Origin of the sequence: Streptomyces sp. AK08-02, from assembly GCF_033795085.1 — a bacterium.
In the GTDB taxonomy this organism is placed as follows: domain Bacteria; phylum Actinomycetota; class Actinomycetes; order Streptomycetales; family Streptomycetaceae; genus Streptomyces; species Streptomyces echiniscabiei.
This window is the reverse complement of the sequence record NZ_JARAZV010000011.1, coordinates 286,219-388,591: the sequence shown is the minus strand read 5'-3', so window position 1 is coordinate 388,591 and position 102,373 is coordinate 286,219. Positions and strand designations below refer to the sequence as shown.

The following is a 102,373-nucleotide window of genomic DNA, read 5'->3' as shown; positions in this document are numbered from 1 at the left end:
GATTTTTGGCACGCTGTTGAGTTCTCAAGGAACGGACGCTTCCTTCGTACTCACCCAAGAGACTCTCTCAGGCTTTCCTCCGGGCAGTTTCCCTTCGGTCTTGCGTTTCCGACTCTATCAGACCGTTTCCGTATCCGATTTCCTCGGTGCTTTCCAGGTTTTCGCTTTCGCGTTTCCCTTTCCGGCGACTCCGACTCTACCAGATCCTTTCGGGCCTGATTCCCAGTCAGTGGGGCTTGTCCTCCCGGCTGTTGGGCCGTTCCGACGAGTGAGACTTTAGCGGATTCCCTGCCTCCCGAGCCAATCGGGAGGTGCGTCCTTTCGAACGCGGATTCCTCATTTCACAAATACGCACGCCAATGACATGCCACCGGCGCGACGACAGGTCGTCGACCGTTGCTGGGTACCTGCGGAATGGCTGTCCGGGGACCGACCGGGGTCGGCGCTCACGTCGAACAACTCGGAGAACACTACGTATGGCCCTGGAGTGTGTCAACTCGGTGTCGGTGGGGGTCCCGGCGGCGTAGCCTCGTGCACGTGACCACACATACGTGCACCCAGCAGTGGTGGGCCGCCTGACGGCGGCCGTACACACGTATGTACTCAACGGCCGCCGCCTCGGCGGCCGTTCTTGTTTCTCCCTCCTGAGGGGGTCGGCCCGCCGGGTGCGGTGGTCTCGACCAGGAGGTGGAGAAGAGATGACACGGGTCTTCAGCGGGATCAAGCCGACCGGACATCTGACGCTGGGGAACTACCTGGGGGCCATGCGACGGTGGGCCGCCGTGGACCAGCACCGGGCGGACTCGCTGTTCTGCGTCGTCGATCTGCACGCGCTGACCGTGGACCACGATCCCGCGCGCGTGCGCCGGCTGAGCAGGCAGGCGGCGACGCTGTTGTTGGCGTCGGGGCTCGATCCCGAGCTGTGCACCGTCTTCGTACAGAGTCATGTCGACGAGCACACGCGGCTGTCGTACGTGCTGGAGTGCGTCGCCTCCGACGGGGAGATGCGGCGGATGATCCAGTACCGGGAGAAGGCGGCACGGGAGCGGGCTCGGGGTGGGAGTGTGCGGCTGTCGCTGCTGACGTATCCCGTGCTGATGGCGGCCGACATCCTGGCGTACGGCGCCGACGAGGTGCCGGTCGGGGACGATCAGACGCAGCATGTCGAGCTGACCCGGGATCTGGCGGTGCGGTTCAACCAGCGGTACGGGCACACGTTCGTGGTGCCGCGGGCCACGCGGCCGGCGGTGGGTGCGCGGGTCATGAATCTGCAGGACCCGACGTCGAAGATGGGCAAGAGCGAGGACGTCGGGCCGGGGATCGTCTATCTGCTCGACGAGCCCGATGTGGTTCGGAAGAAGGTCATGCGGGCGGTGACCGACAGCGGGCGGGATGTCGAGTACGACCCGGAGGGGCGGCCGGGAGTCGCGAATCTGCTGGAGATCCTGGCGGCGTGTGCAGGTGGGGAGCCGTCGGAGCTGAGCGGTGCGTACCAGTCGTACGGGGATTTGAAGCGGGACACCACGGAGGCCGTGGTCGAGGTGCTCAGGCCCGTGCGGAGCCGGCACCGGGAGTTGTGCGCCGACCCCGGGTTTGTGGAGGGAGTGCTGCGGGAGGGGGCCGAGAGAGCTCGGGCGTTGGCGCGGCCGACCGTTGATGCCGCCTACCGGGCGATCGGGCTGCTGTCGGCGGTTTCCGAGTCCCGGGCCGAGGCCGTGATGGACCCGGCCCGGTAGACGCGGTGGCGGCCGGCTTCAGCTGGTGTTGCCGGAGGCCAGGGCTCGGCTGCGGTCGCGGGCGGCTTCCAGGGCGGCGATGAGGGCGGCTCGTACGCCGTGGTTCTCCAGTTCGCGGATGGCGCTGATCGTGGTGCCCGCGGGAGACGTGACGTTCTCGCGGAGCTTCACGGGGTGTTCGCCGCTGTCGCGGAGCATCACGGCGGCGCCGATCGCGGACTGGACGATCAGGTCGTGGGCCTTGTCGCGGGGCAGGCCGAGGAGGATGCCGGCGTCCGTCATGGCTTCGACCAGGTAGAAGAAGTACGCCGGGCCGGAGCCGGAGAGTGCGGTGCACGCGTCCTGCTGGGACTCGGGGACGCGCAGCGTCTTGCCGACGGCGCCGAAGATCTCGTCGGCGTGGGCGAGGTGGTCGGCGGTGGCGTGGCTGCCTGCGGAGATGACCGACATCGCCTCGTCGACGAGGGCCGGGGTGTTCGTCATGACGCGGACGACCGGGGTCCCGGGGGTGAGGCGGGTCTCGATGGAGGTGGTGGTGATGCCTGCGGCTCCGCTGATGACCAGACGGTCGGCGGGGATGTGGGGGGCGAGTTCGTCTAGGAGGGTGCCCATGTCCTGCGGTTTGACCGTGAGGATCAGGGTGTCGGCGGTTTTCGCCGCCTCCGGGTTGGTGACCGGGGTCACTCCGTAGCGGGTGCGGAGTTCTTCGGCTCGTTCCGGGCGGCGGGCGGTGACCAGGAGGTCGGCGGGGGACCAGCCGGCTCGAATCATTCCGCTGAGCAGGGCTTCGCCGATTTTGCCGGTGCCGAGGACTGCGACTTTCTGGGTCATGGTTGAGGTGCCCTCCGGGGGTTGCGTCGTCCGAGGTCATCCTCGCATCGGGGGCGGGTGGGTGGAGGGGTTGTCCGGTGGGCGGGATGTTTCTTCGCCCCCGCCGCCCCTACCCGTCCCATCCTGTACCTGGGGCTGCGCCCCCAGACCCCCAGACGGGCTGGAAATGCGGGCCGGAGCCGTTCCGGTCGTTTGTCACTGGGTTCGGCGGCGGAGGGTTGCCGCGCCCAGGGTGAGGACCAGTAGGGCGCAGGCCGCGACGATCAGGGCGTCGCGTACGAAGGTGGCTGTGATGTCGGCGTGGGTGAGGACCTCGTTCATGCCGTCCACCGCGTAGGACATGGGGAGGACGTCCGAGATCGCTTCGAGGACCGGATGCATGTTGGAGCGGGGGGTGAAGAGGCCGCAGAGGAGGAGTTGGGGGAAGATCACCGCCGGCATGAACTGGACCGCCTGGAATTCCGAGGACGCGAAAGCCGAGACGAAGAGGCCGAGGGCGGTGCCCAGGAGGGCGTCCAGCAGGGCCACCAGGAGGAGCAGCCAGGGGGAGCCCGTGACGTCGAGGCCCAGGAGCCAGACCGCCAGACCTGTGGCCAGGGCCGACTGGATGACCGCGAGGATTCCGAAGGCCAGGGCGTAGCCGGCGATGAGGTCGCCCTTGCCGAGGGGCATGGCGAGGAGTCGTTCGAGGGTGCCCGAGGTGCGTTCGCGCAGGGTGGCGATCGAGGTCACCAGGAACATCGTGATCAGGGGGAAGATCCCGAGGAGCGATGCGCCGATGCCGTCGAACGTACGCGCGCTGCCGTCGAAGACGTAGCGGAGCAGGAACAGGAGCAGGCTCGGGAGCACGATCAGCATCGCGATGGTGCGTGGGTCGTGCCGGAGTTGCGCCAGGACACGGATCGCGGTGGCGATGGTGCGGGAGGCGTTCAGGGGCGTTGTCGGCCTGGTGGGGGCTGGGGCGGCGGTGCTGGTCACTTGGTTTGCTCCCTCTTCTTTGCCTGCGGGTCCTTCGCCTCGTCCACCAGGTGGAGGAACGCCTCTTCCACCGTGTCCGTCGATGTGCGGGTGCGGAGGGCGTCCGGGGTGTCGTCGGCGAGGAGTTCGCCGTCTCGCATGAGGAGGAGGCGGTGGCAGCGCTCGGCCTCGTCCATGACGTGGGAGGAGATGAGGAGCGTCGCTCCGCGGGTGGCCGCGATGGTGTGGAAGAGGGCCCAGAGGTCGCGGCGGAGGACGGGGTCCAGGCCTACCGTCGGTTCGTCCAGGACCAGGAGTTCGGGGGTACCCAGGAGTGCCACCGCCAGGGACACGCGGCTGCGCTGGCCTCCGGAGAGGTTGCCCGCGAGAGCGTCGGCGCGGGTGGTGAGGTCGACGTCGGCGATGGCGCGGGTGACGTTCTCGTGGCGGCGTTCGGCGGCTGCGCGGCCGGGGTCGAGGATCGCGGCGAAGTAGGCCAGGTTCTGGCGGACCGTCAGGTCGTCGTAGACCGAGGGGGCCTGGGTCACGTAGCCGATGCGGGTGCGGAGGGTGGCGTGGCCGGCGGGGTGGCCCAGGACGTTCAGGGTGCCGGTGACTTTCGCCTGCGTGCCGACGATCGCCCGCATGAGGGTCGACTTTCCGCAGCCCGAGGGTCCGAGCAGGCCGGTGATCTGGCCGCGCGGGACGGTGAAGTCGAGGCCGTGGAGGACCTTGCGGGTGCCTCGCACGACGGTGAGTGCTTGGGCTTGGACGGCTGTGGTGCTTGCGGTGTTTGCGGCCCTTGCGGTGGGTTCGACGGGCCTTTCGGGAACGGCCCTCGCTGGAGGGGGCTCGCTGTAATTCATCATGCGATGAATAATGCTCTCGGGTCGAGGGCGCGTCAAGTGCGGCGGACATGCGTGTGCGGCGGCCCTGGAGGGGTGCCGCCGCACGAGGAAGGGGGGATGGAGGGAGGGCGGGAGGTGGTCAGGTGGCTGTGGTTTTGGCTACCAGGAGGTCTACGTCGTAGGTCTCCTCGACCGTTTCGGACGGGAAGAGCTTGAGGAGGAGGTTCCGTTCCTCCGCCAGGAAGGCGGCGACCGCCTTCTTGTCGTGGACCAGGAAGACCGAGTGGCTGCCGATGTTGGCCAGGTGGGTGTCGATCGGGACGTGTCGGCTCCAGCGCAGCTCACGGCGGGCGAAGTCGAGGCGGCCCGAGGGGTCGACGGCGCGGCGGGAGGCGCCGTTCTGCTCCACGACCGTGTCGACGCCGAAGAAGTACTGGATGCGGTTCGTCTGGGCGGCGATCCAGGGGATGTCCAGGGCGTACGTGTTCCACCACAGGGCGAGTGCGCCGCCCGGGCGCAGGACACGGAGGGCCTCCGGGACGGCGTGGTCCGGGTCGGTCCAGTGCCAGGACTGGGCGTAGGTGAGGAAGTCGACGGAGGCGTCGGCCAGGGGGAGGGCGTTGCCGTTGCCTCGGACGATCGGCACGTCCGGGAGGGTGCGGCGGAACTGGGCCGCCATGCCGTCGCCGGGTTCCACGGCGATCACGTGGGCGCCGCGGGCGTGGAGGAGGGCGGTGGATATGCCGGTGCCGGCGCCGATGTCCGCGACGCGGGAGCCGGTGAGGGGGTGGGCGGCCAGGTGTTCCACGGCGTCGAGGAGGGCGGGCGGGTAAGAGGGGCGGTTCTGCGCGTACTGGGCTGCGGCTGCGTTGAAGGAGGTGGCTCGGGAGGGGGTGGGGGGTTGAGTGGAGGCCGTCATGTGGACATGGTGGCCGGGGGTGTTCGTGGGGGGAGGGGGTTTGGGTAAGTGTTGGGTGGGAGGCGTCCCGCCTCAGGTGTCCTCTCGGGTTCGGCGTTTTGCCGGGTTTCCTGTTCGGCGGGTCGATCGGCGGGTCTGTTGGGCGCGTGAGGCCTCGTACTCCTGGCGGTGGAGGGACTCTCCGGGGGCCTCTTTCAGGGAGCGGAGGAAGTAGGCGGTCAGGGTGCCTACGAAGCCGATCGTGAGGAGGCCGCGGAGAGAGGCCTGGCGGGCCGGGTCCGGGTGGGTGGTGAAGGCGCCCCAGGTGTGGCCGAACGCCAGCGCGCTGCACACCGCGAACATGACCACCACCAGGAGGGTGACGACACCTCCCACCTCCGCGATCCGCAGGCCCTCGTAGGCGAAGCGCAGGATGAGGCAGGACGCGATCGTCGCCGTCAGCGAACCCGCGGCCACTCCCACCCGGCGTGCCTGGTAGCCGGCGTCGTGGTTCACCCACGTCGTGCCGAAGAAGCGGAGGGGCTCAGGACGGGGGTCTTTACGGGCGTCGCCTGTCGTACCGGTCTTGTCGCTCACCCCTCGATTATCACCAGCCGGGCACCGGCACCGGATGGCGGTGCGCGTTCGGGTTCGGGTGCCGGTGCCCGGGTGGGTCACGTGGTCAGGAGCAGTGCGGTGCCACGTAGCCGTCGCTGCCCGTGAGGACGTACGCGTCCGAGACGTACTCGCCGTTGTCGATGTTGTCCCAGATGTTCGACGTACCGTACGGACCGGCTATCGCCTCGCCGGGACGCTGGCAGTAGATCGGGATCTTGGCGCCCTCGGCCAGTACGCGGACGATGGTGTAGCCGGTGCTGGGACCGCTGCGGACGTTGAGGCGGTAGCCGGGGGCGACCGAGTAGTAGCGGACGGACGTGGTCGCCGCCGCTGCTGCCGCCGCGGTCGTGATCGTCAGGTCCGTGCGGCCCGAACCGTCTTCGGGCGTTCTCTCCGCGATGTGGTCTGTGGACATGAAAAAACCTCCCCCGTTGGACCCCATGACTGCCATGGGGTCCCGTTGATACCCCTGAAACACGCCATGAAACACATGTACGGAACTCGTACACCAACGTCAGCAAGCCGCCTCTGTCCCCTGACCCTCATCGACTAGGCTCCGTGCGTCGCGCGAGCGGCCGAACAGCACGGGGGTGAGTCCATGACGCCACAGCGGAACGCCGGGTCCGGCGCGGAAGCGGAATTCCCGGAGTACGCCGGCCAGTACCGTCTGGACGCACGGCTGGGTTCCGGCGGCATGGGCGTGGTCCACCTGGCCCGGAGCACCTCCGGCATGAAGCTCGCCGTCAAGGTCGTCCACGGGGAGTTCGCCAAGGACCCCGAGTTCAGGGGGCGGTTCCGACAGGAGATCGCCGCCGCCCGGCGGGTCAGCGGTGCCTTCACCGCGCCCGTCGTCGATGCCGACCCCGATGCCGAACGGCCCTGGATGGCCACCCTGTTCATCCCCGGGCCGACCCTGGCCGACGAGGTCAAGCGGAACGGGTCCATGAGCGCCGGTCAGCTGCGGCGGCTGATGGCCGGGCTCGCCGAGGCGCTGCGGGACATCCACCGGGTCGGGGTCGTCCACCGGGACCTGAAACCCAGCAACGTACTGCTCGCCGAGGACGGTCCGAAGGTCATCGACTTCGGCATTTCTCGGCCGAAGGACAGCGAACTGCGCACCGAGACCGGCAAGTTGATCGGTACGCCGCCGTTCATGGCGCCCGAGCAGTTCCGGCGGCCGCGCGAGGTGGGGCCCGCCGCCGACATCTTCGCCCTGGGGTCGGTGATGGTGCACGCGTCGACCGGGCGTGGACCGTTCGACTCCGACAGTCCTTACGTCGTCGCCTATCAAGTCGTCCACGACGAGCCCGACTTGACCGGCGTGCCGCCGAACCTCGCCCCGCTGGTGCTGCGTTGCCTCGCCAAGGAGCCCGAGGACCGGCCGACTCCCGACGAACTGATGCGGGAACTCAGGTCGGTTGCCGCCTCGTACGACACCCAGTCGTTCGTACCCGAGCAGCCGCGCACGCCGATCACACCGAGCCCCCCGGACGAGGAGACACACGTCCGGCAGGGAGGCGACGGCCGCTCCCCCGCTCCCTCTTCCTCCGACTCCCCTTCCTCCGCGGGGCGTTCGGATCGGCGGCGGTTGCGCAGGCGCGTCCTGCTCGCCGCGGGCGCCGTGGTCCTCGCCGCCGGGTGTGCCGTCGCCTCGCTGCGGTTGGCCGGGGGTGATCCGGTCGCCCGGCCCAAGGACGGGTCCTCCGGAGCCGGTACGACGGCCGCCGCGGCCGGTTTCCGGGCCTGGACGGTGCGGCCCGACCCTGACGGCGACGCCGGGATGCCCCAATGCGCTTACGGTGGCGGGAAGTTGTTCTGTGCCCAGAAGGGCCTCGTCTCCGCCGTCGACCCCACCGACGGCACCGTCCTGTGGCGCCACCCGATCGACGCGACCGTCATTCCGAACCGCCCGCCGGTTCTGTCGGGTGGGCTCGTGCACCCCCCGCTGGACCTGGGCCCCCGACTGGAGGCACTCGATCCCGGCACGGGCCGCGCCCGTTGGCAGGAGACCATGTCCGACCGTGTCGCCCTCGGGTACGCGGGCGGCATGACCCTGCTCACCGGCATCGACGGCAAGGTCACCGGCGTCGACAGCGAGTCCGGCGACAGCAAGTGGCACCGGCGCATCTCCGGTCTGAGCAGCCCGCGGCTGTTCTCCTTCGTCGGCGACCGGCTCGCGTACGCCACCAGCACGGCCGAGGACGGGGCGAGCACCCGGGTCGCCGCGCTGGACCCCAGCTCCGGTGACGTGCGCTGGCAGGACAAGCTGGACGGGTATCTGCAGCCCATCGGCACCACCGACGCGGGCGCCTCTGTCTTCTTCGCCTCCCTCGACACCGTGTACCGGGACACGGTCGCCGTCGTCGACTACGACCCGGCGACCGGCGCCTCCCACAAGGTCGAGGTGCCTCTTCCGCTCCAGCGGGCCCACGGTGTCGTGCGCGGGAGCATCGTCTACCTGACGGGCGGCGGAGGTTCGCTGATCGCCATGGACCTGAAGGCGGGCAAGCAGCTCTGGCGGCTGGAGACGTCCGTGAGCCTCGCCTCGGCGCCGGCCACCGACGGACGGTACGTGTACTTCACCGCCGCCGACGGACGGCTGCTCGCGGTGAACGCCCGTACGGGGAAGCTCGCGGGGCAGACAGCGCCGCGACTCGGCTCCGCCTCGGACACGGTCGCGGCCTCGCTGTCCGCCCCCGTCGCGGCCGGCGGACGCGTCTACGCGAGCGCGCCCGACGGTTCCGTCTTCGCCGTGGACGCGGCGGACCCGGCCGGCTGGTGACCCGGTCCGGCTGAGACACGTACGGCGTCCGAAGGCCGTAGGGGAGAAGACGTGAAGGGCCGCTCCTCACCGGAGCAGCCCTTCGCGCGGGTGGAGATGTGCGAGGGCGGTCAGCCCAGCTTGGAGACGTCCCGGACCGCGCCCTTGTCGGCGCTCGTCGCCATCGCCGCGTACGCGCGCAGGGCGGCGGAGACCTTGCGCTCGCGGGAGACGGGGGCGTAGACGCCGTTCAGGGCGTCGCGGCGGGCCGCCAGCTCGTCGTCCTCGACCAGGAGCTCGATCGTGCGGTTCGGGATGTCGATGCGGATGCGGTCGCCGTTGTTGACGAGGGCGATGGTGCCACCGGAGGCCGCCTCGGGGGAGGCGTGGCCGATGGAGAGGCCCGAGGTGCCGCCGGAGAAGCGGCCGTCGGTGATCAGGGCGCAGGTCTTGCCGAGGCCGCGGCCCTTGAGGAACGAGGTCGGGTAGAGCATCTCCTGCATACCGGGGCCGCCCTTGGGGCCCTCGTAGCGGATGACGACGACGTCGCCGTGCGTGATCTGCTTGTTGAGGATCTTCTCGACCGCTTCTTCCTGCGACTCGCAGACGACCGCGGGGCCCTCGAAGGTCCAGATCGACTCGTCGACGCCGGCCGTCTTCACCACGCAGCCGTCGACGGCGAGGTTGCCCTTGAGGACAGCGAGGCCGCCGTCCTTCGAGTACGCGTGCTCGGCGCTGCGGATGCAGCCGCCTGCGGCGTCCGTGTCCAGGGCCTCCCAGCGCTCCGACTGGGAGAAGGCCTCGGCGGAGCGGACGCAGCCCGGTGCCGCGTGCCACAGTTCCAGGGCCTCGGCGGAGGGTGAGCCGCCGCGGACGTCCCAGTTCTTCAGCCAGTCCGCGAGGGACGAGCTGTGAACCGAGTTCACGTCCTCGTTGAGCAGACCCGCGCGGTGCAGTTCGCCGAGGAGGGCGGGGATGCCGCCGGCCCGGTGCACGTCCTCCATGTAGTACGTGCGGTCCTTGGCGACGTTCGGCGCGACCTTCGCGAGGCACGGCACGCGGCGCGAGACCTCGTTGATGTCGTCCAGGTCGAACGCGACGCCCGCCTCCTGGGCGGCGGCCAGCAGATGCAGGATCGTGTTGGTCGAGCCGCCCATCGCGATGTCGAGGGCCATGGCGTTCTGGAAGGCCGCGAAGGTGGCGACGTTGCGCGGCAGGACCGTCTCGTCGTCCTGCTCGTAGTAGCGGCGGGTGATGTCCATCACCGTGCGGCCGGCGTTCTCGTACAGCGCGCGGCGGGCCGTGTGCGTGGCCAGGACCGAGCCGTTGCCCGGGAGGGCGAGTCCGATGGCCTCCGCGAGGCAGTTCATCGAGTTGGCCGTGAACATGCCGGAACAGGAACCGCAGGTCGGACAGGCGTTCTCCTCGATACGGAGGATGTCCTCGTCCGAGATCTTCTCGTTCACCGCGTCGGAGATCGCGTCGACCAGGTCGAGCGTGCGGACCGTGCCGTCGACCAGCGTGGCGCGGCCGGACTCCATCGGGCCGCCGGAGACGAAGACCGTGGGGATGTTGAGCCGCAGGGCGGCGTTCAGCATGCCCGGGGTGATCTTGTCGCAGTTGGAGATGCAGATCAGGGCGTCGGCGCAGTGGGCCTCGACCATGTACTCGACCGAGTCCGCGATGAGGTCGCGGGAGGGGAGGGAGTACAGCATGCCGCCGTGGCCCATCGCGATGCCGTCGTCGACGGCGATCGTGTTGAACTCGCGCGGGATGCCTCCGGCGGCGGTGATGGCCTCGCTGACGATGCGGCCGACCGGCTGGAGGTGGGTGTGGCCGGGCACGAACTCGGTGAAGCTGTTCGCGACCGCGATGATCGGCTTGCGCCCGATGTCGGCACCCGGTACACCGGAGGCGCGCATAAGGGCGCGGGCGCCCGCCATGTTGCGGCCGTGGGTGACTGTGCGGGACCTCAGCTCGGGCATCTTCGCTCGCCTCGCTACTTCGGAGGGTTATGACTCCGTCGAGCGTACGCCGGTTATCCAGTGGGCGGACACATCGTCCGAAATGCGGGATGGGCGTCTCGGTTTCCGGTTTTCCGGTGCGGGTTCGGTGGGGGCTGGTCGCGCAGCTCCTCGCGCCCCTTACGGGGCTGTCAGGTGCCCCTGAATCACAGGGGCCACCCTCTCGATGATCAGCTCCGGGTCCGCCGAGGCCAGCGGCTCCACCTTGATGACGTAGCGCAGCATCGCGATGCCGACGAGCTGGGCGGCGGCCAGTTCGGCGCGCAGTTCGGCGTCCGGGAGATCCAGCTGGCCGGCTACGCGCCGCAGCAGCTGGGCGGAGACCAGTCGGCGGAAGGCTCCGGCCGCGACCTCGTTGTTCACGGCGGAGCGGACGATCGCGAGCAGTGCCTTACGGGTGGCCGGGTTCTCCCAGACCCCGAAGAAGAAGCGGGCCAGCCGCTCCCCCACGCTGTCGAGAGGGCCTTCGGCGAGCGCGCCGGGGGCGTTCAGGAGGGGGCCGACGGCGCCCTCGACGGACGCCTCGAAGACCTGCTCCTTCGTGCCGAAGTAGTGGTGCACCAGGGCCGAGTCCACCTCGGCGGCCTTGGCGATGCCGCGTACGGACGTCTTCTCGTAGCCGCGCTCGGCGAACTCCTCGCGGGCCGCCGCCAGGATCCGGTCGCGGGCGGCGGGGGTGTCCGCGGAGTCCGTACGGGAGGGGCGGCCCCGGCGCCGGGGGGCTGCGTCGGTCATGGCCGTGGTCCCCCGCCGGGCACAGCCCTGACGGACGAGGCCAGGTGGAGGCGGGTGAAGGCGAGTGCCTCGGCGAGGTCTGCGTCGCGCTCGGCGCTGGACATAGCGCGGCGGGTGTTGACCTCGATGACGACATGGCCGTCGAAACCGGTGAACGCGAGCCGTTCGAGCAGTTCGGCGCAGGGCTGCGTGCCGCGGCCGGGGACCAGGTGCTCGTCCTTGTTGGAGCCGTTGCCGTCGGCGAGGTGGACGTGGCCGAGGCGGTCACCCATGAGGCCGACCATCTCCATGGCGTCGCTGCGGGCCGTCGCGGTGTGGCTGAGGTCGATGGTGAAGTGCCGGTAGTCGTCCTTCGTGACGTCCCAGTCGGGGGCGTACGCGAGCATCTCGCGGTCGCGGTAGCGCCAGGGGTACATGTTCTCGACGCCGAACCGGACGTCCGTCTCGTCGGCCATGCGCCAGATCCCGGTGACGAAGTCACGCGCGTACTGGCGCTGCCAGCGGAAGGGCGGGTGTACGACGACGGTCGTCGCGCCGAGTTTCTCGGCGGCGGCCTGGGCGCGCTGGAGCTTGGTCCAGGGGTCCGTGGACCAGACGCGCTGCGTGATGAGGAGGCAGGGCGCGTGGACGGCGAGGATGGGGACCTGGTGGTAGTCGCTCAGTCTGCGCAGGGCTTCGATGTCCTGGCTGACGGGGTCCGTCCAGACCATGACCTCGACACCGTCGTACCCGAGACGCGCGGCGATCTCGAAGGCCGTCGCCGTCGACTCCGGGTACACGGAGGCCGTGGACAGCGCGACCTTCGCATCCGGGATGCGTACGACTGGTTCTGCCACGGAGGACAGCGTACGGGGTGTGTATGCGGGGGTGGGTTGGGGGCGCCCAATCGCCGTGGGGGTTCGGTTGTCGGGCGGCTGCGGGGCCGTGCGTGGCTTGTCGCGCAGTTCCCCGCGCCCCTACGGAGTTGCCGTCCAGGTCGCTCGAGAAGTTGCTCCTACTCCGTGCCCATGTGGGTGCCCATGTGGTCCAGGCGGCGGAGGATGACGCCCTCTCGGAGGGCCCAGGGGCAGACCTCCAGGGTTTTCACGGCGAAGAGGTCCATCGCCGCCTCGGCCACCAGGGCGCCCGCGACAAGCTGGTTGGCCCGGCCTTCGGAGACTCCGGGGAGCGCGGCTCGTTCCGCCGTCGTCATGGAGGCGAGCTCGGGGACCAGGGCCTGCAGGGACTCGCGCTTCAGCTCGCGCTGGACGTAGAGACCGTCCGTCGAGCGGGCCGCCCCGGCCAGCCGGGCCAGCTGCTTGAACGTCTTCGAGGTGGCGACGACGTGGTCGGGGGCGCCGAAGCGGCTGAACTCGCCCACCGTACCGGCGATCTGGGCGCGTACATGGCGGCGCAGGGACCTGATGTCGTCGGGGTCGGGCGGGTCGCCGGGGAGCCACCCTGCGGTCAGGCGGCCCGCGCCGAGCGGGAGGGAGACCGCGGTGTCGGGTTCCTCGTCGATGCCGTAGGCGATCTCCAGGGAGCCGCCGCCGATGTCGAGGACGAGGAGCTTGCCGGCCGACCAGCCGAACCAGCGGCGGGCGGCGAGGAAGGTGAGCCGGGCCTCCTCGGAGCCGGTCAGGACCTGGAGCTCGACGCCTGTTTCGGCCTGCACGCGCGCGAGGACGTCGTCGGCGTTGCTGGCCTCGCGCACGGCGGAGGTGGCGAACGGCAGCAGGTCCACGACGCCCTTGTCCTCGGCGGCCTGGAGCGCGTCCTGGATCACGGCGACGAGTTTGTCGACCCCCTCGGGGCCGATGGCTCCGGCGTCGTCGAGGAGTTGGGCGAGCCGCAGCTCGACCTTGTGCGAATGCGCGGGCAGCGGGCGCGCGCCGGGGTGGGCGTCCACCACCAGCAGATGCACCGTGTTCGATCCCACGTCGAGGACACCGAGTCTCATGGACGGAACGCTACTGCCAGCCGCGCCCGCATCCGTCCCCGGAGCGGTGCCGGAAGGGGCTCCGGGCGACTTACCCTGGACGCGTGCCAAAGACGAAAAAGGCAAAGGCCGACAAGTCGGCAGCGGAAGCCCTCCCCGCGAAGTCCGCGAAGGCTGTGAAGTCCCCGAAGTCCGCGAAACCTCCGAAGACGGTGGTGGTGAGCGACGAGAAGGGGCTCGACTTCGCGCGCGCGTGGGTCGAGTTCCCCGATCCGGCGGACGACGAGCAGGTCTTCCGCTGTGATCTGACCTGGCTGACCTCTCGCTGGAACTGCGTCTTCGGAAGCGGCTGCCAGGGCATCCAGGCCGGCCGCGCGGACGACGGCTGCTGCACGCTGGGGGCCCATTTCTCCGACGAGGACGACGAGAAGCGCGTCGCCGGGTTTGTGGCACGGCTCACGCCCGACATCTGGCAGCACCACGACATCGGCACCGAGTCCGGCTGGACCTCGGAGGACGAGGAGGGCTCGCGGCAGACCCGGCCGTACCAGGGGTCCTGCATCTTCCAGAACCGGCCCGGGTTCGCGGGCGGCGCGGGCTGCTCGCTGCACATCCTGGCGCTGCGGGAGGGTCTGGAGCCGCTGGAGACCAAGCCGGACGTCTGCTGGCAGCTTCCGGTGCGCCGGACGTACGACTGGATCGACCGCCCCGACGACACGCGTGTGCTCCAGGTGTCGATCGGTGAGTACGACCGGCGCGGCTGGGGTCCGGGCGGCCACGACCTGCACTGGTGGTGCACGTCGGCGACCTCGGCGCACGGCGCGGGGGATCCGGTGTACGTCTCGTACCGGCCCGAGCTGGTCGAGCTGATGGGCAAGGCGGGGTACGACCGGCTGGTCGAGCTCTGTGAGGAGCGGCTGGCGTCGCAGTTGCCGCTGCTGGCTCCGCATCCGGCTGACCCGGTTCGCTGATCTCGTCGGCCGATCCGGTTCGCCGGTCCCGTCCGCTGGTCCCCTCTCCGCCGACGTGGCGGGCTCAGGGGGCCGTCGCCGGGCTCGGGGCCTCGCTGTCGGCGGGTGGTGACGAGCCTCCGGGGTCGGCGGGCGTCGAGGTCACGGAGGCCGTCGGGGTGGGGGTCGGCGTGGGCTCCGGGTCCGGCGACGAGGACGGTGGCGGGTCGCTGGGGGGCGGCGTCGCGGGCGCCGAGGTCGTCGGGTCGGGGTCCGGGGACGGCGGGCTCGGGCGGGGCGGGCCGGGGGCCGGGGGGTTCGCCGGGGTCGGGTCCGGGGGTGTGGGCGCGGTGCCGTACCCCTCGATGGTGACGACGGCTGCCGCCGGTGCGATCGACACGCGCGCGTTCCAGTGACCGGCCGGCTCGCGCAGCGGGTCGACGTACACCTTGATCGTGACCGACTCGCCGGACCGCAGCGTTCCCGACGACCGGCTCGGGTACAGCCAGGACGCCCCGGTGGACGCCGTCCAGCGCACCGGCGTGTGCCCGGACGCGGTGAGGGTGATGAGTGTGGTGTCGCCGTCGCTGGAGGCCTCCACGGTGAGCAGCCCCGGGCTCTCCTTCGCGCCGGGAACCGCGCTGACGACCTCCACGGAGACGTCCGGTGAGCCGTGGTCCTTCCTGACGAGGCCGCTGGCGGGGCCACTGCCGGCGTTTCCCGCGTTGCCCGCGTTCTCGTAGCCGCCGCCCGCGGTCTCGCCGTCGAGGATGTCGTGGCGCTGTGCCTCGCTCGCGGTGGCCGACCGGTCCCCCGGGCCGCCCTCGCCGGTCGTCGGCGCCCCTCGGTAGGCCGCCCACAGGGCGAGCACCGGAGCGGCGACCACGGTGGCGACGACCGTGGTCGTGACGGCACGCGCGCGTAGCCGGTCCCTTCGGGCGGCGCGGTCCTTGGGGTCCATCGGGAAGCCACGCCGGTCGAAGCGCGGCGCGGTGCCCCGCGCGCGCGGGAGGTGCGCCATGGCGAGGTGCAGGGCCGCGCGGGGCGCCTCCAGGACGGGCAGTTCGGCGGGCGGGACGCTGGTGCCGGGCCAGGTGCCGGGGACGGCCCGCTCGGCGGTACGGCGGCACCGCGGACAGTCGTCGACATGCCGGACCAGCTCGCGGCGCAGTGCGGTGCTGAGCACCAGCTGGTGGTCGCCGGTGAGGCGGGAGACGCTCGGGCAGGTGCCGGTCTCGACGACGGCGAGGGCCGCGCGGGTGCGTTCGACCTCGCAGGCGGCGGAGGCGAGCAGGTCGCGGGCGGCGACGGCCTCCAGACCCAGGACGGCGGCCACCTCGTGGGCGGCGAGCTTGTGACGGACGGCCAGTTCGAGTGCCTCGCGCTGTTCGGGGGTGGTGCCGGCGGCCTCCGGCCAGGCGAGCTGGGCCAGTTCACGGCGGTGCGCCTCCTGGGCCTCCTCGGAGACAGGGACGGCGGCGGTGTCGGCGGCGGCCTGGGACGTGGCGGTGGACGGCTGCCGTTTTCCGCGCCGCCCCGCCGCGTGGGTGCTCTGACGTTTCTGCTTGGCCTCGGCCAGCTTGCGCAGACAGGCCCAGCGGGCCAGGGCGTACAGCCAGGCCCTGCGGTCACCGTCGGACTGCGGAACACGCGGCCCGCGCGGGCTGCGGCGCTCCGCGAGCGCGAGGACGTCGCCGAGGGCGGCGGTGGCCGTGTCGTGGTCGCACAGGACGGACAGGCAGTAGGTGAACAGGCCGTCCAGATACGGCTCGTAGCGCGCGGGCGGACGCTCGACCAGCGTGCGCCCCGCCGCCCGGTCACGCGCCTCACGGTGCGACCGGTGCGCGCCGGGGCTGCGGGTCGGGGTGTCCGGACTACTGCTCATCACCCGTGCGACCGTAGGCGCCTTACGACGACCCCTTCTGCCACCTTGAGCACTTTTAATCCGTACGGGTGAAACGATCCCTCAATAGGGGACAGGAACCCCGGATTCCATGGCTTGTTATCGACCTGACGTGGCTGATTGACACCGGGTGCGCGGCTGCCGGCGCTGGTCGCCGAGGGTGATGTCAGTGGTTCCGGTTACGGTTCGTCCCATGGTTGCCCGTACGAAGTCCGCGAAGGACCGCCCGTCCTACCGCTGCACCGAGTGCGGCTGGCAGACGGTCAAGTGGCTCGGCCGCTGCGGCGAGTGCCAGGCGTGGGGCACGGTCGAGGAGTACGGCGCGCCCGCGGTCCGTACGACGGCACCGGGCCGGGTCACCACCTCCGCGGTCCCCATCGGCCAGGTCGACGTCCGCCAGGCCACCGCCCGCAGCACCGGCGTGCCCGAACTGGACCGCGTACTGGGCGGCGGGCTGGTCCCCGGTGCCGTGGTTCTCGTGGCCGGTGAGCCGGGCGTGGGCAAGTCGACGCTCCTCCTGGACGTCGCGGCGAAGTCGGCGAGCGACGAGCACCGCACGCTCTACATCACCGGTGAGGAGTCAGCGAGCCAGGTCCGGCTGCGCGCCGACCGGATCAAGGCGATCGACGACCACCTGTATCTGGCCGCGGAGACGGATCTCTCGGCGGTGCTGGGCCACCTGGACGCCGTGAAACCGTCCCTCCTGATCCTCGACTCCGTCCAGACGGTGGCCTCGCCGGAGATCGACGGCGCGGCGGGCGGCATGGCGCAGGTCCGCGAGGTCGCCGGGGCGCTGATCCGCGCGTCCAAGGAGCGCGGTATGTCGACGCTTCTGGTGGGCCATGTCACCAAGGACGGCGCGATCGCCGGTCCGCGTCTCCTGGAACACCTGGTGGACGTGGTCCTGTCCTTCGAGGGCGACCGGCACGCCCGCCTCCGTCTTGTCCGGGGCGTCAAGAACCGTTACGGCACAACGGACGAGGTCGGCTGCTTCGAACTGCACGACGAGGGCATCACGGGCCTCGCCGACCCGAGCGGCCTGTTCCTGACCCGGCGCGCCGAGCCGGTGCCGGGCACCTGTCTGACCGTCACCCTGGAGGGCCGCCGTCCGCTCGTCGTCGAGGTCCAGGCGCTCACCGTCGACTCGCAGATCCCCTCCCCCAGGCGCACGACGTCGGGCCTGGAGACGTCCCGGGTCTCGATGATGCTCGCGGTTCTCGAACAACGGGGCAGGATCAGCGCGCTCGGGAAGCGGGACATCTATGCGGCGACGGTCGGCGGGGTGAAGCTCGCCGAGCCGGCCGCGGACCTCGCGATCGCCCTCGCGCTGGCCTCCGCCGCGAGCGACACCCCGTTGCCCAAGAACCTGGTGGCGATCGGCGAAGTGGGCCTCGCGGGCGAGGTCAGACGGGTGACGGGGGTCCAGCGCCGACTGGCCGAGGCGCACCGTCTGGGCTTCACCCACGCCCTCGTTCCGGCAGACCCCGGCAAGATCCCCGCCGGTATGAAGGTCATCGAAGTCGCCGACATGGGGGACGCGCTCCGGGTGCTTCCGCGGTCGCGTAGGCGAGACGCCCCACGGGACGACGAGGACCGCCGGTAGACTTTGCGCAGGTCTCGCCCGTCCGTACGAACACCGTGTACGAAGCGGGGGCGGCCCAGTACCTGCGACCGGAGGAGTGCAGTGGCAGCCAACGACCGGGCAGCAGCTCCAGGAAAGTACGGCGGGAGCTCCGGTGCCGATGGCCTGATGCGCGCCTCACTGAGCGCCGTGGCACCAGGCACGGCGCTGCGCGACGGGCTTGAGCGGATTCTCCGCGGCAACACCGGCGGACTCATCGTGCTCGGCTCCGACAAGACCGTCGAGGCGATGTGCACGGGCGGTTTCGTCCTGGACGTCGAGTTCTCGGCGACGCGGCTGCGTGAGCTGTGCAAGCTCGACGGCGGCATCGTGGTCTCCTCGGACCTGTCCAAGATCCTGCGGGCCGGCGTCCAGCTGGTCCCCGACCCGAACATCCCCACCGAGGAGACAGGCACCCGGCACCGCACCGCCGACCGCGTGTCGAAGCAGGTGGGTTACTCGGTCATCTCGGTCTCCCAGTCCATGAGACTCATCGCGCTGTACGTGGACGGCCAGCGCCGGGTCCTGGAGGACTCGGCCGCGATCCTGTCCCGCGCGAACCAGGCCCTGGCGACCCTGGAGCGCTACAAGCTCCGCCTCGACGAGGTCGCGGGCACGCTGTCCGCGCTGGAGATCGAGGACCTGGTGACGGTCCGGGACGTCTCCGCGGTGGTGCAGCGCCTGGAGATGGTCCGCCTCATCGCGACGGAGATCGCCGGTTACGTGCTGGAGTTGGGCACCGACGGGCGGCTTCTGACCCTTCAGCTGGAGGAGTTGATCGCGGGCGTGGAGCCGGAGCGCGAGCTGGTGGTCCGGGACTACGTCCCCGAGCCGACCGCCAAACGCTCGCGCACGGTCGACGAGGCGCTCGGCGAACTCGACGCGCTCAGCCACGCCGAACTGCTCGAACTCTCCACGGTGGCCAAGGCCCTCGGCTACACGGGCTCACCCGAGGCCCTCGACTCTGCGGTCTCTCCCCGCGGCTTCCGCCTCCTGGCGAAGGTTCCGCGCCTGCCCGGCGCGATCATCGACCGACTGGTGGAACACTTCGGCAGCCTGCAGAAGCTGCTGGCGGCGAGCGTCGACGAGCTCCAGACGGTGGACGGCGTCGGCGAGACGAGGGCACGCAGCGTCCGGGAGGGGCTGTCCCGGCTGGCGGAGTCGTCGATTCTGGAGCGGTACGTGTAACTCCGGCTCAGCCACCGGGGCCGCCAACTCCCCGTCGGCCCTGCCGGTCCGGTCAGTCCTTGTCCAGTACGAAGGATGTCTGGGCCTTCGGGAAGCCCTGAGCCTGTGCCTCCACGAGGTAGGTGTCCGCCGTCGCCGAACCCGCCTTCGGGGTGGCGCACTCGGGGGCGGACGCCTTGCGGTCCCACTCGAAGGTGTACGTGATGCTGGCGCCGCCGGACACACGGAACAGCAGACCTGCCGTGTTGTTGGGGCAGTCGGCCGAGGACCAGATGTCGTCGTCGCTGCTCGTCTGCGTGATCGTCACGACGGCCGTCTTCGGACCGAGGTCGATCTTGCAGTCGTTGGCGGAGGAGTTCTTGGCGATCAGCTGGAAGGTGGGCGTCTCGTCGGGCGCGTAGGTGTTCTGGACGCTGCGCAGGCTCAACTGGACGACACCGGCGGTGCAGTTGGGCAGGGTGGAACCGGCCGGAAGGGTATCTCCGCTGCCTACACTGCCGTTGACGCCGTCGTCCGTGCCGGTACCGCCGCCACCCGTGCCGGCGGAGCCGCTGTCACCGCCGGACGCACCGGCACCGTCCGAACCACCGGAACCGCCGGAGCCACCCGAGCTCCCGGAGCCGGCCGAGCCGGAACCCGAGCCCGAGCCGCCGGTGTCCGTGTCCCCCGACTCGTCGCGCCCGCCCGGGGCTTGACTGATCGCGGGCCCCGAACCGGACGGCCCCGGGGTGATCGTCTGCACGGGATCCTTGCCGTTGGCACCGTCCGTACCGTTCTTGCCGCCTCCACCGCCGGAAGCGACGATCCAGATGACCACCAGTGTCAACAGGGCGAGCACGGACAGCAGAACGGCCCTCCGACGCCAGTAGATGGAGGAGGGAAGCGGCCCGACCGGATTGCGCATAGATCCCACGGCGCAAACTGTACGAGAGATCGGACAGTTCACTCGCCCCACCCGCCGCCGGAGCACCAACTTTTCCGGATCATCATCCCGGCGAAGGGGGTGGATGACATGGGTGAACTGGCGCCGGAGGGGAAGCAGTTCATGCGCCGCCCCGCACGTCCAGCCCGGCCGCACCCCACCAGCCCGTCCGGCGTTTGAGAACAAGGCCCACACCCCCAGCCCGTCCGGCGCTTGAGAACAAGGCCCACACCCCCAGCCCGTCCGGCGTTTGAGGACAAGGCCCGTTCAGGGCCGATGGGGGGTCTGGGGGCACAGCCCCCAGGAACGGGATGGGACGGGTAGGGGCGGCGGGGGCGAAACAACCGGACGTACCGCACCGCATCGCACACCCCCGCACCCCCACATGGCAGGATCGGAACCGCCATGACTGCGCCCACGAAACCCCCGCACCGCGACACCGACACCACACCCCTCGCCTCCCCCCTCGCCGACGGCACCCCTCTCCACTCCCCCGTCATCGACTGGTTCGACGAACACGCCCGCGACCTCCCCTGGCGGCGCCCGGACGCCGGCCCCTGGGGGGTGATGGTCAGCGAGTTCATGCTGCAGCAGACCCCCGTCAGCCGCGTACTGCCCGTCTACGAGCAGTGGCTCGCCCGCTGGCCCCGCCCCGCCGGCCTCGCCGCCGACCCCTCCGGCGAGGCCGTCCGCGCCTGGGGCCGGCTCGGCTACCCGCGCCGCGCCCTGCGCCTGCACGGCGCCGCCGTCGCCATAACGGAACGCCACGGTGGCGACGTACCCACCGAGCACGCCCAACTGCTCGCGCTGCCCGGCATCGGCGAGTACACCGCCGCGGCCGTCGCCTCCTTCGCCTACGGCCAGCGGCACGCCGTACTGGACACCAACGTCCGTCGGGTCTTCGCCCGTGCCGTCACCGGCGTCCAGTACCCCCCGAACGCCACGACAGCCGCCGAACGCAAGCTCGCCCGCGCCCTGTTGCCGGACGACGAGCCGGTGGCCGCCCGCTGGGCCGCGGCCTCCATGGAGCTGGGGGCGCTCGTCTGCACGGCCAGGAACGAGACCTGCCACCGCTGCCCGATCGCCGGCCAGTGCGCCTGGCGGCTCGCCGGGAAGCCCGAGCACGAGGGCCCGGCGCGCCGTGGTCAGACGTACGCGGGCACGGACCGCCAGGTACGCGGCAAGCTGCTCGCCGTACTCCGCGAAGCCCACACCCCCGTACCGCAGGCCGCGCTCGACAGTGTGTGGCACGAGCCGGTCCAGCGCGCGCGGGCCCTCGACGGCCTCGTCTCCGACGGTCTGGTCGAGCCCCTGCCGGGCGGCCTGTACCGGCTGCCGCACAGCTGAGTCAGTCGGCCGTCCCACACAGCCAAGTCACAAGGCCGGTCTTCTGTGACGACCCGACGGGCTGTCCCGACACACTCACCCAGCCCTACAAATCACCACAAACAACCACCAATTACCCTGCCCGCTTACCCCTTCCCTATTTCCGTTACACAACCGACGGACAGCCGAGCGCTACCCGAAGGCTGGCTCGGACACCCCCGTGACAACAGCTCCGTAACTTCATCCCTGTACAGACCACAAGGCAGTGAAGGCCGACCGGCAGGGCGGGTCGGAAACGGGGACGGAGGCGGTCGGGATGGCGCAGCAGGGCGAGGTGCTCGGGTTCGAGGAGTACGTCCGCACACGGCAGGACGCGCTGTTGCGCAGCGCCCGTCGACTGGTCCCGGACCCCGTCGACGCGCAGGACCTGCTGCAGACAGCTCTCGTGCGGACGTACGGCCGCTGGGACGGCATAGCGGACAAGCGGCTCGCGGACGCCTACCTCCGCCGGGTGATGATCAACACCCGGACCGAGTGGTGGCGGGCTCGCAAGCTGGAGGAGGTCCCCACCGAGCAGCTCCCGGACGCGTGCGTCGACGACTCCACCGAGCAGCACGCGGACCGCGCACTTCTCATGGATGTCATGAAGGTTCTCGCACCCAAGCAACGCAGTGTCGTCGTGCTGCGACACTGGGAGCAGATGTCCACGGAGGAGACGGCCGCCGCCCTCGGCATGTCGGCCGGTACGGTCAAGAGCACGCTGCACCGGGCGCTCGCCCGGCTCCGGGAGGAGCTGGAGGCCCGCGATCTGGACGCACGCGCTCTGGAGCATGAGGAGCGGGAGCGTTGCGCGGCCTAGGCACAGGGGCGACCGGTCCCGAGGTCCCACGGACAGGGACAGGGACAGGGACTCGGCCACAAGCGACGGATGCGGGCGCCGCCCCACCCCCTGGCCAGGACCAGGGTCAGGGCCGGATCCCGGGTCCTGGCCGCTCGGGTGCGGGCACTCAGGGGTGGCAGGGGCATGGCGCGGGGCTGCTCATGGGACCGGCGTTGTCCGTGCCCGCGCGGCGGGCCTTTCAGGCGGTGATCACGGCGACGGCTGTGCTCGCCGCCCTCGCCCTTTTCGTCTCCGCCTGCGCAACCGGCGGCACCGGCGCCCGTGACGAGGGGCCGGCCGCCGCCGACGCCGTCGCGGGCAAGCTGAACCCCACCCCCCTGGCCTCCGCGTACGCCACCCCGGACGACGTGGACGCGGTCAGGCTCGTCGAGGACGATCCGGGGGTCGCGGCCTCGGTCAAGCGCGCGCTGAAGCCGTGCGTGGGGGACGAGTACCCGGTCGACGTGTCGTACGGGGACCTGACCGACGGGGTCGCCGACGACGTCGTCGTCAACGTCATGACGTGCAGCGATGCCGTCGGTGTCGGTTCCTACGTCTACCGCGAGGCGGGTGACGGATACCGGAACGTCTTCCGGGCGGAGGAGTCCCCGGTGTACGCGGAGATAGACCGTGGCGACCTGGTGGTCACCAAGCAGGTCTACAAGAAGGACGACCCGGTGACGAGCCCGTCGGGCGAGAATGTGATCACCTATCGGTGGACGGCCGGCCGCTTCGCCCTGAAGTACCGCACGCACAACGAGTACAGCGGCGCGGTCGACGGCGACGCACCGACGACGGCCACGAACTGACCCGTCCCACCGACCCGCACCCGCACCCGCACCCGCACCCGCACCAAGCTGTACCGCCGCCACACACGAGACGAGAACTGAGAGCACCCGGGATGGCAGACCAGACCCACGTCCTCTTCGTCGAGGACGACGACGTCATCCGCGAGGCCACCCAACTCGCCCTGGAGCGGGACGGTTTCGCGGTCACGGCCATGCCCGACGGGCTGTCGGGCCTGGAGGCGTTCCGCGCGGACCGCCCCGACATCGCCCTCCTGGACGTCATGGTGCCGGGCCTCGACGGGGTCAGCCTCTGCCGCCGTATCCGCGACGAGTCCACCGTGCCGGTGATCATGCTGTCGGCGCGCGCCGACTCGATCGACGTGGTCCTGGGCCTGGAGGCGGGCGCCGACGACTACGTCACGAAGCCCTTCGACGGTGCCGTCCTGGTCGCCCGGATCCGCGCGGTCCTGCGTCGCTTCGGTCACGCGAGCGGCCCGAACGCGACGTCCCCGGAGGGCAGCGCGCCCGTGACCGGCGGGGTGCTGGTCTTCGGTGACCTGGAGATCGACACCGAGGGCATGGAGGTCCTCAAGGAGGGCCGGCCGGTGGCCCTGACACCGACCGAGATGCGGCTGCTGCTGGAGTTCTCGTCCGCGCCGGGCACGGTCCTCTCCCGCGACAAACTCCTCGAACGCGTGTGGGACTACGGCTGGGGAGGCGACACCCGCGTCGTCGACGTCCATGTGCAGCGGCTGCGTACGAAGATCGGCCAGGACCGGATCGAGACGGTCCGCGGCTTCGGCTACAAGTTGAAGGCCTGAGTCGCCCCATGCGTTCCTTCGGACTCACTCGGTTCACGGGCATCCACACCGGGCTCAGATGGAAGCTGAGCGCCGCCATCGCGCTGGTCGGCGCGCTCGTGGCGGTCACGCTCAGCCTGGTCGTGCACAACGCCGCCCGGGTGTCGATGCTGGACAGCGCGCGCGACCTCGCGGACGAGCGCGTACTGATCGGGCAGAGCAACTACAACCTGTCGGGACGGCCGAACTTCCCCGGCATCAAGGTCGACGACCCGAACCTGCCGCGGGAACTGCGGGAGAAGGCCGCGCAGGGCCGCCGGGCGACCTATGTGGCCGACCGGCCGGACGGGGTGCCGGACATCTGGGCGGCCGTACCGCTCAAGGACGGCCACATCATGTCGCTGCACACCGGGTTCACCGACCGCAGTACGGACATCATGGCCGACCTCGACCAGGCGCTGATCATCGGTTCGATCGCCGTCGTCCTCGGCGGCAGCGCGCTGGGGGTGCTCATCGGCGCCCAGTTGTCGCGTCGGCTGCGCAAGGCGGCGGCCGCCGCGAACCAGGTCGCCAGGGGCGAGACGGACGTACGGGTGCGGGACGCCATCGGCGGTGTCGTGCGCGACGAGACGGACGACCTCGCGCGGGCGGTGGACGCGATGGCGGACACCCTGCAGCAGCGGCTGGAGGCGGAACGCCGGGTCACCGCCGACATCGCACACGAGCTGCGTACGCCGGTGACGGGTCTGCTGACGGCGGCCGAACTCCTGCCGCCCGGGCGCCCGACGGAGCTGGTCCTGGACCGGGCGCAGGCCATGCGCACCCTGGTCGAGGACGTCCTGGAGGTGGCCCGTCTCGACGGTGCGTCGGAGCGGGCCGAACTGCAGGACATCATGCTGGGCGAGTTCGTGGCCCGCCGGGTGCTCGCGAAGGACCCGGAGATCGCCGTGCACGTGGTGCACGAGTCGGAGGTCACGACCGATCCGCGTCGGCTGGAGCGCGTGCTGTTCAACCTGCTGGCCAACGCGGCACGGCACGGCAAGGCGCCCATAGAGGTCTCCGTCGAGGGCCGGGTCATCCGCGTACGCGACCACGGCACCGGCTTCCCCGAGGACCTGCTGGCGGACGGCCCGAGCCGTTTCCGTACGGGGAGCAGTGACCGCTCGGGACACGGCCACGGCCTCGGCCTCACCATCGCCGCAGGCCAGGCCCGAGTCCTGGGCGCCCGCCTGACGTTCCGCAACATACGCTCCCCAGGCGCCCCGGAAGGCGTCCCCGCAGAGGGCGCGGTAGCAGTCCTGTGGCTCCCGGAACACGCCCCGACAAACACGGGCAGCTACCCGATGATGCCGCGAACGAGCAACTGAGGCGGGTGGGCCAAGTTTCCCACCCGCCCACCCACCCGTTCACCGCATCCATCCAGCGCCGGCCCGCATTCCCAGCCCGTCCGGCGCTTGAGGACAAGGCCCGTCCAGGGCCGGAGGGGGGTCTGGGGGCGCAGCCCCCAGGAACAGGATGGGACGGGTAAGGGCGGCGGGGGCGAAGAAACGCCCCGCAGCCTCAGACCGCCTCAACCACAGCCCCACCCTTGACCGAACCCTCGTCCCCAGCCGCAGCCCCGGAACCCGCCCCCTTCTCCGCCTCCGGCCCCGCCCCCTTCAACGGAACCTCCTTCACGAACACCGCCGCCACCAGCACCACGACCGCCGCCACAGCCCCCACCAGAAACGCCGAGTGCGTCCCCGAGGACACCGCGTACTGGTACGCCTCCCGCGCCGCCGCCGGCAACTTCGCCAGGCTCGCCGCATCAAGCTGCGCCGACTGCTCGGTCACCTTGGACCCCAGCGCCCCCGCCCGCTCGCTCATCACGTCCTGCACCCGGTTGTTGAACAACGCCCCCATGATCGCGACCCCGAACGAGGACCCGAGCGTACGGAACAGCGTGGTCGTGGAGGACGCCACGCCCATGTCCTTCATCTCGACGCTGTTCTGCGCGACCAGCATGGTGATCTGCATCAGACAGCCGAGGCCCGCCCCGACCACCGCCATGTACAGACCGGACGTCAGCCGTGTGGTCTCCGTGTCCATCTGGGCGAGCAGGTACAGCCCGACGCTCAGCAGCACACCACCGGCCAGCGGGAACACCTTGTACTTGCCGCTGCCCGTCGTCACCCGCCCCGCGACCATGGACACGACCATCATCGCCGCGAGCATCGGAAGGAGCAGCAGCCCTGAGTTGGTCGCGGACGCGCCCTGCACGGCCTGCTGGTACAGCGGCAGGAACAGCACCGCACCGAACATCGCGAACCCGGTGATGAAGCCGATGATCGACATCAGCGTGAAGTTGCGGTTGCGGAAGATGTGGAGCGGAATGATCGGCTCGGCGGCCTTCGTCTGCCAGAACACGAACCCGACGAGCGAGGCGACGCCGATCCCGATGAGCTCCATGATCATGGCGGAGTCCCATGCGTACTCCGAACCGCCCCAGGTCGTGACGAGCACGATCGAGGTGATGCCGACGGTCAGCAGCGCGACGCCCGGATAGTCGATCCGCGTCTTCGCCCGCTTCTTCGGCAGGTGCAGCACAGCGCTGATGGCGGCGAGCGCCACCACGCCCAGCGGCAGGTTGATGTAGAACGACCAGCGCCAGCCCAGGTGGTCCGTGAGCGCGCCGCCGACCAGCGGTCCGCCGATCATGGCGAGCGCCATCACGCCGGCCATCATGCCCTGGTACTTGCCACGCTCACGCGGCGGAATGAGGTCCCCGATGATCGCCATGACGCCGACCATCAGGCCACCCGCGCCGAGCCCCTGCACGGCACGGAAGCCGATCAGCTGGCCCATGTCCTGGGCCATACCGCTGAGCGCCGACCCGATCAGGAAGAGCACGATCGAGCTCATGAAGACGCCCTTGCGCCCGTACATGTCGCCGAGCTTGCCCCAGATCGGGGTGGAGGCGGCGGTGGCGAGCGTGTAGGCGGTCACGACCCACGCCAGGTGTTCGAGCCCGCCCAGTTCCCCGACGATCGTCGGCATCGCGGTGCCGATGATCATGTTGTCCAGCATCGCGAGCATCATCGCGATCATGAGCGCGAGCAGTACCACCCGCACACTTCGCGGCTGCTTGCCCGACTCATGCCCCTCGACCTGCTCAGCCTGCTCGGCATTCTCACCCTGCCCGGTCCGCCCGGTCTGTTCGTCCACAACCGCTCGCTTGTCCGCCATCGTCTCCGACCCACTCCCCCACGAACTCCCACTTACTTGCCGACCGGCAAGTTGGCTACACTGGGGAAGCTAGACCCCTAACTAGCCGGGCGTCAAGTAAGTTTTTTCCCAAGGGCACTCCCGAGGGCCTTCAGAAGCAGAAGCAGAAGCCGGAGTACGGGCATGGACCGCACCAAGCAGCGCCGTCGCGGGGACACCCGCCAGCGCATCCAGGACGTGGCGCTCGAACTCTTCGCCGAACAGGGCTACGAGAAGACCTCGCTGCGTGAGATCGCCGAACGCCTCGACGTCACGAAGGCGGCGCTCTACTACCACTTCAAGACCAAGGAAGAGATCATCGTCAGCCTGTTCGAGGATCTGACGAAGCCGATCGAGGAGCTGATCGAGTGGGGCCGTCAGCAGCCCCACACTCTCGCCATGAAGCAGGAGATCCTACGCCGCTACAACGAGGCCCTCACCGAGGCGGCCCCCCTCTTCCGCTTCATGCAGGAGAACCAGGCGACGGTACGGGACCTGAGCATCGGCGACATGTTCAAGTCCCGGATGCTCGGCATGCGGGAGATCATCATCGACCCGGACGCCCCCCTGGTCGACCAGGTCCGCTGCATCAGCGCGATGTTCACCCTGCACGCCGGGATGTTCGTTCTCCAGGATCTCGCGGGCGACGCCGAGGCGAAGCGCGAGGCGGTCCTGGAGGTCGCGATCGGCCTGGTGACCCAGGCCCACGAGGGCGCGGGCCAACTTTCCTAGCCGGCCGACCGGACGCGGGCCGTCCTCACGCCCGCGCCGGGCAGTCGCACTCACCGCCCACGCGTCAGACGGTCACACCCTTGCCGCGCAGAAACGCGACAGGGTCGACGGCGGACCCGTAGTTCGCGGTCGTACGTATCTCGAAGTGCAGGTGCGGCCCGCTGGAGTTGCCCGTGTTGCCGGACAGGGCGATGCGCTGCCCGGTGGCCACGACCTGGCCGACCTTCACGTTGATCCGCGAGAGATGGGCGTACTGCGAGTAGGTCCCGTTGCCGTGCCTGATGACGACGGCGTTGCCGTACGCCGGCCCGTCGCCGGCGCCGTTGCCGCCGGCCTTGACGACCGTGCCGCCGTGCGCGGCGACGACCTTGGTGCCGCTCGGCACGGCGAAGTCCTGGCCGGAGTGGGTGGACGACCACATGCTGCCGGCCTGGTTGAAGCCGGCGCTGAGCGTGTACTTCTTCACCGGGTCCACCCAGGAGGCGGCCTTCTTGGCGGCGACCTGAACCTGGACGGCACCGGTCGAGCCGGTCACACCGGTCCCGGCGGCGGTCGCGACCCCGGCGGCCCCCAGGACGACCGAGGCTCCGAGCCCGGCGGCCAGAACTGAGACGCGGGAGACACGGGCCGTACGGGACTCACGGGACGGGGTGGTGGCGCGCTGGAACATCGAGACCTCATGGGGACGGGGACAGAAAAGCCACCCGGCACGAGCGATCCCGCCGGATGGGCAATCCCTTGGTAACCCGGAGGCCCACCCGTTCCCAAACTCCTGATCTACGACACAAGGTCGTAGATGCCCTTAAATTTACCTACTTCTTGACATAACAACCGGGGCCCTCACTCCCTCCCGACCACGATCCACCCACGCCCACCCCCACTAATTACGTTAGTAACGGACATTTCGCCTGTGCATCATGTCACCGGCCCGCAAGATCCAGCGGCGCCCGAATAAACCCGCTCCGACTACTGGCACCTCGCCGATACCCGTGAGTAATGTGCCCTTCTCGTCAGCGCCACTCACCCCCGCAAGCATGCCTCTGACAGGTGCATGCCCGGGCACCGCACTGCCCTATGTGAGAGGACCCCATCCCGATGACTACAGGCTCCTGGACGCCCTGGACCCGCCGTATCGGTCTGACCGCGGCCGCCGCCGTCGCCGCGGTGACACTGACCGGCCCCGGCACCGCTGAGGCCGCCACCACAGCGACCACCACGGCGACAACGTCGGCGGCCGCTGCCGCGGATGTCAGCTACGCCACCTGGCAACAGGACTGCCAAGCCGTGATGGACCAGGCGCTGCCCTATCTGAAGCAGCGCATAGCCGCCGCCTCCGCGGGTGAGAAGCCGGCGATCGTCTTCGACATCGACAACACCACCCTGGAGACCGACTTCGGCTTCAGCTACCCGTCCCCGGCCAACGCGCCCGTGCTGAAGGTGGCCCAGTACGCCCAGGACCACGGCGTGGCCCTCTTCTTCGTCACCGCGCGCCCGGACATCATCAAGCCCGTGACGCAGTACAACCTCACCTACGTCGGCTACAACGTGACCGGGCTGTACGCCCGCAATCTGATCGACCTCTTCAAGGACGTGGCCGACTACAAGACCGCGCAGCGCGTCGCCATCGAGTCCAAGGGCTACACGATCGTCGCCAACATCGGGAACAGTGCCACCGACCTCTCGGGCGGCCACGCGGAGAAGACGTACAAGCTGCCGGACTACGACGGCCAGCTGTCGTAGGTCGGCCGCCAGGGCATGCGAGAGGGGCCGGTGCTGAAGCACCGGCCCCTCTCGTCGAACATCCTGAGGCGGAACCTTCAGGGTGAGCCCTCAGGCGGAACCCTTGGGCGCACCCCGGAGGGTCACGCGTCCTTGCTCAGGTTCGGTCCGGCACCGCCGGCCGCCTGCTCGATCGGCGGGACGTCGGGCAGCGCCGCCTTCTCCTCACCCCGGAAGGTGAAGGTCGCGGTCTCACCCTCTCCCTCCGTGTCGACGACCACGATGTGACCGGGGCGCAGCTCACCGAAGAGGATCTTCTCGGAGAGCGTGTCCTCGATCTCACGCTGGATCGTGCGACGCAGCGGGCGGGCGCCCATGACGGGGTCGTAGCCCTTCTTGGACAGCAGCTCCTTGGCGGCCTGGGAGAGCTCGATGCCCATGTCCCGGTCCTTGAGGCGCTCGTCCACCTTGCCGACCATCAGGTCGACGATCCGCAGAATGTCCTCCTGCGTCAGCTGCGGGAAGACGACCACGTCGTCGACGCGGTTGAGGAACTCGGGACGGAAGTGCTGCTTGAGCTCGTCCGAGACCTTGTTCTTCATGCGCTCGTAGTTGGACTTCTTGTCGCCGGAGGCCGCGAAGCCCAGGTTGAAGCCCTTCGAGATGTCCCGCGTGCCGAGGTTGGTCGTCATGATGATGACCGTGTTCTTGAAGTCCACGACCCGGCCCTGGGAGTCGGTCAGACGACCGTCCTCCAGGATCTGCAGCAGCGAGTTGAAGATGTCCGGGTGGGCCTTCTCGACCTCGTCGAAGAGGACGACGGAGAACGGCTTGCGGCGGACCTTCTCGGTCAGCTGGCCGCCCTCTTCGTAACCCACGTATCCGGGCGGGGAACCGAAGAGACGCGACACCGTGTGCTTCTCGCTGAACTCCGACATGTCGAGGGAGATCAGCGCGTCCTCGTCACCGAAGAGGAACTCGGCCAGGGCCTTGCTCAGCTCGGTCTTACCGACACCGGACGGGCCGGCGAAGATGAACGAACCACCGGGACGCTTCGGGTCCTTCAGACCGGCACGCGTACGACGGATCGCCTTCGACAGCGCCTTGACGGCGTCGACCTGGCCGATGACCCGCTTGTGGAGCTCGTCCTCCATGCGCAGCAGGCGGCTCGACTCCTCCTCGGTCAGCTTGAAGACCGGGATGCCGGTGGCGGTCGCCAGGACCTCGGCGATCAGCTCGCCGTCGACCTCGGCGACGACGTCCATGTCGCCGGCCTTCCACTCCTTCTCCCGCTTGGCCTTCGCGGCGAGGAGCTGCTTCTCCTTGTCGCGGAGAGAGGCGGCCTTCTCGAAGTCCTGCGAGTCGATCGCGGACTCCTTGTCGCGGCGCACGCCGGCGATCTTCTCGTCGAACTCGCGCAGGTCCGGCGGAGCGGTCATCCGGCGGATGCGCATCCGGGAACCGGCCTCGTCGATGAGGTCGATCGCCTTGTCGGGAAGGAACCGGTCCGAGATGTACCGGTCGGCGAGCGTCGCCGCCTGCACCAGGGCCTCGTCGGTGATCGAGACGCGGTGATGCGCCTCGTACCGGTCGCGCAGGCCCTTGAGGATCTCGATCGTGTGGGGGAGGGAAGGCTCCGCCACCTGGATCGGCTGGAAGCGGCGCTCAAGGGCCGCGTCCTTCTCGAGGTGCTTGCGGTACTCGTCGAGCGTGGTCGCACCGATGGTCTGGAGCTCGCCACGGGCCAGCATCGGCTTGAGGATGGAGGCCGCGTCGATGGCTCCCTCGGCGGCACCCGCGCCGACGAGCGTGTGCAGCTCGTCGATGAACAGGATGATGTCGCCGCGGGTGCGGATCTCCTTGAGGACCTTCTTCAGGCGCTCCTCGAAGTCACCGCGGTACCGGGAGCCGGCGACCAGCGCGCCGAGGTCCAGGGTGTAGAGGTGCTTGTCCTTGAGGGTCTCGGGCACCTCGCCCTTGACGATGGCCTGGGCGAGACCCTCGACGACGGCGGTCTTGCCGACGCCGGGCTCACCGATGAGGACCGGGTTGTTCTTCGTACGGCGGGACAGCACCTGCATGACCCGCTCGATCTCCTTCTCGCGCCCGATGACCGGGTCGAGCTTGGATTCGCGGGCCGCCTGGGTGAGGTTCCGGCCGAACTGGTCGAGGACCAGGGACGTCGAGGGGGTGCCCTCGGCAGGACCGCCACTGGCGCCGGCGGTCTCCTTGCCCTGGTAACCGGAGAGCAGCTGGATGACCTGCTGCCGCACCCGGTTGAGGTCTGCGCCCAGCTTGACGAGGACCTGGGCGGCGACGCCCTCGCCCTCGCGGATCAGGCCGAGCAGGATGTGTTCCGTGCCGATGTAGTTGTGGCCCAGCTGAAGGGCCTCGCGGAGCGACAGCTCCAGGACCTTCTTGGCACGGGGGGTGAAGGGGATGTGCCCGGACGGGGCCTGCTGGCCCTGCCCGATGATCTCCTCCACCTGCTGGCGGACCGCCTCGAGCGAAATCCCGAGGCTCTCCAGGGCCTTAGCGGCGACACCCTCACCCTCGTGGATCAGGCCCAGGAGGATGTGCTCGGTGCCGATGTAGTTGTGGTTGAGCATCCGGGCTTCTTCCTGAGCCAGGACGACAACCCGCCGCGCGCGGTCGGTGAACCTCTCGAACATCGTTAATCGCTCCTCAGAGCGGTCAGGCAGTAAGGGGACGCTCCCCTCCCTGTCCTTCCGCAGCTTAGTCCCGCAAGCGGGGACCGCTCATTCCAACTGCCGACACCGGACCGAGAACCAACACAGCCTCCTGACCCCGTACGCCGACATATGCTCCAACCCGATCGTGCGAGACGATGTTCCCGCAGGCCAGGCAGATACCCTCACTATCAGTACGCCGATGGCGAACGTGAGACGGCCTTTTCTGCGCGTCGCCCCCTCCCACTAGGGATGTCTTACCCGTACGGACTGACACTCCATGCCGGATGCACGGGTTCCCTCCGCTACGGGCGAACAACCTTGCGCCGCCGAACCGCTCTGCGCACCCCCGGAATCGCCACTCTGTGCGCCCACGGGGACACCCAGCGTAACTCGCGGCCTGTCCTGGCGGTTGGCTTTGGCATGGCGCCCACGGTTCCCCTTCCTCGTCGCCCTCTTGATACGGACGACACCACGAGTGCTCTCACGCACGGCACCAGCGGCGACGACACGAGTCATGTCCGTCGTTGGTACGAGAACGAACTGGGGTGGACGACAGTGCCCGGTTCCGGTGGTGCCGGAATTCCGCTGCTGCTGGCCGTGGGCGCGTGCTTCGACGTGCTGGACGTGCCGGCCGAAGCGGGCTTCGCGGCGCTGCGCCACCGTGGGCAGCTGCGGGCGCCGGTCTCCCCGGTGGCCCTGCGCGCGGAGCGGATGCTGCTGCTCGTGGCCCCGGGCAGCGCGGACGAGTTGCCCGGGCTGCTGGACTGGCTGGAATGGGGCGGGCTCACACCGGAGCTGAAGGCGATCGGCGCGGGTGGCCGTATCGAGGCACCCCGGCCACCGGGACTCCCCGCACAACCCGGGCTCCCCACACCGCTCGGCCCGCCCGCACTGCCGGGGCTCGCCGATCCGGGCCATTCCCAGGGCCCCGCAAAACCGCAGGGGGCCGCTGTCTGGCTGCGGCCCCCTGAAACAGGATGCGGGAGCGTGATCCCGCTGCCGACGATGTCGGCCCTGGGGGGCGTCGGAGGCGCCCCCGATCTCGTACGGCTGGTGGACACGTTGGCGACGCAATGCCATCGCATCCGACTGCGGCGCGCGTGCGCTCAGCCGTTGGCCTTCTCGTAAGCCTCACGAATGGACGCGGGAACACGGCCACGGTCATTGACCTCGTAACCGTTCTCCTTCGCCCAAGCACGGATCTGCGCGGTGTCCTGGCTGCCGCCGGTGGCGACGCGCACCTTTCCACGCCCACCCGAAGCACGGCCTCCGGTACGACGGCCGCCCTTGACGTAGGCGTCGAGGAGACCGCGAAGCTTGTCCGCATTGGCAGTCGTGAGGTCGATCTCGTACGTCTTGCCGTCCAACGCGAACGTCACGGTCTCGTCGGCCTCGCCGCCGTCGAGGTCGTCGACAAGAAGGACCTGAACCTTCTGTGCCACCGGATTTCCTTTCATCGATAACTCGGGAGCCGGCCTGCGGCATGCGCCGCCGATTCGCGTCCCCTGTTATATGCAGTACTGCAGTACATCGGAAAGCAAACCGCTTTTGCGTGAAAAACACAAACCCCCGGGAGAGACCGACCGTCCCGCCATGGACCGGAAACGTGCGCGTTTCGGACATAGGGAACCCGGGCAGGGCGGCTCACAGAATTGCCCGATGCCCGATCACAGATGCAGAAGCATCCGGCTGTTGCCCAAGGTGTTCGGTTTCACTCGTTCGAGACCGAGGAACTCCGCGACACCCTCGTCATAGGAACGCATCAGCTCGGCGTAGACATCGGTGTCAACCGGTGTCTCACCGATCTCCACGAAGCCGTGCTTCCCGAAGAAGTCCACTTCAAAGGTCAGACAGAAAACGCGACGAACACCCAGCCAGCGGGCGGTCTGCAGCAACTTCTCCAGCAACTGATGCCCGACACCGGAACCTCTGAGGTCGGGGTTCACGGCAAGAGTGCGGACTTCGGCAAGGTCTTCCCACATGACATGGAGTGCGCCGCACCCCACGACCTCACCGTTGTCGTCGCGTTCCGCGACCCAGAACTCCTGGATGTCCTCGTAAAGTGTCACCGTCGCTTTGTCGAGCAGGATACGGCCACGGACGAACGAGTCGAGGAGTCCGCGTACGGCCTGGACATCGCTGGTCCTGGCCCGCCGGACGGTGATGGCTTTCGCGGTGACTTCGGGACGGTTCGCTGACATGAGCGGACGCTATCGCCCGGTGCGGTCCTGGACCGAGGCGGGGTTCTCGTAGGCGGTATGTTCCGGGGCTTCCGCCTGTTCCGAGTGTTCCGCCTCTTCGCCCTCTCGGGGCTGTTCGACCTGTTCCGGCCCTTCTACGATGCGAACGGCATCCCTGAGGGCGAGCCGCTGTTCTTCGCTCATCATGCCGAAGAAGGCGACGAGAGCGGCGGCGGGGTTGTCACTCTGCGACCAGGCGTCGTTCATCAGCGCGGCCGCGTAGGCGGCACGGGTGGAGACCGCCTCATATCGATAGGCCCGGCCTTCCGCCTCACGACGGACCCAGCCCTTCTGATGGAGATTGTCCAAAACGGTCATCACCGTGGTGTAGGCGATGGACCGTTCCTGCCGAAGGTCTTCCAGGACTTCTCGAACGGTGACCGGGCGGTTCCACTTCCACACCCGCGTCATGACCGCGTCTTCGAGTTCTCCCAATGGGCGAGGCACAACTCAGCACACTAGTGGGAGAAACGGTGAATAACGCGAAGGACGTGCGCTTTCACCTCGAACACCTACGAAACGGGGCGATCCTGTCCGGCCTGCCGGGTCTGCTCGGCCCGGGCGAGGGTGGCGTCGACGACGGCGTCCTCCTTGGCCTTGTTGGCACCACCCTGACTCTTCACCATCGTCACGATCACGGCGATGAAGAGCACGGCCATCACTACGGGGGGCACGAGCGCGGAGACGTAGTCCATGGGACCAGAGTAGTCAGGGCCGACGAAAGGCCCGGGCAGGGGGCCCGGGCCTTTGTGTGATTGCGGCACTGGTCGGCTGTTCGCGCGTTCCCTGTCCTGTTCAGCCCGCGGCGAGTTGCTGTGGGGGATTCGCGGGCGGTGTCGGCTTGCGGCGCGGGAAGACCTCGCCCGGGGTGGGGACGGGACGGGCGGGCCTGGGGGCGTCGGGCGCGGGCCGCGGGGCCGGGGCGGGCCGATCGGGCCGCTTCTCCGCGGGCTTCTCGCCGGGCTTCCTGACGGGCTCCTGGGCGGCGAGACCGCCGGGCAGGGCCAGGAGCCGGGTACGGGAGGCGGGCACCGTCGGTGCGACCGGTGCGCGGCCGGCCGTTCTGGCGCTCAGCCTGGCCCGTACGTCCCGCTCCGCGTGGCGCATACAGCGGTCCAGGAGGGTGGCGGCGACCGGGTTCCCCCGCAGGGCCCGGAGGGCGGCGAGGTCGTCCGGGTCCGGTCGGTACCCGGCGCCCAGCGCCTCCTCCAGGAGCGTGAGGTAGCCGGCGGCGGTTCCGGGCAGGGCGGCGCGGTAGCGGGCGAGGTCGGCCACGAGGAAGGCCCGCAGCCTGATCCCCTCGTGCGCCGCCTCGTCGACGGACTCGGCTAGCCGGAGACAGTCCTGGACGTCCTCTGCGGAGGCGGGGCCGGGGTGGAGGGCGAGGGCGAGGGCACGACGGAGCACACGCAGCTCCTCCGCACCGAACGCCATGCCGCCGCGAGATCCGAATGGCGTGGGCATGCGGCGACGATACGCGCTAATCAGACAAATTCGACATCGAGAGAGGGCGTGGCGCAGGGGTCCACCCGGGTGGACCTGCCTGACCCGCCGTTGGCCCGCCGTGGACCCGTACCGCGGTCACATACGGGCCACGTTCCGCTCGTAGACCAGCCGCAGCCCGATCAGCGTCAGCCACGGTTCGTGCTCGTCGATCACCGACGCCTCGCCCAGCACCATCGGCGCCAGGCCGCCCGTGGCGATCACCGTCACGTCGTCCGGGTCCTCCGCCAGCTCCTTCGCCATCCGGGTCACCACACCGTCCACCTGGCCGGCGAACCCGTAGATGATGCCCGCCTGCATCGCCTCGACCGTGTTCTTGCCGATCACCGCCCGGGGCCGCGCCACCTCGATCTTCCGGAGCTGCGCCCCCTTCACGCCGAGCGCCTCGACCGAGATCTCGATCCCGGGCGCGATCACCCCGCCGACGTACTCCCCGCGCGCGGACACCGCGTCGAACGTGGTCGCCGTACCGAAGTCGACGACGATCGCGGGGCCGCCGTAGAGCTCGACGGCGGCGACCGCGTTGATGATGCGGTCCGCGCCGACCTCCTTGGGGTTGTCGGTGAGGATCGGTACGCCCGTCTTCACGCCGGGTTCGACCAGCACCGCCGGCACGTCGCCGTAGTACCGCCGTGTCACCTCGCGCAGCTCGTGCAGCACCGACGGCACGGTCGCGCAGATGGCGATGCCGTCGATGCCGTCGCCCAGCTCGTCCCCGAGGAGCGGGTGCATGCCCATGAGGCCCTGGAGGAGGACCGCGAGCTCGTCGGCGGTGCGGCGCGCGTCCGTGGAGATGCGCCAGTGCTCGACGATCTCGTCGCCGTCGAAGAGCCCGAGGACGGTGTGCGTGTTTCCCACGTCGATGGTCAGCAGCATGGCCGTGTACCTACTCCGCCGCTCGCAGGTCGAGACCGATGTCGAGGATCGGCGAGGAGTGGGTGAGGGCACCGACGGCCAGGTAGTCGACGCCGGTGTCTGCGTATTCCTTGGCGTTCTTCAGGATGAGCCGGCCGGAGACCTCCAGCACGGCGCGGCCGTCGACGACCGCGACGGCCTCGTCGCACTCGCCGGGGGTGAAGTTGTCCAGGAGGATCAGGTCGGCGCCCGCGTCGACGACCTCGCGCAGCTGGTCCAGCGTGTCGACCTCGACCTCGATCGGGACCTCCGGGAAGGCGTCCCGTACGGCCTTGAAGGCCTGGGAGACGCCGCCGGCGGCCACCACGTGGTTGTCCTTGACGAGCGCCGCGTCCGACAGGGACATGCGGTGGTTGACGCCGCCGCCGCAGCGGACCGCGTACTTCTCCAGGGAACGCAGGCCGGGAGTCGTCTTGCGGGTGTCGCGGACCCGCGCCTTGGTGCCCTCCAGGACGTCCGCCCACGCGCGCGTGGCGGTCGCGATGCCGGACAGCCGGCACAGGAGGTTGAGGGCGCTGCGTTCGGCCGTCAGGAGGTCACGGGTGCGGGTCGTGACGCTGAGCAGCTTCTGTCCGGCCTCCACGCGGTCGCCGTCCTCGACGTGCCGCTCGACCTCGAACTCGTCGGTGCAGACGACGGAGACGACCGCCTCGGCGATCCGCAGGCCGGCGACGACGCCGCCCTCACGGGCGGTGAAGTCGGCGGTGGCGCGGGCCTCCTCGGGGATGGTCGCGACGGTCGTCACGTCCACGCCGCCGTCGAGGTCCTCCTGGATGGCGACGTTGGCGATGTCCTCGACCTCAAGGGGGTCGAGGCCTGCGTCGGCGAGGAGGGCGGCGAGCGCGGGGTCGAGGCCGCACTCCATGTACTCGTCTGCCGTGTCGGAGTCCGCGCCGCAGGCGCAGCCGTCGCCGCAGCCGCCGCTCTGGGCGAGGGGAAGGTCGGGGGTGCTCACTTCTGTCACTGCTCCTGGGGACGGTGCTCCGGCTGATGATGCCGGGTCGGGGGGAAGTCTGCGGTGTCGGTGGTGTGTACGGCCAGCGTCCGGTCGGGATTCAGCCGTAGGACGATGTGGCGGTGCCAGGTCGTGTCGTCGCGCTCGGCGTGGTCCTCGCGCCAGTGGCAGCCGCGGGTCTCCTCGCGGAGCCGGGCGGCGGTGACCAGGACGCGGGCCACGCACAGGAGGTTGGTGGACTCCCAGGTGTCGACGCCGGGCTCGGCGGTCTTGCCGTTCTCGTCGAGGGCGTCGCGGGCGTCCGCGTGCAGCCGCTGGAGCGCCGCCGCGGCGGTGTCCAGGGAGTCGGCGGAGCGCAGGACGCCTGCCCCCTCGGTCATGATGCGCTGGATCGCGAAGCGGGCCTCGGGCGCGAGCAGCGGGTGCGCGGGCTTCTCGGGGTGCGGGACGGGTGCGGGCACGCGCGCGTGGAGGCCGTCTCCGGCGTGGGCCTCGGTGATGTCGGCGACGATGCGCTCGGCGTAGACCAGGCCCTCCAGGAGGGAGTTGGAGGCCAGCCGGTTGGCGCCGTGGACGCCGGTGCAGGCGACCTCTCCGCACGCGTACAGGCCGGGGACGGTCGTGCGGCCCCGGGAGTCGGTGCGGACGCCTCCGGAGGCGTAGTGGGCGGCCGGGGCGACCGGGACGGGTTCGGTGACCGGGTCGATGCCGTGGGCGCGGCAGGAGGCGAGGATCGTCGGGAAGCGGTTCTCCCACATGTGGGCGCCGAAGTGCCGGGCGTCCAGGAACATGTGTTCGGCTCCCAGTTCCTGCATGCGCCGCATGATGCCCTTGGCGACGATGTCCCGGGGCGCGAGTTCGCCGAGTTCGTGCTGGCCGGTCATGAAGCGCACGCCGTCGGCGTCGACGAGATGGGCGCCCTCACCGCGTACCGCCTCGGAGACGAGCGGCTGCTGGCCCTCGGCGTCGGCGCCCAGGAAGAGCACCGTGGGGTGGAACTGGACGAACTCCAGGTCGCTGACCTCGGCGCCGGCGCGCAGGGCGAGGGCGACGCCGTCGCCGGTCGACACGGACGGGTTGGTGGTCGCCGAGAAGACCTGGCCCATGCCGCCGGTGGCGAGGACCACGGCGGGCGCGTGGACGGCGCCCACTCCATCGTGCTGGCCCTCTCCCATGACGTGCAGGGTCACGCCGGCCGTACGGCCGTCGGCGTCCGTGAGGAGGTCCAGGACGAGGGCGTTCTCGACCGTGCGCAGTCCCCGCGCGCGGACGGCCTCGACGAGGGCGCGGGAGATCTCCGCGCCGGTCGCGTCGCCGCCCGCGTGCGCTATCCGGCGGCGGTGGTGGCCGCCCTCGCGGGTCAGTTCCAGTCCGCCCTCGGAGGACTCGTCGAAGTGGGCGCCGGTCTCGATGAGCCGCCGTACGGCGTCGGGTCCCTCCGTGACGAGGATCCGTACGGCCTCCTCGTCGCACAGGCCCGCGCCGGCCACCAGGGTGTCGTCCAGGTGCTGTTCGGGGGTGTCGCCCTCGCCCAGGGCCGCCGCGATGCCGCCCTGGGCCCAGCGGGTGGAGCCGTCGTCGAGGCGGGCCTTGGTGACGACGACCGTCCTGAGGCCGGCCGCGTCGCAGCGCAGGGCCGCGGTGAGCCCGGCGACACCGGAGCCGACGACCACGACGTCCGCGGTCAGGGCCCAGCCTGGGGCTGGGGCGTGCAGCCGTATACCGGTGGAGGTGTCGGCGGTGGGGCCTGTGGTGCTCACGAGGCGGCTCCGGGGGTTCCGAAATGGAGAGGGATGTTGTCGATCAGCCGGGTCGTCCCGACCTTGGCTGCGACGGCGAGGACGGCTTCGCCCGTGAAGTCGTCCGGGATCTCGGTGAAGTCGGCGGGGTCGACCAGGGCGAGGTAGTCGAGGACCAGCGGGGGCCGCAGGCGGGCCGCGTCGTCCAGCAGGAGGCGGGCGGCGGCCCGGACGGCGGCGGGGCCGCCGCCGGGGACCTTCGCGACGGCGTGCGCGTCGGCGGCGGCGCGGGATTCGCCGATCGCGCTGAGCGCCTGGGCACGCGCGCGCGTGGCGGGCACCTCGCGGGCCCGCGCGCGCAGCGCCTCCTGGGCGGCGTGCCGGTCACTGCCGGCGAACAGGGCCTGGGAGAGCGCGAGCGCCGTGCGCCGCTCCTCCGGGGACAGATAGCGGTTGCGGCTGGACAGCGCCAGGCCGTCGGCCTCACGGACGGTCGGGACGCCGACGATCTCCACGCCGAAGTTCAGGTCGCGGACCATCCGGCGGATCATCGCGAGCTGCTGGGCGTCCTTCTGGCCGAAGAAGGCCACGTCGGGCCGGGTGAGGTGGAGCAGCTTGCCGACGACGGTGAGGACGCCGTCGAAGTGCCCGGGGCGGGTGGCGCCCTCCAACCGCTCCCCCATGGGACCCGCGCTGATCCGCACCTGGGGTTCGCCGCCGGGGTAGACCTCCTCGACGGAGGGGGCGAACACGGCGTCCGCGCCCGCCTGTTCGGCGAGTTGGACGTCGGCGTCGAGGGTGCGCGGGTAGCGGTCGAGGTCCTCGCCCCTGCCGAACTGGAGGGGGTTCACGAAGACGGTGACGGTCACGAAGCCCTTGGGGCCGACGTGTTCGCGGGCGGCCCGGATCAGGGTGGCGTGGCCTTCGTGGAGGGCGCCCATGGTCATGACGACGGCGTTGTGTCCCGGCACGCCGATGTGGCCGTGGGCGTCCGCCAGGTCGTCGGTGTCGGACAGGATTCCCCAGAAACGGCCGCTCATCGCTCTCCCCCGTCGCTGTCGGTGCTGTCGGTGCTGTCGGTGCTGTCGGGGTTCGCGGGCGGGCTGGTGCTCCCCGCGAGTACCCCGAGAAGGTCCTCGGCCAGTTCCGGCTTGAGCAGGCCGTGCGCGAGGGCGCGGTCGGCGGTGGCGCGGGCCATCGCCAGGTAGGCGGGGACGCTCTGCGGGGAGTGCTTGCGCAGCTCCGCGACATGCGCGGCGACGGTCCCCGCGTCCCCGCGCGCGACGGGCCCGGTGAGCGCCGCGTCCCCGGAGCGCAGCGCGTTGTCCAGGGCGGCGCCCAACAGTGGGCCGAGCATCCGGTCGGGGGCGTCGACGCCGGCCGCGCGCAGCAGCTCCATGGACTCGGCGACCAGGGTGACCAGGTGGTTCGCGCCCAGGGCGAGGGCCGCGTGGTAGAGCGGGCGGCTCTCCTCGGCGATCCATTCGGGCTCGCCGCCCATCTCGATGACGAGGGCTTCGGCGGCCAGCCGCAGCTCGGGGAGCGCGGTGACCCCGAAGGAGCACCCGGCGAGCCGCTGGACGTCGACGGCGGTGCCGGTGAACGTCATGGCGGGGTGCAGGGCCAGGGGCAGCGCGCCGACCCGCAGGGCGGGGTCCAGGACCTTCGCGCCGTACCGCCCGGAGGTGTGCACGAGCAGCTGTCCCGGGCGTACGGCGCCGGTCTCGGCGAGTCCCTCCACGAGGCCGGGCAGGGCGTCGTCGGGGACGGTCAGCAGGACCAGGTCGGCGTGGGCCATGACCTGGGCGGGCGACACGACGGGCACGTCCGGGAGCAGTTGCGCGGCTCTGCGGACGGAGGCGTCGGAGACCGCGGAGACGGCCACCGGACGGTGGCCGGCGAGTTGCAGGGCCGCGGCCAGCGCGGGGCCCACGCGTCCGGCGCCGATCACGCCGACGGTGAGCCGGGCGGGGCGGTCCCTGGGGTCTGCCTGTTGGAATGTACTCACTCGACGACGGCCTTCCCGTTCCAGTCCGCTCGGGGTACCGGACGATGTACCGGACGATTTCTCGTCATGTTAACGCGATTGGTCCGACGGGCGTCCGGTTGTCCACAGGCTGTGGGCGCCCGGCCGCCCTCCGTGCGCGGGTCTCGCGCAAATCCATGTGACCGTCCGGTCCCGCGCGCGGGATGATCCCGGGCATGAGCGATACGGCGGACGAGGGCGGGACACCGGGCGAAAGCCCCGGCCAGGAACACGACAGGGACGCGCAGCGGCTCCGGCGCCGGGCGGCGCTGCGGGGAGCCGAACGGGTCCTGGCGCGCCCTGGGTTCCTGGAGACGATCGGGCAGCGGCTGGCGCTGCTGGACGAGGCGCGGGAGTCGTACGACCTGGACGAGCCGTCCGACATCTACGGCGGCGGGATCGTCGAGACCCTGGAGAAGCGGGTCGCCGGACTGCTCGGCAAGGAGGCCGCCGCGTTCTTCCCGACCGGCACGATGGCCCAGCAGGTGGCCCTGCGTTGCTGGGCGGGCCGCACCGGCAACCCGGCCGTGGCACTGCACGCGCTCGCCCACCCGGAAATGCACGAGCGGAACGCGTTCAGCACGGTCAGCGCGTTGCGCCCGCTCCGGGTGACGAGCGAGCCGAGGATGCCGACGGCCGACGAGGTCCGCGACTTCGACGAGCCGTTCGGGACGCTGATGCTGGAACTGCCCCTCAGGGACGCGGGTTTCGTGCTGCCCACCTGGGAGGAACTGTCCGAGGTGGTCGCGGCGGCCCGGGAACGCGACGCGGTGGTGCACTTCGACGGGGCCCGTCTGTGGGAGTCCACCACCCACTTCGGCCGCCCCCTGGACGAGATAGCGGGCCTCGCGGACAGCGTCTACGTGTCCCTCTACAAGTCCCTCGACGGTTACGGCGGCGCCGTCCTGGCCGGTCCCGGGACCCTCGTCGAGGAGGCGAAGGCCTGGCGGCACCGGTACGGCGGCGCGGTCTTCCAGCAGTTCCCCACCGTCCTGTCCGCTCTCGTCGGCCTGGACCGCGAACTGCCCCGCCTCCCGGAGTACGTGGCGCACGCGCGCGTGGTCGCCGCCGCGCTGCGGGAGGGCTTCGCGGCGGCCGGGGTTCCGTGGTCGCGCGTCCACCCGGAGGTGCCGCACACGAACGAGTTCCAGGTCTGGCTGCCGTACGACCGCGAGGCCGTCGTGGAGGCCGCGATCCGGCAGGGCGAGGAGACGAAGACCCTCCTGTTCGCCAACGAGTGGGCCCGCGGCGGCCCGGGCCTCGCGGTCACGGAGGTGTTCGTCCGTGCCACCGGCCTGGAGTGGACGGCACGGGACGTGCGGGCGGCGGTGAAGGGGTTCGTGGCGCGCCTGTAGGAACCCGTGGGGGTCTTCGCGGCGGCGTTGTCAGTGGCGGGGTGCACCATGTGGACATGAGCGTGAGCATCGACGTGTGCGGGCTGGGGCGGGAGCGGATCAGCGTCGTGCCGTCCCCGTTGGCCGAGCTCGGCATGGCGCTGCACGCGCTGACCGAACCGGGGCACCACCCCCGCCTGCAGGGCTGGGCGACGGGAGTGACCGCCGGGCTCGACCCGCATCTGGCCGACCGGATGTGCGAGGCCGACTTCCTGTGGCGCTCCACGTTCCCGGACATCTTCCTGCCGTACGCGGGCCTGGGCGCGGGCACGCTGCCCGCCGGCACGCTCGACGCGGAACTCGACCAGCTGGACCGGTTGACGGACGAACAGTTCGTGGACGCCTGCCTGGAGTTCACCTGCGCGCTGCCGTACGACGAGCAGGGCGCCGGGGCGCTCACCGACCCCGGGGCTCGTCGGCGGGCCCTGGATCTGGCCGTCTCACGGGGGCCTCGTCAGCTCCGGTTCACCAGGCGCCTGCTGGACGACCCGCCCCTCATCCGCGCCTGGCTGCGACAGCTGCTGGTGGACTGCGAGGAGGCCTTCTTCGCCGAGACCTGGTCCCGACTGCAGCCGCAGCTCATGGCGGACGCCCGGCACAAGACGGACCTTCTGCACCGCAAGGGTCTGCCGGAGGCGCTGGCAGCGGTGTCGTCGGCGGTCACGCTCGACGAGGCGGCGGGCCTGATCACCGTCGACAAGCTGGGCAACGGCCACACGACGGCGGCCGGCAGTCTTCTGCTCGTCCCGACGAGCCTGGGCTGGCCCCATCTGATGGTCCTGCACCGGTTCGGCTGGCAGCCGGTCCTGCACTACCCGGCGGGCTCCCCCGAGCTGGCGGCCCCGCCCTCGGTCGAGCAGCTCGGCCTGCGCCTGACCGCGCTGTCCCACCCGGTGCGGATGCGACTGTGCCGGCAGCTGGCCCGCAGCTCGTTCACGACGACCGAGCTGGCGCGGACGCACAACATGACGGCACCCGAGATATCCCGGCATCTCGCCGTCCTGAGAAAGGCCGGCCTGACCACCACCCGCCGGCGCGGCCGGTACGTCCTGCATCAACTGGACGTGACGATGGTGGCCCGGCTGGGCAGCGACTTCCTGGAGGGCATCCTCAGGTAGTGGCCCCGCCCGCCCGCACGAGCCCCGTCTCGTAGGCGAGGACGACGACCTGGACCCGGTCCCGCAGCCCCAGCTTGGTCAGGATGCGGCCCACGTGGGTCTTCACGGTCGCCTCCGACAGCACCAGCCGGGCCGCGATCTCGCCGTTCGACAGGCCCTGGGCGACCAGGATCATGACCTCGCGCTCCCGGCCCGTGAGCCGTTCCAGCTCCTTGTACTGCGGCTCTTTGCCGGTGCTCGGCAGCATGGGCGCGAAGCGGTCGAGGAGCCGCCGGGTCGTCGAGGGGGCCACGACCGCGTCGCCGCTGTGCACGGAGCGGATGGCGGTGAGGAGTTCGCCGGGCGGCACGTCCTTGAGCATGAAACCGGAGGCGCCCGCCTTCAGCCCGGAGAAGGCGTACTCGTCGAGGTCGAAGGTGGTCAGGATCAGCACCTTGGGCGGGTTGTCGCCCTGGCAGATGCGCCGGGTGGTCTCCACCCCGTCGAGCTTCGGCATGCGTACGTCCATCAGCACCACGTCGACCTCGGTCTCCCGCAGCACCTGGAGGGCCTCCACGCCGTCGCCCGCCTCCGCGACGACCTCCATGTCCGGCTGGGCGTCGAGCACCATCCGGAACCCGGTGCGCAGCAGCACCTGGTCGTCGACGAGCATCACACGGATGTGCATGGTGGGGTCCTCCGGTCGGTACGTCTCGAACATCAATGCGTCGATCGAACGTGCACGTGTCAATGAGCGGGTTTGAGCGGCAACAGGGCGCTGATGCGAAAGCCGCCGCCCGGGCGCGGACCCGCGTCCAGGGTGCCGCCCACCATGCCGACCCGCTCGCGCATACCGATCAGCCCGTGTCCCTGTCCGTCGACGCCGCCCTCCTCGTAGTGCTCGTGCGGGGCGCCCTTGCCGTCGTCCTCGACGAGCAGGCCGAGACCGTCGTCGAAGTAGACCAGACGCACGCTCGCTCCGGTGTTCGGACCGCCGTGCTTGCGGGTGTTGGTGAGCGCCTCCTGCACGATGCGGTACGCCGTCAGCTCCACGCCGCTGGGCAGCGGACGCGGGGTGCCCTCGACCCTGTAGTCGACGGGCAGGCCCGAGGTACGGCACTGCTCGATCAGCTCGTCGAGCTGCTCGACGTCCGGCTGCGGAACGTACTCGCAGCCCTCCTGGTGCTCGCCGGTGCGCAGGACGCCGAGCAGCCGGCGCATCTCGGCGAGGGCCTGACGGCCGGTCCCGGAGATGGTCTCCAGGGCCTTCTTCGCCTGTTCGGGGGCGGTGTCGAGGACGTAGGCGGCGCCGTCGGCCTGGACCACCATCACGGAGACGTTGTGCGCGACGACGTCGTGCAGCTCGCGGGCGATCCGGGCACGCTCGGCGGCGACCGCGACCTTGGCCTGCGCCTCGCGCTCCTTCTCCAGGCGGGCGGCGCGCTCCTCCAGCTGGGCGAAGTAGGCGCGACGGGTGCGCAACGAGTCACCGAGCACCCAGGCGAGGGCGAACGGAACCGCCAGGAAGACCATCAGGGCGAGATTGCCCGCGGTGCTCGATTCCTTCTCCGGCCAGCGCAACTGGGCCAGCGGGGACGCGCACAGGCCACCGATCAGCGCGAACCGTGAGGCCCAGCGGGGTCCGCTCACCGCCACGGTGTAGACGATCACCAGCAGGGCGAAGTCGGCGGCCACGATCTGGACGTCCAGAGCCAGCTGCGCCACCCCCACCACGGCGGCCAGCACGAGCATCTGCTCGGGCATACGCCGGCGCAGGGCGATCACCAGGCACAGCAGGAGGGTCAGAACGCCGGTCGCCGCCGGGGACCCGGCACCCGGAGTGTCGTTCTGGACGGCTCCGCTCAGCATGGAGATCCCGAACAGGAAGACGGCCCAGGAGCCGTCGACCCATGTCGGGTGTCTGCGGAGGAAGTCATAGACGCGTTGCACGTAACCCAGCGTAGGGAAGCGTTGTGCGTGCAGGGGTCAACCGGAGGGTCGATCCGCAACGGCCCGGTGTACTCCGCAAGGTGGAGACCCTCTCCCCTGGCTGGCGGGGGTCAGGGCCCTAGCCTGGCCTCGTGGCAGGAGAGACGGCGGGCGCGGTGACGGGCGGCACAGCGGGCGAGTGGCGTGGCTGGCGGGCGGCGACACAGGAGGCGCTCTACGGCGAACACGGGTTCTACCGCAGGCCGGAGGGCCCCGCCGGGCACTTCCGTACGTCCGTCCACGCGTCGCCGCTCTTCGCCGGCGCGGTGGCGCGGCTGCTGTGCCGGGTCGACGAGGCGCTCGGCCGGCCCGCGTCGCTCGGCTTCGTCGACATGGGCGCGGGCCGGGGCGAGCTCGTGACCGGTGTCCTCGCGGCCCTGCCCCCGGAAGTGGCCGCCCGCGCGCGCGGGTACGCCGTCGAGCTGGCCGACCGGCCCGCGGACCTCGATCACCGCGTCGAGTGGCTGACCGAGCCCCCCGCCGGCCTCACCGGCCTGCTGTTCGCCAACGAGTGGCTGGACAACGTCCCCGTGGAGGTGGCGGAGGTCGACCCCGAGGGCGTGGCGCGCCGGGTTCTCGTACGACGGGACGGGACCGAGCGGCTCGGGGAACCGGTCTCCGGAGCCGATGTGGAGTGGCTGGCGCGGTGGTGGCCGTTGCCGCCGGAGCCGGGGCTTCGGGCCGAGATCGGGCTCCCCAGGGACACCGCCTGGGCCGCCGCCCGGGCCGCCGTCGAGCGGGGGCTCGCCGTCGCCGTCGACTACGCGCACACCGCCGGCGCCCGGCCGCCCTTCGGGACGCTCACCGGCTTCCGGGCCGGACGCGAGAGCGCGCCCGTGCCGGACGGTTCGTGCGATCTGACGGCCCATGTGGCGCTGGACGCCTGCGCGGGGCCGGGGGCACGGCTGCTGACCCAGCGGGAGTCCCTGCACGCCCTCGGGGTGGCCGGCGGGCGCCCCGCGCTGTCCCTGGCCTCCACGGACCCCGCGGCCTACGTAAGGGCCCTGGCGGGCGCCGGGGAGGCCGCCGAGCTGACGGCGACGGGCGGCCTCGGGGACTTCGGGTGGCTGGTGGAGCCGAGGGGAATCGCCGACCCGCTTCTCTGAGGACCCGCTTCTCTGAGGACCCGCTTCTCTGAGGACCCGCTTCTCTGAGGACCCGCTTCTCTGAGGACCCGCTTCTCTGAGGACCCGCTTCGCGGGCCCCGGAGCTACTTGTCGATGTCCCCGACCACGAAGAACAGAGACCCCAGGATCGCCACCATGTCCGCGACCAGCGTCCCGGGCAGCAGGACCGCCAGCGCCTGGATGTTGTTGTAGGAGGCCGAGCGCAGCTTCAGCCGGTGCGGGGTCTTCTCGCCCTTGCTGACGAGGTAGTAGCCGTTGATGCCGAGGGGGTTCTCGGTCCACGCGTACGTGTGACCCTCGGGCGCCTTCAGGACCTTCGGCAGCCGCTGGTTGATCGGGCCGGGCGGCAGTTCGGCGAGGCGGTCGAGGCAGGCGTCGGCCAGGTCGAGCGCGTTGTACGTCTGCTCCAGGAGGCACTCGAAGCGGGCGAGGCAGTCGCCCTCCTGCCGGGTGACGACCTTCAGGGTGTCCTGGAGCTCGCCGTACGCCAGATACGGCTCGTCCCGGCGCAGGTCGAAGTCGACACCCGAGGCACGCGCGATCGGCCCGCTCACGCCGTACGCGTGCACGGCCTCCGCCGAGAGCGCGCCCACGCCGCGCGTGCGGCCCCGGAAGATGTCGTTGCCGAGCACCAGGTCGTCGAACCGGTCCATGCGCGAGCGCACGGACGAGACGGCCGCACGCGCGCGTGTCGCCCATCCCGCGGGCAGGTCCTCCTTGAGGCCCCCCACGCGGTTGAACATGTAGTGCATACGCCCGCCGGAGACCTCCTCCATGACGTGCTGGAGTTCCTCGCGTTCCGTGAAGGCGTAGAAGATCGGGGTGATCCCGCCCAGCTCCAGCGGGTACGAGCCCAGGAACATCAGATGGTTGAGCACCCGGTTCAGCTCCGCGAGCAGCGTGCGCGTCCACACCGCGCGCGTGGGGACCTCCATACCGAGCATCCGCTCCACGGCGAGGACCACGCCCAGCTCGTTGGAGAACGCCGACAGCCAGTCGTGCCGATTGGCCAGCATGATGATCTGACGGTAGTCGCGCGCCTCGAAGAGCTTCTCCGCGCCGCGGTGCATATAGCCGATCACCGGCTCCGCGTGCTGGATCCGCTCGCCGTCGAGCACGAGCCGCAGCCGCAGCACGCCGTGCGTGGACGGGTGCTGTGGCCCGATGTTGAGCACCATGTCGGTGCTCTCCGCGGCGCCGCCGATTCCGACGATCGTCTCGGTGGGCGCCGTGGTCTCCGTCGAGGGACTCATGGACACAGTCTGTCGTACGTACGCTTGCGCCATGGAGACGGGGAGCCCGGAGACCACGGGCGAAACGCGAGGCGAACCGCACGACGGGCAGCACGACGAGCCGGTGTGGAGGGCGCTGCCGAGGGACCTGCTGCGGATGCGCCGACTGCTGCTGGTGGTCTGGCTGGGGTCGCTGACGCTCGGTGCCGGGCTGCTGCCCGGTCTGCTCGCCGGTCCCGCCTGGGCGGCCTTCGCGCTGCTGCCGCTCGGCCTGCTGCTGTGGGGCTGGCGGATGCTGGGCCGCAACTGGGCCTCCTGGCGGTACGCCGAGCGCGCCGACGACCTGCTGATCAGCAAGGGCGTGCTGTGGCGCCAGGAGACGATCGTGCCGTACGGGCGGATGCAGCTGGTCGAGGTGACGTCGGGGCCCGTCGCACGGCACTTCGGGCTGGCCGGCGTGCAGTTGCACACGGCCGCCGCCGCGAGCGACGCACTCATCCCCGGCCTGGAACCGGCCGAGGCGGAACGGCTGCGGGACCGGCTCACCGAGCTCGGCCAGGCCCGATCGGCGGGGCTGTGACGACCCCCGACGCCGAGACGGACGTACCCACAGAGGCCGGCAGACCGCCGGTCGTCGAGCAGCGGCTGCATCCCGTCACCCCGCTCCGGCGGGCGTGGGCGCCGGTCGCCTTGCTCATCGGGTGGGCCGTGCACGACCCCGACCAGGCGCAGCGGCAGCTGACCCGGCTGACGACCACGACCCTGCTGCTCGGCCTCGCCGTATGCCTGGTCGGCGGCGCCCTGTACGGCTTTCTGACCTGGTGGTTCACCCACTTCGCGGTGACCGACAACGAACTGCGCATCCGTACCGGCCTGTTGTTCCGGCGCACCGCGCACATCCGGCTCGAACGCATCCAGGCCGTCGACATCACCCAGCCGCTGCTGGCCCGGATAGCAGGCGTCGCCAAGCTCAAGCTGGACGTGGTGGGGACGGACAAGAAGGACGAGCTGGCGTATCTGGGCGAGGGGCACGCGCGTGCTCTGCGGGCCGAACTGCTCGCCCGCGCGGCCGGGTTCGCGCCCGAGACCGCGCACGAGGTGGGCGAGGCGCCGTCCCGGCAGCTGCTGCACGTCCCCGCGCGCGTGCTCGCCGTATCCCTGGTGCTGACCGGCGCGACCTGGGGCTCCCTGGCCGCCGCACTGGTCGTACCGCCGTTCCTCTGGTTCGCCACCCACAGCCTGTGGACAGTGCTCGCGACCGGCGTCCCGCTGCTCGGCGCGGCGGGCGCGAGCAGCGTGGGACGGTTCATCAACGAGTACGACTGGACGGTCGGCGAGTCCCCGGACGGGCTGCGCATCGACCACGGCCTCCTGGACCGCACCCACGAGACGGTGCCGCCGGGGCGCGTGCAGACCGTACGGATCGTGGAGCCGCTGCTCTGGCGGCGGCGCGGCTGGGTCCGGGTGGAGCTGGACGTGGCGGGCTCGTCGAACTCGGTGCTGGTGCCGGTGGCTCCGCGCGAGATCGCGGAGACGTTGATAGGCCAGGTACTGCCCGGGGTGACGGTGCCCGCCGCGCTCTCGCGTCCGCCGCGCCGGGCGGGCTGGTGCCTGCCGTTCTGGTGGCGTGGCTACGGCATAGCCGTCACCGACAGCGTCTTCGTCTCCCGGCACGGACTGCTGCGCCGCAACCTGTCCCTGGTGCCGCACGCCAAGGTCCAGAGCGTACGGCTGGAGCAGGGGCCCTGGGCGCGCTTCAAGGGCCTCGCGGACGTCCATGTGGACACGGGGGCCAACAAGACCGTCACAGCCGGTCTACGGGACGCCCAGGAGGCCGCGGAGCTGCTGCGCGGGCAGGCGGAGCGGTCACGGACGGGACGGCGGGACGCGCTGCCGGACCGGTGGATGGCCTAACAGGCAGGCGTACGGGCGGGCGGTGGTGACCGGCCGTCAGGAAACCGCGCTGCGCAGTCCCTGCAGGTCGATCTGCTCGGTCTCGTCGTGTGCCGTCAGGTCGATCACCTGACCGATGCCAACCCCGCGCGACGCCTCGTCCGCGGGCTTGAACCGGCCCTCGGACTCCGCCTTGTGCAGGGCGAGCGCCTCCTGCCCGACGACATCGGCGAGGTCCTCGTTCTGCACGGCCTCCAGCGCGGCCGAAGCCGTCTCCTTCTGCGTACCGAAGAAGTCGAACCCGCCCTCGGCGGTCGGCCTGCGCAGGGGCGCGCTGGCCGGTACGACGGCCACGGCGGTCGGCACGGTGTAGTGGCCGGTTCCGCGCAAGGGCTTGGCGGGCTTCGTCTCGGCGGGAGTGGAGGCGGCGCGCGAATGCCCGCGGGCCGCCTCGGGCTTCCCCTTCGCCTCGTCCTCCCGTACGGCCTCCGACTCGGCGACGGCGGGGCCGTCGGAGACCGTGGCGGGCCCCGAGGCCTCCGCGGACGTCTTCGCGGCGGCCAGGGCCGGTTCGGCCTTCGCGGGCGCCTCACCGTCGAACCTGGCCAGCGCCGCCCGTGCCCGCAGGAACAGCGACGAACCCTCGGGGGAGAAGATCGCCGACGCCGCCGGGACCTCCCCCGCCACCGAGGACTCGCCGTCGTCGGCGTCGTCGGCGTCGTCAGGGGACTGCGCGCCGACCGCGCCCAGCGCCGCCGACACCCCGGCCGCGGCCGCGTCCAGCGCGGCGGCGTCGGAGTCCACCGCGTCGTCCCCGTCCAGCACGTCCGCCGAATCGCCGGACCCGGCCGCCTTCACCTCGACGTCCGTACTCGCGGCGGTGTCAGCGTCGATGCCGATGCCGGTGTCGCCGTCCCCCTCCGCGTCCGCGTCCTGATCAGACACCGCGGCCTCCAGCTCCAGCAGCCGCCTGCCCTCCAGCGCGCTGGCCCGCTCGGTCTCCGCGGTGGCGTACCGCCGCAGCAGCGCCGCGTGCTCGTTGCGCAGGCCCTGGAGTTCGGCCCGCTTCGCGCGCAGCTTCTGCTCCAGCTTGACGCGCAGCTCGCGGGACTCCTCCAGGTCGGTCTCCAGTTCGGCGACGCGCTCCTCGTGACGCCAGTCGTCGCCCGCACGCGCGCGCGTGAGGTCGGCGACCTGCTTGCCCGCCTCGCCGTCCCAGCGGCGCATGACGGCCGCGCCCACGACCGTGATCGCCGCGGCGAACGCGGCGACCACTCGCAGGACGCCGGTATCCGTGAACACCCATGGCCCCAGGGCGCAGACGAGCGAGACGCCCGCGATCGCCGCAGGAGGCAGCAGCCGGTGCAGAGGTGGTGAATGGCGGTGACGTCCACGTGGCATGGCCAGAAACTTACCGCGCGTAGGCGAATCTTGGTGCCCCGCCCGGTAAAAACACAGCAGTCCGAAACCCTGCACAGCCCTTGGGGCGCCTCGGTTCGACGCCCTCGCGGCCCGCGCCGGACCTCAGCGCTCCGTCAGCCGCTGACTCAGCCACTCCAGCGAACCGGGGATCTCCCGCCGCCAGGTGTTGAAGTTGTGGCCGCCGCTCTCCAGGACGATCGTCGAGATCCTCGTCGGGGACTTCGTCTTGACCAGGTCCACGAACCGCATCGTCGGACCGTAGTTGGCCTCTCCGTGCCTGCTGGTGGTGACCAGCAGGGAGACGTCCGGCGGCGGCATGTGCTTGATGTACCACTCCAGGTCCGCCTGGCGCTTCAGATGCTTGTCGCCCTGGAAGAGGTCTCCCGTGGTGGCGTCGATCGGCGCCTTGTAGGACGGCGACAGCCCCACCGCCGCCGTGTACACGCGCGGGTGGTGCATCGCCAGCTTCAGCGCGCAGTAGCCGCCCGTCGAGTCGCCGATGATGCCCCAGCCGCCCGGCCTCGGCCCCACCCGGTAGTGCCCGGCGACGGCCGCGGGCAGGTCCCGGGCGAAGAACGTCTCCGTCTGCGGCCCGCCCGGCACGTTCACGCACTCGGTGTCCCGGGGCGGCGCCACGGTCGGCCGCAGCATCACCAGGATCATCGGCTGCGCCCTGCCCTTCCTCGCCAACTCGTGCGCGGTGTCCGGGAAGTCGAGCTTCGTGACGAGCGACTTGGCGGTCCCCGGATAGCCGGTGAGTACGACGACCACGGGGAAGGTGCGCTTCGCGTACTGCGGCTGGAAGTACTCCGGCGGCAGATAGACGTACGCCGGAGAGGTGATGCCCGTCTTCTTGCCGACGATGCCGATCTTCTGTATCTGACCGCCGACCCTGGGCAGGTGTCCGCCCGGCACGCTCACCGACTGGGTGGACAGGACCTGGAAGCCGCCGTGCGGCCCGGTGCTCTGGTCGACGACCACGCCCTGGTCGGTCTCCTTGCCCAGGAGGTCGTCCCAGGAGGCGTAAAAACCGAAACTCTGGTTGACGGCGAGACCGACCGAGGCGAACACCGCGACCTGGGTGGCCAGCAGCAGCAGCGCCCGGCCGCCGACCGCCCGCCAGTTGCGGCGCGCCAGCCGGGCCCAGAACACGATCGTGCCGATGAACAGCAGGGTGGCCGCCAGGATCGCCAGCGCCAGCACCGTCTTGCTCGTGAGACCCATGACCGCAGTTGCCCGCTCTCTCGGCCGGCGGCGCCCCGCTCACTTCACTGCGGCTTGCCCCGGGCTTTGGATGTCCTTTGACACGGCTTTCCGTGGAAGAGTGAACCTCTTCCCCTGAGACACCGTCCTAGAGGGCGCAATGTCGCCGGATGCCGGATTGGCTCCGGATTCCAGGTCTCTCGCGGAACTACGGGATGCGATGTCTGTCAGGATAGATGGGGAAATGTCGGGCGAGGTTCCGGGACGATCACATCGAGTGCGGCGCGTACTGCGCGGTCCGCGTCCCGAGGCCGTCCCCGCCGTCGTCGCCCGGGCCTGTGCGCTCGTGGGCCTGGTCGACATCGCCGCGGGAGTCTTCCCGCGGTTCAGGCACAGCCGGATGCACACCTTCGCCGAGGTACTGCCCGGTGCGCTCGGCCCGTTCGCCGCCGCGCTCTCGCTCAGCACCGGCGTCCTGCTGCTGCTGCTCGCGCACGGCCTCAGGCGCCGCAAGCGCCGGGCCTGGCGCGCCGCCGTGGCCCTGCTGCCGGCCGGCGCCGTGGCCCAGTTCGCCTACCGGCACTCACTCGTCGGGCTCGTCATCTCCGTAGTCCTGCTGGTGACACTGCTGCGCCACCGCACCGAGTTCGCGGCCCTGCCCGACCCGCGCAGCCGCTGGCGCGCGCTCACCAACTTCGTGCTGATGAGCGCCGGTTCGCTCGCGCTCGGGCTGGTCATAGTGAGTGCGCACGGCGACCGTATGTACGGCGACCCGAGCCTCGCGGACCGCATCACCCACGTCCTGTACGGCCTGTTCGGCTTCGAGGGCCCCGTCGACTACGACGGGCCCACCTCCTGGACGGTCGGCTTCTCCCTCGGCGCCCTGGGCCTGCTGACCGCCCTCACCACCATCTACTTCGCCTTCCGGCCCGAACACCCGGCCGCCAACCTGACCCCGGAGGACGAGGACCGGCTGCGCGTCCTGCTCGACAAGCACGGCCGCCGCGACTCCCTCGGCCACTTCGCACTGCGCCGCGACAAGGCGGTCGTCTTCTCCCCCAGCGGCAAGGCCGCCGTCACCTACCGCGTCGTCTCCGGCGTGATGCTCGCCAGCGGCGACCCGATCGGCGACGTGGAGGCCTGGCCGGGCGCCATCGAACGCTTCATGGACGAGGCCAAGGCCCACTCCTGGACCCCCGCCGTCATGGGCTGCTCCGAGACCGGCGGCGAGGTCTGGACCCGCGAGACCGGCCTCGACGCCCTCGAACTGGGCGACGAGGCGGTGGTGGACGTCGCGGATTTCTCCCTCTCCGGGCGCGCGATGCGCAACGTGCGCCAGATGGTCAAGCGCATCGAACGCGCGGGCTACGAAACCCGGGTACGGCGCATCCGTGACCTCGGGGAGAACGAGCTGGAGCGCATCCGGCTCGCCGCGGAGGCCTGGCGCGGCACCGACACCGAACGCGGCTTCTCCATGGCACTGGGCCGCATCGGCGACCCCGACGACGGCGACTGCCTCATCGCCACCGCCCACAAGGCCGACGACCAGCCCGGCCCCTACGGCGACCTCAAGGCGATCCTGCACTTCGTGCCCTGGGGCCCCGACGGCGTCTCCCTCGACCTGATGCGCCGCGACCGCGCGGCCGACCCCGGCATGAACGAACTCCTCATCGTCGCCGCCCTGGAAGCCGCCCCCCGCCTGGGCGTCGCCCGTGTCTCGCTCAACTTCGCCATGTTCCGCTCGGCACTGGCCCGCGGCGAGAAGATCGGCGCCGGACCGGTCCTGCGCGCCTGGCGTGGCCTGCTGGTCTTCCTCTCCCGCTGGTTCCAGATCGAGTCCCTGTACAAGTTCAACGCCAAGTTCCGCCCCCGCTGGGAACCCCGCTTCGTCGTCTACCGCACCTCCAGCGACCTGCCCCGCATCGGCCTCGCCGCCATGCAGGCAGAGGGCTTCGTCAACCTGGCCCTCCCCCGCATCCTCGGCCGCCGCACCAAGACCCCCCGCCCATGCGCCCACGCGACAGCGGAGAGGAGCACGGTGCGCGCGGTGTGAGGGCGGGACGGGGACACCCCCACGACTGGGCCGGACCGATCCGGGAATGTTTTTCGACCGATCCGATTGACGGACCGAGACGGGCGGGTGGGCGGGAAACAAAGGCCCGAGCCACAACGCACCCGCACCGACAAGAACCGCCCAACCGCCGGGGGCCTACGCTGAACGCATGAACAACCACAGCGGACGCGGCCGGGTCACCGGCCTCCCGGCCTGGGACCGCTGCGCGGTCATGGGCGTCGTGAACGTGACCCCGGACTCCTTCTCCGACGGAGGCCGCTGGTTCGACACGACCAACGCCGTCAAGCACGGCCTCGACCTGGTCACCGAGGGCGCCGACCTGGTGGACGTAGGCGGCGAGTCCACCCGCCCCGGCGCCACCCGCGTCGACGAGGCCGAGGAACTCAAGCGCGTCGTCCCCGTGGTCCGCGGCCTCGCCGCCGAGGGCGTCAGCGTCTCCGTCGACACCATGCGCGCCTCGGTCGCCGAACAGGCGCTCGCGGCCGGCGCCGTCCTCGTGAACGACGTCAGCGGCGGCCTCGCGGACCCCGCGATGATCCCCCTCGTCGCGGACACGGGCGCCCCCTTCGTCGTCATGCACTGGCGTGGCTTCCTGGAGGGCGGCAACGTCAAGGGCGTGTACGCGGACGTCGTCTCCGAGGTCGTCGACGAACTGCACGCGCGCGTGGACGCCGTACTGGCCGGCGGTGTCGCCCCCGACCGGATCGTGGTGGACCCGGGTCTCGGCTACTCCAAGGACGCCGATCACGACCTGGCCCTACTGGCCCACCTCGACCGGCTGCACGGCCTGGGCCACCCTCTCCTGGTCGCCGCGTCCCGGAAGCGGTTCCTGGGCCGCGTCCTGGCCGGCCCCGAGGGCGCCCCGCCGCCCGCGCGGGAGCGCGACGCCGCCACCGCCGCCGTCTCCGCGCTCGCCGCCCACCAGGGCGCCTGGGCGGTCCGCGTCCACGAGGTCCGCGCCACCGCCGACGCCGTACGGGTCGCCCGCGCGGTCGAGGAAGCCCGCGCCGCGGAAGCGGCCCGCAGCGCCGAGGGCACCCGGTGAGCGCGCCCCACACCGACGTCGAGCAGGTCGAACTCGCCAACACCGCCTTCTACGAGGCACTGGAACAGGGCGACTTCGACGAGTTGTCCGCGCTCTGGCTGACCCCCGCCGACCTGGGCGTCGACGAGGAGTACCACGACCCGGCGGACACCGGGGTGATCTCCTGCGTACACCCGGGCTGGCCGGTGCTGACCGGACGCGGCGAGGTGCTCCGCTCCTACGCGCTGATCATGGCCAACACCGAGTACATCCAGTTCTTCCTGACCGACGTGCATGTCTCCGTCACCGGCGACACCGCCCTGGTGACCTGCACCGAGAACATCCTCAGCGGCGGACCGTCCCCCGAGGACAGCGACGAGCTGGGGCCGCTGGTCGGCCAGCTGGTCGTCGCCACCAACGTGTTCCGCCGCACCCCCGTCGGCTGGAAACTCTGGTCGCACCACGCCTCCCCGGTCCTCGCCGAGAACGACGAGGACACCGAGAACGAAGAGGACGACACCCTCTCCTGACGTCCGCCCGGGCCGAACTCCGCCGATCGTGGCCGAACGCGGGCGAACGTGGTTGGAATCACGAAGACGGGGTAAGTGCGGCTACCAGCCCGTGAGCAGCCGTGTTCCCACGGGGAAACACTCGATGAACCCTCCTGGTCATCACCTGACCGGGCCGCTCGTGGGGCGGGCACTGTCAGTGTCCGCAGGTAGATTCGAAATGGCCGCCGGGCCGATCGCACCCGGTCCGAAGCGGCCGCCAACGACGATTGCAGGAGTGATTCGCGTGGATCGTGTCGCGCTGCGCGGCCTGAGGGCCCGAGGACACCACGGGGTGTTCCCGGAGGAGCGGGAGAAGGGCCAGACGTTCGTCGTGGACCTCTCGCTCGGCCTTGACACCCGTCCGGCCGCGGCCGACGACGACCTGGCGAAGACCGTGCACTACGGCATCGTGGCGGAGGAGGTCGTGGCCGTCGTGGAGGGTGAGCCCGTCGACCTCATCGAGACGCTGGCCGAGCGCATCGCGCAGGTCTGTCTGAAGCACCAGGGGGTTCAGGAGGTCGAGGTGTGCGTCCACAAACCGGGCGCGCCGATCACGGTCCCCTTCGACGACGTGACCATCACCATCACCCGGAGCCGAGTATGACCGCCTCGTTCACCGAGAGTCACAGCGACCCCACCGTCCAGCCGGTGCCCGCCTCCGTGGTGCGCCAGGTGGACGCCGCAGACACCACCCTGCACAACCCGAAACGCGCCGTCATCTCCCTCGGCTCGAACCTCGGCAACCGCCTGGAGACCCTCCAGGGGGCCATCGACGCCCTGGAGGACACCCCGGGCGTCCGCATCAAGGCGGTCTCCCCCGTCTACGAGACGGAGCCGTGGGGCGTTCCGGCGGGCAGCCAGCCCTCGTACTTCAACGCGGTGGTCGTCCTGAAGACGACACTCCCGCCGTCCTCGCTCCTGGAGCGTGCCCACGCGGTCGAGGAGGCCTTCCACCGTGTCCGGGAGGAGCGCTGGGGGGCGCGCACGATCGACGTCGACATCGTCGCGTACGCCGACGAGGTCTCCGACGACCCGTTCCTCACCCTTCCGCACCCGCGCGCCCACGAGCGGGCCTTCGTCCTCGCCCCCTGGCACGACGTGGACCCCGAGGCCCAGCTGCCCGGCCGCGGCGCGGTGGCCACACTCCTGGAGACCGTCGCCCTGGACGGTGTGGCGCCCCGCGCCGACCTGGAACTCCAGCTGCCGGAATAGCCGTTAAGGTCATGACGACCACAGCTCGGTGGTCCGGTACAGGGAGCTGAAGGGGCACCGTGAGAGAGCTGCGCGTCAAGATGCTGGCCGGCGTGTTCGTCGTGGCCGGAGTGCTCTCCTGGGCGGGCGCCCGGCTGTGGAACTCGGTGGGGACCCTTCCCAGTGTGCCGCTGGCCGCGCCCGTCGTCCTCGCCCTGATCGCCGTGGTCCTGCTGGCCACGGCCCTGTCGTTGCGCGCCCGTCTCAAGGCCCAGCGCGACCGGCGTCCGGGCGCCAAGGGCGTCGACCCCCTGATGGCCGCCCGCGCGGTCGTCTTCGGCCAGGCCAGCGCCCTGGTGGCCGCCCTGGTCGCCGGGATGTACGGCGGCACGGGCGCCTTCCTCCTGGAGTCCCTGGACATCCCCGCCCGCCGCGACCAGGCCTTCTACGCCGGCTTCTCGGTCCTGGCGGGCATCGCCGTCATCGCCGCGGCCTTCTTCCTGGAACGGGTCTGCAAACTCCCGGAGGACGACGACACCAACGCGGGCACGGGCACGGCCCCCGCCGCGTGAACGCCGGCGTGGGCGCGACCAGCCACCGCGACCAGCCACAACGAGCCCCCGGACAACGCACCGCGCCTCCCGCGGAGCGCTCAGCGGGCCATGATCAGGCTCATCGCCTCGTTGCGGGTCGCCGGATCCCGCAGCTGGCCGCGCACCGCCGACGTGATGGTCTTCGCACCCGGCTTCCGTACCCCCCGCATCGACATGCACATGTGCTCGCACTCGACGACGACGATGACTCCGCGCGGCTCCAGGATCTTCATCAGTGAGTCGGCGACCTGAGTGGTGAGCCGTTCCTGCACCTGCGGTCGACGGGCGTAGACGTCCACGAGCCGGGCCAGCTTCGACAGCCCGGTGATCTTGCCGTCGACGGATGGGATGTAGCCGACGTGGGCGACTCCGACGAACGGCACCAGATGGTGCTCACAGCTACTCAGGACCTCGATGTCCTTCACCAGCACCATCTCGTCGTGCCCCAGGTCGAACGTCGTCGTCAGCACGTCCTCGGGCCTCTGCCACAGGCCCGCGAATATCTCCCGGTACGCCCGCGCCACCCGCCCCGGCGTCTCCCTCAGCCCCTCACGGTCCGGATCCTCACCGACCGCGATCAGCAGTTCGCGTACGGCGCTCGCCGCCCGCTTCTCGTCGAACACGCCGATCGTGCCCTCGCCGTCCAGCGTCACGGGGTCGGTCATCTGGTGCCTCGTTCCTGTCCCTGTCACGCGTGTGGACCACGCGTCGCACGTGCGGACATACCGAAATGCCGCGCCCCCCAGGCTAGATCCTGGGGGGCGCGGCATCCATTCCGGGCCCACTGGGCGGAAGGGGGCGGGAGAGCCTGGATCAGCTCTCGCCGCGGTCCTCCGGTGCCGGCTCCGTCACGGGGACGGACTCGGTGGCTCCGGCCTTGGTGGTGATGGCCGGCGCCGAGCCGTTGGTCCCGTTCGTCAGCGACAGCTCCTTGGGGGAGAGCACCGGCGGGCGGGTGGACGGCGTACGGCGGGAGGAGCCGGTCCACGCGGGACGGGCCGGACGCTTGATGATCGGAGTGAAGACCTCGGCGATCTGCTCCTTGCTCAGCGTCTCCTTCTCCAGCAGCTGCAGCACCAGCGCGTCGAGGACGTCGCGGTTCTCGACCAGGATCTCCCAGGCCTCGTTGTGCGCGTTCTCGATGAGCTTCTTGACCTCTTCGTCGACGAGCGCGGCCACTTCTTCCGAGTAGTCACGCGGGTGCGACATCTCCCGGCCCAGGAAGGGCTCGGTGTTGTCGCCGCCGAACTTGATCGCGCCGAGGCGCTCGGTCATGCCGTACTGCGTGACCATCGCGCGGGCCGTTGCCGTGGCCTTCTCGATGTCGTTCGCGGCACCCGTCGTCGGGTCGTGGAAGACCAGTTCCTCCGCCGCCCGGCCGCCCAGCATGTACGCCAGCTGGTCGAGCATCTCGTTACGAGTGGTGGAGTACTTGTCCTCTTCCGGGAGGACCATCGTGTAACCGAGGGCCCGGCCGCGGGACAGGATCGTGATCTTGTGAACCGGGTCGGAGTTCGGGGAGGCCGCCGCGACCAGGGCGTGGCCGCCCTCGTGGTACGCGGTGATCTTCTTTTCCTTCTCCGACATGATCCGGGTCCGCTTCTGCGGGCCCGCCACGACGCGGTCGATGGCCTCGTCGAGTGCCGAGTTGTCGATCAGCTTCTTGTCGCTGCGGGCGGTGAGCAGCGCGGCCTCGTTGAGGACGTTGCTCAGGTCCGCGCCGGTGAAGCCCGGCGTGCGACGGGCGACCGCCGACAGATCGACGTCCGGAGCGACCGGCTTGCCCTTCTGGTGAACCTTGAGGATCTCCAGTCGGCCGAGCATGTCCGGGCGGTCGACCGCGATCTGGCGGTCGAAGCGGCCGGGACGCAGCAGCGCCGGGTCGAGGATGTCGGGACGGTTCGTGGCGGCGATGAGAATCACACCGCCCTTGACGTCGAAGCCGTCCATCTCGACGAGCAGCTGGTTGAGCGTCTGCTCGCGCTCGTCGTGACCGCCGCCGAGGCCGGCGCCGCGATGGCGGCCGACCGCGTCGATCTCGTCGACGAAGACGATCGCCGGGGCGTTCGCCTTGGCCTGCTCGAAGAGGTCACGGACTCGGGAGGCACCGACACCGACGAACATCTCGACGAAGTCGGAACCCGAGATCGAGTAGAACGGAACGCCCGCCTCGCCCGCGACAGCACGCGCGAGCAGCGTCTTGCCCGTACCGGGAGGCCCGTAGAGGAGCACACCCTTGGGGATCTTGGCGCCGACGGCCTGGAACTTGGCCGGCTCCTGGAGGAACTCCTTGATCTCGTGGAGTTCCTCGACCGCCTCGTCCGAGCCCGCGACGTCCGCGAACGTCGTCTTCGGGGTGTCCTTGGTGATGAGCTTGGCCTTGGACTTCCCGAACTGCATGACCCGGGAGCCGCCACCCTGCATCTGGTTCATCAGGAACAGGAACACGACGACGATGAGGACGAAGGGGAGCAGCGACAACAGAATGCCGACGAAGGCGTTCTGCTTGGTCGGGGAGACCGTGTAGCCGTCCGGAATCTGCTTGTTCTGGAACTTGTCCTGGAGAGTGTTCGCCAGGTTGACGCCCTGATCGCCGATGTAGCTCGCTTGGATCTTCGAGCTGCCCTCGACCTTCTGGCCGTCCTTGAGCTGGACCTTGATGACCTGCTCGTCACCGGTGGTGATCTTGGCCTGCTCGACCTTGTTGTCGTTGATCGCCTGGACGACCTGGCCTGTGTCCACCGTCTTGTAGCCGCCGGACGAGCCGACGACCTGCATCAACACGACCACGGCAAGGACGGCCAGCACGATCCACATGACCGGCCCACGGAAGTATCGCTTCACGTCCATCCATACGGAGCGGTGCCGCCCCGTCCCTCCTGCCATAGTGAGTTTGACAAAGACTGTTCTAAGAACTGCTCTTCGGACGGTACCCCAGCATTGTCACCCGAAGGCGCACGGGCTGGCTGTCAATACCGTCCACGCATGCTCCAACGGCGGGAACGCCGCCGGGGTTCCCGCACGTCTCACAGGACTGGCCCTTTGGCTCAGCAGCCGCACCGGAGACCTCGGCGGCAGCCGGAATCAGCCGCCGTAGACATGGGGCGCGAGCGTACCGACGAACGGGAGGTTGCGGTACTTCTCGGCATAGTCGAGGCCGTAGCCGATCACGAACTCGTTCGGGATGTCGAAGCCGACCCACTCCACGTCGATGGCGACCTTCGCGGCCTCCGGCTTGCGCAGCAGGGTGCAGATCTTCAGCGACTCGGGCTCACGGGAGCCCAGGTTGGAGATCAGCCAGGACAAGGTCAGCCCGGAGTCGATGATGTCCTCGACGATGAGGACGTGCTTGCCCTTGATGTCGGTGTCGAGGTCCTTGAGGATCCGCACCACACCGGAGGACTGGGTGCCCGCGCCGTAAGACGACACGGCCATCCAGTCCATGGTGAGGGGGGTGGACAGCGCCCGGGCCAGGTCGGCCATGACCATCACCGCGCCCTTGAGGACGCCGACGATCAGCAGATCCTTGCCCGCGTACTCCGCGTCGATCTTCGCGGCCAGCTCGACCAGCTTCGCGTCGATCTCTTCCTTGGTGATGAGTACCGACTTGAGGTCGGCACCCATGTCTTTCGCGTCCACCCGCATCACTTTCGGTCGCCCGTCGCCATTCGTCTGGCTCGCCGACCCCTCCCCGAAGGGGGGTGAGATTCAGCCTTGCCGAATCACCAGTCTGCCACCCTGCCGCTGGGCGACGACCCGGCCGGGGAGATTGATGGCCCCCTGCCCGCGCCAGCCGGTGATCAGCCGGTCGACTTCCTCGATGTGGCGGGCGAACAGCGAACCGGCCGGAGCGCCCGCCTCGATGGCGGCACTGCGCAGGATGCGACGGCGTACGGCGGGCGGCAGGGCGTACAGCTTGGCGCACTCCAGGAGACCCGCCGCGTCCCGTACGGATGCCTCGGCCTGGCGGGCCCAGGTGTCGAGGGCGTCGGCGTCGTCGCGGGAGAGCTGGGCGGTGCGGGCGAGGGCCTCGACCACGCCTTTGCCAAGGGCCTTCTCCAGGGCGGGCAGGCCTTCGTGGCGCAGCCGGGACCGGGTGTAGGCCGGGTCGGCGTTGTGCGGGTCGTCCCAGACCGGGAGGGCCTGGACCATGCACGCCTTGCGGGCGGTCTGCCGGTCGACCTGGAGGAAGGGCCTGCGGTACCGGCCGGGGGCTCCGGGCCCTCCCGAGACGGCGGCCATCCCGGACAGGGACCGGATGCCGGAGCCGCGGGCGAGGCCCAGCAGCACGGTCTCGGCCTGGTCGTCGCGGGTGTGGCCGAGGAGGACCGCGGTGGCGCCGTGGCGCTCGGCGGCGGCGTCCAGGGCCCCGTACCGGGCGTCTCGCGCTGCGGCCTCCGGGCCGCCCTCACGGCCGACGGTGACGGCGATCGACTCGACCGGGGCAAGGCCGAGCTCCGTCAGGCGCAGGACGACCTCGTCGGCACGGAGGTCGGAGCCGGGCTGCAGACCGTGGTCGACGGTGACTCCGCCGGCGCGCAGACCGAGCTTGGGCGCTTCGAACGCGAGGGCGGAGGCGAGCGCCATGGAGTCGGCGCCGCCGGAACACGCCACGAGGACGAGCGGCAGGGACTCGCCGGGGGTGGTGGGGCCGGGGACGAGGCTGTGGGACGGGGTGTGAGCAGTGAGGATGTCGTGGAGAGCGCGGCGAACCGCCAGGCGTATCGCCGCGACCGCAGGATGGGGACCCATGTCCGGTTCCCTTCATGAAGTTTTCGGGGGGTGAGCCGACTTCGGTCACTCAGAGTGTGTAGATGGTGACAGAAACGGGGCGTTCCCCGAGCATTGCACGCCTACCCATGCCCCACGGTCCCTCGGACGGGTGATAGAAGGGGCGTTCACCTGCCGTCGGCCGGATTCGTTCACCTCGGGTTCCGAGGGCTCACGAGTCCGTCTTGCGGTGCACCCGCGCGACCCAGTCCGCCGGTTTGGCGATCTCGGCCTTCGTCGGGAGGGTGTTGGGAGAGGTCCACACGCGGTTGAAGCCGTCCATGCCGACCTGGTCAACGACCGCGCGGACAAAGCGTTCGCCGTCCCGGTACTGCTTGAGTTTGGCGTCCAGGCCGAGGAGCCTGCGCAGCGCGAGGTCCAGGCGGGACGCGCCCTTGGCCCGCCGTTGCTGGAATTTCTCCCGGATCTCGGCCACGGAGGGCACCACCGCGGGGCCCACTCCGTCCATCACGAAGTCGGCGTGTCCCTCCAGGAGGGACATGACCGCGGTGAGGCGGCCGAGGATCTCCCGCTGGGCCGGCGTCTGCACCAACTCCACCAGGGAGCGCCCGCCGTCGTCCTCCTCGCCCTCCGGCCTGCCTCCCGCGAGGGACTGCGCGGCCTCCCTGATGCGCTCCAGGAACGTCATGGGGTCGACTTCCGTCTCCCCCAAGAACGACTGGATTTCGCCCTCCAGATGGTCCCTCAGCCAGGGCACACCCGTGAACTGGGTGCGGTGCGTCTCCTCGTGCAGACACACCCAGAGCCGGAAGTCATGGGGCTGTACGTCGAGTTCGCGCTCCACGTGGACGATGTTCGGCGCGACGAGGAGCAGTCGGCCACCGCCGTTCGCGCCCGCCGGCAGTTCACGGGTGGCCGGCGCGAAGGTCTCGTACTGGCCGAGCACCCGGGACGACAGGAACGACAGGAGCATCCCCAGTTCGACGCCGGTGACCTTTCCGCCGACCGCGCCGAGGACGGCTCCGCCGGGTGAACTCCCCCGCCGCTCCTCCATCTTGTCCAGCAACGGCCTGAGCACCTCGCGGAACCCGGCCACGTTCGCCCGTACCCAGCCCGGACGGTCGACGACCAGGACGGGGGTGTCGTGCGCGGTGTCCGTGCCCATCCGGGTGAAGCCCCGGACGTGCTCCTCGGAGGCCTTCGCGTGCCGACGCAGCTCCGACACGATGGCCCGGGCCTCGTCCCGGCTCACCTCTGGTCCCGGCCTCACGAGCCGGGTCGCGGTCGCCACCGCGAGATTCCAGTCGACCATCCCAGCAGATGCAGCACCACCGATGCTCGTCATGCGTCAACCGTACGGGAGCGGTCCCCTTGAGGGCAGGTTGCGAGGTCGGCAAGGGCCGGGCTCTGTTGGGTCGGCACCCGGCGCTGTCGGCTGTGCCCACCCGTCCCGCCCTGCGGAACGCCTGCCCACAGCGGGGGTGCCGACGAGCGGCTGTCCACGGCGGCACGGCGGGCAGGGACGCGGGGACCGCGCCCGAAGGGGCGCGGGGAACTGCGCGACCAGCCCCCACGGGCCCGCGGACGAAGAACCGCCCATCCGGCGGAGCTACCCGCAGCCGCAGGCCGCCAGCGCCGTCGCCGTGCGGTCCAAGGCCGTCTGGGCCGCCGTCCGGTCGGTGGTGTCGGCGGCCAGGAAGGCGAAGGCCAGAAGCCGACCGTCCCGGTCCACGACCGTGCCCGCCAAGGCGTTCACGCCGGTCAGGGTGCCCGTCTTGGCCCGTACGACGCCTGCCGCGCCGTCCGTGTAGCGGGCGCTCAGGGTGCCGGTGAAGCCCGCCACGGGAAGGCCCGTGAGGGCCGCGCGCAGTTCGGGGTGGGACGGGTCGCCGGCCTTGGCCAGAAGGGCCGTGAGGAGGTTCGGGGTGAGGAGGTCGGCGCGGTTCAGACCGCTGCCGTCCGCGAAACGGGCACCGGACATGGGCAGTCCGAGCTTCGCCAGCTGGGTACGGATGGCCCGCGCGCCCCCCGCGAAGTCGGGCCGGACGCCGGTGGCGAGCGCGGTCTGGCGGGCGAGTGCCTCCGCGAGGTCGTTGTCGCTGTTGGTCAGCATGCGCTCGACGAGAGCGGAGAGCGGCGGCGAGGAGACCTTCGCGAGGGTGGTCGCGCGGCCCGTCGCCTTGGACGGGCCGGGGGAGGTCGTTCTGATGCCGTGCTTCGCCAGCAGGGCGGCGAAGGTGCGGGCCGCGTCCGCCGCCGGCTCTTTGACGCGCGTGACCGTTCCGCTGGTCGACCCGTCGGGACGGGCCTCGTCGGCCATCAGGGCGGTGACAAGGGCGAGGTTGCCGTCGACCCCGATCGGGTGGAGTTCCGGGCCGGCGTAGAGCGTGGTGTCGTACGACATGGTCACCTGGCGTACGCCGCGCTTCTTGAGGGCGGCGGCCGTCGAGTCGGCCAGGGTGCGCAGGCTGGCCCAGCCCTCCGGGTCCGTACGGGCCGTCAGGGTGGGGTCGCCGCCGCCGACCAGGACGAGTTCGTTGGTGTCGGGCTCCAGGGCGGCCCGGGTGGTGAGGCGGTGGTCGGCACCCATCGCGGAGAGCGCGGCGACAGCCGTGGCGATCTTCGTGGTCGAGGCGGGGACGAGCGCCTCGCCCGCCCCCAGGCCGTACAGGCGCTTCCCGGTGGCGATGTCGACGACGGCGGCCGTCTGGCGGGCGCCGAGGGCGGGGTTCCTCAGGAGCGGGTCCAGGACGGCCGCGAGGGCCCTCCCCGCGGGTGCCGCACGCAGGGTGCCGGTGGCGCTGCCGAGGCCGGCCAGCACGGAGGGGGCACTCGGCGCGGGTGCGGGCGCCCCGGCCGACGTACCCGAGGTGGCGGACGTACCGGAATTACGTCCGTGATCTGTGCCACCGGGTCCCTCCTGGACGGCGGCCCAGTCCCGCTCGGCCGTACGCTGGCCGGAGGCGTCCCAGGGGCCTGCGGCGGTGACCACTCCGGCGGTCAGCGCCAGTCCGGCGGTGGCGGCGCCCGCGGTGTACTGCCAGGTCCGCAGGGTCTTCGGCATCGACAGCGGCAGTATCTTCAGGGTGTTCGGTCCGGAGAGACCGGCGAGCTTCGGGCCCACGGCCTGTGTGATCCGCGCGACCTGCGGTCTCACGGCCGCTCGGGCCCGTCCGAGCTGCGGTTTCACTGTTGCCGCGGCCCGGGTGAGGCGAGGTCGTACGGTGCGGGCCAGCCGCGCCACCCTCGGCCTCGCGGCCCGCCAAGGCCCCAGCTCCGGCACGACCACCAGCCCCTTTCGCGATCACACACCAGCGTGAGGGACACTTAACCACCAGAACTATGTGTTGATCATGGAGGAGCCACCGGTGGAGTTCGACGTCACGATCGAGATTCCGAAGGGTTCACGGAACAAGTACGAGGTGGACCACGAGACCGGTCGGATCCGTCTGGACCGTCGCCTCTTCACCTCGACCAGCTACCCGGCCGACTACGGCTTCGTCGAGAACACCCTCGGCGAGGACGGCGACCCGCTGGACGCGCTGGTCATCCTGGACGAGCCGACCTTCCCCGGCTGCCTCATCCAGTGCCGCGCGATCGGCATGTTCCGGATGACGGACGAGGCCGGCGGCGACGACAAGCTGCTGTGCGTCCCCGCGCACGACCCGCGCGTGGAGCACCTGCGGGACATCCACCACGTGTCGGAGTTCGACCGTCTGGAGATCCAGCACTTCTTCGAGGTCTACAAGGACCTGGAGCCCGGCAAGTCCGTCGAGGGCGCCAACTGGGTGGGCCGCGCGGACGCCGAGGCCGAGATCGAGCGGTCGTACAAGCGCCTCAAGGAGCAGGGCGGCCACTGAGCCCTCCTGAGACCCGTCACACGAACGGGCCGCACGCGTGCGCGTGCGGCCCGTTCGTGTCTCTGTGCGCATACTGAAAGGCGTACTGGAGGGGCACGCGCAGGGAGCGATACGGAGTGACGGACGAGGACCGCAAGCCGGCGTCGGACGAGGCCGGGGACGTCTACTCGATACCCCGCGGCGGTGTGACGGTCGGTGCCGTCGGTGACGGGGAGTCGGCCACCACCTCCGAGTTCGCGCTCCCCGAGGGGCTGGCCCCGCCGAAGCCCGTCGTCGGTGAGTCCGAGACGACCTCCGAGTTCTCCCTGCCGGACGGACTCGACGTTCCGCAGCCGCCCGGCGGCGATCTGGAGGGGTCGGCCTTCAGCACCCCGCACACCTACCGGGCGCCCGCGTTCACGCCGCCCTCCGGTGTTCCTGTGGTGAGTCTCACCAAGGACGTGCCCTGGCAGGACCGGATGCGCACGATGCTGCGGATGCCGGTGGCCGAGCGGCCCGCGCCGGAACGGATACAGAAGGCGGCCGAGGAGGACGGACCGGCCGTCCCGCGCGTGCTCGACCTGACGCTGCGCATCGGCGAACTGCTGCTCGCGGGCGGCGAGGGGGCCGAGGACGTGGAGGCGGCCATGTTCGCCGTATGCCGGTCCTACGGCCTCGACCGCTGCGAGCCGACCGTCACCTTCACCCTGCTGTCGATCTCGTACCAGCCCTCGCTCGTCGAGGATCCCGTGACGGCGTCACGGACGGTCCGGCGCCGGGGCACCGACTACACGCGCCTGGCGGCCGTCTACCGGCTTGTGGACGACCTGAGCGACGCGGAGACCGCCACGTCTCTGGAAGAGGCGTACAGGCGCCTTGCGGAGATCCGGCGGAACCGGCACCCGTATCCCGGCTGGGGGCTCACGGTGGCCGCCGGGCTGCTCGCGGGCGCGGCCTCCGTGCTCGTCGGCGGTGACCTGGTCGTGTTCGTGGCGGCTGCGCTCGGCGCGATGCTGGGCGACCGGCTGGCGTGGCTGTGCGCGGGGCGCGGGCTGCCGGAGTTCTACCAGTTCACGGTGGCCGCGATGCCGCCGGCCGCGATAGGGGTGGCGCTGACGGCCGCGCACGTGGACGTGAAGGCGTCCGCCGTGGTCACCGGTGGGCTGTTCGCGCTGCTGCCCGGGCGGGCGCTGGTGGCCGGGGTGCAGGACGGGCTGACCGGGTTCTACATCACCGCCTCCGCACGGCTGCTGGAGGTCATGTACTTCTTCGTGGGCATCGTCGTCGGCGTGCTGCTGATCCTGTACTTCGGCGTGAAACTGGGCGCCGAGCTCAACCCCGACGCGGCGCTGGGGAGTGTGCAGCGGCCGCTGTGGCAGATCGGCGCGTCCATGCTGTTGTCGCTGACCTTCGCGATCATGCTTCAGCAGGAACGTTCCACCGTGCTGATCGTGACGCTCAACGGGGGTGTGGCGTGGAGCGTGTACGGCGCGATGCACGACACCGGCAGGTTCTCGCCGGTGGCCTCGACGGCCGTCGCCGCGGGGCTGGTGGGGCTGTTCGGGCAGTTGCTGTCGCGGTACCGGTACGCGTCGGCGCTGCCGTACACCACGGCCGCGATCGGGCCCCTGTTGCCAGGGTCGGCGACCTATTTCGGGCTGTTGTCGATCGCGCAGAACGACATGGACGCGGGGTTGGTGTCGCTGTCGAAGGCGGCGGCACTGGCGATGGCGATTGCCATCGGGGTGAATCTGGGGTCGGAGATCTCGCGGCTGTTCCTTCGCGTGCCCAGCGGCTCCGCCGGGGGTAGGCGGGCCGCGAAGCGGACGCGTGGGTTCTAGTTCGGGGTGCGTTTGCCGGGTGTTGGGCGCCTGAGAGCCCGGGAGGTTCTGTACGCGGGCGAGTGCGGGTGCGTTGTGGCTTGTCGCGCAGTTCCCCGCGCCCCTGAGGGGGTTGCCCGGACGTCAGTTCTGGGGGTAGCCGTTGCCGTTGTCGTACGGGTACTGCTGCTGGTTCTGCTGGTAGCCGTAGTCCTGGCTGTACGGGTACTGCTGGGCGTACTGCTCCGCGTATCCCTGGCCCTCGTCCTGCTGCTGCGCCGGGGGGATGCGGCGGAGTTGGGTCGTCGCGTCGTCCATCGGGGGGTGGTACTGCTGCTGGGCCGGGGGCTCGGGCTGCTGGGGCGGGTTCTTCTTGGCCTTGCTGCGGGCTCGGGCGAACTCGATGATGATCGGGACGACCGAGATGAGGACGATCAGCAGCAGGATCGGTTCGATGTTCTTCTTGACGAAGTCGATGTTGCCGAGCCAGGAGCCGAGCAGGGTGACGCCCGCGCCCCAGAGGACGCCGCCGATGACGTTGAAGGTCAGGAACGAGCGGTACCTCATGCCGCTGACGCCGGCGATGATCGGCGTGAACGTCCGCACGATGGGCACGAAGCGGGCCAGGATCAGGGACTTCGGGCCGTACTTCTCGAAGAACTCGTGGGCCTTGGTGACGTTCTCCTGCTTGAAGAGGCGGGAGTCCGGGCGGTTGAAGAGCGACGGGCCGACCTTCTTGCCGAACATGTAACCCGCCTGGTCGCCGAGGACCGCGGCGAGACAGATGAGGGCGACCGCCGCCCACAGGGGGAAGTCCAGCGTGCCCGCGGTGATCAGCAGGCCCGCTGTGAACAGCAGCGAGTCGCCCGGCAGGAAGAAGCCGATGAGCAGACCGGACTCGGCGAACACGATCAGGAGCAGGCCCCAGATGCCGAACTGGTCCAACAGGTAGTCCGGATCCAGCCAGCTCGGTCCGAGGGCAAGCGTCGTCACTGTTCCGGGCTCCTGAGGCTTGGCAAAGACGTTGGCAGAGAAGAGTGGGGCCAAAGCTATCAACGCGATGTGACCCCTCCGGGTTCCCCACCTTCCACGCGCCACTCCGGGGTGCGCTGTGCGGGAACTGGGGCCACCCTGTGAGGTTATGGGCATCGAAGAGTACGGCGGCGGCCAGGGACCTCAGTCCGATGTGCTGGTCGTGACGACGAACGACGTACCCGGACACCGGGTCGAGCAGGTCATCGGTGAGGTCTTCGGGCTGACCGTGCGGTCTCGGCATCTCGGCAGCCAGATCGGGGCCGGGCTGAAGTCGATGATCGGCGGCGAGCTGAAGGGACTGACGAAGACTCTCGTCGAGACCCGCAATCAGGCTATGGACCGTCTTGTCGAGCAGGCACGCGCGCGTGGCGCCAACGCCGTGCTGGCGTTCCGTTTCGACGTGACCGAGGCCGCGGACGTCGGCACGGAGGTGTGCGCGTACGGGACCGCGGTGGTCCTGGCCCGGGAGTGAGCGATGCCCCCGCCCGGGCCAGGGGCTATGCGTCCTGCCGGGTCGCGTTCGCCGTGACCGCCTCCCGGAGGTGTTCGGCGAGGCCCGGGCGCATGGAGTCGTAGAACTCCTTGAAGCGCTCGTCGGAGACGTACATGTCGGCCAGACCGCGGTGGATTTCGTACGTGCATTCGTAGAACCACTTGGTGATGTGCCGCCGGTGCTCCTCGGCCATGTCCATGGCCGCTTCCCCGGACGGAGGCTCGCCGGCGGCCATCAGTGCGTCGTAGCGCTCGCCCCAGGAGGTCACCTCGGCCTGCATGCGCTGCCAGTCGTCCTTCGTGTACGTGGCCGCGCGGCGCTGCGACTCGGCGTACGTCTCCGTGCCGCCCCAGCGGCGCTCGGCCTCCTCCGCGTGTGCCTCCGGGTCCTTGTCGCCGAAGACCTCGAACTTCTCCTCGGGCGTGAGGTTGATGCCCATTCTGCGTGCCTCCATGGCGTGCTCCACGGCCGCCGCCATCTGCTGGAGCCGTTCGATCCGGGCGGTCAGCAGCTCGTGCTGACGGCGCAGCCGCGCGCGCGGGTCCGCCTTCGGGTCGTCCAGCAGGGCGGCGACCTCTTCGAGGGGGAAGCCGAGCTCCCGGTAGAACAGGATCTGCTGCAGCCGGTCGAGGTCGGCGTCGTCGTAGCGCCGGTGGCCCGCGTGGCTGCGGGCGCCCGGCACGAGGAGGCCGATCTCGTCGTAGTGGTGCAGGGTGCGCACCGTGACACCGGCGAAACCGGCGACCCGTCCCACGCTGTAGCTCACTTCCGCTCCCTTTCTCGGTACGCGCTTCACACTGCTCCCTCACCCGGCGTGAGGTGCAAGCCCCGCGGCTCGGCCCTACCGTCGTACGCATGCCACTGCACCGCGGGGACAGCGAAGCATCGGACGACAAGGGCGGTGGGCGCAGGCTCTCCGTCAACCCTTTCTACGGGGAGGCCAACCCGGTCGGCGGTATGACCGAGGCGCCGCCCACGCACCGGCTCGGGGACGCCCCGCTGCCGCCGTCGACGGCGTACCAGCTCGTGCACGACGAACTGATGCTCGACGGCAACTCGCGGCTCAACCTGGCCACCTTCGTCACCACCTGGATGGAGCCCCAGGCCGGGGTCCTGATGGGCGAGTGCCGGGACAAGAACATGATCGACAAGGACGAGTACCCGCGTACGGCCGAGCTGGAGCGGCGCTGCGTGGCGATGCTCGCCGATCTGTGGAACGCGCCCGATCCGAATGCCGCCGTGGGCTGTTCGACCACCGGTTCGAGTGAGGCGTGCATGCTCGCCGGGATGGCGCTGAAGCGGCGGTGGGCGGCGCGCAACGCCGACCGGTATCCGGGGCGGGACGTGCGGCCGAACCTGGTCATGGGCGTCAACGTGCAGGTCTGCTGGGAGAAGTTCTGCAACTTCTGGGAGGTGGAGGCCCGTCAGGTGCCCATGGAGGGCGAGCGGTTCCATCTCGATCCGCAGGCGGCGGCCGAGCTGTGCGACGAGAACACCATCGGGGTAGTCGGGATCCTCGGGTCCACCTTCGACGGGTCCTACGAGCCCGTCGCGGAGTTGTGCGCGGCCCTGGACGCCCTGGAGGAGCGGACCGGGATCGACATCCCCGTGCATGTCGACGGGGCCTCAGGGGCCATGGTGGCGCCCTTCCTGGACGAGGACCTGGTGTGGGACTTCCGGCTGCCGCGCGTGGCCTCGATCAACACCTCGGGGCACAAGTACGGGCTGGTCTACCCGGGCGTCGGCTGGGCGCTGTGGCGGGACAAGGAGGCGCTCCCCGAGGAGCTCGTCTTCAGCGTCAACTACCTGGGCGGCGACATGCCGACGTTCGCGCTCAACTTCTCGCGCCCCGGCGCCCAGGTGGTCGCGCAGTACTACACCTTCCTGCGGCTGGGCCGTGACGGCTACCGGGCCGTGCAGCAGACCACGCGGGACGTGGCGCGGTCCCTCGCCGGGCGGATCGAGGCGCTGGGCGACTTCCGGCTGCTCACCCGGGGCGACGAGCTGCCGGTGTTCGCCTTCACGACGGGGGCGGACGTGACCGCGTACGACGTCTTCGACGTCTCGCGGCGGATGCGTGAGCGCGGCTGGCTGGTGCCCGCGTACACCTTCCCGGAGAACCGGCAGGACCTGTCCGTCCTGCGGGTCGTGTGCCGCAACGGGTTCTCCTCGGACCTCGCCGAGCTGTTTTTGGAGGACCTGGAGCGGCTGCTGCCCGAACTGCGCCGGCAGCCGCGTCCGTCGACGCACGACAAGGACGCGGCCACCGGTTTCCATCACTGACACCCGCCCATTGGTGGGTGGTTACCGGCTCAGACGGCCGAACCTCCGTACCGCCAGCGGGAAGAAGACCGCCAGCAGGGCCAGTGGCCAGGCGACGGCCGCCCAGACGTGGCCCGGTTCGCCGCCGGGGTTGCCGAACAGATCGCGTACCGCGGTGGCCGTCTGCGACATCGGGTTCCACTGGACGGCCGTGCCGAGCCAGCCCGGCATGGACTCGGGCGTGGCGAAGGCGTTGGACAGGAAGCCGACCGGCCAGACCAGGATCTGGACCGCCTGCACCAGCTCCGGTCTGCCGGCCACCATGGCCAGCTGGATGCCGATCCACAGCATGGCGAACCGGAAGAGCAGGAGCAGGCCCACGGCCCCCAGAAGGGCTGCCACGCCCCCGTGGGCCCGCCAGCCGATGGCGCACCCCACCGCGAGCATCACAGCCAGCCCCAGCGCCGACTGGAGCATGTCGGCGGCCGAACGACCAACCAGGACGGCGCCGTTGGCCATGGGCATGGACCGGAAGCGGTCGATGACGCCCTTGTTGAGGTCCTGGGTGACGGCGATCATCGTGCCCTCAAGGCCGAAGGCCATGGTGAGCACGAGCATCCCCGGGACCAGGAAGTCCACGTAGTCGCCCGTGACGTCCCGGCCGCCGCCGACCAGGTAGCCGAACATCAGCAGCAGCATCACCGGGAAGACCAGCCCGACCACCACCCGGACCGGTTGGCGTGCCCAATGGGCGAGTTCGCGGCGGGTCATGGTCCAGCAGTCGGTCAACGCGCGCGTGCCCGGCATCGGGGTGTGCCCCCCACTCATCCCGTACGTCGTCACGCTGCCTCCTTCGTCCGAGCCGTCTGTTCGTCGCCCCCGGTGAGGTCCAGGAACACCTCGTCCAGCGTCGGGCGCCGCAGGGCGACGTCCTCGGCCTCGATCCCGGCCTCCTCCAGGGCCCGTACGACCCCGGAGAGCGCCGCCATGCGGTCGGTGACCGGGGCGCTCAGCAACCGCCGGTCGGGGTCCACCGAGACGCCCTCGGCGGGTACGGGCAACAGGGCGACGGCCGCGCCCAGTTGGCCCGCGTCGCGCAGGACGACGTCGATGCGGTCGCCGCCGGTGGCGGCCTTCAGCTCGTCCGGGGTGCCGTCGGCGACGACCCGGCCCCGGTCGACGACCGAGACGCGGTCGGCGAGCTGGTCGGCCTCCTCCAGGTACTGGGTGGTGAGCAGGACCGTAGTACCGCCGCCGACCAGGGAGCGGACCGCGGTCCACACCTCCGTCCGGCCGCGCGGGTCGAGGCCCGTCGTGGGTTCGTCGAGGAACAGCACCTCCGGGTCGGTGATGAGAGAGGCGGCGAGGTCGAGGCGGCGGCGCATTCCGCCGCTGTAGTTCCGGACCGCCTTGCGGCCGGTGTCCGCGAGGCCGAAGCGGTCGAGGAGCTCGTCGGCCCGCACGCGCGCGTGGCGGGCGCCCAGGTGGTATAGGCGGCCGAACATCTCCAGGTTCTGCCGGCCACTCAGCTCCTCGTCGAGCGCGGCATGCTGGCCGAGGAGGCCGATGCGGAAGCGGACCTCCCGGGCCTCGGTCAGCACGTCGTGGCCGGCCACCTCGACCCGGCCGCCGTCGGGCCTGAGCAGCGTGGCCAGGATCCGGACCAGGGTCGTCTTGCCCGCGCCGTTCGGCCCGAGCACTCCGTGCACCGTGCCACGGGCGACCAGGAGGTCGATTCCCGACAGTGCGTCCGTGTCGCCGTACTTCTTGTGTGCGCCTTCGACGGTGATCGCCGCGTCGGCCACAGAGTCCTCCTAGCTAGTCAAACTTGATTACCTTGCGAAGGTAACCCGCCGGGAAGCATTGGTCAAACTTGATTAGTCGCGGTTTGTGCCGCGTTGGCGAGAAGGCGTCCGCAAGGACTACTTCTCGCGCAGGTCGGCAATCTCGGCGGTCAGTACGGCCATGTCGCGGACGTGCGTGTAGTACTCGGCCGCGTACTCGTCGTCGATCGCCGGGAGGACCCGTCCGAACGCCGTCGTCAGCCGCGTCAAGGCCGCCCGGTTCTGCTCGCCGAGTGGGCCTTCTCGAACGACGGCGGCAAGGCCGTAGATGTCCGCGTCGAGCAACACCATGTCCTGGCCCTGGACGTCCAGGCCGCGGAAGCCGGACGGGAACGGCCTGGCCATGTGCCCGGCCATCACCTGGGCAAGCACGTCGAGCTTTTCTTCGAGCATGGCGGGAGATCCTGCCAGACACGGGCCGGCGGCTCTGGCGGCTTTGGACCCGATGCTCCGGCAGGCCCCGAACACACGCGAGCCCAACCCGGCGGACCTACGCGGTCAGAGCACTAGCGCCAGTCGCCGGGGTGCCGCTCCCCCGTCGCGTACGGGTTCTCCTCGCCGTCGGCCAGGACGCCGACGAACGGTTCGCCCTCCCCCGCGAAGGTGTACGCCCCGCCCTCGATCCGGGCGATCAGCGCCAGCGTCCACTCGGCCTCGGCGTCGGCCGTGTGGATCCAGAGGTTCATGATCTCGCCGATGTGGCCCAGCTGTTCGGGGCCGTCCTCGGGCACGTAGTGCTCGGTGACGGAGGCCCGCCACTCGCCGATGCGCCGGGTGCGTTCCCTCAGGAGGGTCACCGCCTCGTCGCGCGGCAGATCGACGATGAAGCCGATCGCCGCCGACTTGACGTCCATCTTCTGGTCGTACGAGGTCAGCGCCTCGCGCAGCAGCCGCAGGAACTCCTCGGTGCCCTCGCCGGTGATCTCGTACTCCGTGCGGGGCGGGCCGCCGGCCGTGGAGGGGGCGATCTCGTGCGCGATCAGCAGGTCCTGCTTGGCCATCTGCTTGAGCGCGTGGTAGATCGAGCCGGGCTTGGCGTTGGACCACTCGTGCGCGCCCCAGTACTCCAGGTCGTTGCGCACCTGGTAGCCGTGGGCCCGCCCGTGCTGACGGACCGCGCCGAGCACGAGGAGACGGATCGCTGACATGGGGCCAGCGTAAGACCCTTGACGTCAGCCCCAGGTCGTGCCCTGCTCCTTGGCCACCAGCTCGAAGGCGGTGGCGCCGTCGAGGGACTCGCGGATGATGTCGGCGTGACCGGCGTGCCGGGCCGTCTCGCGGATCAGGTGCAGGGCCAGCCAGCGCATCGAGACGCGGCCCTCCGGCGGGAACCAGGGGTCCGGCGGCAGTGCGAGGGTGTCGTCGAGGCTCGGTACGGACCGCAGGAACGCCTCGGTCTCGGCGGCGACCTTCTCCCAGTACGCGAGCTGCGAGGCGACCGTCTCCCCCTCGACGAGCACGAAGTTCTCGTGCCAGTTCGACTGGTCGCGCTTCACCGCCGGCGCCTCACCCCTGGCCCGCGCGATCCAGCCCTGCTCGACCTCGGCGACATGCTTGAGCAGCCCGGAGAGGGACAGCTCGCTGGCGCTGGGGCGCGAGGCGGCCTGCTCGTCCGTCAGCCCCAGCAGGGCCCGCCGGATGCCGCCGCGCTGCTCCTCGATGAAGGAGAGAAGTGCTCCGAGCTCGTCGCCGGGTGCTTCGGAGGGGACGTGAGTGACCATGGTGGTCCGCCTTTCATCGGGTCGTGCGGGCGTTCCTGCCTGACACCGATGAAGTTACGGGGGCTTGCGGACAGGTTCTGTCCGCAAGCCCCCGTTTCACAGAAGACCTTCTGAAATTCTTCCACCGGGACTCTCTAGAACGGGAAGAAGCTCCGCCCGTGCTGCACCGAGATCCACTTCTGGGTGGTGAACGCCTCCACCGTCGCCTCGCCGTTCAGGCGGCCGATGCCCGAGGACTTCTCGCCGCCGAAGGCGACCAGGGGCTCGTCGTGGACCGTGCCGTCGTTGACGTGGAACATGCCCGTGTCGATCTGCTTGGCGAAGGCGATGCCGCGTTCCACGTCTGCCGTGTGGACGGCGCCGCTGAGGCCGTACGGGGTGTCGTTGACGAGGCGGACCGCCTCCTCCTCGCCGTCGAAGGGGACGAGGAGGGCCACCGGGCCGAAGATCTCCTGGTGGAGGAGGGGTGAGTCGGCGGGGAGGTCGGTCAGGACCGACGGCTCGACGAGGTTGTCCGTCGTCCTGCCGTGCAGAAGTGCCGTCGCGCCCTCCGCCAGCGCCCGCCGCACCACGCCCGAAATCGCCTCCGCCTGGGAGGAGTTGATCACCGGGCCGATGACCGTCCCGGGGTCGCTCGGGTCGCCCACCTTCAGGGACCGCACCTTGGTCACGAACTTCTCGGTGAACTCGTCGGCGATCCGCCGGTCCACCAGGATCCGGTTCGCGGCCATGCAGACCTGGCCCTGATGGACGTACCGGCTGAAGACCGCCGCGTCGACCGCGTAGTCGATGTCCGCGTCGTCCAGGACCACCAGGGCGCTGTTGCCGCCCAGTTCGAGGACCACGTTCTTGAAGTGAGGGGCGCAGACGGCGGCGACATGACGGCCGACCGCGTCCGAGCCGGTGAAGGAGATGACCTTCGGGACCGGGTGCTCCAGGAACGCGTCGCCGATCTCGGCGATGTCCGTGATCACGACGTTCAGGAGGCCCGGCGGCAGGCCCGCGTCCTCGAAGATCTTCGCGACCAGCGAGCCGCCGACGACCGGGGTGTCCTGGTGCGGCTTGAGGACGACGCCGTTGCCGAGCGCCAGCGCGGGGGCGACCGACTTCAGGGAGAGGAGGAAGGGGAAGTTGAAGGGGCTGATCACACCCACCACACCCACCGGGACGCGGTAGACGCGGTTCTCCTTGCCCTCGACCGGCGACGGGACGAGCTGGCCCTCGGGGGTCAGCGCCAGACGGATCGACTCGCGCAGGAACTCCTTGGCGAGGTGCAGCTCGAAGCCGGCCTTGAGGTGCGTGCCGCCGAGTTCGGCGATGATCGCGGCGGCGATCTCCCGCTCCCGGTCCTCGATGATGCGCAGGGCCTTCTCGAAGACCGCGCGACGGACGTACGGGCTGGTCGCCGCCCACCCCTTCTGGGCCGCGGCGGCGGCGCGGTACGCCTCGTCGACCTCGTCCACCGTGGCGATCGTGATCGAGGCGAGCTTCTCACCGTCGTACGGGTTGAAGTCGATGATGTCCCAGGAGCCCGTGCCCGGGCGCCACTCACCGCCTATGTACTGCTGCGCGAGATCGGTGAAGTAGTACTCGGGCGCTGACATGTGATCCCTCAATCCCTCAATCCCGTATCACGGTCTGATCGCACGTCATCGTACGTGCGGCCGAAGGGAGTTGGGGGGCCATCAGGGGGCGCCGTTACGAGAGTTGCAGCAGACCCCTGAGCAGGTCCCGGCTCTCGTCCGGCCCGGGGCTGTCCTGCTGGAGTTCCTTCATCGCCGTCTCGTACTGACTGACGTCCTCCGCCTTGTCCAGGTAGAGGGCGCTGGTGAGCTGCTCCAGGAAGATCACGTCGGACAGGTCCGACTCCGGGAAGCTCAGGATCGTGAACGCGCCGCTCTCGCCCGAGTGCCCGCCGAAGCCGAACGGCATGATCTGCAGCCGTACGTTGGGCCGCTCCGAGACCTCGATCAGGTGCTGGAGCTGACCGCGCATCACCTCGCGGTCGCCGTACGGCCGGCGCAGCGCCGCCTCGTCGAGGACGACGTGGAACTCCGGGCCGCCGGTGGACAGGAGGTACTTCTGCCGCTCCATGCGCAGGGCGACGCGGCGCTCGATGTCGGCTGGGCTCGCGCCCTTCATACCGCGGCCGACGACCGCACGCGCATACGCCTCGGTCTGCAGCAGACCGTGCACGAACTGGACCTCGTAGGCGCGGATCAGTGATGCCGCGCCCTCCAGACCCACGTAGGTGGGGAACCAGTTGGGCAGGACGTCCGAGTAACTGTGCCACCAGCCCGCGACGTTGGCCTCCCTGGCCAGCGAGAGGAGAGCGTTGCGCTCGGCCTCGTCGTTGATGCCGTAGAGCGTCAACAGGTCCTCGACGTCCCGTGTCTTGAAGCTCACCCGGCCCAGCTCCATACGACTGATCTTCGATTCGGACGCGCGGATCGAATAACCCGCCGCCTCCCGCGTGATCCCCCGCGTCTCACGCAGACGCCTCAGGTGCGATCCGAGCAGCATGCGCCGCACCACCGATCCCGGCTCTCCCGCGCTCACGTTCGTCACCCTCCCCAACCTCTCCAGGGGCCGCAGTCTGCCACTAAATCACTCCGAGCAGTACTCGTCCGGTTACTCAAATGGGAAGACGTCAGAGCGTACGCACAGGAAGAGGCAAGGGGAAGACCGGCCACAGGTGAAAAGTTGGCGGAAAAAATGACCAAGAAGCGGTACGGGAGGGCCCAATTGGGGCACGTGCACGTGCATCTGCCCTTGCATCCGCCGTGAGCATCGGAAACCATGGTCTCGCGCCACCGCTGCATCGCAATGACTGCATCGCAACGACCGCGATCTCCCGGGAGTGCCTCGCATGGGGACGAATGGATCGACCATGCTCGAGCCGTTAAGGCAGGGGCTTCCGCCACTGGATCCCTCGACCGTGTCCAACGCGGCGTCGTGCGCACTGCCCGCCCGCTTCGAAGCGGTGCGCGAAGCGCGGCAGTTCAGCCGCAGGACACTCGCCCAGTGGGACGTCGGTGACCGTTTCGACGATGTCTGCCTGGTCGTCTCCGAGCTGGTCACCAACGCCCTCCGGCACGCGCTGCCCACGGATCCCCCGCACGCGTCGGCCCAGGAGCCGCCCGTACGGCTGCATCTGATGCGCTGGACCGAGCGGCTGGTGTGCGCGGTGCGCGATCCCAGCCGGGAGTGTCCGGTGGCGTACGACGCCGAGGAGTTCTCGGAGGACTTCTCGGCCGAGTCGGGGCGCGGCCTGTTCCTCGTCGACTCGTTCAGCGACAGCTGGGGCTGGCATCCGCTCTCGGGGGCGTTGGGCGGCAAGGTCGTCTGGGCGCTGTTCGGACTGCACTCCGCCGAGTGAGGCACCGCGGTGTTTCTTCACGCCCTGGCTCTACGCGCGTCACGGTGCCCGGAGTGGCAGAGGTGGCCTGCGTGACCCGCGCGCCTCGACTCCGGGGCGGAGCCGGCCGAAGGACGGTCAGTTCGACGTCAGGTGGTCGAACTCGCCGTCCTTGATGCCCAGGAGCATCGCCTCGATCTCCGCGCGCGTGTAGACCAGCGCCGGGCCGTCGGGGAAGCGCGAGTTGCGTACCGCCACCTCACCGCCGGGCAGCCGGGCGAACTCGACGCAGGAACCCTGCGAGTTGCTGTGCCGGCTCTTCTGCCAGGCGACCTCCAGTCGCGCGGCGGCCATACCGTTGTACACGCCGGAGTCATCGGCCGTGCCAACGCCGTACACGTCGTGGTCCACAGGTCGCTCCCTGGTGGTGCACTGGCTGAAGAGGCCATTGGTGCAGTGGTCAACTGTGCCGGATCATAACTCTGTTCACGTGCAGACGCGTGGACAGATGCAGGGGCTTATGCACAGGCATGCGCACAAGCAGATGCACGTGCACGCGGGGTGTTCGCTCCGCTACTCACCTTGACGCACGTATGCCCCCACACGTTCCCCCGCACGTCGGCACCCCCGCCTCCTGGGACCACGGAGACGGGGGTGCGGAGGTGGGGGCGGGGAGGTGGGGGCGGGGAGCGAAGGGGCGTGCGGACAGGGCGCGGCGGCTACCGGGAGACGTACGGCAGAAGTGCCATCTCCCTGGCGTTCTTGATCGCGCGGGCGAGCAGCCGCTGCTGCTGGGCCGAGACCCGGGTGACCCGGCGGCTGCGGATCTTGCCGCGGTCGGAGATGAACTTCCGCAGCAGGTCGGTGTCCTTGTAGTCGATGTACGTGATCTTCGCCGCGTCCAGCGGGTTGGGGCGGGCCTTGAGGGGCTTGCGTTCGATCTTGCGGGCCATGGCGGGGTCAGACCTCCAGGAGGGTGTCGAAGGCGGGCGGCAGGCGTTTCCAGGCGGCGCGTCCGCCGGCGTACTCGGCGTCGGTGAGCAGGCAGGACTCCAGGAGCTGTTCGAGTCCGTCGCGGTCGAGGCCGGGGGACGTGAACACCAGGTGCTGGCAGCAGTCGCCGTGCTCGGGGTGCCAGTCGAGGGCGGCGGCGGCCCGGCGCACGGGCTCGACCATGTCCCAGGCCGCGTCCGGGAGCGAGGCGAGCCAGGGGCCGGCGCTCTCCACGCACAGCGCGCCGCCCGCCGCGTCCCAGTGGAGCAGCGTGTCGGGGTGGTCGGCGAGCCAGAACCGGCCCCGGCTGCGCGCGGCGGCGCAGGTCAGGTCCTCCAGCGCCTCGTACAGCCGCTCCGGGTGGAAGGGACGGCGCCGGTGCCACACGAGGGTGGCCACGCCGTGCGCGTCGGCCTCGGCGGGCAGCAGCGCGCATGCCGGGTGCTGGGCGAAGGCGGCGGCCTCGACGTCGAATCCGGCGAGGGCGGCGGAGGCGAGGGCCGAGAGCGGCGCCGGCTCCCCTCCGGACGCGTCGGCGGGGCCCGCCAAGTCCCCTGGGTGGCCGCCCGCGACGGGGACCTGGCGGGCTGTCGGGTGGAGCTGCGCGAGCAGCTCGCGGTCCTCGTCGTCGGCCTCCGGGGAGTCGACGAGGGCGAGGACGGTGGCGTACTCCAGCTGGCGGGCGAAGGTGTCCGCGACCGTCCGCTGGTCGGTGGCCGCGGCGGCGAGGCCGCCTTCGGCCAGGTCGTCGCCGTTGCCGAGGTACGGCAGCAGCAGCGCCGGGTCGACGGCCGTGATGACGCCGGTGACCGTGAGGCCGCCGGCCGTCACCACCTCGGCCATCGCCTTGGGCTCGACGGAGTCCCACAGCTCGACGATCGCCAGCCGGGTCAGCCCGGCGTCCGCGAGTCGCCGCAGCTCCGGCACGAGGTCCTCGCGCAGGGCACAGCACGCGCAGTCGTTGACCAGGGGCGCCTCGCCCGCGGAGAGGATGCCGGTGACATCGCTGACGGTCCGTACGACCGTGCCGGCCACGGCCGTGGCGAGGTCGTGGTGGAGTACGACGCTGCCGGGGACGTCGGCGAGCAGCCGCGCCACGGTCGCCCTGCGGGCGTCGGCGTGCAGCCCGCCGACGATCGCCACGGAGAGTTCGTGAGCCCCGGAGGGCCCGTGCTCATGCACCTGCACGTGTGTTCCCTCAGTCCTTGCTAGTGGTTCTTGCCGTACCGGCGCTCGAAGCGCTCCACCCGGCCGGCCGTGTCCAGGACGCGGGCCGTGCCGGTGTAGAAGGGGTGGCTGATGTTCGAGATCTCGACGTCGACGACGGGGTAGGTGTTGCCGTCCGCCCAGTCGATCGTCTTCTCGCTGGTCATCGTGGACTGGGTGAGGAAGGCGTGGTTCGCGGCCCGGTCACGGAAGACGACGGGCCCGTACGCCGGGTGGATTCCTTCACGCATGGCGGCTGATCAGCGCTCCTCTCGGAAGTCGACGTGACGGCGGGCGACCGGGTCGTACTTGCGCAGGGTCATACGGTCCGGGTCGTTGCGACGGTTCTTGCGGGTGACGTAGGTGAAGCCGGTCCCGGCCGTGGACCGGAGCTTGACGATCGGCCGGAGTTCGTTGCGAGCCATGCTGGTATCTTACTGAAAACGACTTCCATTTGCATAACTTGACCGAGAGAGGTGCGTCACCTTGTCCGCCCACTGCATGCTGACCGGCGCCCAGCCGGGCTTCGGCAACAACATCAGCCACTCCCACCGGCGTACGTCCCGTCGCTTCAACCCCAACATCCAGTCCAAGCGGTACTGGCTGCCCAGCGAGGGCAGGCACGTCCGGCTGCGGCTGAGCACGAAGGGGATCAAGACCGTCGACACGATCGGTGTCGAGGCGGCGGTGGCCCGGATCCGGGCCCGTGGGGTCAGGGTCTGACGGCCGCGAGGGCCAGGGACGGAGACGCACGGACCCGTAGGCACCACGAGCAAGGAACGACCAGGAACAAGGACGGGAAGACAGGAGCGACATGGCGAAGAAGAGCAAGATCGCGAAGAACGAGAAGCGGCAGGAGATCGTCGCCCGGTACTCGGCGCGGCGGGCCGAGCTGAAGGAGATCGTGCGGCGACCGGCCTCGACGGACGAGGAGCGGGCGGCGGCCCGGCTGGAGCTGGAGCGGCAGCCGCGTGACGCGAGCCCCACGCGCGTACGCAACCGGGACCAGGTGGACGGGCGGCCCCGCGGCTACTTCCGGGCGTTCGGACTGTCCCGGGTCGGCCTGCGGGAACAGGCGCACGCCGGGTTCCTTCCGGGGGTGCGCAAGTCGTCCTGGTGACCGGCTCCTCCGGGCCGGGGCCCGGGGATTCCGGCCTCCCGCTCCGCTGACAAGGAACCCTGGTAGCTTGCTGCGGTCGTGCGGCCCCAATGGCCGTCGCTCACGGCTACCGCACAGCGGCTGACTGCTTGGGAGCTTCCGGTGACTTCGGTGACGTACGCGCGCGTGCTGACGCGCAGGGCTGGTGTGGCCTCGGTGGTCGCGGTGGCTGCCGCGCTCGCGCTGACCGGGTGCAGTGGCGACGGAGGGTCCGACAACGGGTCGGCGAGTCCGAGTTCCGGCACGGACTCCTCGGACCCGACCTCCGGCTCGTCCTCGGGTTCATCCTCGGGTTCGGGGGACGCGAGCGGTGGTGGCGATACGCCGGCGGCGGACAGTCAGCTGGCGGGCAGCTGGCTGACCACCAGCAAGGGCAGTGCCGTGGCGCTGGTGATCACCGGGGCGAAGGCCGGACTGTTCGCCACCGGGGGGAACGTGTGCAGCGGTACGGCGGGCGAGGAGGCGGGGATGCAGATGATCCACCTCACCTGCAGCGACAAGAGCAAGGACCGGGCCTCGGGGATGGTCGCCTCCGTCGACAAGACGTCGATGAAGGTCACCTGGACCGGCAGCCTCGGCACGGAGACGTACACGAAGGCGCAGGGCGGGTCGCTGCCGTCGGGGCTGCCCACGGCGGGGCTGGGGTCCTGACGGGCGGCTCAGTCACGCAGCCGGGGGCGGGCCCTTAGCTGGGCCCGGTCCGCCGCCGCGGTGCCCTCCGTCCAGCCCGCCTCGTCCGTGACGCCCCGCAGGCGGGTTGTCGTGGTCGTGGGGAACATCTGGTCCAGGTGGGCGGTGACCGCCAGGTCCCGGGTGGCCAGGACCGGGAGCAGGGAGGCGGTGGTCCGCGTCGCCGCCGCCGCGTCCGCCGTCTCCGCTGCCGCCGCCTGCGCCAGGCGGGTGCCCGTCTTGTGGGCGTAGGCCGCCAGGAAGGACTGACGGAAGGTCTTCGTCCGGTTACGGCCCTTGGCCCGTTGCGCCGCCTCCGCCTTCGTCATCGCCGTCGTGGCCTGCACCAGCAGGGACGTGTAGAGGAGTTCCACCACCTCCAGGTCGGGTTCGAAACCCACCACCGTGGAGAAGCCCAGGGCCTCGTTCCACACCGCCCGGCAGCGGTTCGCGTCGGCCACGGCGTGCAGGAGGATCGCCTTGGCCTCCTCGTACGGGGCGTCCACACCGAGGCGCCGCGCGCGCGGGGCGTCGGCCGCCGGGGCGCCGGCCGCGAGCAGCGCCTCGTCGATGCTGTGCCGGGCCATCAGTTCCTGGGCCTTCGCGCTCAGCGCCTCGGCCTCCTCGGGGAACCCGGTCGCCTCCGCCTTCGCCAGCAGCGCGCGGATACGCGGCAGCATGCGGGACTCCGGATGCGTCCGACGGGCACTCTCCCCCGGTGTCGGCGGCCGCTCGTCGAGGGACTCCAGGGTCGGCAGTCCCAGCAGCAGGCGGTACAGCTCCAGGACCGTCGTCGCATGCGTGAAGCGGTCGGCGCGGGGCGGGGCGGGGGTCGCGGCCAGCTCGGTCAGCTGTTCCTTCCAGCGGGGGTCCCGGGCCCGGTCGTCCGGCGCCTGGGCGGTGATCAGCGTCGACACCAGGCGTACGTGTACGTCGTCCAGCTCGCGCCGCACGAGACGTACGAGGTCGGCCGGCTGCCAGCCCCGGCGCCAGGCCGACGCCACGAACTCCGCGCCGCGCCGGGCGAGTTCGGGGTCGGCGGCCGGGTCGGCGGCGAGCAGGGAGGCGCCCGTGTCGAGGGAGGTGTCCGTGTCGGCGTACAGGGCGGCCTCGAAGGCTCGTTCGACGGTGCCGGGCGGGGCGGGCGGACGGGGGGTGCGGGGCGTGCTGGTCACCCGTCGATCGTGCCATGCCGTCACCATCGACTGTCAACTTCGGGTTGACAGTCTTCGGAGTGACAACCTACGGTTGACACATGACGACCAATCAGCCCGTACGGGCCTCCGTACGCCTCGACGACCTCATCGAGGCCATCAAGAAAGTGCACACCGACGCCCTCGAACAGCTCCAGGACGCGGTGCTCGCCGCAGATCACCTCGGGGAGGTGGCGGATCATCTGATCGGCCACTTCGTGGACCAGGCACGGCGTTCGGGCGCCTCCTGGACCGACATCGGCAGGAGCATGGGCGTCACCCGGCAGGCCGCGCAGAAGCGGTTCGTGCCGAAGAGCGAGTCGGACCTCGACCCGAGCCAGGGCTTCAGCCGCTTCACTCCACGGGCCAGGAACGTGGTGGTCGTCTCCCAGGAAGGGGCGAGGGCCGCCGAGAACGACCAGATCCGCATCGAGCACCTGATCCTCGGCCTCCTCTCCGAGCCGGAAGCCCTCGCGGCGAAGGCGATCACCGCGCAGGACGTCTCCCTGGACACCCTGCGCGAGGCCGCGACCGCCGGACTGCCGCCGCGTGCCGAGACCGTCCCCGCCCTCATCCCCTTCGACGCCGACACGAAGAAGACCCTCGAACTCACCTTCCGCGAGGCCCTGCGCCTGGGCCACAACTACGTCGGAACCGAGCACATCCTCCTCGCCCTGCTGGAGTTCGAGAACGGCGCGGGCCTGCTGTCCGGCCTCGGCCTCACCAAGCCGGCGACGGAGGACTACGTCGCCGCGGCCCTCGCCAGGATCAAGGTGGAGTTCGAGGAAAAGGGCGAGCAGCCGAGCTGAACGCGCTGGTCAAGGGCGTTGTCAGACCCTCCTGCCACACTCACGGACATGGCAGACGTGGCGGAGACGGCCGAGCGGTGGGCGCTCGCTCCGGCCGAGGACGGCGGCGTGGAGATCGCCCTCCTCGGTCCCGGCGGGCTGCCCGCCGGGCCGGTGCGGCGGGAGGCGGATCTCGGCGCGGCCGTCCGTGACCGGCCCGATGTCACGCGATGGGTGTGGCGGTCCACCCCCGACGTCTATCCGCGACTGCTCGCCACGGGGGTGCGAGTCGAGCGGTGCTACGACATCGAGGACGCCGAGACACTCCTGCTCGGCCACGAGGGGCGGCTCGGTGAGCCCCGCTCCGCCGCGGCGGCCCTCGCCCGGCTGCGCGGTGGTCCCGTACCGCCGGATCCGCCGCAGCGGTCCGCCGAACCCGGCGCGCAGTCGCCGCTCTTCGAACCGGGGCCGGTGCACGTGCCCCTGGCCGATCTGCTGGAGGTGTACGCCGACCAGCAGCGACGGCACGACGCGACCGCGCACCCGGACCGGATGCGGCTGCTGACGGCCGCCGAGTCGGCGGGGATGCTGGTGGCCGCCGAGATGAACGCGGCGGGGCTGCCGTGGCGCGCGGACGTCCATCGGGACCTCCTGCAGGAACTGCTGGGCGAGCGGTACGCGGGCGGTGGTGAGCCCCGGCGGCTCGCCGAGCTGGCGGACGAGGTGTCGGCGGCGTTCGGCCGCCGGGTGCGGCCCGATCTGCCCGCCGATGTCGTCAAGGCCTTCGCACAGGCCGGGATCAAGGTGCGGTCCACCAGGAGATGGGAGATCCAGAGCATCGATCACCCGGCCGTCGAGCCGCTGATCGAGTACAAGAAGCTGTACCGGATCTGGGTCGCGCACGGCTGGTCCTGGCTCCAGGACTGGGTCCGGGACGGGCGGTTCAGGCCCGAGTTCCTCGCGGGCGGGACGGTCACCGGCCGCTGGGTCACCAACGGCGGGGGCGGGCTGCAGATCCCCAAGGTGATCCGCCGGGCCGTGGTCGCCGACCCGGGGTGGCGGCTCGTCGTCGCCGACGCCGACCAGATGGAGCCGCGGGTCCTGGCCGCGATCTCGCGCGACCCCGGGCTGATGGAGGTCGCGGGACGGGAGAGCGACCTCTACCAGTCCGTCTCCGACCGCGCGTTCTCCGGCGACCGGGAGCAGGCCAAGCTCGCGGTACTGGGCGCGGTGTACGGGCAGACCTCCGGGGACGGCCTCAAGAACCTCGCCGCGCTCAGACGCCGGTTCCCGAAAGCGGTGGCCTACGTGGACGAGGCCGCCCGCGCGGGAGAGGAGGGGCGCCTCGTGCGGACCTGGCTGGGGCGTACGTGTCCCCCGGCGGCGCGGGCCGACACCGACGACTCGGCGGAGGAGGCCGGCATCCCGCTCTCGGAGGACGAGGGCGGCGTCGACCCCGCCGGGGGCGCGGGAGGGACGGGGCCGGGGGCGCAGGAGTGGGTGCCGGGGTACGCCTCCTCCAACTCCCGTGCCCGGGGCCGCTTCGCGCGCAACTTCGTCGTCCAGGGCAGCGCGGCCGACTGGACCCTGCTGCTGCTCGCCGCGCTGCGCCGGAGCTGTGCCGGGATGGCGGCCGAGCTGGTCTTCTTCCAGCACGACGAGGTGATCGTGCACTGTCCCGAGGAGGAGGCCCAGACGGTCGTGGCGGCGATCCGGGAGGCGGCGGAACTGGCGGGGCGGCTGACGTTCGGCGAGACGCCGGTGCGGTTTCCGTTCAGTACGGCGGTCGTGGAGTGTTATGCCGACGCCAAGTGACGCGCGTCAACCCTGGCCGGCTGTCGTCGTGTCGCTGCCCGACGTGGTGCTGCCCGACCGATCGCCGCTCGCCGTGTCGCCGCTCGCCGTGTCGGCCGCGGCCAGTTCGCGGGCGAAGTCCCTGACCAGGTCGTGGGGCGCGTACCGGCCGTACACGGTCTCCTCCACTAGGGACACGTCGACGAGGCGGTCCAGGGCCGCCCCGGCCCGGTGTTCGTCGGTCGCGGTGAGGCGGGCCAGCAGCGGGGCGTCGTACGCGGGGAGGTCCAGGGCACCGATGCGGCGCAGGACGAGGGCCGCGTCCCGGTCGGTCTCGCGGGCGGAGACGCGCAGCGCCTCGTGGGCTCCGGCCAGGGAACGGCGGACGCTCAGGTCGTCGTACTCCAGATGCGGCAACCTGCTCTCCCCGGCGGCCAGTTGAGCGGCGAGCAGGTCCGGAGTGAGGGCCCGGCGGGCGGCGAGCCGGGCGGCGACCGCGCACAGGGCGAGCGGGAGGCGGCCGGTGAGCTCGACGAGGGGGTGGCCGGCGTCGAGGCCGCCGCGTCCGGAGACCGCGCGCAGCAACTCGGCGCTCTCCGCGCCGGTCAGGGAGGCGAGGGGGAAGCGGCGGGCGCCGTCGAGGGCGGTCAGCGGGGAACGGCTGGTGACGATCACGGCGCAGCCGGGACCCGCCGGAAGCAACGGCCGTAGCTGCGCGGCGCCTTCGGCATCGTCCAGGACCAGCAGCGTACGGGTCGGGGCGAGGAGGGAACGCAGTAACGCGGCTGCCCCGTCCGGGTGTTCGGGGACTCGGCGTGGATCGGCGCCGAGGTCGCGCAGCAGCGCGGTGAGGGCCTGGGCGGGAGCGAGCGGAGGCACGTCGGCGGTACCGCCGTGCAGGTCGACGTAGAGCTGCCCGTCCGGGAAGCGCTCCCGGAGAGCGTGCGCGACGTGCAGCGCCAGGGCGCTCTTGCCCACGCCGGGCATCCCGTGGACCACGACCACGGGGGCGCCGGCCGCACCCTCGGACCCGGGACGCCCCTGCGGAGCCAGGGTCCGGCGCAGGTCGTCCGCGACGGCTGTGCGGCCGGTGAAGTGGGCCGGGGGTGGCGGGAGTTGAGCGGGGCGGGGCACGGGGGGCGGGGCGGATACCGACGTGGGGGATGGAGTTGGCGTGGAGGGTGGGGTCGGTGTGGGGGGTGCGGTTTGTGACAGGGGTTGTGGTGGCGCGGAGGTCCGTGATGGCGGCGACCCGCGTCGCGGAGTGGGCGCAAGCGCGGGGGAAGGGGCGAGGGCCTGTCGTGGGGGCGAGCCCGACGTCGGCTGTGCGGGGACGTAGGGGAGCTTGAGGTCGGTGGTTATCGCGAGGGCGGTGGGCATCACGACGCCACCCGGGACCCCATGCGCCGTCAGACCCCGGTGGCCCCCCGACCGCGCCGGGCCGCCCACTGGGCCGGCTGGGCCGCTCGGCCCCGTTGCGTCCGCTGTGGCTGCCGGAGGCCGCGCATCTCCCGGATCGCCGGGCAGCCTCAGTACCTCCATGTGGGCCGCGCGGATCGCCGGGCCCGGTTCCACGCCCAGTTCGTCGAGGAGGCGGTTGCGCAGGTCGCGGTGGACGGCGAGGGACTCTGCCCGGCGGCCGGTGCGGTGGAGGGCGAGCATCAGCTGGCGGTGGTAGGACTCGCGCAGCGGATGCTCGGCCGTCAGGGCCGTCAACTCCGGTATCAGGGAGGGGAGCCGAGGGCCGCCGACGTGCAGCTCGGCGTCGTAGCGCCAGTCCAGCAGGAGCAGCCGGGCCTCTGTCAGGCGCTGGGTGAAGGCGTAGCCGAAGGTCTCGGGCGGGAGGCCGGTCAGTGGGGCGCCGCGCCACAGGGCGAGGGCCGACGCGCACTCGTCCAGGACGCGCCGCCAGTCCTGGTTGGCGTGGGCTGCCCGCGCCCGTTCGACGTGGGCCTGGAAGACGTGCACGTCCAGCTCGCCGGGGCCGACCCGCAGCAGATAGCCGGGCGGCACCGCTCGCAGCCGGGCCGGATCGTCGAGGAGGCGGCGCAGCCGGGCCACGTGGTTGTGCAGCGAGGCCTGCGCCGACGCCGGGGGCGCCCCGCCCCACAGCGCGTCCTTGAGTGCCTCGACCGGGACGACCCGGCCGGGTTCCAGGAGCAGGGCGGCGAGCAGCGTCCGTACCTTGACGCTGCCGATCGGCTGGACCGGAGCGAGGACGGGGATCGGCTGGATTCCCTCTCGCGCAAGGCTGTTGGGGGCGTGGCCGTCGTAAAGGACGGGCGCGCCGAGCAGTCCGAACCGCAGACCGCACCGCATGTCGTCGCCTCACTGCCTTCTCGTCCGCCAACCGCTTCCCATGTTAGCGATCTGTTGGCGTGGCCTGATGTGATCACCTCAACGGAACCGGCCCGAGGGTGCGCGCGGATGTCGCGCAGCTCGGGGGAGTGTCGCCGTCGCGGCCGGGTCCGGATACGCGAGAGGGCCCGGGTCGCCAGAGGTGACGACCGGGGCCCTCGTATCGCGTGCCGTGTGACGTGTGCCTGGTGACCGTGTGCCGCGTGCCTGGTGAGAGGGGACGGAGAACCCCCGGTTCACAGGATGGGCGGGCGGCCCAGCCTGGTCAGGGTCCACACCGTTCGCCAGCGCATCGGGCGGCGTTCGCCGGCCGGTTCACGCAGACCCTCCACGAAGCCGGCGAACCAGGCTCGCAGCGTGCGGGTGGAGCCGCCGCGCAGGACGGTGATCGCGATCCAGACCGCCAGGTGCACCGGGATCAGCGGCAGCGGGAGCCGGCGGCGGACCAGCCAGACCCGGTTGCGGGCGGTGACCCGGTGGTAGATGGCGTGCCGGGCGGGCGAGGTGCTGGGGTGGCGCAGCAGAAGACGCGGTTCGTAGAGGATCTTCCAGCCGGCGTCGACGGCCCGCCAGGCGAGGTCGGTCTCCTCGTGGGCGAAGAAGAAGGCGGCGGGCCAGTCGCCGGTCTGGTCGAGCATCTCCATGCGCAGGGCGTGGCCGCCGCCGAGGAACTGGGTGACGTATCCGCCGAGCATCGGGTCGCCCGCGCCGGGCCGGGGGACGTGGCGGCGCTGGGTCACGCCGTTCTCGTCGGCGATCCGGAAGCCGACGATGCCGAGTCGGGGGTCGGCGGCGTACAAGTCCCGTACGCGGCTGAGTACATCGGGGTCGATGAGCAGGCCGTCGTCGTCCAGGTCGACCACGACGTCGATGTCTCCGAACTCACGCAGCCGGGCCAGGGCCACGTTTCGGCCGCCAGGGCAGCCGAGGTTCTCGTCGACCTCGATGGTGGTGACCTCACCGGAGAGGCCGGGGAGTTCGGGCAGCGGACAGCCGTTGCCGACGAGCACGATGCGGTCGGGGGCGAGGTCCTGCTTGGCGATCGACTCCAGCAGCGCGTTCAGCGCGACAGGCCGGTTTCCCATGGTCACCACGGCCACCGCGATACGCGGTTCCACCGCCATGCCACCCACCAGACCCACCTCGTTCCGGCCGCCGACGTACACCATCGCGGTCGGATGCTATCTGTTTACAGTAAGGATGTATTAAGTACGCATTGAGTACGTCTCGTATCCATAACACCCTACGGCTCAACAGCCTACGGCTTTCGGCCGGAGCCGGACTCCAGCCACGTCCGCAGCGCCCACCACCAGTGCACGCTACCCAGCGGCCCGGAAACGATGCCTGGCAGATCGTCCGTGAGCGACTCACCGGTGAGCTGCTGGAGCCTGGAGAGGCGGTAGCGGACGGTGTTGGGGTGGGTGAACAGGGTAGCCGCCGTCCGGTCGAGGCGGCGACCGTGGTCGAGGAACGCCAGCGCGGTGACCGCGATCTGACGGTGGAAGTCGTCCCGCGGATCGAGGTCCGCGAGGAGCCGGGCGCTGAGCCAGGCGCCGAGGAACGGCTGGTCGGCGAGGGCGATCTCGGCGGCCAGTTCGGTGAGTTCGTACACGCCGTGGCGTTTGTACGGTGCCGGTGCCGTCCCTCCGTCCAGGTCCAGGGCGCGGACGCAGAGACCGTACGTGGCCCGGAGATCGTCCAACGGGACGGCCGGCGACACCACGACGAACGCGCCGCCGCACGCTTCCTCCTCCGCCGACTCCGCGTCCCCGCCCCCGCCCCCATCCCAGTCCTCGATCGTCTCGCCCGCCGGCAGTCGCGGGTACAGGCCCACCAGCCGTCCGTCGAGCGTGCCGAAGAGACAGCCGCGCAGGGCGGCGAGACGGTGAGCCAGCCGCCGGGTGCGGGCGGGCTCGCCGCCCGGGTCGGCGACCAGGAGGTGACGTACGGCGTCCCGGCGCAGCCCGGCCCCCGCCAACTCCTCCATGTCGGGCGGCGGTTCACCTTCGACGAGGAGTCGGCGCAGCAGTCGCGCCCGGGCCTCCCCCAGCTCGTGCGGGTTGTCCCCCTCGGCGACGCGGTATCCGTGGACGACGTGCCGTTGCAGGGCGTCGCCGTACTCCTTGAGGCGCAGGACGACGGAGAGCAGCGCGGCGTCGGGCACCCCGGCCGCTCGGCAGCGGTCGACGGTGATCTCGACGGCGCGGGTGTGGGCGGCCTGAACTCCGCGCAGTACGGCGGTCATCGGAACGCCCTGGCCGGCCCGGTCGGCGCCGAGCAACAGTGCGGCGGCGAAGTCCTGGGCGTCGACGCCCTGTTGCTCGCTGTCCCCTCTGTCTGTCGTATCCGTACGGGGTTTACGTGTGTCCGTACCTGGGTCACGTCCGTCGGGGGCGCCCAGCCAGGCGCCGGCCGCGTTGATCATGGCGGTGACGTGCCACAGGGTTTCCGCCTCGGCGAGCCGGGCCACCTCCGGGGAGTGCTTCCGGGCCGCACGCACGAGTTCGCCCTGGACACCCGCGTCCGCCGCCATGGCTCGCAGCACCTCGGCGACGGTCTCGCCCTCGGACCGCTCGGGGCGCTCGCTGAGGCCGCTGAAGTCGGTGAGGGCCGTCATGAGCCTCCCCCTTCGCGTCGGTGCGGTGTTGCCGGGACACAACGGAGGGGCTGACGCGTTGGCTCCCGGCTACTACCGCGCTGTCGTTCCGACCTGATTCCCTGAGCGCTACCGACGGTAACCCCAGGCTCACCACCAACACACCCTTTTCACGGGCAGCTCACCCGCCCGTGCACGCGCAGCCGGCCCCGCCCCCGCACCCGCACTTTCTCTCCCGGAAGGCACCCACCCCCATGGAGCACTTGACTGACCCTGTCAGCCGCCGCCGGGCACTGACGCTGGCCGGTGGCGCGGTCGCCGCGACCGCCCTCACCCAGACGGGCACGGCGTTCGCCGCCTCGGCGGCGGTCACGTCGGCCGACGCGATCGTAGTGGGCCACGGGCTCGCCGGGCTGGTCGCGACGGTCGAACTCGCCGCCGCGGGCCGCAAGGTGCTGCTCCTCGACCAGGAACCGGAGTCCAACCTCGGCGGCCAGGCCTTCTGGTCCTTCGGCGGGCTGTTCTTCGTCGACTCCGCCGAGCAGCGTCTGATGGGCGTCAAGGACTCCAAGGACCTGGCCTGGCAGGACTGGCAGGGCGCGGCCGGCTTCGACCGGGACATCGACAACCCGCTCGGCCAGGACCACTGGGGCTACAAGTGGGCGCAGTCCTACGTCGACTTCGCGTCCGGCGAGAAGCGGGCCTGGCTGGCCGGTCTGGGCATGCAGTGGTTCCCGTTCGTCGGGTGGGCGGAGCGCGGCGGTGGCCTCGCCGACGGTCACGGCAACTCGGTACCGCGCTTCCACGTCACCTGGGGCACGGGTCCCGCCGTAGTGGAACCGTTCGAGAAGAAGGTGCGGGCGGCGGTGGCGGACGGGCTCGTGACGTTCAAGCACCGCCATCGCGTGGACGAACTGATCCGGACGAACGGCACCGTCACCGGCGTACGCGGGGCGGTTCTCGAACCGAGCACCGCGGCGCGCGGCAAGGCCAGTTCGCGGACGGTGGTCGGGAGCTTCGAGCTGAGCGCCGAGGTGGTGATCGTGACGTCCGGCGGGATCGGCGCCAACCACGATCTCGTACGGCAGAACTGGCCGGCCCGGCTGGGCACTCCGCCCAAGTCGATGATCACGGGTGTGCCCGCGCACGTGGACGGGCGGATGCTCGGGATCACCGAGAAGGCGGGCGGGCGGATCGTCAATCCGGACCGGATGTGGCACTACACGGAGGGTCTGAAGAACTACGACCCGATCTGGGCCAACCACGGCATCCGCATCCTGCCCGGCCCGTCGTCGATGTGGTTCGACGCGACCGGCAAGAGGTTCTCCGCACCCGACATGCCGGGTTACGACACTCTCCACACCCTCAAGTCGATCATGGACACCGGCTACGACTACTCGTGGTTCGTGACGACCCAGAAGATCCTCGCGAAGGAGTTCGCGCTCTCCGGATCCGAACAGAACCCTGATCTGACCAACAAGGACATCTGGATGCTGCTCTCGCGCGCCTGGCAGACGCCGGAGCCGTTGGAGCGGTTCAAGAAGTACGGCGAGGACTTCGTCGTGTCGACCACTCTGTCCGAGCTGGTCCGGGGCATGAACAAGCTGACCGGCACGAGCCTGATCGACCTGGCGCCGCTCCAGCGCCAGATCGAGGCGCGGGACCGGGAGATCGACAACGCCTACAGCAAGGACGCCCAGGTCATGGGTATCCGCAACGCCCTTTCCTACCCCGGCGACGTCCTCAGCCGTACGGCGTCGGCCCACAAGATCCTGGACTCCTCCGCCGGACCACTGATCGCCGTACGCCTCAACATCCTCACCCGCAAGACACTCGGCGGCCTCCAGACCGACCTGTCGGGCCGCGTCCTCGACACCACCGGCACCCCGGTTCCCGGTCTGTACGCGGCCGGCGAGGTCGCGGGCTTCGGGGGCGGCGGCGTCCACGGATACCGGTCGCTGGAGGGCACGTTCCTCGGCGGCTGCCTGTTCTCGGGGCGCCAGGCGGGGAGGGCGGCAGCTGCGGCGACGGCCTGACGGTCGGCCGAGCGGGCCGACGGCACCAGCAGGACCGCGGCCGGCGAGGCAGTCGCCGGCCGCGGTCCTGGTCGTGGTCCGTCAGGCCTTGGGAAAATCTGTCCGGCTCAGCTCAGTCCGAGCGTGGAGAGGGCCGTGGTCCAGTCGGTGATGATGGCGTCCTGGGCGTCGGAGAGACTGACGGTCCCGGCGCAGACGGCTTTCTTGAGCCGGTTCTCGACGGTGTCCTTGTTTCCCGCGGTCGTGTCCCCGTACTCGGGCTCGGGCCACAGGTTCAGCGCGTCCTTTGGGGCGCCGCCGAGTTCGAGCGGGACGAAGTGGTCCTCCTCGTAGTCGGAGGTGCTGGTGTCGTCGTAGCCGTACTCCACTATCTGCTTCTTCTTCAGCGCGGTGGTGTACGAGCTGGAGGGCCGTACGGTCGCCGTCCAGCCGGAGACGCAGATCGTGGAGCCGATGGTGCTCTGCGTGACGTCCGGGTTGAGGGCGCCGGGCTGGCAAGTGGGGTCGGGGAGGGGCAGGTAGGCCTGACTGCAGGTGGCGGCGTGGGCGGTGCCGGTGGTGACGGCGAGCCCGGCGGCGGCCAGCGCGAGGGCGGAGAAGACAGTGCCGAGGGTACGTGGGGTTCGGGCCGGCGTACGGGACATGGGGAGGTCTCCCGACAGGGTGCCCGGCAGGGTTCCGGGCGAACATGCACATGCCAGCAGTCGGGGCGTCTATGCGAGTAGACCTCTTGGCGAGGAACAGGCCGTCTTGGCTGAGAATTGACCTGCCCCGAGCCCGGACCGGACCAAGTCCTGGCCCGGGCTTGATTGCTGGACCGCCGAACAGCCCGACGCGCAGCGGGCATACGGCGGGCACGTCTCAGGCGCGTAGGGGGTTGGTGCGCGTCGCCGCCAGCAGGTACCAGGCGGTGGCGCCCGTGTGGCGGTACGGGTAGTAGCCGAAGCCGAAGCCCGTGTCGAGGGGACTGCTCGCCGAGACGACCCCGGCGCGCTCGGGCACGGCCCGGCTGCCGACGGTCTGGGCGGTGCCGAGGAGTTCCTGGGCACGCTCGACGGAGGCGATCAGCCGATGGGCGCGCGCCTCGTCTCCGTGTCCGGCGCGGTCCCGGAGGGCGAGGGCGAGGTGCGCGGTCCCCTCGAACCAGACGCCGTTGCGGTCGGGCTTCGGCTGGAACTCGGCGATGGGTGCGGCCTCGTTCGCCAGCAGGCTCGCGGAGCTGAAGGTGACGCCCTCGTACGACTGTCCGGCGGGCACCGTGCTGTTGGTGCGGTCGGCCCGGTCCAGGACGGCGAGTTCGGTGGCGGCCCAGTCCAACGACCCCGCGTACCTGCGGGAGTTGAGGGCGAGGTGGGTCCAGGTCTGGGTGTCCTCGGGGATCGGGGACCTGTTGACGGTCACGCCGTCGTTGGTGCCCGTGTAGAAGAACCCGGCGCCTGCTGGACCGGCCGGCTCCCACATCCTCTCGACGAACGCCCGCGCCGTCGCCCGCCGTTGCCGCCACACCGGGTCCCCGGTGAGCAGGGCGAGCTGCCCGAAGAGGGCGACCAGGTCGGTGTTGTGCTCGGTCGAGCTGAACGGCAGTTTCGCGTTGCCGCCGTCGACGCCGAACTTGTAGCCGCCCAGGGGCTGTTCGGTGCCGGCGTTCACCTGGATCCAGGTGCCGATCCGTACGGCGCCGGCGAGGAAGCGGCGCTTCCCGGTCCGACGGGCCAGCGCCGCGAGCGCGATCCCGGCCCAGGCCATGTCGCCCACGGCGGTGCCGGTGAACCCGAACTGCGTGCCGACGTTGGCGGTGCCGTCGGACCGTACGAACCCGTCGGGCTGCGGGACCCCGTCGAAGAAGACGTACGGCCCGACGTTGTAGGCCTGGCGGAGTCTGCCGTCGTCGTACACCGGGTCGTGCGACTGCGCGTACAGCAGGGCGTCCCCGAGGGCGACGGCCCGGCTCCGGCCGGCCTCGGTGCGGGTGGCGAGGTGGGCGAGTATCGCGAGGGCGTTGTCGTAGGTGAACGCCGTACTGAAGAGGCCCGCCTGGTCGGTGTAGCTCTGGGTGAGGCGGATGTCGCCGCGGTCGGGATAGGCGTCCATGGCGGCGGCGAGGAAGGAGTGGGCGCGGCGCTCGGCGGGCGCGAGGGAACTCTCGTAGCCAGTACCGGAGTTGGCGGCCCCCGCCACACCCGATCCGGCAGCCGTGAGCGCGACGGCACCGAGGCCGGCCGCACCGATGAGCGTACGACGGCTGATCGCGGGGCCTGGCGCGTCTTCTCGGTCGGACCTGCCGTTTCTGCCGTTCATGGGTCTCCTCTGCTGGTCTGAGAGCGCTCTCACGAACGCGCGGCTCATTCTGCTGGTGCACCGGGAGCGGGTCAACGCCCCCGCTGCGCACGTGGGTTGAACTTTCACGGCGCCAGGAGGACGGCAGGAAGAAACCCCGGGCCAGGAGGGTGACCCAGGGTTTCGGCAAGGGGGCGACGGCCCGGTCAGGACATCGACGAGGCGTTGCGCAATCGCGCGAACGACGTGTCCAGTCCCCGTTTCATCAGCCGCGCCAAGGGCGCTTCCACCAACTTGTGCACCAGCCAGCTCAGTACGAGGAAGCCGGCGATCACGGAGACGACCAGGAGTCGGGCGTCCATCGTGTCGCGCAGCCGGTTGATGAGCGTCGTACCGACGAGGTAGTGCGTCAGATAGAACGGGTAGGTCAACGCACCCGCTGTGACCAGCCACTTCCAGCGGATACGGTCGGTGTAGCCGAGCGAGACTGCGACCATCACCAGCAGGAACACGGTGAAGATCAGCACGCTTCCGCGCCAGCTGGAGACCCGTTCGACCGTGTCGATGCGATGCCCCAACTCCCGCTGTCCCATCAGCCAGGCCAGGCCGAGGATGCCCCAGAGCAGCAGGTCCTGGCCGAAGCGGTACATGAGGTAGAGGGCGAGGCCGGCGATGAAGTACCAGGCACCCTCGGGGTTGATGATCAGCGTCGCCGGGCGGAAGCCGGCCGCCGGCGTGATCATCGCTGCGGCGCCCCAGAGGCAGCAGAACACGACGACCTTGCGATACGTCAGCCCGGTCACGACGACGGCCATGAAGAGAAGGTAGAAGCGCAGCTCCGACCAGAGGGTCCAGTACACGTTGTCGACGTTCGCGACGAACGAACCGGACTGCATCATCGTGAAGTTGAGCAGGACGTCACGTGCCCGGTGGCGCGGCCACACACCGGGCATGACGATCAGAGCCACGGAGGTGAAGACGATGCCGAACCAGTACGCCGGGTAGAGCCGGATCACGCGGGAGGTGAAGAACTGCCGAGGGGTGCGCCCCCAGCACGACATACAGATGACGAACCCGCTGATCACGAAGAAGATCTCGACGCCTATCCAGCCGTAGGCGGAGAACCGGAACCAGGTCGGCATGATGTCGGACACCGGCCGGTCCCAGATCATGTTGCCCGGCTGGTTGGCCCGCCAGGTTCCGGCGTAGTGGTGGAGGGCCACGACGAGGGCGGCGAGCAGACGGAGTCCGTCGATGGCGTAGAGCCGACGGTCACCGCGGCCCGGTATGGCGGCATGCTTCGCGGCTGTCCGGGTGGGCTTGTTCGTCGTCGCGGTGGGCCCGCGCGACTGCTCGGTCGTGGCGAGCGGGAGAGGCTGTCGCGGCGACGGGATCACCTTCTGCATCCCGCCGACGACCCGCCCGCGCATCGACGGCCCACCGTCCGCGCCCTGCATCGACACCTGATTTCCCCCATCACAAAGCTCGCCCACGCCGACCGACCACGCCCCGAGAACGGCGACGACGGCCGACAGCGGAACGGCGGGGCGCGTGCCCAGCGGCAGCCACGGCAAACCCGCGAACACCGTAGAACCTCATGGTTCACGCACAGAGACTTCTGGGGCAGATCGAGGGTTGTAGAGCGGATGGGGTCGAGTTTCGACGAGATGTGGAGGGTTTTGTTCCTGTTGATGTTGGTGCGATGCCCCGTCGCCCTACGCTTCGCCGAACGGTTCGTCGCTCCAGCGGAACCAGGCCTGGTCGCCCTGAATGTGCAGAAGGAATTCCGCAACGGGACCTGACGGGGCTACGAGGGTGAGGGCGCGGGCGATGCGGTCGTAGGCGTCCTCGAACTCGTCGTATCGCTCCGCCTCGATGAGGGCGAGCGTCTCGACGAACCACGGCTCGACTTCGGCGAACGCCGGTTCGGGTACAAACCGGCCGCTCAGCCAGGGGAAGTCGGCCTCCGCGATCACGATCTCGCCGAGCGACTCCTCGCCACGCCGCAGCCGCCAGACCTGACCCTCAAATCCCATCTCGGCCCGCTTCCTTGTCCTCGTCGTGCTCGTCAGGCGTGTCGTGCTCGTCGTGTTCGTCCTCGTTCCCGACCGCACCCTAAATCCCGCCACTGACACCATCGGTCGTCGGCCGGAGCGAACCCTCAGAGTCCCGGCCGCCCGAACGGGTCCGGCCTCGGCTTCGACCGCCCCTCCGCCGCAGGGCGCGGCTCCTCGCCGAGGGCTTGGACCACATAGAGGCGTACGACGTCGTCGTACGGCGCGCATTCCTGAGAGCGGGGTGAGCTGCGTACCGGCGGCTGCCAGCAGGCTTCTTCGGGCCGGAGGAAGGCGGCGGCTTCTGCCGGTGAGGTGTTGTGCGTACGGCGGTGCCCGCGTCGCCGGCGGGTGTCGTGGAGGTTGGGGAGGGTCCAGACGTACGGGTCCGGGGTGCGTGGTGGCTGAGTGAGTGCGGGGATGACTGGTGGGCGTGGCGGGCGCGGGCGGAGTACGGCCGCCAGCCTGGTGAGCAGTCGTGCCGTCAGCCCAGGCACGCGGGGGCGACTTCCGTTCGAGGCGTCGGGAAGGTGGCCCAGGCGCACTTGGTGAACCGGCGCAGGTCGTATCCCCATTGTCCGGCGAGCGCCGCGATGACGGCCAACCCGCGCCCGTCCTCGTCCTGTTGACCGGCGAGGCGGGGTGTCGGGGTCTTCTCCTTGTCGGGGTCGGAGACCTCCAGCAGGACATGGCGTGTGTGGAGCGCGAGGGTCACCTCGACCAGCGCGAAGCTCACCTCGCAGTGCCGTACGGAGTTGGTGACGAACTCCGTGGCCACGAGGGCGATGTCGGCGGCGAGTTCGGCGGGCAGGCCCCAGTCGGCGAGGACTTTTCGAACTTGGGCGCGGGCGTCGGGGACGTTTCTGGGGTGCTTGGGGATGCGGAAGGTGGTGCTTTGGCGGGGCTCGGGGTGGGGCTGGGGTGAGGTGGGTTCGGGCATGGCGGTACCCCCTGACGGCAGTCAAGTTCGCGCTCTGTGGCGGCGCTTGGCCACGAAGCTAGGCGGACATCCATCACCTACACAATGAGAACGACTGAATACATGCAGTCGATTACCTCTATCGCGTGAATCGGAGGCGCTGATGATGCCCGGTATGGCACTGTGACCGTCGATAGGAGGGGAGGGCCTCATGCCCGCAGGGGGACGGCCGACCGTGCGCAGCAGGCGCCTGGGCGCAGCGCTCAAGAGGTACCGGCACGCCGCGAAGCTCGACCAGCCAGAGGCGGCCGAGGTGATCGCCACAAGCCAGGCCAGGATCAGCCGTATTGAGAGCGGCCAGACGAGTGCGCGCGTCATCGACGTCAGGCTGCTGCTCGATGCCTACGGCGTGACGGACCAGGAAGTACGTGAAAGGCTTGAGGGGTTGGCCAAGCAGTCGCACCGGCGCGGCTGGTGGCTCGAACACGCCGAGCACCTGCGGCCGGACTACCTCGACCACATCGCGTTGGAGGACGACGCGACGCACATCCGGGAGTGGCAGCCGACCCTGGTCCCCGGTCTCCTGCAAACCGCCGCCTACGCCGAAGCGATCATCGCGGCGAGCCCCAACTACATCGACCCCGGGCGGGTTGCCCAGTTGGTGAAGGTGCGAGAGGCCCGGCAGGCCAAGATCGAGGAGGGCGGGGCAACGTACACCGCCATCCTCTGGGAGACGGTAATCGCACACCCGTTGATGGGCGAGGAGATCCACCAGGCGCAGCTGTCCGCGATCCTGGAGATCGGGAAGCGGAAGAACGTCACTGTGCAGGTACTGCCGTTCAGCGCGGGGGTGCTGGCTACCTCGACCTCCGCCTTCTCCACCTTCAGCTTCGAGCCGGAGCCGACGGTCGAAGCGGTCACGTTGGACAACCTGCGGGGCGCGTCGGTCCTCGAAGGAGCAGAGGATCTCGCGGCTTACGCCAATGTGTACGACCTACTACGATCGTCTGCACTAGCACCGGACGCGAGTGCGAAACTCATCCGGAGTGCACTGCGAACCAGTTAGGAAGACGCACAGTGACCGAGGTTGTGGGCCCCTTCCGAAAGTCGTCCTTCTCCGGTGCGGAGAACAACTGCGTTGAGGTCGCCGACACAGCCACCGGCGGCCGAGCCGTCCGCGACAGCAAGGGCCAGGTCGGCGGCACGCTGCTCACCTTCGGCCCCGGCGGCTGGCAGGCCTTCCTGGTCGGTGCCAAGGCCGGGGCGTTCGGTCGCGGTTGAGGCCACAGCGGCTCAGAGGTTCAGAAAGCGATGCGCATGACCAGCCCGCAAGCCACAACCACCCTCTGGCGCCCCACCGGCCCCAAGGAGTTGGACCTGGTCCGCGATCTGAACTGGCGGGCGTGGCCGCCCCGGCTTCCTGAGCAGCCGATCTTCTACCCGGTCCTCAACGAGGACTACGCGATCAGGATCGCGCGCGACTGGAACGTGAAGCACGACGGCGCCGGCTTCGTCACCCGGTTCGAGGTCGACTCGGAGTTCCTGAGCCGGTATCCCGTCCAGCAGGCCTGCGGGCGGACGATCCTCGAACTCTGGATCCCGGCCGAGGAACTGGACGACCTCAACGCCCACATCGTCGGCGAGATCCAGGTCGTTCACGAGTTCCGCTGAAGCAGGGAGTCGCGCCCCCGTATGCCATCAGAACCTGGAGGTCCGCAGGGCCCCGCATGGGAAACCGTCTGCCGTGTCTGTGGATTCGACGACGGTGTGGAGCCCTTCTGGGAACAGGGCTGGCCCAATGAGGGTGCCATCTGCCCGTGCTGCGGCAACGAGCCGAGCATGAGCGATGTCGGTGTCATCGGGATCCGGGGCTACCGCGGCTACTGGCTCGGCCAGGGCGCCCCCTGGAGCTCACCCGGTTCGCGTCCGAAGGACTGGGACCTGCTGGAGCAGGTGGCGCGCATTCCGGTCGAGTGGCGCTGACCGCTCCAGTTGTCGGGGCCCTCCGCGAACGGCTCCGAGTGGCAGCCTGCCGCCGGTCCGTCGCTCACCAGTCCCGCGTGGCGATCAGCTCCTCCACGTCCGCATCCGTGAACCCGTAGGCCTGCGCGACAAACCAGAAGTTCTCGGCGATCTCCTCGCGGGCAACCGTCTCGATCTCGCTCCCGGCCGCCTCGAACTCTCCGTCCAGCAGGTTGAACTCCTCGGTCGCCGCCTGGGTCAGCACGTACAGGGCCGGCAGATCCGACGGCTGCTCGGCCTCGATCTGCTCGCAGAGCCGCACCAGGACCGTCCTGCCCTTGTCGACGACGTGGTCGGGGTAGTAGTCGTCCTCGTACAAGAGCCGCAGAAACGCGTGCTCCGCTGCCTGCTGGTTCGTGATCGGCATGTGCCCCGCCCCCGTAGAAGAAGTGATACGCCGATCATGCATGCCACCACTGACAACAGCGCCACGTCCGGGCAACCGCCGCCCCGACGCGGCGCACTCGTTCCAGCGCGACCGGTCAGGGCGATTCCGCAAGAGCCTCACTCTGGACGAGATGGCCGTGGCCGGTGGCCGCGTGGCCAGGAAATCGGACGGCGGTGCACCTCATTCGCCGGAATCGCATCCTTCCCGGTGATCACCTGATCCCGATCATCCGAGAGGACACCCATGTCGCCCAGCCCGTCCCGAGACGCGCGCCGAACTGTTTCCGGTCTCGCCATCGCTCTGCTGGCCCTGGCGGGCCCCCTGGCGGCCCCGGCCTCACCCGCGGCGGCCGCCTCGGGAACCGGGCAGGTCAGTACGGTCACCTATACGGCGGCGGAGCGGACCGCCGCCCTCTCGTACTGGACGATCGCGCGGATGAAGCAGGTCAGCCGCGATGTCGACCTGGGGCCGACCGGACCGCTCAGCAAGCCCTGGACCGGCAAGACCATCCCCAGCATCGGCCGGCTCTTCTTCACCGACTCGGACGGGCTGGACACCT

Annotated in this window: 100 protein-coding genes and 1 pseudogene (1 of these 101 cut by a window edge); 40 read left to right on the top strand and 61 right to left on the bottom strand. The window is 70.5% G+C overall.

Annotated features, from left to right (window positions below; genetic code table 11):
- The first annotated feature begins 698 nt into the window (after nt 1-698).
- A complete protein-coding gene (trpS, locus tag PV734_RS24775; RefSeq protein WP_319096893.1) occupies nt 699-1,736 on the top strand; it encodes a tryptophan--tRNA ligase in 1,038 nt (345 codons plus the stop codon).
- 18 nt (nt 1,737-1,754) lie between these two features.
- Here trpS and proC read toward each other — a convergent pair whose 3' ends face one another.
- The 6 genes from proC to PV734_RS24745 all read right to left on the bottom strand — a co-directional run bounded on the left by proC (nt 1,755) and on the right by PV734_RS24745 (nt 6,303).
- Entirely contained in the window at nt 1,755-2,567 is an 813-nt protein-coding gene (proC, locus tag PV734_RS24770; protein ID WP_319096894.1) for a pyrroline-5-carboxylate reductase, read from the bottom strand.
- 195 nt (nt 2,568-2,762) lie between these two features.
- Entirely contained in the window at nt 2,763-3,545 is a 783-nt protein-coding gene (locus PV734_RS24765; protein ID WP_319096895.1) for an ABC transporter permease, read from the bottom strand.
- Nucleotides 3,542-4,393 carry an ABC transporter ATP-binding protein gene (locus tag PV734_RS24760; RefSeq protein WP_319096896.1) on the bottom strand — a complete coding sequence of 284 codons (852 nt, stop codon included), beginning with the start codon at nt 4,391-4,393 and terminating at the stop codon, nt 3,542-3,544. The genes PV734_RS24765 and PV734_RS24760 overlap by 4 nt, the downstream gene beginning before the upstream one ends.
- Before the next feature lie 118 nt (nt 4,394-4,511).
- Nucleotides 4,512-5,291 carry a class I SAM-dependent methyltransferase gene (locus PV734_RS24755; RefSeq protein WP_319096897.1) on the bottom strand — a complete coding sequence of 260 codons (780 nt, stop codon included), beginning with the start codon at nt 5,289-5,291 and terminating at the stop codon, nt 4,512-4,514.
- A 72-nt stretch (nt 5,292-5,363) separates the two neighbouring features.
- Nucleotides 5,364-5,867, bottom strand: coding sequence for an EamA/RhaT family transporter (locus tag PV734_RS24750; RefSeq protein WP_319291884.1), 504 nt, complete (start codon nt 5,865-5,867; stop codon nt 5,364-5,366).
- An 85-nt stretch (nt 5,868-5,952) separates the two neighbouring features.
- Nucleotides 5,953-6,303 (bottom strand): SH3 domain-containing protein, encoded by a 351-nt coding sequence (locus PV734_RS24745; RefSeq protein ID WP_319096899.1) that lies wholly within the window; start codon nt 6,301-6,303, stop codon nt 5,953-5,955.
- Nucleotides 6,304-6,486: 183 nt separating this feature from the next.
- Here PV734_RS24745 and PV734_RS24740 point away from each other — a divergent pair, with 183 nt between their 5' ends.
- Nucleotides 6,487-8,670 carry a serine/threonine-protein kinase gene (locus PV734_RS24740; protein WP_319291881.1) on the top strand — a complete coding sequence of 728 codons (2,184 nt, stop codon included), beginning with the start codon at nt 6,487-6,489 and terminating at the stop codon, nt 8,668-8,670.
- A 110-nt stretch (nt 8,671-8,780) separates the two neighbouring features.
- On the opposite strand, the gene ilvD is transcribed toward PV734_RS24740, so the two are convergent.
- From ilvD to PV734_RS24720, 4 genes are all read right to left on the bottom strand, one after another.
- Nucleotides 8,781-10,634: a dihydroxy-acid dehydratase gene (gene ilvD, locus PV734_RS24735; RefSeq protein ID WP_319096901.1), complete on the bottom strand. Its 1,854-nt coding sequence runs from the start codon at nt 10,632-10,634 to the stop codon at nt 8,781-8,783.
- A 159-nt stretch (nt 10,635-10,793) separates the two neighbouring features.
- On the bottom strand, nt 10,794-11,408 hold the full coding sequence (locus PV734_RS24730; RefSeq protein ID WP_319096902.1) for a TetR family transcriptional regulator: 615 nt from the start codon (nt 11,406-11,408) through the stop codon (nt 10,794-10,796).
- On the bottom strand, nt 11,405-12,244 hold the full coding sequence (locus tag PV734_RS24725; protein ID WP_319096903.1) for a sugar phosphate isomerase/epimerase: 840 nt from the start codon (nt 12,242-12,244) through the stop codon (nt 11,405-11,407). Before PV734_RS24725 ends, PV734_RS24730 begins: the two co-directional genes overlap by 4 nt.
- Nucleotides 12,245-12,402: 158 nt before the next feature.
- Nucleotides 12,403-13,347: a Ppx/GppA phosphatase family protein gene (locus tag PV734_RS24720; protein ID WP_319096904.1), complete on the bottom strand. Its 945-nt coding sequence runs from the start codon at nt 13,345-13,347 to the stop codon at nt 12,403-12,405.
- A gap of 155 nt (nt 13,348-13,502) precedes the next feature.
- On the opposite strand from PV734_RS24720, the gene PV734_RS24715 reads away from it, so the two are divergent.
- Nucleotides 13,503-14,297 carry a hypothetical protein gene (locus PV734_RS24715; RefSeq protein ID WP_319291917.1) on the top strand — a complete coding sequence of 265 codons (795 nt, stop codon included), beginning with the start codon at nt 13,503-13,505 and terminating at the stop codon, nt 14,295-14,297.
- Between the two features lie 64 nt (nt 14,298-14,361).
- Here PV734_RS24715 and PV734_RS24710 read toward each other — a convergent pair whose 3' ends face one another.
- Nucleotides 14,362-16,164: a BACON domain-containing protein gene (locus PV734_RS24710; RefSeq protein WP_319096905.1), complete on the bottom strand. Its 1,803-nt coding sequence runs from the start codon at nt 16,162-16,164 to the stop codon at nt 14,362-14,364.
- A 208-nt stretch (nt 16,165-16,372) separates the two neighbouring features.
- Between PV734_RS24710 and radA the strand changes: the two genes are divergently transcribed.
- Nucleotides 16,373-17,782: a DNA repair protein RadA gene (gene radA, locus PV734_RS24705; RefSeq protein WP_319096906.1), complete on the top strand. Its 1,410-nt coding sequence runs from the start codon at nt 16,373-16,375 to the stop codon at nt 17,780-17,782.
- 81 nt (nt 17,783-17,863) lie between these two features.
- The gene (disA, locus tag PV734_RS24700; protein WP_319096907.1) at nt 17,864-18,988 is read left to right on the top strand and encodes a DNA integrity scanning diadenylate cyclase DisA; all 1,125 of its coding nucleotides are present in this window, start codon (nt 17,864-17,866) and stop codon (nt 18,986-18,988) included.
- 52 nt (nt 18,989-19,040) lie between these two features.
- Here the strand turns inward: disA and PV734_RS24695 are convergent, their stop codons facing one another.
- The gene (locus PV734_RS24695) at nt 19,041-19,901 is read right to left on the bottom strand and encodes a hypothetical protein (RefSeq protein ID WP_319096908.1); all 861 of its coding nucleotides are present in this window, start codon (nt 19,899-19,901) and stop codon (nt 19,041-19,043) included.
- Nucleotides 19,902-20,315: 414 nt separating this feature from the next.
- On the opposite strand from PV734_RS24695, the gene PV734_RS24690 reads away from it, so the two are divergent.
- From PV734_RS24690 to cseC, 5 genes are all read left to right on the top strand, one after another.
- A complete protein-coding gene (locus PV734_RS24690; RefSeq protein ID WP_319096909.1) occupies nt 20,316-21,257 on the top strand; it encodes an A/G-specific adenine glycosylase in 942 nt (313 codons plus the stop codon).
- Between the two features lie 295 nt (nt 21,258-21,552).
- Nucleotides 21,553-22,095, top strand: a complete 543-nt coding sequence (locus PV734_RS24685) for a SigE family RNA polymerase sigma factor (RefSeq protein WP_319096910.1) — start codon at nt 21,553-21,555, stop codon at nt 22,093-22,095.
- A gap of 182 nt (nt 22,096-22,277) precedes the next feature.
- Nucleotides 22,278-22,925 (top strand): hypothetical protein, encoded by a 648-nt coding sequence (locus PV734_RS24680; RefSeq protein WP_319096911.1) that lies wholly within the window; start codon nt 22,278-22,280, stop codon nt 22,923-22,925.
- Between the two features lie 92 nt (nt 22,926-23,017).
- On the top strand, nt 23,018-23,725 hold the full coding sequence (cseB, locus tag PV734_RS24675) for a two-component system response regulator CseB (RefSeq protein WP_319096912.1): 708 nt from the start codon (nt 23,018-23,020) through the stop codon (nt 23,723-23,725).
- An 8-nt stretch (nt 23,726-23,733) separates the two neighbouring features.
- Complete coding sequence (gene cseC / locus PV734_RS24670) at nt 23,734-25,071, top strand: two-component system sensor histidine kinase CseC (protein ID WP_319096913.1); 1,338 nt, start codon at nt 23,734-23,736, stop codon at nt 25,069-25,071.
- 193 nt (nt 25,072-25,264) lie between these two features.
- On the opposite strand, the gene PV734_RS24665 is transcribed toward cseC, so the two are convergent.
- Nucleotides 25,265-26,929, bottom strand: a complete 1,665-nt coding sequence (locus PV734_RS24665) for an MDR family MFS transporter (protein ID WP_319096914.1) — start codon at nt 26,927-26,929, stop codon at nt 25,265-25,267.
- Nucleotides 26,930-27,091: 162 nt separating this feature from the next.
- On the opposite strand from PV734_RS24665, the gene PV734_RS24660 reads away from it, so the two are divergent.
- Nucleotides 27,092-27,679 (top strand): helix-turn-helix domain-containing protein, encoded by a 588-nt coding sequence (locus PV734_RS24660; RefSeq protein WP_319096915.1) that lies wholly within the window; start codon nt 27,092-27,094, stop codon nt 27,677-27,679.
- 64 nt (nt 27,680-27,743) lie between these two features.
- Here PV734_RS24660 and PV734_RS24655 read toward each other — a convergent pair whose 3' ends face one another.
- Entirely contained in the window at nt 27,744-28,349 is a 606-nt protein-coding gene (locus tag PV734_RS24655) for a M23 family metallopeptidase (protein ID WP_319291878.1), read from the bottom strand.
- A 425-nt stretch (nt 28,350-28,774) separates the two neighbouring features.
- On the opposite strand from PV734_RS24655, the gene PV734_RS24650 reads away from it, so the two are divergent.
- Nucleotides 28,775-29,419 carry an HAD family acid phosphatase gene (locus tag PV734_RS24650; RefSeq protein ID WP_319096917.1) on the top strand — a complete coding sequence of 215 codons (645 nt, stop codon included), beginning with the start codon at nt 28,775-28,777 and terminating at the stop codon, nt 29,417-29,419.
- 122 nt (nt 29,420-29,541) lie between these two features.
- On the opposite strand, the gene PV734_RS24645 is transcribed toward PV734_RS24650, so the two are convergent.
- The gene (locus tag PV734_RS24645) at nt 29,542-32,070 is read right to left on the bottom strand and encodes an ATP-dependent Clp protease ATP-binding subunit (protein WP_319096918.1); all 2,529 of its coding nucleotides are present in this window, start codon (nt 32,068-32,070) and stop codon (nt 29,542-29,544) included.
- A gap of 441 nt (nt 32,071-32,511) precedes the next feature.
- Between PV734_RS24645 and PV734_RS24640 the strand changes: the two genes are divergently transcribed.
- Nucleotides 32,512-33,219 (top strand): SCO3374 family protein, encoded by a 708-nt coding sequence (locus tag PV734_RS24640; RefSeq protein WP_319291875.1) that lies wholly within the window; start codon nt 32,512-32,514, stop codon nt 33,217-33,219.
- On the opposite strand, the gene PV734_RS24635 is transcribed toward PV734_RS24640, so the two are convergent.
- The 10 genes from PV734_RS24635 to PV734_RS24590 form a co-directional block, all read right to left on the bottom strand.
- On the bottom strand, nt 33,198-33,533 hold the full coding sequence (locus PV734_RS24635) for a histone-like nucleoid-structuring protein Lsr2 (RefSeq protein WP_006383287.1): 336 nt from the start codon (nt 33,531-33,533) through the stop codon (nt 33,198-33,200). The genes PV734_RS24640 and PV734_RS24635 overlap by 22 nt on opposite strands.
- A gap of 225 nt (nt 33,534-33,758) precedes the next feature.
- Nucleotides 33,759-34,292, bottom strand: coding sequence for an amino-acid N-acetyltransferase (locus tag PV734_RS24630; protein ID WP_006383289.1), 534 nt, complete (start codon nt 34,290-34,292; stop codon nt 33,759-33,761).
- A 9-nt stretch (nt 34,293-34,301) separates the two neighbouring features.
- Entirely contained in the window at nt 34,302-34,742 is a 441-nt protein-coding gene (locus PV734_RS24625) for a BlaI/MecI/CopY family transcriptional regulator (protein ID WP_415924259.1), read from the bottom strand.
- Nucleotides 34,743-34,843: 101 nt separating this feature from the next.
- Nucleotides 34,844-35,026 (bottom strand): hypothetical protein, encoded by a 183-nt coding sequence (locus tag PV734_RS24620; RefSeq protein ID WP_006383270.1) that lies wholly within the window; start codon nt 35,024-35,026, stop codon nt 34,844-34,846.
- A gap of 100 nt (nt 35,027-35,126) precedes the next feature.
- A complete protein-coding gene (locus PV734_RS24615; RefSeq protein ID WP_319097071.1) occupies nt 35,127-35,765 on the bottom strand; it encodes a hypothetical protein in 639 nt (212 codons plus the stop codon).
- A gap of 147 nt (nt 35,766-35,912) precedes the next feature.
- A complete protein-coding gene (locus PV734_RS24610; protein ID WP_319096921.1) occupies nt 35,913-36,710 on the bottom strand; it encodes a type III pantothenate kinase in 798 nt (265 codons plus the stop codon).
- Nucleotides 36,711-36,720: 10 nt separating this feature from the next.
- Nucleotides 36,721-37,704, bottom strand: coding sequence for a carboxylating nicotinate-nucleotide diphosphorylase (nadC, locus tag PV734_RS24605; RefSeq protein WP_319096922.1), 984 nt, complete (start codon nt 37,702-37,704; stop codon nt 36,721-36,723).
- 5 nt (nt 37,705-37,709) lie between these two features.
- Nucleotides 37,710-39,464 carry an L-aspartate oxidase gene (locus tag PV734_RS24600; RefSeq protein WP_319291872.1) on the bottom strand — a complete coding sequence of 585 codons (1,755 nt, stop codon included), beginning with the start codon at nt 39,462-39,464 and terminating at the stop codon, nt 37,710-37,712.
- Nucleotides 39,461-40,483 carry a pantoate--beta-alanine ligase gene (gene panC, locus PV734_RS24595; RefSeq protein WP_319096925.1) on the bottom strand — a complete coding sequence of 341 codons (1,023 nt, stop codon included), beginning with the start codon at nt 40,481-40,483 and terminating at the stop codon, nt 39,461-39,463. Before panC ends, PV734_RS24600 begins: the two co-directional genes overlap by 4 nt.
- Nucleotides 40,480-41,451 carry a Rossmann-like and DUF2520 domain-containing protein gene (locus PV734_RS24590; RefSeq protein ID WP_319291869.1) on the bottom strand — a complete coding sequence of 324 codons (972 nt, stop codon included), beginning with the start codon at nt 41,449-41,451 and terminating at the stop codon, nt 40,480-40,482. The genes panC and PV734_RS24590 overlap by 4 nt, the downstream gene beginning before the upstream one ends.
- Before the next feature lie 194 nt (nt 41,452-41,645).
- Between PV734_RS24590 and PV734_RS24585 the strand changes: the two genes are divergently transcribed.
- Nucleotides 41,646-42,824 carry a threonine aldolase family protein gene (locus PV734_RS24585; RefSeq protein WP_319096927.1) on the top strand — a complete coding sequence of 393 codons (1,179 nt, stop codon included), beginning with the start codon at nt 41,646-41,648 and terminating at the stop codon, nt 42,822-42,824.
- A 56-nt stretch (nt 42,825-42,880) separates the two neighbouring features.
- On the top strand, nt 42,881-43,981 hold the full coding sequence (locus PV734_RS24580) for a DUF5937 family protein (RefSeq protein ID WP_319096929.1): 1,101 nt from the start codon (nt 42,881-42,883) through the stop codon (nt 43,979-43,981).
- Here PV734_RS24580 and PV734_RS24575 read toward each other — a convergent pair.
- Both PV734_RS24575 and PV734_RS24570 read right to left on the bottom strand, forming a co-directional pair.
- Complete coding sequence (locus PV734_RS24575) at nt 43,974-44,648, bottom strand: response regulator transcription factor (protein ID WP_319096931.1); 675 nt, start codon at nt 44,646-44,648, stop codon at nt 43,974-43,976. The genes PV734_RS24580 and PV734_RS24575 overlap by 8 nt on opposite strands.
- Before the next feature lie 59 nt (nt 44,649-44,707).
- Nucleotides 44,708-45,910, bottom strand: coding sequence for a sensor histidine kinase (locus tag PV734_RS24570; RefSeq protein WP_319096933.1), 1,203 nt, complete (start codon nt 45,908-45,910; stop codon nt 44,708-44,710).
- Nucleotides 45,911-46,041: 131 nt separating this feature from the next.
- Between PV734_RS24570 and PV734_RS24565 the strand changes: the two genes are divergently transcribed.
- Complete coding sequence (locus PV734_RS24565) at nt 46,042-47,055, top strand: SAM-dependent methyltransferase (protein ID WP_319291866.1); 1,014 nt, start codon at nt 46,042-46,044, stop codon at nt 47,053-47,055.
- Between the two features lie 104 nt (nt 47,056-47,159).
- On the opposite strand, the gene PV734_RS24560 is transcribed toward PV734_RS24565, so the two are convergent.
- Complete coding sequence (locus PV734_RS24560) at nt 47,160-48,329, bottom strand: NADH-quinone oxidoreductase subunit D (RefSeq protein WP_319096935.1); 1,170 nt, start codon at nt 48,327-48,329, stop codon at nt 47,160-47,162.
- Nucleotides 48,330-48,360: 31 nt separating this feature from the next.
- Here PV734_RS24560 and PV734_RS24555 point away from each other — a divergent pair, with 31 nt between their 5' ends.
- Together PV734_RS24555 and PV734_RS24550 are read left to right on the top strand one after the other, a co-directional pair.
- On the top strand, nt 48,361-48,888 hold the full coding sequence (locus PV734_RS24555; RefSeq protein ID WP_319096936.1) for a PH domain-containing protein: 528 nt from the start codon (nt 48,361-48,363) through the stop codon (nt 48,886-48,888).
- Complete coding sequence (locus PV734_RS24550; RefSeq protein ID WP_319291863.1) at nt 48,885-50,222, top strand: PH domain-containing protein; 1,338 nt, start codon at nt 48,885-48,887, stop codon at nt 50,220-50,222. The genes PV734_RS24555 and PV734_RS24550 overlap by 4 nt, the downstream gene beginning before the upstream one ends.
- Nucleotides 50,223-50,258: 36 nt before the next feature.
- Here the strand turns inward: PV734_RS24550 and PV734_RS24545 are convergent, their stop codons facing one another.
- Together PV734_RS24545 and PV734_RS24540 are read right to left on the bottom strand one after the other, a co-directional pair.
- Nucleotides 50,259-51,602 carry a hypothetical protein gene (locus PV734_RS24545; protein WP_319291861.1) on the bottom strand — a complete coding sequence of 448 codons (1,344 nt, stop codon included), beginning with the start codon at nt 51,600-51,602 and terminating at the stop codon, nt 50,259-50,261.
- A gap of 123 nt (nt 51,603-51,725) precedes the next feature.
- Nucleotides 51,726-52,847, bottom strand: a complete 1,122-nt coding sequence (locus PV734_RS24540; RefSeq protein ID WP_319291858.1) for an alpha/beta hydrolase — start codon at nt 52,845-52,847, stop codon at nt 51,726-51,728.
- 223 nt (nt 52,848-53,070) lie between these two features.
- Between PV734_RS24540 and PV734_RS24535 the strand changes: the two genes are divergently transcribed.
- The 6 genes from PV734_RS24535 (at nt 53,071) to PV734_RS24510 (ending at nt 58,238) form a co-directional block, all read left to right on the top strand.
- Nucleotides 53,071-54,879: a phosphatidylglycerol lysyltransferase domain-containing protein gene (locus PV734_RS24535; protein WP_319096940.1), complete on the top strand. Its 1,809-nt coding sequence runs from the start codon at nt 53,071-53,073 to the stop codon at nt 54,877-54,879.
- A 169-nt stretch (nt 54,880-55,048) separates the two neighbouring features.
- Nucleotides 55,049-55,945, top strand: coding sequence for a dihydropteroate synthase (folP, locus tag PV734_RS24530; protein WP_319096942.1), 897 nt, complete (start codon nt 55,049-55,051; stop codon nt 55,943-55,945).
- Nucleotides 55,942-56,454: a nuclear transport factor 2 family protein gene (locus PV734_RS24525; protein WP_319096943.1), complete on the top strand. Its 513-nt coding sequence runs from the start codon at nt 55,942-55,944 to the stop codon at nt 56,452-56,454. Before folP ends, PV734_RS24525 begins: the two co-directional genes overlap by 4 nt.
- Nucleotides 56,455-56,719: 265 nt before the next feature.
- The gene (gene folB, locus PV734_RS24520; protein WP_044472364.1) at nt 56,720-57,079 is read left to right on the top strand and encodes a dihydroneopterin aldolase; all 360 of its coding nucleotides are present in this window, start codon (nt 56,720-56,722) and stop codon (nt 57,077-57,079) included.
- A complete protein-coding gene (folK, locus tag PV734_RS24515) occupies nt 57,076-57,687 on the top strand; it encodes a 2-amino-4-hydroxy-6-hydroxymethyldihydropteridine diphosphokinase (protein ID WP_319096944.1) in 612 nt (203 codons plus the stop codon). Before folB ends, folK begins: the two co-directional genes overlap by 4 nt.
- Nucleotides 57,688-57,746: 59 nt before the next feature.
- Nucleotides 57,747-58,238: a DUF3180 domain-containing protein gene (locus tag PV734_RS24510; RefSeq protein WP_319096945.1), complete on the top strand. Its 492-nt coding sequence runs from the start codon at nt 57,747-57,749 to the stop codon at nt 58,236-58,238.
- An 80-nt stretch (nt 58,239-58,318) separates the two neighbouring features.
- On the opposite strand, the gene folE is transcribed toward PV734_RS24510, so the two are convergent.
- The 6 genes from folE to dacB all read right to left on the bottom strand — a co-directional run bounded on the left by folE (nt 58,319) and on the right by dacB (nt 66,279).
- Complete coding sequence (folE, locus tag PV734_RS24505) at nt 58,319-58,924, bottom strand: GTP cyclohydrolase I FolE (protein WP_006377109.1); 606 nt, start codon at nt 58,922-58,924, stop codon at nt 58,319-58,321.
- Between the two features lie 148 nt (nt 58,925-59,072).
- Nucleotides 59,073-61,109 carry an ATP-dependent zinc metalloprotease FtsH gene (gene ftsH, locus PV734_RS24500; RefSeq protein ID WP_319096946.1) on the bottom strand — a complete coding sequence of 679 codons (2,037 nt, stop codon included), beginning with the start codon at nt 61,107-61,109 and terminating at the stop codon, nt 59,073-59,075.
- Between the two features lie 234 nt (nt 61,110-61,343).
- The gene (hpt, locus tag PV734_RS24495) at nt 61,344-61,904 is read right to left on the bottom strand and encodes a hypoxanthine phosphoribosyltransferase (protein ID WP_044471976.1); all 561 of its coding nucleotides are present in this window, start codon (nt 61,902-61,904) and stop codon (nt 61,344-61,346) included.
- Between the two features lie 63 nt (nt 61,905-61,967).
- On the bottom strand, nt 61,968-63,011 hold the full coding sequence (tilS, locus tag PV734_RS24490; RefSeq protein ID WP_319096947.1) for a tRNA lysidine(34) synthetase TilS: 1,044 nt from the start codon (nt 63,009-63,011) through the stop codon (nt 61,968-61,970).
- Between the two features lie 190 nt (nt 63,012-63,201).
- Entirely contained in the window at nt 63,202-64,335 is a 1,134-nt protein-coding gene (locus PV734_RS24485; RefSeq protein ID WP_319096949.1) for a zinc-dependent metalloprotease, read from the bottom strand.
- Nucleotides 64,336-64,599: 264 nt separating this feature from the next.
- Complete coding sequence (dacB, locus tag PV734_RS24480) at nt 64,600-66,279, bottom strand: D-alanyl-D-alanine carboxypeptidase/D-alanyl-D-alanine-endopeptidase (protein ID WP_415924257.1); 1,680 nt, start codon at nt 66,277-66,279, stop codon at nt 64,600-64,602.
- Nucleotides 66,280-66,358: 79 nt separating this feature from the next.
- Here dacB and PV734_RS24475 point away from each other — a divergent pair, with 79 nt between their 5' ends.
- Both PV734_RS24475 and PV734_RS24470 read left to right on the top strand, forming a co-directional pair.
- Complete coding sequence (locus PV734_RS24475) at nt 66,359-66,850, top strand: inorganic diphosphatase (RefSeq protein WP_053746895.1); 492 nt, start codon at nt 66,359-66,361, stop codon at nt 66,848-66,850.
- A gap of 116 nt (nt 66,851-66,966) precedes the next feature.
- A complete protein-coding gene (locus PV734_RS24470; RefSeq protein WP_319096950.1) occupies nt 66,967-68,670 on the top strand; it encodes a threonine/serine ThrE exporter family protein in 1,704 nt (567 codons plus the stop codon).
- A 123-nt stretch (nt 68,671-68,793) separates the two neighbouring features.
- Here the strand turns inward: PV734_RS24470 and PV734_RS24465 are convergent, their stop codons facing one another.
- The gene (locus PV734_RS24465; protein WP_319096951.1) at nt 68,794-69,642 is read right to left on the bottom strand and encodes a DedA family protein; all 849 of its coding nucleotides are present in this window, start codon (nt 69,640-69,642) and stop codon (nt 68,794-68,796) included.
- 148 nt (nt 69,643-69,790) lie between these two features.
- Here PV734_RS24465 and PV734_RS24460 point away from each other — a divergent pair, with 148 nt between their 5' ends.
- Nucleotides 69,791-70,156: a YbjQ family protein gene (locus tag PV734_RS24460; RefSeq protein WP_319096952.1), complete on the top strand. Its 366-nt coding sequence runs from the start codon at nt 69,791-69,793 to the stop codon at nt 70,154-70,156.
- Nucleotides 70,157-70,181: 25 nt separating this feature from the next.
- On the opposite strand, the gene PV734_RS24455 is transcribed toward PV734_RS24460, so the two are convergent.
- Nucleotides 70,182-70,943 (bottom strand): MerR family transcriptional regulator, encoded by a 762-nt coding sequence (locus PV734_RS24455; RefSeq protein WP_319096953.1) that lies wholly within the window; start codon nt 70,941-70,943, stop codon nt 70,182-70,184.
- Between the two features lie 89 nt (nt 70,944-71,032).
- Here PV734_RS24455 and PV734_RS24450 point away from each other — a divergent pair, with 89 nt between their 5' ends.
- Nucleotides 71,033-72,460 carry a glutamate decarboxylase gene (locus PV734_RS24450; RefSeq protein WP_319096954.1) on the top strand — a complete coding sequence of 476 codons (1,428 nt, stop codon included), beginning with the start codon at nt 71,033-71,035 and terminating at the stop codon, nt 72,458-72,460.
- A gap of 21 nt (nt 72,461-72,481) precedes the next feature.
- On the opposite strand, the gene PV734_RS24445 is transcribed toward PV734_RS24450, so the two are convergent.
- From PV734_RS24445 to PV734_RS24415, 7 genes are all read right to left on the bottom strand, one after another.
- Entirely contained in the window at nt 72,482-73,267 is a 786-nt protein-coding gene (locus PV734_RS24445) for an ABC transporter permease (protein WP_415924258.1), read from the bottom strand.
- An 11-nt stretch (nt 73,268-73,278) separates the two neighbouring features.
- Nucleotides 73,279-74,244 (bottom strand): ATP-binding cassette domain-containing protein, encoded by a 966-nt coding sequence (locus PV734_RS24440; RefSeq protein WP_319291855.1) that lies wholly within the window; start codon nt 74,242-74,244, stop codon nt 73,279-73,281.
- A gap of 117 nt (nt 74,245-74,361) precedes the next feature.
- Complete coding sequence (locus PV734_RS24435) at nt 74,362-74,676, bottom strand: hypothetical protein (RefSeq protein WP_319096956.1); 315 nt, start codon at nt 74,674-74,676, stop codon at nt 74,362-74,364.
- Between the two features lie 113 nt (nt 74,677-74,789).
- Complete coding sequence (locus tag PV734_RS24430; RefSeq protein ID WP_319096957.1) at nt 74,790-75,431, bottom strand: PadR family transcriptional regulator; 642 nt, start codon at nt 75,429-75,431, stop codon at nt 74,790-74,792.
- Nucleotides 75,432-75,455: 24 nt separating this feature from the next.
- Complete coding sequence (locus PV734_RS24425) at nt 75,456-76,004, bottom strand: DinB family protein (RefSeq protein WP_319291852.1); 549 nt, start codon at nt 76,002-76,004, stop codon at nt 75,456-75,458.
- A gap of 134 nt (nt 76,005-76,138) precedes the next feature.
- Nucleotides 76,139-77,608: an aldehyde dehydrogenase family protein gene (locus PV734_RS24420; RefSeq protein ID WP_319096959.1), complete on the bottom strand. Its 1,470-nt coding sequence runs from the start codon at nt 77,606-77,608 to the stop codon at nt 76,139-76,141.
- 94 nt (nt 77,609-77,702) lie between these two features.
- Nucleotides 77,703-78,527, bottom strand: a complete 825-nt coding sequence (locus PV734_RS24415; RefSeq protein WP_319097074.1) for a helix-turn-helix transcriptional regulator — start codon at nt 78,525-78,527, stop codon at nt 77,703-77,705.
- A 346-nt stretch (nt 78,528-78,873) separates the two neighbouring features.
- Here PV734_RS24415 and PV734_RS24410 point away from each other — a divergent pair, with 346 nt between their 5' ends.
- The gene (locus PV734_RS24410) at nt 78,874-79,383 is read left to right on the top strand and encodes an ATP-binding protein (protein ID WP_319096960.1); all 510 of its coding nucleotides are present in this window, start codon (nt 78,874-78,876) and stop codon (nt 79,381-79,383) included.
- Between the two features lie 117 nt (nt 79,384-79,500).
- On the opposite strand, the gene PV734_RS24405 is transcribed toward PV734_RS24410, so the two are convergent.
- The 5 genes from PV734_RS24405 to rpmG all read right to left on the bottom strand — a co-directional run bounded on the left by PV734_RS24405 (nt 79,501) and on the right by rpmG (nt 81,986).
- Entirely contained in the window at nt 79,501-79,773 is a 273-nt protein-coding gene (locus PV734_RS24405; RefSeq protein ID WP_319096961.1) for a DUF397 domain-containing protein, read from the bottom strand.
- A 308-nt stretch (nt 79,774-80,081) separates the two neighbouring features.
- Nucleotides 80,082-80,315, bottom strand: a complete 234-nt coding sequence (rpsR, locus tag PV734_RS24400) for a 30S ribosomal protein S18 (RefSeq protein WP_006376563.1) — start codon at nt 80,313-80,315, stop codon at nt 80,082-80,084.
- Nucleotides 80,316-80,322: 7 nt separating this feature from the next.
- Nucleotides 80,323-81,537: a CobW family GTP-binding protein gene (locus tag PV734_RS24395; protein ID WP_319097075.1), complete on the bottom strand. Its 1,215-nt coding sequence runs from the start codon at nt 81,535-81,537 to the stop codon at nt 80,323-80,325.
- A gap of 26 nt (nt 81,538-81,563) precedes the next feature.
- Entirely contained in the window at nt 81,564-81,812 is a 249-nt protein-coding gene (locus PV734_RS24390; protein ID WP_319096962.1) for a type B 50S ribosomal protein L31, read from the bottom strand.
- Nucleotides 81,813-81,821: 9 nt separating this feature from the next.
- Nucleotides 81,822-81,986, bottom strand: a complete 165-nt coding sequence (gene rpmG, locus PV734_RS24385) for a 50S ribosomal protein L33 (protein WP_319096963.1) — start codon at nt 81,984-81,986, stop codon at nt 81,822-81,824.
- Between the two features lie 61 nt (nt 81,987-82,047).
- Between rpmG and rpmB the strand changes: the two genes are divergently transcribed.
- The 3 genes from rpmB (at nt 82,048) to PV734_RS24370 (ending at nt 83,371) form a co-directional block, all read left to right on the top strand.
- A complete protein-coding gene (gene rpmB / locus PV734_RS24380; protein ID WP_319291850.1) occupies nt 82,048-82,284 on the top strand; it encodes a 50S ribosomal protein L28 in 237 nt (78 codons plus the stop codon).
- A gap of 91 nt (nt 82,285-82,375) precedes the next feature.
- Nucleotides 82,376-82,681 carry a 30S ribosomal protein S14 gene (gene rpsN / locus PV734_RS24375; RefSeq protein WP_319291847.1) on the top strand — a complete coding sequence of 102 codons (306 nt, stop codon included), beginning with the start codon at nt 82,376-82,378 and terminating at the stop codon, nt 82,679-82,681.
- A gap of 141 nt (nt 82,682-82,822) precedes the next feature.
- A complete protein-coding gene (locus PV734_RS24370) occupies nt 82,823-83,371 on the top strand; it encodes a hypothetical protein (RefSeq protein ID WP_319096966.1) in 549 nt (182 codons plus the stop codon).
- Between the two features lie 8 nt (nt 83,372-83,379).
- On the opposite strand, the gene PV734_RS24365 is transcribed toward PV734_RS24370, so the two are convergent.
- Nucleotides 83,380-84,591, bottom strand: coding sequence for a DUF2786 domain-containing protein (locus tag PV734_RS24365; protein WP_319096967.1), 1,212 nt, complete (start codon nt 84,589-84,591; stop codon nt 83,380-83,382).
- A 53-nt stretch (nt 84,592-84,644) separates the two neighbouring features.
- Here PV734_RS24365 and PV734_RS24360 point away from each other — a divergent pair, with 53 nt between their 5' ends.
- Together PV734_RS24360 and PV734_RS24355 are read left to right on the top strand one after the other, a co-directional pair.
- Entirely contained in the window at nt 84,645-85,391 is a 747-nt protein-coding gene (locus PV734_RS24360) for a Clp protease N-terminal domain-containing protein (RefSeq protein WP_319291844.1), read from the top strand.
- A gap of 48 nt (nt 85,392-85,439) precedes the next feature.
- Entirely contained in the window at nt 85,440-87,185 is a 1,746-nt protein-coding gene (locus tag PV734_RS24355) for a bifunctional 3'-5' exonuclease/DNA polymerase (protein WP_319096969.1), read from the top strand.
- An 87-nt stretch (nt 87,186-87,272) separates the two neighbouring features.
- Here PV734_RS24355 and PV734_RS24350 read toward each other — a convergent pair.
- From PV734_RS24350 to PV734_RS24340, 3 genes and pseudogenes are all read right to left on the bottom strand, one after another.
- A pseudogene (locus PV734_RS24350) lies at nt 87,273-89,483 on the bottom strand (BTAD domain-containing putative transcriptional regulator); the annotation flags it as partial.
- A gap of 275 nt (nt 89,484-89,758) precedes the next feature.
- A complete protein-coding gene (locus tag PV734_RS24345; RefSeq protein ID WP_319096971.1) occupies nt 89,759-90,691 on the bottom strand; it encodes a glycosyltransferase family 2 protein in 933 nt (310 codons plus the stop codon).
- An 89-nt stretch (nt 90,692-90,780) separates the two neighbouring features.
- Nucleotides 90,781-92,139 carry a helix-turn-helix domain-containing protein gene (locus PV734_RS24340; protein WP_319291838.1) on the bottom strand — a complete coding sequence of 453 codons (1,359 nt, stop codon included), beginning with the start codon at nt 92,137-92,139 and terminating at the stop codon, nt 90,781-90,783.
- Between the two features lie 233 nt (nt 92,140-92,372).
- Here PV734_RS24340 and PV734_RS24335 point away from each other — a divergent pair, with 233 nt between their 5' ends.
- A complete protein-coding gene (locus PV734_RS24335; RefSeq protein ID WP_319096973.1) occupies nt 92,373-94,154 on the top strand; it encodes an FAD-binding dehydrogenase in 1,782 nt (593 codons plus the stop codon).
- 107 nt (nt 94,155-94,261) lie between these two features.
- On the opposite strand, the gene PV734_RS24330 is transcribed toward PV734_RS24335, so the two are convergent.
- The 6 genes from PV734_RS24330 to PV734_RS24305 form a co-directional block, all read right to left on the bottom strand.
- Nucleotides 94,262-94,798 carry a hypothetical protein gene (locus tag PV734_RS24330; RefSeq protein ID WP_319096974.1) on the bottom strand — a complete coding sequence of 179 codons (537 nt, stop codon included), beginning with the start codon at nt 94,796-94,798 and terminating at the stop codon, nt 94,262-94,264.
- Nucleotides 94,799-95,015: 217 nt separating this feature from the next.
- Nucleotides 95,016-96,452 carry a Tat pathway signal sequence domain protein gene (locus PV734_RS24325; protein ID WP_319291835.1) on the bottom strand — a complete coding sequence of 479 codons (1,437 nt, stop codon included), beginning with the start codon at nt 96,450-96,452 and terminating at the stop codon, nt 95,016-95,018.
- A 185-nt stretch (nt 96,453-96,637) separates the two neighbouring features.
- Nucleotides 96,638-97,894 carry an acyltransferase gene (locus PV734_RS24320; protein ID WP_319291833.1) on the bottom strand — a complete coding sequence of 419 codons (1,257 nt, stop codon included), beginning with the start codon at nt 97,892-97,894 and terminating at the stop codon, nt 96,638-96,640.
- Nucleotides 97,895-98,146: 252 nt separating this feature from the next.
- Nucleotides 98,147-98,467, bottom strand: coding sequence for a hypothetical protein (locus tag PV734_RS24315; RefSeq protein WP_319096977.1), 321 nt, complete (start codon nt 98,465-98,467; stop codon nt 98,147-98,149).
- Between the two features lie 125 nt (nt 98,468-98,592).
- Nucleotides 98,593-98,982, bottom strand: coding sequence for a hypothetical protein (locus tag PV734_RS24310; protein ID WP_319096978.1), 390 nt, complete (start codon nt 98,980-98,982; stop codon nt 98,593-98,595).
- Entirely contained in the window at nt 98,970-99,425 is a 456-nt protein-coding gene (locus PV734_RS24305) for an ATP-binding protein (RefSeq protein WP_319291831.1), read from the bottom strand. The genes PV734_RS24310 and PV734_RS24305 overlap by 13 nt, the downstream gene beginning before the upstream one ends.
- Nucleotides 99,426-99,615: 190 nt before the next feature.
- Between PV734_RS24305 and PV734_RS24300 the strand changes: the two genes are divergently transcribed.
- Genes PV734_RS24300 through PV734_RS24285 form a run of 4 tightly spaced genes read left to right on the top strand, consistent with a single transcriptional unit; the run spans nt 99,616 to nt 101,387 of the window.
- Nucleotides 99,616-100,470: a helix-turn-helix transcriptional regulator gene (locus PV734_RS24300; protein ID WP_319096980.1), complete on the top strand. Its 855-nt coding sequence runs from the start codon at nt 99,616-99,618 to the stop codon at nt 100,468-100,470.
- A gap of 11 nt (nt 100,471-100,481) precedes the next feature.
- Nucleotides 100,482-100,685, top strand: coding sequence for a DUF397 domain-containing protein (locus tag PV734_RS24295; RefSeq protein WP_319291829.1), 204 nt, complete (start codon nt 100,482-100,484; stop codon nt 100,683-100,685).
- A 36-nt stretch (nt 100,686-100,721) separates the two neighbouring features.
- A complete protein-coding gene (locus tag PV734_RS24290; protein WP_319291826.1) occupies nt 100,722-101,075 on the top strand; it encodes a hypothetical protein in 354 nt (117 codons plus the stop codon).
- 21 nt (nt 101,076-101,096) lie between these two features.
- Nucleotides 101,097-101,387 (top strand): hypothetical protein, encoded by a 291-nt coding sequence (locus tag PV734_RS24285; RefSeq protein ID WP_319096983.1) that lies wholly within the window; start codon nt 101,097-101,099, stop codon nt 101,385-101,387.
- 64 nt (nt 101,388-101,451) lie between these two features.
- Here PV734_RS24285 and PV734_RS24280 read toward each other — a convergent pair whose 3' ends face one another.
- Complete coding sequence (locus PV734_RS24280; RefSeq protein ID WP_319291823.1) at nt 101,452-101,793, bottom strand: DUF5713 family protein; 342 nt, start codon at nt 101,791-101,793, stop codon at nt 101,452-101,454.
- A gap of 264 nt (nt 101,794-102,057) precedes the next feature.
- Between PV734_RS24280 and PV734_RS24275 the strand changes: the two genes are divergently transcribed.
- Nucleotides 102,058-102,373, top strand: the 5' end (the start) of a protein-coding gene (locus PV734_RS24275; RefSeq protein ID WP_319096985.1) for a peptidase. 590 nt of this gene lie beyond the right edge of the window; the window shows 316 of its 906 coding nt (coding positions 1-316); it begins with the start codon at nt 102,058-102,060; the stop codon falls past the right edge of the window.

Excerpts from the sequence above, each read along its gene's own strand:
- PV734_RS24545 (WP_319291861.1), bottom strand. The coding sequence starts at position 51,602 with ATGCCACGTGGACGTCACCGCCATTCACCACCTCTGCACCGGCTGCTG.
- PV734_RS24280 (WP_319291823.1), bottom strand. The coding sequence starts at position 101,793 with ATGCCGATCACGAACCAGCAGGCAGCGGAGCACGCGTTTCTGCGGCTC.
- PV734_RS24340 (WP_319291838.1), bottom strand. The coding sequence starts at position 92,139 with ATGACGGCCCTCACCGACTTCAGCGGCCTCAGCGAGCGCCCCGAGCGG.
- ftsH (WP_319096946.1), bottom strand. The coding sequence starts at position 61,109 with ATGGACGTGAAGCGATACTTCCGTGGGCCGGTCATGTGGATCGTGCTG.
- proC (WP_319096894.1), bottom strand. The coding sequence starts at position 2,567 with ATGACCCAGAAAGTCGCAGTCCTCGGCACCGGCAAAATCGGCGAAGCC.
- PV734_RS24360 (WP_319291844.1), top strand. The coding sequence starts at position 84,645 with ATGACGACCAATCAGCCCGTACGGGCCTCCGTACGCCTCGACGACCTC.
- PV734_RS24560 (WP_319096935.1), bottom strand. The coding sequence starts at position 48,329 with ATGAGTCCCTCGACGGAGACCACGGCGCCCACCGAGACGATCGTCGGA.
- PV734_RS24355 (WP_319096969.1), top strand. The coding sequence starts at position 85,440 with ATGGCAGACGTGGCGGAGACGGCCGAGCGGTGGGCGCTCGCTCCGGCC.
- panC (WP_319096925.1), bottom strand. The coding sequence starts at position 40,483 with ATGAGCGGCCGTTTCTGGGGAATCCTGTCCGACACCGACGACCTGGCG.
- PV734_RS24425 (WP_319291852.1), bottom strand. The coding sequence starts at position 76,004 with ATGGTCACTCACGTCCCCTCCGAAGCACCCGGCGACGAGCTCGGAGCA.
- PV734_RS24415 (WP_319097074.1), bottom strand. The coding sequence starts at position 78,527 with ATGCTGCTCGGATCGCACCTGAGGCGTCTGCGTGAGACGCGGGGGATC.
- folE (WP_006377109.1), bottom strand. The coding sequence starts at position 58,924 with ATGACCGACCCCGTGACGCTGGACGGCGAGGGCACGATCGGCGTGTTC.
- PV734_RS24535 (WP_319096940.1), top strand. The coding sequence starts at position 53,071 with ATGTCGGGCGAGGTTCCGGGACGATCACATCGAGTGCGGCGCGTACTG.
- PV734_RS24365 (WP_319096967.1), bottom strand. The coding sequence starts at position 84,591 with ATGGTGACGGCATGGCACGATCGACGGGTGACCAGCACGCCCCGCACC.
- PV734_RS24745 (WP_319096899.1), bottom strand. The coding sequence starts at position 6,303 with ATGTCCACAGACCACATCGCGGAGAGAACGCCCGAAGACGGTTCGGGC.
- PV734_RS24645 (WP_319096918.1), bottom strand. The coding sequence starts at position 32,070 with ATGTTCGAGAGGTTCACCGACCGCGCGCGGCGGGTTGTCGTCCTGGCT.
- folK (WP_319096944.1), top strand. The coding sequence starts at position 57,076 with ATGACCGCCTCGTTCACCGAGAGTCACAGCGACCCCACCGTCCAGCCG.
- PV734_RS24615 (WP_319097071.1), bottom strand. The coding sequence starts at position 35,765 with ATGGCGTTCGGTGCGGAGGAGCTGCGTGTGCTCCGTCGTGCCCTCGCC.
- PV734_RS24665 (WP_319096914.1), bottom strand. The coding sequence starts at position 26,929 with ATGGCGGACAAGCGAGCGGTTGTGGACGAACAGACCGGGCGGACCGGG.
- PV734_RS24485 (WP_319096949.1), bottom strand. The coding sequence starts at position 64,335 with ATGACGAGCATCGGTGGTGCTGCATCTGCTGGGATGGTCGACTGGAAT.
- PV734_RS24685 (WP_319096910.1), top strand. The coding sequence starts at position 21,553 with ATGGCGCAGCAGGGCGAGGTGCTCGGGTTCGAGGAGTACGTCCGCACA.
- PV734_RS24450 (WP_319096954.1), top strand. The coding sequence starts at position 71,033 with ATGCCACTGCACCGCGGGGACAGCGAAGCATCGGACGACAAGGGCGGT.
- PV734_RS24575 (WP_319096931.1), bottom strand. The coding sequence starts at position 44,648 with ATGCACATCCGTGTGATGCTCGTCGACGACCAGGTGCTGCTGCGCACC.
- PV734_RS24740 (WP_319291881.1), top strand. The coding sequence starts at position 6,487 with ATGACGCCACAGCGGAACGCCGGGTCCGGCGCGGAAGCGGAATTCCCG.
- PV734_RS24620 (WP_006383270.1), bottom strand. The coding sequence starts at position 35,026 with ATGGACTACGTCTCCGCGCTCGTGCCCCCCGTAGTGATGGCCGTGCTC.
- ilvD (WP_319096901.1), bottom strand. The coding sequence starts at position 10,634 with ATGCCCGAGCTGAGGTCCCGCACAGTCACCCACGGCCGCAACATGGCG.
- PV734_RS24625 (WP_415924259.1), bottom strand. The coding sequence starts at position 34,742 with ATGACGCGGGTGTGGAAGTGGAACCGCCCGGTCACCGTTCGAGAAGTC.
- PV734_RS24430 (WP_319096957.1), bottom strand. The coding sequence starts at position 75,431 with ATGTCAGCGATCCGTCTCCTCGTGCTCGGCGCGGTCCGTCAGCACGGG.
- PV734_RS24345 (WP_319096971.1), bottom strand. The coding sequence starts at position 90,691 with ATGGTGTACGTCGGCGGCCGGAACGAGGTGGGTCTGGTGGGTGGCATG.
- PV734_RS24720 (WP_319096904.1), bottom strand. The coding sequence starts at position 13,347 with ATGAGACTCGGTGTCCTCGACGTGGGATCGAACACGGTGCATCTGCTG.
- PV734_RS24445 (WP_415924258.1), bottom strand. The coding sequence starts at position 73,267 with ATGAGTGGGGGGCACACCCCGATGCCGGGCACGCGCGCGTTGACCGAC.
- hpt (WP_044471976.1), bottom strand. The coding sequence starts at position 61,904 with ATGCGGGTGGACGCGAAAGACATGGGTGCCGACCTCAAGTCGGTACTC.
- PV734_RS24315 (WP_319096977.1), bottom strand. The coding sequence starts at position 98,467 with ATGGGATTTGAGGGTCAGGTCTGGCGGCTGCGGCGTGGCGAGGAGTCG.
- PV734_RS24555 (WP_319096936.1), top strand. The coding sequence starts at position 48,361 with ATGGAGACGGGGAGCCCGGAGACCACGGGCGAAACGCGAGGCGAACCG.
- cseC (WP_319096913.1), top strand. The coding sequence starts at position 23,734 with ATGCGTTCCTTCGGACTCACTCGGTTCACGGGCATCCACACCGGGCTC.
- PV734_RS24640 (WP_319291875.1), top strand. The coding sequence starts at position 32,512 with ATGGCGCCCACGGTTCCCCTTCCTCGTCGCCCTCTTGATACGGACGAC.
- PV734_RS24680 (WP_319096911.1), top strand. The coding sequence starts at position 22,278 with ATGGGACCGGCGTTGTCCGTGCCCGCGCGGCGGGCCTTTCAGGCGGTG.
- PV734_RS24610 (WP_319096921.1), bottom strand. The coding sequence starts at position 36,710 with ATGCTGCTGACCATCGACGTGGGAAACACGCACACCGTCCTCGGGCTC.
- PV734_RS24540 (WP_319291858.1), bottom strand. The coding sequence starts at position 52,847 with ATGGGTCTCACGAGCAAGACGGTGCTGGCGCTGGCGATCCTGGCGGCC.
- PV734_RS24330 (WP_319096974.1), bottom strand. The coding sequence starts at position 94,798 with ATGTCCCGTACGCCGGCCCGAACCCCACGTACCCTCGGCACTGTCTTC.
- PV734_RS24305 (WP_319291831.1), bottom strand. The coding sequence starts at position 99,425 with ATGCCCGAACCCACCTCACCCCAGCCCCACCCCGAGCCCCGCCAAAGC.
- PV734_RS24755 (WP_319096897.1), bottom strand. The coding sequence starts at position 5,291 with ATGACGGCCTCCACTCAACCCCCCACCCCCTCCCGAGCCACCTCCTTC.
- PV734_RS24460 (WP_319096952.1), top strand. The coding sequence starts at position 69,791 with ATGGGCATCGAAGAGTACGGCGGCGGCCAGGGACCTCAGTCCGATGTG.
- PV734_RS24585 (WP_319096927.1), top strand. The coding sequence starts at position 41,646 with ATGAGCGATACGGCGGACGAGGGCGGGACACCGGGCGAAAGCCCCGGC.
- PV734_RS24630 (WP_006383289.1), bottom strand. The coding sequence starts at position 34,292 with ATGTCAGCGAACCGTCCCGAAGTCACCGCGAAAGCCATCACCGTCCGG.
- PV734_RS24580 (WP_319096929.1), top strand. The coding sequence starts at position 42,881 with ATGAGCGTGAGCATCGACGTGTGCGGGCTGGGGCGGGAGCGGATCAGC.
- PV734_RS24285 (WP_319096983.1), top strand. The coding sequence starts at position 101,097 with ATGCCATCAGAACCTGGAGGTCCGCAGGGCCCCGCATGGGAAACCGTC.
- PV734_RS24655 (WP_319291878.1), bottom strand. The coding sequence starts at position 28,349 with ATGTTCCAGCGCGCCACCACCCCGTCCCGTGAGTCCCGTACGGCCCGT.
- rpmG (WP_319096963.1), bottom strand. The coding sequence starts at position 81,986 with ATGGCTCGCAACGAACTCCGGCCGATCGTCAAGCTCCGGTCCACGGCC.
- radA (WP_319096906.1), top strand. The coding sequence starts at position 16,373 with ATGGTTGCCCGTACGAAGTCCGCGAAGGACCGCCCGTCCTACCGCTGC.
- trpS (WP_319096893.1), top strand. The coding sequence starts at position 699 with ATGACACGGGTCTTCAGCGGGATCAAGCCGACCGGACATCTGACGCTG.
- cseB (WP_319096912.1), top strand. The coding sequence starts at position 23,018 with ATGGCAGACCAGACCCACGTCCTCTTCGTCGAGGACGACGACGTCATC.
- PV734_RS24410 (WP_319096960.1), top strand. The coding sequence starts at position 78,874 with ATGGGGACGAATGGATCGACCATGCTCGAGCCGTTAAGGCAGGGGCTT.
- PV734_RS24435 (WP_319096956.1), bottom strand. The coding sequence starts at position 74,676 with ATGCTCGAAGAAAAGCTCGACGTGCTTGCCCAGGTGATGGCCGGGCAC.
- PV734_RS24660 (WP_319096915.1), top strand. The coding sequence starts at position 27,092 with ATGGACCGCACCAAGCAGCGCCGTCGCGGGGACACCCGCCAGCGCATC.
- rpsN (WP_319291847.1), top strand. The coding sequence starts at position 82,376 with ATGGCGAAGAAGAGCAAGATCGCGAAGAACGAGAAGCGGCAGGAGATC.
- PV734_RS24325 (WP_319291835.1), bottom strand. The coding sequence starts at position 96,452 with ATGAACGGCAGAAACGGCAGGTCCGACCGAGAAGACGCGCCAGGCCCC.
- PV734_RS24760 (WP_319096896.1), bottom strand. The coding sequence starts at position 4,393 with ATGATGAATTACAGCGAGCCCCCTCCAGCGAGGGCCGTTCCCGAAAGG.
- PV734_RS24335 (WP_319096973.1), top strand. The coding sequence starts at position 92,373 with ATGGAGCACTTGACTGACCCTGTCAGCCGCCGCCGGGCACTGACGCTG.
- PV734_RS24690 (WP_319096909.1), top strand. The coding sequence starts at position 20,316 with ATGACTGCGCCCACGAAACCCCCGCACCGCGACACCGACACCACACCC.
- PV734_RS24650 (WP_319096917.1), top strand. The coding sequence starts at position 28,775 with ATGACTACAGGCTCCTGGACGCCCTGGACCCGCCGTATCGGTCTGACC.
- PV734_RS24300 (WP_319096980.1), top strand. The coding sequence starts at position 99,616 with ATGCCCGCAGGGGGACGGCCGACCGTGCGCAGCAGGCGCCTGGGCGCA.
- folP (WP_319096942.1), top strand. The coding sequence starts at position 55,049 with ATGAACAACCACAGCGGACGCGGCCGGGTCACCGGCCTCCCGGCCTGG.
- PV734_RS24420 (WP_319096959.1), bottom strand. The coding sequence starts at position 77,608 with ATGTCAGCGCCCGAGTACTACTTCACCGATCTCGCGCAGCAGTACATA.
- PV734_RS24730 (WP_319096902.1), bottom strand. The coding sequence starts at position 11,408 with ATGACCGACGCAGCCCCCCGGCGCCGGGGCCGCCCCTCCCGTACGGAC.
- tilS (WP_319096947.1), bottom strand. The coding sequence starts at position 63,011 with ATGGGTCCCCATCCTGCGGTCGCGGCGATACGCCTGGCGGTTCGCCGC.
- rpsR (WP_006376563.1), bottom strand. The coding sequence starts at position 80,315 with ATGGCCCGCAAGATCGAACGCAAGCCCCTCAAGGCCCGCCCCAACCCG.
- PV734_RS24390 (WP_319096962.1), bottom strand. The coding sequence starts at position 81,812 with ATGCGTGAAGGAATCCACCCGGCGTACGGGCCCGTCGTCTTCCGTGAC.
- PV734_RS24290 (WP_319291826.1), top strand. The coding sequence starts at position 100,722 with ATGACCAGCCCGCAAGCCACAACCACCCTCTGGCGCCCCACCGGCCCC.